General features: G+C 53.6%; 99 protein-coding genes and 3 pseudogenes (1 of these 102 running past the window's edge). 52 read left to right on the top strand and 50 right to left on the bottom strand.

The genetic code is table 11. The features are described 5' to 3' along the window. Positions 1–275, bottom strand: the start of a protein-coding gene (locus tag OC597_RS15505; RefSeq protein WP_262209409.1) for an IS30 family transposase. The gene continues 886 nt to the left of window position 1, outside the view; the window shows 275 of its 1,161 coding nt (coding positions 1–275); it begins with the start codon at positions 273–275; its stop codon lies beyond the left edge, outside the window. A gap of 292 nt (positions 276–567) precedes the next feature. Between OC597_RS15505 and OC597_RS15500 the strand changes: the two genes are divergently transcribed. Together OC597_RS15500 and OC597_RS15495 are read left to right on the top strand one after the other, a co-directional pair. Then, positions 568–1,110: a GNAT family N-acetyltransferase gene (locus OC597_RS15500; protein ID WP_262209407.1), complete on the top strand. Its 543-nt coding sequence runs from the start codon at positions 568–570 to the stop codon at positions 1,108–1,110. Positions 1,111–1,169: 59 nt separating this feature from the next. Next, complete coding sequence (locus tag OC597_RS15495) at positions 1,170–1,766, top strand: GrpB family protein (RefSeq protein WP_262209405.1); 597 nt, start codon at positions 1,170–1,172, stop codon at positions 1,764–1,766. Positions 1,767–1,819: 53 nt separating this feature from the next. Here OC597_RS15495 and OC597_RS15490 read toward each other — a convergent pair whose 3' ends face one another. Further along, on the bottom strand, positions 1,820–2,611 hold the full coding sequence (locus OC597_RS15490) for an aminoglycoside phosphotransferase family protein (protein ID WP_262209404.1): 792 nt from the start codon (positions 2,609–2,611) through the stop codon (positions 1,820–1,822). A gap of 662 nt (positions 2,612–3,273) precedes the next feature. Between OC597_RS15490 and OC597_RS15485 the strand changes: the two genes are divergently transcribed. After that, complete coding sequence (locus tag OC597_RS15485; RefSeq protein ID WP_261462372.1) at positions 3,274–3,972, top strand: GNAT family N-acetyltransferase; 699 nt, start codon at positions 3,274–3,276, stop codon at positions 3,970–3,972. A 160-nt stretch (positions 3,973–4,132) separates the two neighbouring features. Here the strand turns inward: OC597_RS15485 and OC597_RS15480 are convergent, their stop codons facing one another. After that, complete coding sequence (locus OC597_RS15480) at positions 4,133–4,633, bottom strand: DUF4136 domain-containing protein (protein ID WP_262209402.1); 501 nt, start codon at positions 4,631–4,633, stop codon at positions 4,133–4,135. A gap of 478 nt (positions 4,634–5,111) precedes the next feature. Between OC597_RS15480 and OC597_RS15475 the strand changes: the two genes are divergently transcribed. The 4 genes from OC597_RS15475 (at position 5,112) to OC597_RS15460 (ending at position 8,008) form a co-directional block, all read left to right on the top strand. Beyond that, positions 5,112–5,462, top strand: coding sequence for a DUF4377 domain-containing protein (locus OC597_RS15475; RefSeq protein ID WP_099062394.1), 351 nt, complete (start codon positions 5,112–5,114; stop codon positions 5,460–5,462). A 218-nt stretch (positions 5,463–5,680) separates the two neighbouring features. Then, positions 5,681–6,880, top strand: coding sequence for an enoyl-ACP reductase FabV (gene fabV / locus OC597_RS15470; RefSeq protein ID WP_085116277.1), 1,200 nt, complete (start codon positions 5,681–5,683; stop codon positions 6,878–6,880). 427 nt (positions 6,881–7,307) lie between these two features. Beyond that, positions 7,308–7,637: a hypothetical protein gene (locus OC597_RS15465; RefSeq protein ID WP_262209399.1), complete on the top strand. Its 330-nt coding sequence runs from the start codon at positions 7,308–7,310 to the stop codon at positions 7,635–7,637. A gap of 17 nt (positions 7,638–7,654) precedes the next feature. Then, the gene (locus OC597_RS15460; RefSeq protein WP_261284289.1) at positions 7,655–8,008 is read left to right on the top strand and encodes a hypothetical protein; all 354 of its coding nucleotides are present in this window, start codon (positions 7,655–7,657) and stop codon (positions 8,006–8,008) included. A gap of 35 nt (positions 8,009–8,043) precedes the next feature. Here the strand turns inward: OC597_RS15460 and OC597_RS15455 are convergent, their stop codons facing one another. Continuing rightward, positions 8,044–8,976: a LysR family transcriptional regulator gene (locus OC597_RS15455; RefSeq protein WP_099062391.1), complete on the bottom strand. Its 933-nt coding sequence runs from the start codon at positions 8,974–8,976 to the stop codon at positions 8,044–8,046. A 117-nt stretch (positions 8,977–9,093) separates the two neighbouring features. Here OC597_RS15455 and OC597_RS15450 point away from each other — a divergent pair, with 117 nt between their 5' ends. Beyond that, entirely contained in the window at positions 9,094–10,191 is a 1,098-nt protein-coding gene (locus tag OC597_RS15450) for an NAD(P)-dependent alcohol dehydrogenase (protein WP_262209396.1), read from the top strand. Between the two features lie 20 nt (positions 10,192–10,211). Beyond that, positions 10,212–10,760 (top strand): nuclear transport factor 2 family protein, encoded by a 549-nt coding sequence (locus OC597_RS15445; RefSeq protein ID WP_261255740.1) that lies wholly within the window; start codon positions 10,212–10,214, stop codon positions 10,758–10,760. 34 nt (positions 10,761–10,794) lie between these two features. Here OC597_RS15445 and dcuR read toward each other — a convergent pair whose 3' ends face one another. The 3 genes from dcuR to OC597_RS15430 form a co-directional block, all read right to left on the bottom strand. After that, positions 10,795–11,508: a two-component system response regulator DcuR gene (gene dcuR, locus OC597_RS15440; RefSeq protein WP_262209395.1), complete on the bottom strand. Its 714-nt coding sequence runs from the start codon at positions 11,506–11,508 to the stop codon at positions 10,795–10,797. Positions 11,509–11,511: 3 nt separating this feature from the next. Further along, positions 11,512–13,113 (bottom strand): sensor histidine kinase, encoded by a 1,602-nt coding sequence (locus OC597_RS15435; protein ID WP_262209393.1) that lies wholly within the window; start codon positions 13,111–13,113, stop codon positions 11,512–11,514. Positions 13,114–13,236: 123 nt separating this feature from the next. Beyond that, positions 13,237–14,079, bottom strand: a complete 843-nt coding sequence (locus OC597_RS15430) for a class I fructose-bisphosphate aldolase (RefSeq protein WP_261284294.1) — start codon at positions 14,077–14,079, stop codon at positions 13,237–13,239. A gap of 535 nt (positions 14,080–14,614) precedes the next feature. On the opposite strand from OC597_RS15430, the gene OC597_RS15425 reads away from it, so the two are divergent. The 5 genes from OC597_RS15425 to OC597_RS15405 all read left to right on the top strand — a co-directional run bounded on the left by OC597_RS15425 (position 14,615) and on the right by OC597_RS15405 (position 21,371). Next, on the top strand, positions 14,615–15,544 hold the full coding sequence (locus tag OC597_RS15425) for a sugar ABC transporter substrate-binding protein (RefSeq protein ID WP_261255732.1): 930 nt from the start codon (positions 14,615–14,617) through the stop codon (positions 15,542–15,544). A gap of 77 nt (positions 15,545–15,621) precedes the next feature. Beyond that, entirely contained in the window at positions 15,622–17,106 is a 1,485-nt protein-coding gene (locus tag OC597_RS15420; RefSeq protein WP_261255730.1) for a sugar ABC transporter ATP-binding protein, read from the top strand. 17 nt (positions 17,107–17,123) lie between these two features. Continuing rightward, the gene (locus tag OC597_RS15415) at positions 17,124–18,152 is read left to right on the top strand and encodes an ABC transporter permease (RefSeq protein ID WP_261255728.1); all 1,029 of its coding nucleotides are present in this window, start codon (positions 17,124–17,126) and stop codon (positions 18,150–18,152) included. Positions 18,153–18,213: 61 nt separating this feature from the next. Further along, the gene (locus OC597_RS15410) at positions 18,214–19,131 is read left to right on the top strand and encodes a sugar ABC transporter substrate-binding protein (RefSeq protein ID WP_261255725.1); all 918 of its coding nucleotides are present in this window, start codon (positions 18,214–18,216) and stop codon (positions 19,129–19,131) included. Positions 19,132–19,277: 146 nt separating this feature from the next. After that, positions 19,278–21,371: a right-handed parallel beta-helix repeat-containing protein gene (locus OC597_RS15405; RefSeq protein ID WP_262209390.1), complete on the top strand. Its 2,094-nt coding sequence runs from the start codon at positions 19,278–19,280 to the stop codon at positions 21,369–21,371. A gap of 58 nt (positions 21,372–21,429) precedes the next feature. Here the strand turns inward: OC597_RS15405 and lhgD are convergent, their stop codons facing one another. From lhgD to metQ, 5 genes are all read right to left on the bottom strand, one after another. Next, on the bottom strand, positions 21,430–22,620 hold the full coding sequence (lhgD, locus tag OC597_RS15400) for an L-2-hydroxyglutarate dehydrogenase (RefSeq protein WP_262209388.1): 1,191 nt from the start codon (positions 22,618–22,620) through the stop codon (positions 21,430–21,432). A gap of 2 nt (positions 22,621–22,622) precedes the next feature. After that, on the bottom strand, positions 22,623–23,339 hold the full coding sequence (locus OC597_RS15395) for a FadR/GntR family transcriptional regulator (RefSeq protein WP_261426150.1): 717 nt from the start codon (positions 23,337–23,339) through the stop codon (positions 22,623–22,625). Then, on the bottom strand, positions 23,329–25,287 hold the full coding sequence (locus OC597_RS15390; protein WP_261462383.1) for a TRAP transporter permease: 1,959 nt from the start codon (positions 25,285–25,287) through the stop codon (positions 23,329–23,331). The genes OC597_RS15395 and OC597_RS15390 overlap by 11 nt, the downstream gene beginning before the upstream one ends. Before the next feature lie 9 nt (positions 25,288–25,296). Further along, complete coding sequence (locus OC597_RS15385) at positions 25,297–26,331, bottom strand: TAXI family TRAP transporter solute-binding subunit (protein WP_262209387.1); 1,035 nt, start codon at positions 26,329–26,331, stop codon at positions 25,297–25,299. 192 nt (positions 26,332–26,523) lie between these two features. Then, positions 26,524–27,339 carry a methionine ABC transporter substrate-binding lipoprotein MetQ gene (gene metQ, locus OC597_RS15380; protein ID WP_262209385.1) on the bottom strand — a complete coding sequence of 272 codons (816 nt, stop codon included), beginning with the start codon at positions 27,337–27,339 and terminating at the stop codon, positions 26,524–26,526. A 238-nt stretch (positions 27,340–27,577) separates the two neighbouring features. On the opposite strand from metQ, the gene OC597_RS15375 reads away from it, so the two are divergent. Further along, a complete protein-coding gene (locus tag OC597_RS15375; RefSeq protein WP_261255712.1) occupies positions 27,578–28,096 on the top strand; it encodes a hypothetical protein in 519 nt (172 codons plus the stop codon). 30 nt (positions 28,097–28,126) lie between these two features. Here OC597_RS15375 and OC597_RS15370 read toward each other — a convergent pair whose 3' ends face one another. Together OC597_RS15370 and OC597_RS15365 are read right to left on the bottom strand one after the other, a co-directional pair. Then, a complete protein-coding gene (locus OC597_RS15370; RefSeq protein ID WP_261255711.1) occupies positions 28,127–28,381 on the bottom strand; it encodes a Rho-binding antiterminator in 255 nt (84 codons plus the stop codon). Then, positions 28,378–28,644 carry a DUF2024 family protein gene (locus tag OC597_RS15365; protein ID WP_261255709.1) on the bottom strand — a complete coding sequence of 89 codons (267 nt, stop codon included), beginning with the start codon at positions 28,642–28,644 and terminating at the stop codon, positions 28,378–28,380. Before OC597_RS15365 ends, OC597_RS15370 begins: the two co-directional genes overlap by 4 nt. A gap of 284 nt (positions 28,645–28,928) precedes the next feature. Between OC597_RS15365 and OC597_RS15360 the strand changes: the two genes are divergently transcribed. Then, on the top strand, positions 28,929–29,354 hold the full coding sequence (locus OC597_RS15360) for a universal stress protein (RefSeq protein ID WP_261284299.1): 426 nt from the start codon (positions 28,929–28,931) through the stop codon (positions 29,352–29,354). 49 nt (positions 29,355–29,403) lie between these two features. Here OC597_RS15360 and ygjK read toward each other — a convergent pair whose 3' ends face one another. Both ygjK and ygjJ read right to left on the bottom strand, forming a co-directional pair. Beyond that, on the bottom strand, positions 29,404–31,776 hold the full coding sequence (gene ygjK / locus OC597_RS15355; RefSeq protein WP_262209384.1) for an alpha-glucosidase: 2,373 nt from the start codon (positions 31,774–31,776) through the stop codon (positions 29,404–29,406). Positions 31,777–31,793: 17 nt separating this feature from the next. Beyond that, positions 31,794–32,865 (bottom strand): annotated as a pseudogene (gene ygjJ / locus OC597_RS15350) (protein YgjJ). Positions 32,866–33,226: 361 nt separating this feature from the next. On the opposite strand from ygjJ, the gene ebgR reads away from it, so the two are divergent. The 10 genes from ebgR (at position 33,227) to OC597_RS15300 (ending at position 44,790) form a co-directional block, all read left to right on the top strand. After that, a complete protein-coding gene (ebgR, locus tag OC597_RS15345; RefSeq protein WP_261426143.1) occupies positions 33,227–34,207 on the top strand; it encodes a transcriptional regulator EbgR in 981 nt (326 codons plus the stop codon). A 188-nt stretch (positions 34,208–34,395) separates the two neighbouring features. After that, positions 34,396–37,479, top strand: coding sequence for a beta-galactosidase subunit alpha (ebgA, locus tag OC597_RS15340; protein ID WP_262209383.1), 3,084 nt, complete (start codon positions 34,396–34,398; stop codon positions 37,477–37,479). Beyond that, complete coding sequence (locus tag OC597_RS15335; RefSeq protein WP_261462388.1) at positions 37,476–37,928, top strand: beta-galactosidase subunit beta; 453 nt, start codon at positions 37,476–37,478, stop codon at positions 37,926–37,928. The genes ebgA and OC597_RS15335 overlap by 4 nt, the downstream gene beginning before the upstream one ends. A 112-nt stretch (positions 37,929–38,040) precedes the next feature. After that, positions 38,041–39,531: an amino acid permease gene (locus OC597_RS15330; RefSeq protein ID WP_261462389.1), complete on the top strand. Its 1,491-nt coding sequence runs from the start codon at positions 38,041–38,043 to the stop codon at positions 39,529–39,531. Positions 39,532–39,952: 421 nt separating this feature from the next. Beyond that, a complete protein-coding gene (locus OC597_RS15325) occupies positions 39,953–41,071 on the top strand; it encodes a PfkB family carbohydrate kinase (protein ID WP_261462390.1) in 1,119 nt (372 codons plus the stop codon). Further along, positions 41,068–42,006 carry a pseudouridine-5'-phosphate glycosidase gene (locus OC597_RS15320; protein WP_262209382.1) on the top strand — a complete coding sequence of 313 codons (939 nt, stop codon included), beginning with the start codon at positions 41,068–41,070 and terminating at the stop codon, positions 42,004–42,006. The genes OC597_RS15325 and OC597_RS15320 overlap by 4 nt, the downstream gene beginning before the upstream one ends. A 124-nt stretch (positions 42,007–42,130) precedes the next feature. Next, positions 42,131–43,402, top strand: a complete 1,272-nt coding sequence (locus OC597_RS15315) for a NupC/NupG family nucleoside CNT transporter (RefSeq protein ID WP_261462392.1) — start codon at positions 42,131–42,133, stop codon at positions 43,400–43,402. Between the two features lie 82 nt (positions 43,403–43,484). Next, positions 43,485–43,799: an ArsR/SmtB family transcription factor gene (locus OC597_RS15310; protein ID WP_085116301.1), complete on the top strand. Its 315-nt coding sequence runs from the start codon at positions 43,485–43,487 to the stop codon at positions 43,797–43,799. Further along, complete coding sequence (locus OC597_RS15305) at positions 43,796–44,140, top strand: SRPBCC family protein (RefSeq protein WP_262209381.1); 345 nt, start codon at positions 43,796–43,798, stop codon at positions 44,138–44,140. Before OC597_RS15310 ends, OC597_RS15305 begins: the two co-directional genes overlap by 4 nt. Positions 44,141–44,148: 8 nt before the next feature. Next, positions 44,149–44,790: an ATP-dependent Clp protease proteolytic subunit gene (locus OC597_RS15300; RefSeq protein WP_410071720.1), complete on the top strand. Its 642-nt coding sequence runs from the start codon at positions 44,149–44,151 to the stop codon at positions 44,788–44,790. 33 nt (positions 44,791–44,823) lie between these two features. Here OC597_RS15300 and OC597_RS15295 read toward each other — a convergent pair whose 3' ends face one another. The 3 genes from OC597_RS15295 to OC597_RS15280 all read right to left on the bottom strand — a co-directional run bounded on the left by OC597_RS15295 (position 44,824) and on the right by OC597_RS15280 (position 47,086). Next, positions 44,824–45,600, bottom strand: a complete 777-nt coding sequence (locus tag OC597_RS15295; RefSeq protein ID WP_262209379.1) for a hypothetical protein — start codon at positions 45,598–45,600, stop codon at positions 44,824–44,826. Between the two features lie 147 nt (positions 45,601–45,747). Continuing rightward, positions 45,748–46,470, bottom strand: coding sequence for a fimbrial biogenesis chaperone (locus OC597_RS15290; RefSeq protein WP_262209378.1), 723 nt, complete (start codon positions 46,468–46,470; stop codon positions 45,748–45,750). A 157-nt stretch (positions 46,471–46,627) separates the two neighbouring features. Then, on the bottom strand, positions 46,628–47,086 hold the full coding sequence (locus tag OC597_RS15280) for a fimbrial protein (protein WP_261462642.1): 459 nt from the start codon (positions 47,084–47,086) through the stop codon (positions 46,628–46,630). A gap of 112 nt (positions 47,087–47,198) precedes the next feature. Between OC597_RS15280 and OC597_RS15275 the strand changes: the two are divergent. Beyond that, positions 47,199–47,935, top strand: a pseudogene (locus OC597_RS15275) (IS4 family transposase); the annotation flags it as partial. A 356-nt stretch (positions 47,936–48,291) separates the two neighbouring features. Here the strand turns inward: OC597_RS15275 and OC597_RS15265 are convergent. The 7 genes and pseudogenes from OC597_RS15265 to ychF all read right to left on the bottom strand — a co-directional run bounded on the left by OC597_RS15265 (position 48,292) and on the right by ychF (position 61,093). Continuing rightward, positions 48,292–48,825 (bottom strand): hypothetical protein, encoded by a 534-nt coding sequence (locus OC597_RS15265; protein WP_261462396.1) that lies wholly within the window; start codon positions 48,823–48,825, stop codon positions 48,292–48,294. Beyond that, positions 48,810–50,201, bottom strand: a complete 1,392-nt coding sequence (locus OC597_RS15260) for a hypothetical protein (RefSeq protein ID WP_261462397.1) — start codon at positions 50,199–50,201, stop codon at positions 48,810–48,812. The genes OC597_RS15265 and OC597_RS15260 overlap by 16 nt, the downstream gene beginning before the upstream one ends. A 109-nt stretch (positions 50,202–50,310) precedes the next feature. Continuing rightward, positions 50,311–56,640, bottom strand: coding sequence for a LamG-like jellyroll fold domain-containing protein (locus OC597_RS15255; RefSeq protein WP_262209377.1), 6,330 nt, complete (start codon positions 56,638–56,640; stop codon positions 50,311–50,313). Positions 56,641–56,700: 60 nt separating this feature from the next. Continuing rightward, positions 56,701–58,308: an asparagine synthase-related protein gene (locus OC597_RS15250; protein WP_262209376.1), complete on the bottom strand. Its 1,608-nt coding sequence runs from the start codon at positions 58,306–58,308 to the stop codon at positions 56,701–56,703. A gap of 9 nt (positions 58,309–58,317) precedes the next feature. After that, entirely contained in the window at positions 58,318–58,533 is a 216-nt protein-coding gene (locus OC597_RS15245) for a hypothetical protein (RefSeq protein ID WP_261462400.1), read from the bottom strand. 907 nt (positions 58,534–59,440) lie between these two features. After that, positions 59,441–59,797, bottom strand: a pseudogene (locus OC597_RS15240) (tyrosine-type recombinase/integrase); the annotation flags it as partial. A gap of 204 nt (positions 59,798–60,001) precedes the next feature. Beyond that, a complete protein-coding gene (gene ychF, locus OC597_RS15235; RefSeq protein WP_085116305.1) occupies positions 60,002–61,093 on the bottom strand; it encodes a redox-regulated ATPase YchF in 1,092 nt (363 codons plus the stop codon). 332 nt (positions 61,094–61,425) lie between these two features. Here ychF and OC597_RS15230 point away from each other — a divergent pair, with 332 nt between their 5' ends. Beyond that, positions 61,426–62,955 (top strand): SulP family inorganic anion transporter, encoded by a 1,530-nt coding sequence (locus OC597_RS15230; protein WP_262209375.1) that lies wholly within the window; start codon positions 61,426–61,428, stop codon positions 62,953–62,955. Between the two features lie 39 nt (positions 62,956–62,994). Here OC597_RS15230 and pth read toward each other — a convergent pair whose 3' ends face one another. Continuing rightward, positions 62,995–63,585, bottom strand: a complete 591-nt coding sequence (pth, locus tag OC597_RS15225) for an aminoacyl-tRNA hydrolase (protein WP_261255671.1) — start codon at positions 63,583–63,585, stop codon at positions 62,995–62,997. Positions 63,586–63,897: 312 nt separating this feature from the next. On the opposite strand from pth, the gene ychH reads away from it, so the two are divergent. Next, entirely contained in the window at positions 63,898–64,176 is a 279-nt protein-coding gene (gene ychH / locus OC597_RS15220) for a stress-induced protein YchH (RefSeq protein WP_085116308.1), read from the top strand. Positions 64,177–64,361: 185 nt separating this feature from the next. Here ychH and prs read toward each other — a convergent pair whose 3' ends face one another. The 3 genes from prs to lolB form a co-directional block, all read right to left on the bottom strand. Continuing rightward, the gene (prs, locus tag OC597_RS15215) at positions 64,362–65,309 is read right to left on the bottom strand and encodes a ribose-phosphate diphosphokinase (RefSeq protein WP_012006410.1); all 948 of its coding nucleotides are present in this window, start codon (positions 65,307–65,309) and stop codon (positions 64,362–64,364) included. 171 nt (positions 65,310–65,480) lie between these two features. Next, a complete protein-coding gene (ispE, locus tag OC597_RS15210; RefSeq protein ID WP_261426133.1) occupies positions 65,481–66,347 on the bottom strand; it encodes a 4-(cytidine 5'-diphospho)-2-C-methyl-D-erythritol kinase in 867 nt (288 codons plus the stop codon). Then, positions 66,344–66,967: a lipoprotein insertase outer membrane protein LolB gene (lolB, locus tag OC597_RS15205; protein ID WP_262209371.1), complete on the bottom strand. Its 624-nt coding sequence runs from the start codon at positions 66,965–66,967 to the stop codon at positions 66,344–66,346. The genes ispE and lolB overlap by 4 nt, the downstream gene beginning before the upstream one ends. Positions 66,968–67,271: 304 nt before the next feature. Between lolB and OC597_RS15200 the strand changes: the two genes are divergently transcribed. The 7 genes from OC597_RS15200 (at position 67,272) to kdsA (ending at position 73,042) form a co-directional block, all read left to right on the top strand. Further along, positions 67,272–67,415, top strand: coding sequence for a hypothetical protein (locus OC597_RS15200; RefSeq protein WP_262209369.1), 144 nt, complete (start codon positions 67,272–67,274; stop codon positions 67,413–67,415). A 265-nt stretch (positions 67,416–67,680) separates the two neighbouring features. After that, positions 67,681–68,943: a glutamyl-tRNA reductase gene (gene hemA / locus OC597_RS15195; RefSeq protein WP_099062354.1), complete on the top strand. Its 1,263-nt coding sequence runs from the start codon at positions 67,681–67,683 to the stop codon at positions 68,941–68,943. A 33-nt stretch (positions 68,944–68,976) separates the two neighbouring features. Continuing rightward, the gene (gene prfA, locus OC597_RS15190) at positions 68,977–70,062 is read left to right on the top strand and encodes a peptide chain release factor 1 (protein ID WP_012006414.1); all 1,086 of its coding nucleotides are present in this window, start codon (positions 68,977–68,979) and stop codon (positions 70,060–70,062) included. Beyond that, positions 70,062–70,898 (top strand): peptide chain release factor N(5)-glutamine methyltransferase, encoded by an 837-nt coding sequence (prmC, locus tag OC597_RS15185; RefSeq protein ID WP_262209367.1) that lies wholly within the window; start codon positions 70,062–70,064, stop codon positions 70,896–70,898. The genes prfA and prmC overlap by 1 nt, the downstream gene beginning before the upstream one ends. 51 nt (positions 70,899–70,949) lie before the next feature. After that, positions 70,950–71,348 carry a SirB2 family protein gene (locus tag OC597_RS15180; protein WP_207977808.1) on the top strand — a complete coding sequence of 133 codons (399 nt, stop codon included), beginning with the start codon at positions 70,950–70,952 and terminating at the stop codon, positions 71,346–71,348. After that, positions 71,345–72,154: an invasion regulator SirB1 gene (gene sirB1 / locus OC597_RS15175; RefSeq protein WP_085116314.1), complete on the top strand. Its 810-nt coding sequence runs from the start codon at positions 71,345–71,347 to the stop codon at positions 72,152–72,154. The genes OC597_RS15180 and sirB1 overlap by 4 nt, the downstream gene beginning before the upstream one ends. Before the next feature lie 33 nt (positions 72,155–72,187). Continuing rightward, a complete protein-coding gene (gene kdsA / locus OC597_RS15170) occupies positions 72,188–73,042 on the top strand; it encodes a 3-deoxy-8-phosphooctulonate synthase (RefSeq protein ID WP_085116315.1) in 855 nt (284 codons plus the stop codon). Between the two features lie 178 nt (positions 73,043–73,220). On the opposite strand, the gene dauA is transcribed toward kdsA, so the two are convergent. After that, a complete protein-coding gene (gene dauA, locus OC597_RS15165; RefSeq protein ID WP_262209366.1) occupies positions 73,221–74,909 on the bottom strand; it encodes a C4-dicarboxylic acid transporter DauA in 1,689 nt (562 codons plus the stop codon). Between the two features lie 230 nt (positions 74,910–75,139). Then, positions 75,140–75,625, bottom strand: coding sequence for a heme-degrading domain-containing protein (locus OC597_RS15160; RefSeq protein ID WP_261255658.1), 486 nt, complete (start codon positions 75,623–75,625; stop codon positions 75,140–75,142). Positions 75,626–75,824: 199 nt separating this feature from the next. Here OC597_RS15160 and OC597_RS15155 point away from each other — a divergent pair, with 199 nt between their 5' ends. Beyond that, positions 75,825–76,925, top strand: a complete 1,101-nt coding sequence (locus OC597_RS15155; protein WP_262209362.1) for a GGDEF domain-containing protein — start codon at positions 75,825–75,827, stop codon at positions 76,923–76,925. A 32-nt stretch (positions 76,926–76,957) separates the two neighbouring features. Here the strand turns inward: OC597_RS15155 and mfd are convergent, their stop codons facing one another. Both mfd and OC597_RS15145 read right to left on the bottom strand, forming a co-directional pair. Further along, positions 76,958–80,437 (bottom strand): transcription-repair coupling factor, encoded by a 3,480-nt coding sequence (gene mfd, locus OC597_RS15150; RefSeq protein WP_262209360.1) that lies wholly within the window; start codon positions 80,435–80,437, stop codon positions 76,958–76,960. 151 nt (positions 80,438–80,588) lie between these two features. Next, complete coding sequence (locus tag OC597_RS15145) at positions 80,589–81,572, bottom strand: threo-3-hydroxy-L-aspartate ammonia-lyase (RefSeq protein WP_262209359.1); 984 nt, start codon at positions 81,570–81,572, stop codon at positions 80,589–80,591. Positions 81,573–81,658: 86 nt separating this feature from the next. On the opposite strand from OC597_RS15145, the gene OC597_RS15140 reads away from it, so the two are divergent. The 7 genes from OC597_RS15140 to OC597_RS15110 all read left to right on the top strand — a co-directional run bounded on the left by OC597_RS15140 (position 81,659) and on the right by OC597_RS15110 (position 88,215). Then, complete coding sequence (locus OC597_RS15140) at positions 81,659–82,300, top strand: helix-turn-helix transcriptional regulator (protein ID WP_262209357.1); 642 nt, start codon at positions 81,659–81,661, stop codon at positions 82,298–82,300. A 117-nt stretch (positions 82,301–82,417) separates the two neighbouring features. After that, on the top strand, positions 82,418–83,620 hold the full coding sequence (gene lolC, locus OC597_RS15135; protein ID WP_261284317.1) for a lipoprotein-releasing ABC transporter permease subunit LolC: 1,203 nt from the start codon (positions 82,418–82,420) through the stop codon (positions 83,618–83,620). Continuing rightward, positions 83,613–84,317, top strand: coding sequence for a lipoprotein-releasing ABC transporter ATP-binding protein LolD (gene lolD, locus OC597_RS15130; RefSeq protein ID WP_085116323.1), 705 nt, complete (start codon positions 83,613–83,615; stop codon positions 84,315–84,317). Before lolC ends, lolD begins: the two co-directional genes overlap by 8 nt. Then, positions 84,317–85,564 (top strand): lipoprotein-releasing ABC transporter permease subunit LolE, encoded by a 1,248-nt coding sequence (gene lolE / locus OC597_RS15125; RefSeq protein WP_262209355.1) that lies wholly within the window; start codon positions 84,317–84,319, stop codon positions 85,562–85,564. The genes lolD and lolE overlap by 1 nt, the downstream gene beginning before the upstream one ends. A 55-nt stretch (positions 85,565–85,619) precedes the next feature. After that, complete coding sequence (gene nagK, locus OC597_RS15120; protein ID WP_112348074.1) at positions 85,620–86,540, top strand: N-acetylglucosamine kinase; 921 nt, start codon at positions 85,620–85,622, stop codon at positions 86,538–86,540. An 11-nt stretch (positions 86,541–86,551) separates the two neighbouring features. Further along, a complete protein-coding gene (cobB, locus tag OC597_RS15115) occupies positions 86,552–87,388 on the top strand; it encodes a Sir2 family NAD+-dependent deacetylase (RefSeq protein WP_085116325.1) in 837 nt (278 codons plus the stop codon). A 113-nt stretch (positions 87,389–87,501) separates the two neighbouring features. Then, positions 87,502–88,215 carry a MurR/RpiR family transcriptional regulator gene (locus tag OC597_RS15110; RefSeq protein ID WP_262209354.1) on the top strand — a complete coding sequence of 238 codons (714 nt, stop codon included), beginning with the start codon at positions 87,502–87,504 and terminating at the stop codon, positions 88,213–88,215. Positions 88,216–88,232: 17 nt separating this feature from the next. On the opposite strand, the gene OC597_RS15105 is transcribed toward OC597_RS15110, so the two are convergent. Both OC597_RS15105 and OC597_RS15100 read right to left on the bottom strand, forming a co-directional pair. Next, positions 88,233–89,618 (bottom strand): family 4 glycosyl hydrolase, encoded by a 1,386-nt coding sequence (locus tag OC597_RS15105; RefSeq protein WP_262209352.1) that lies wholly within the window; start codon positions 89,616–89,618, stop codon positions 88,233–88,235. A gap of 25 nt (positions 89,619–89,643) precedes the next feature. Beyond that, on the bottom strand, positions 89,644–91,203 hold the full coding sequence (locus tag OC597_RS15100) for a PTS transporter subunit EIIC (RefSeq protein WP_261255646.1): 1,560 nt from the start codon (positions 91,201–91,203) through the stop codon (positions 89,644–89,646). Between the two features lie 368 nt (positions 91,204–91,571). On the opposite strand from OC597_RS15100, the gene pepT reads away from it, so the two are divergent. Beyond that, complete coding sequence (gene pepT, locus OC597_RS15095; RefSeq protein ID WP_261255644.1) at positions 91,572–92,801, top strand: peptidase T; 1,230 nt, start codon at positions 91,572–91,574, stop codon at positions 92,799–92,801. Between the two features lie 85 nt (positions 92,802–92,886). Further along, positions 92,887–93,975 (top strand): malate/lactate/ureidoglycolate dehydrogenase, encoded by a 1,089-nt coding sequence (locus OC597_RS15090; RefSeq protein ID WP_262209349.1) that lies wholly within the window; start codon positions 92,887–92,889, stop codon positions 93,973–93,975. A 50-nt stretch (positions 93,976–94,025) separates the two neighbouring features. Here OC597_RS15090 and OC597_RS15085 read toward each other — a convergent pair whose 3' ends face one another. The 6 genes from OC597_RS15085 to OC597_RS15060 form a co-directional block, all read right to left on the bottom strand. Beyond that, on the bottom strand, positions 94,026–95,147 hold the full coding sequence (locus tag OC597_RS15085; RefSeq protein WP_261255639.1) for a ribosomal protein uL16 3-hydroxylase: 1,122 nt from the start codon (positions 95,145–95,147) through the stop codon (positions 94,026–94,028). 84 nt (positions 95,148–95,231) lie between these two features. Then, positions 95,232–96,689: a two-component system sensor histidine kinase PhoQ gene (gene phoQ / locus OC597_RS15080; RefSeq protein ID WP_085116340.1), complete on the bottom strand. Its 1,458-nt coding sequence runs from the start codon at positions 96,687–96,689 to the stop codon at positions 95,232–95,234. A 5-nt stretch (positions 96,690–96,694) separates the two neighbouring features. Beyond that, positions 96,695–97,366 (bottom strand): two-component system response regulator PhoP, encoded by a 672-nt coding sequence (phoP, locus tag OC597_RS15075; RefSeq protein ID WP_020826469.1) that lies wholly within the window; start codon positions 97,364–97,366, stop codon positions 96,695–96,697. Positions 97,367–97,687: 321 nt separating this feature from the next. After that, positions 97,688–98,968: a c-type cytochrome gene (locus OC597_RS15070; RefSeq protein ID WP_262209347.1), complete on the bottom strand. Its 1,281-nt coding sequence runs from the start codon at positions 98,966–98,968 to the stop codon at positions 97,688–97,690. An 18-nt stretch (positions 98,969–98,986) separates the two neighbouring features. Beyond that, complete coding sequence (locus OC597_RS15065; RefSeq protein WP_262209345.1) at positions 98,987–100,765, bottom strand: GMC family oxidoreductase; 1,779 nt, start codon at positions 100,763–100,765, stop codon at positions 98,987–98,989. Next, positions 100,766–101,482 (bottom strand): gluconate 2-dehydrogenase subunit 3 family protein, encoded by a 717-nt coding sequence (locus OC597_RS15060; RefSeq protein WP_262209344.1) that lies wholly within the window; start codon positions 101,480–101,482, stop codon positions 100,766–100,768. Positions 101,483–101,775: 293 nt separating this feature from the next. Between OC597_RS15060 and pdxR the strand changes: the two genes are divergently transcribed. The 3 genes from pdxR (at position 101,776) to OC597_RS15045 (ending at position 104,588) form a co-directional block, all read left to right on the top strand. Further along, the gene (gene pdxR / locus OC597_RS15055; protein ID WP_262209343.1) at positions 101,776–103,293 is read left to right on the top strand and encodes a MocR-like pyridoxine biosynthesis transcription factor PdxR; all 1,518 of its coding nucleotides are present in this window, start codon (positions 101,776–101,778) and stop codon (positions 103,291–103,293) included. A gap of 135 nt (positions 103,294–103,428) precedes the next feature. Further along, positions 103,429–103,881 (top strand): GNAT family N-acetyltransferase, encoded by a 453-nt coding sequence (locus OC597_RS15050; protein WP_085116335.1) that lies wholly within the window; start codon positions 103,429–103,431, stop codon positions 103,879–103,881. 20 nt (positions 103,882–103,901) lie between these two features. Further along, positions 103,902–104,588 carry a GNAT family N-acetyltransferase gene (locus OC597_RS15045; protein ID WP_262209341.1) on the top strand — a complete coding sequence of 229 codons (687 nt, stop codon included), beginning with the start codon at positions 103,902–103,904 and terminating at the stop codon, positions 104,586–104,588. Positions 104,589–104,654: 66 nt separating this feature from the next. On the opposite strand, the gene purB is transcribed toward OC597_RS15045, so the two are convergent. The 5 genes from purB to rluE form a co-directional block, all read right to left on the bottom strand. Then, positions 104,655–106,025 carry an adenylosuccinate lyase gene (gene purB / locus OC597_RS15040; protein WP_261255631.1) on the bottom strand — a complete coding sequence of 457 codons (1,371 nt, stop codon included), beginning with the start codon at positions 106,023–106,025 and terminating at the stop codon, positions 104,655–104,657. 22 nt (positions 106,026–106,047) lie between these two features. After that, positions 106,048–106,674: a high frequency lysogenization protein HflD gene (gene hflD, locus OC597_RS15035; protein WP_085116342.1), complete on the bottom strand. Its 627-nt coding sequence runs from the start codon at positions 106,672–106,674 to the stop codon at positions 106,048–106,050. Positions 106,675–106,676: 2 nt separating this feature from the next. Continuing rightward, the gene (gene mnmA, locus OC597_RS15030) at positions 106,677–107,780 is read right to left on the bottom strand and encodes a tRNA 2-thiouridine(34) synthase MnmA (protein ID WP_261255629.1); all 1,104 of its coding nucleotides are present in this window, start codon (positions 107,778–107,780) and stop codon (positions 106,677–106,679) included. A gap of 95 nt (positions 107,781–107,875) precedes the next feature. Beyond that, positions 107,876–108,322, bottom strand: a complete 447-nt coding sequence (locus OC597_RS15025) for an NUDIX hydrolase (RefSeq protein ID WP_261255628.1) — start codon at positions 108,320–108,322, stop codon at positions 107,876–107,878. Positions 108,323–108,356: 34 nt separating this feature from the next. Then, the gene (rluE, locus tag OC597_RS15020) at positions 108,357–108,983 is read right to left on the bottom strand and encodes a 23S rRNA pseudouridine(2457) synthase RluE (protein ID WP_261255626.1); all 627 of its coding nucleotides are present in this window, start codon (positions 108,981–108,983) and stop codon (positions 108,357–108,359) included. 132 nt (positions 108,984–109,115) lie between these two features. On the opposite strand from rluE, the gene icd reads away from it, so the two are divergent. The 3 genes from icd (at position 109,116) to OC597_RS15005 (ending at position 111,948) form a co-directional block, all read left to right on the top strand. Further along, the gene (gene icd, locus OC597_RS15015) at positions 109,116–110,369 is read left to right on the top strand and encodes an NADP-dependent isocitrate dehydrogenase (protein ID WP_112348290.1); all 1,254 of its coding nucleotides are present in this window, start codon (positions 109,116–109,118) and stop codon (positions 110,367–110,369) included. A gap of 399 nt (positions 110,370–110,768) precedes the next feature. Continuing rightward, positions 110,769–111,614, top strand: a complete 846-nt coding sequence (locus tag OC597_RS15010; RefSeq protein ID WP_262209337.1) for an HNH endonuclease — start codon at positions 110,769–110,771, stop codon at positions 111,612–111,614. Continuing rightward, on the top strand, positions 111,595–111,948 hold the full coding sequence (locus OC597_RS15005; protein WP_262209335.1) for a nucleotide pyrophosphohydrolase: 354 nt from the start codon (positions 111,595–111,597) through the stop codon (positions 111,946–111,948). The genes OC597_RS15010 and OC597_RS15005 overlap by 20 nt, the downstream gene beginning before the upstream one ends. Positions 111,949–112,303: 355 nt before the next feature. Here the strand turns inward: OC597_RS15005 and OC597_RS15000 are convergent, their stop codons facing one another. The 3 genes from OC597_RS15000 to OC597_RS14990 all read right to left on the bottom strand — a co-directional run bounded on the left by OC597_RS15000 (position 112,304) and on the right by OC597_RS14990 (position 115,286). Beyond that, positions 112,304–112,828: a hypothetical protein gene (locus tag OC597_RS15000; protein WP_262209334.1), complete on the bottom strand. Its 525-nt coding sequence runs from the start codon at positions 112,826–112,828 to the stop codon at positions 112,304–112,306. Positions 112,829–112,842: 14 nt separating this feature from the next. After that, positions 112,843–113,883 carry an AAA family ATPase gene (locus OC597_RS14995; RefSeq protein WP_262209332.1) on the bottom strand — a complete coding sequence of 347 codons (1,041 nt, stop codon included), beginning with the start codon at positions 113,881–113,883 and terminating at the stop codon, positions 112,843–112,845. Positions 113,884–114,224: 341 nt separating this feature from the next. After that, a complete protein-coding gene (locus OC597_RS14990; RefSeq protein ID WP_262209330.1) occupies positions 114,225–115,286 on the bottom strand; it encodes a site-specific integrase in 1,062 nt (353 codons plus the stop codon). Positions 115,287–115,343: the final 57 nt, after the last annotated feature.

Here is a 115,343-nt window from a genome sequence, read left to right as displayed (position 1 = left end):
GGTGCTCTCGATAGCTTGTTTGCGATCGCTCTGATGCTGATTTTTGCTACCAGCGCTCTGGATATTTCCTCTCTTTCATCAAGTGAAAGAGCTAACGGATGCCGCTTTCGGACAGGGGGACGATATCCACCAGTCTGGTGGATAGTGGGCATAATAGAAGAATGATATCTATCGAACATTCTGGCGATATCATGCAGGGAATCACCTTGTTTATATCTGTCCCAGATAATCGCTTTCTGCTCTGGCGTGTAGTAAATGCGCGTTCTTCGTTTCATGGCAACGTCCCCCTTGATTAAGGATAGCGTTGCAGCGACCCGTTGAACTCACAGCCAGAAGCGGACATTTCAAACTTTCCGATGTACCTATCAATCGGGAGCAGGCCACAGCACCTGGAAAAATCAGGCCCACTTCGCGCGAGGTTTTTAGCGTCTTAATATGAAATTCAGGTTTTTCTAATTGGGTGCTATTTGTATATCGAAAATTATTTAGTACATTTTTTTTAACAAAAAATGGTAATCTTAATATGGTAAGATACACGAAGAAGTAGTTGACATTGAGAGAAACAGAATGGACAAGTTAGTTATAATTCGGAGAGCATCTGAGCATGATGCTGAGACGTTAGGCGTGGTTGGTCCAGCGGCTTATGCAGCGACATACCATTACTTGTGGAATGACGGCGTTGCTCTGGCTCATCAACTTAATACGTTTAGTAAATCAGCATTTTTAGCACTGTTACAACGACCTGACTCAAGAGTGTGGGTTGCCGAAATCGCAGGTGAAGTTGTTGGCTTTCTAACAATGTTAATCAATTCGAAGAACCCAATTACGCATGATACTGACGGAGCAGAAATTTCGAGGATTTATCTACTTCCGGGAAGTCAAAAAATGGGGATAGGGTTTCAACTCCTGTATACTGCACAAAAATATGCCAACAAACATGAACTGACGCATATGTGGCTTGATGTGATGGAGTCTGCTGTTGCAGCAAGGAGCGCATATTGTAAATGGGGTTTTTCAGAGGTAGGACGTAAAAAATTTTCTCGCCGAGTAAAAGAAAATTTATCTGAAATGGTTGTCCTGAGTATAAAATTAAATGCTGAAAATTTATGACAGCGTATATTCTTAATTGTATCTTGTGTTTACAACTCTTGTGGCCAAAGGATTAGTTTATGATCTCAAAAAAAGAAATAATGGCACATTATATCGCTGACCCTCAAGACAGTTATTTTGTGCATGGCAGTCCTCCAATAGAAACGGTTGAAGTTGTAGCATATGATATTCTATGGCCTAGAGTATATGCAGACGTGTCTAGTTCTATTAGAAAAAAATTAGGCTCTTGTGTAAAGAAAATAGATCATATTGGTTCTACAGCAATTCCTGGTATTGCAGCTAAGCCTGTGATTGATATAGACCTAACAGTTGCCAATCCTGCGGATGAAGATAATTATTTACCTGCATTGGAAAGCTTGGGCTTTCACCTTATTGTTCGTGAACCCCGTTTCCATGGACATCGCCTGTTTCATCTAGAAAATCCCAGGGTGAATTTACATGTATTTGGGCCAGATTGTCCGGAAACAGTCCGTCATTTACTATTCCGCGACTGGTTACGCCAATCGGAGGATGACTGCCAGCGATATGCCAACGCAAAGCTTGAGGCGGTGGAAGATTGTCGCTTAGATATTGAAAAATATCATGAAAACAAAAAGAAAGTGGTTCATGATATTTATCGGAAAATTTTCCAATCTCTTGGTTATTTAGATAGCTAAGATGCATAGCGTCTCCATGGATAATCCAAGCCTATATTTTATATTTGGGACGATCAACTCGCCATGATTATCCGATGTAGCGCTGCCTGGTGTCTTATGATCCAAGCCGCACTGCGAGCCCTCCATGTTACCCCCCAAAGCGGAGCAATCTCCAAGCTATCCATCGTCACTTGAGCGGTAATGGCTTCATTCGCAGCACTGAGAATAACAAAATCCTTCACTTTCTCAATAAAGCCAATGCGTTGAACGCGTGATACCCCATACCCATCAAGTAACATACACATTTGACGTGCGCGATCTTCAACCGAAGGGAGCCCCTGTTTTTCAGCAATGTCATCATCGACTAGCTGAGCATTTAGCCAGCAGGCTTGAGCCAGTTCAATCATTGGATCAACAGGCCCGGCCTCTTCCCAATCAATAAGCGCAAAGGGTAATTTATTACGGCAGACTATATTCCATGGCCCCGTGTCGCAATGCCCTATCACCGACGCAGTCCCCAAACGTCGGCCGAACCATGGACGCCATTGCGCATTTTCTGGTGGTAAAAAAGAACGGGTTGCCTGGTGCAGCGCTTTCAGCATCTGTCCCAAGAGCGGAAATGCTTCGTCTTTCCAGGGGTGAGGATGGACAAAGCCCCCCTCTAAAAACGAAACCATTTCTCGCCCTTCTGGATCAAACCCGGTACCGACAATCCTTGGTGAGTATTTGAAACCTACTTGTTCCAGGTGTCCAAGAAGTGCAATGGTTGTGACTGACCAGGGCGCCGAGGCGCGGAAAACAACATCTCCTTTCTTCGTGACTAAAGATCGTCCTCCACCCTGAAGAATATTCTCACTGTTGTTCAAAATCGTTATCTCTCATAAAGAATTCCGTGTCAGGATTCTAATAAATAGATTAAGTTTATCATTATCTTTATTGTATTTCATTTAGAAGCCGGACGCCAACCAGATTCAGGTAAGTTTAGCCGTTAGCGACCGCTAAAGTGAAAAGTATAAAAACAGTCTTAACCTACAATAATTTCCATTTTCCAAACGGCCCCCTAAATTAATTGACAGAGCATCACTATGCAATTTCTGACCTAATTTCCTCTTTTCGCTCATTGCTGACAGCTGTCAGGTTTAATCGTGTTCAAGCACAGAGTACTGTCAGGTCAAGTTTGCGCCAATACATCACATATCAGACGCGAATTCCTCCCGAACCGAACCGAGGGAATTGATAACTATATGAAGATAAAGGACAGTAAACGAAGGCGAAACTAGGTATTTTTTAATCTAAAGTCACAGTATAATGTTGATTTTAAATGAAAAAATACCACTTTTGCCATTAAAGGAATCGTATTCGGTCTTTTTTTGTGTGCTTGATTTATAAGTGTTTCCTCGAAGAAGCTCGATATTCGACCTTTCACGCCATCATTTATTCTTTCCTCTCTTCATTCACTCATAGTGTGAGGTTTGCACAGCGTCCTGTATGCTGGCCACAACAGACTTTCGCAGAAGGTGAATGATCGTTGAATACGAATAAATATGGTCAACCGGTAGGTTTTCCCTTGCCTGAATGGCAGTCAGCATCCTTTCCGAAATTGAGTGAGTTAAACGGACAGCACTGCAAACTGTCGCCCCTTAACATCGATCATTGCGAAGCGCTTTTCGATGCATATTCGCTGGCAAGGGATGACAGAGACTGGACCTGGCTTGGTGCAGAGAAGCCTGCATGTCTGCATGAAATGATGCTTTGGGTTGAAAATAAAATTAACGACAGTTACCTGGTTGCCTGGGCCGTGACGGAGATGAAAAGTGGACGCCCGGTTGGTGTCGTCTGCTATAGCTGCATTGATACCGTTAATGGCGCACTAGAAATAGGGCATGTGACTTGGTCACCTATGATGCAACGAACCACCCTGGGTACAGAGGCCATATACCTGCTGCTCAAAAATGCCTTTTCTCTGGGCTACCGTCGGGTTGCATGGCGTTGTGATTCACTGAATGTGGCATCAAGAAAAGCTGCTGAAAGGCTGGGATTTTCGTTTGAAGGACGCTTCCGTCAGGCGATGACTCGTAAACAACGTAATCGCGATACGGACTGGTTATCTGTTATCGATATCGAATGGCCAATTGTTGACAAGGCTCTCTCAGGTTGGCTTTCATCCGAAAACTTCACTGAAGATGGGACTCAAAAGCGCAATCTTGAAACATTTTTCACAAAGTAACAGCACGATTGGAATGACGTTAATCCATGAACCGGCTAGTCGCCAGAGAGCACCGCGCTTTTAAACCTAAGGATTCTAAAGCCATAAAAGGCTCACTGATATTTTACTTCTGTGAACCTTTTCCGTTTTGAGCAGGGCTTCCGGTTAGCTACTCAAAAAATCAGCGGTTTGCCGGGCCGGCCTGGAAGGAGTAGGTGGCAAACAGCGCGGTTACTGCCTGTTGGATCTGGGCCTGGCTGGCCGGTTTACCATCCGAACTCAGCGTGTTGCTGGCGGTTCCACGCCAGACCAGCTGTTTCTTCTTGCTGTCCACCAGGTCTACCGTCAGGGTGCCTTCGGTATAGCTCCAAACGGTTTGATTATACCCCCCCCAGCCGGCATAACCTCTGCGACCGACCGGTACCGGAGCGTCGTTCACCTGCACCTTGTTTTGTTTCATCGCGCTGCTGTAGACCAGCAGATCAGGGGTTGCGCTGGCTTTATACCCGCGTTGTTCCATTTGTTGTTTAATTGCCGATTGAATGTACTTGCCTGTCAGCGTTTGGTACTGCCCGGCAGTTTCTGAGGCAAAACCGTAGGTATGGTATTGGGTGAAGTTGGCGCTGTGGTCATAATCACTGGTCACCTGCGGCTGGCTGGCACAGCCCGACAATAAAGCCATCGAACCCGCTATAAAAAGGCAAGGAAGTAAACGCATAGCAAACCCCTTTAGGATTATTGGTTTCATAAACTTAGACCCAGAAGTGGTGGTTAGCAAATAGTGAATTAACGCCGAATTTGCTTTTTCTGAGAGGGAAAAATAGCAATCTAATTATTGCTTGAGGTTTCAGTTAATATCATGGACTCCCGGCCTTTTGGTGATAATGCTGACGGGTCACTGTGAGCCTAAAACTCCGCTACATGGAGAATTTGCCATGACTCGCCAGCATTAATCGGCGTTGAGTATACGGAAACGCCTGCCGTTATTTTTGTCTTAACGAGCCGCCAGAGCAAAGAAAAACGGGTCTGATTTTGTACTTTACTGTCACGATACTTTCTGCAGACCGGTCCATTTTCCCCAAATTCGGAACACGCCGCTGGCCCCGATAGCCGTAGCTTTGTTACTATCAGCGCACCCAAAGACTCAATGGTGCATTACATTGAAAATCAAAGCGTTGTTATTTGTTGCCTTAGCCGGTTTGGCCGGCTGCAGCCAGGAGGGAGCGATCGTGAGCCAACCCGTGAGTAAAGACGGCGACCATACGGAAGTGTTGCTGGTGAACAGTGCGCTGGTGGATTGTATGGGCGTCGCCCCAATGAAATGCATGCAGGTACGTCACTCCGTGCAGGGGCAGTGGGAATTGTTTTACAGCCAAATTGAAGGCTTTAACTTCGAACCGGGCTACCGTTACCGCCTGAAGGTCAAGGTAACCGAGTTGGAAAATGTGCCGGCCGACGCCTCTTCACTGCGCTATACGCTGGTTGAACAGTTGGAAAAGAAAAAAGTCTGATTGGTTTTTGTCGGGCCGGGCGCGCAGTAGCCTGGCCTTGAAACCCACTCCAGGATCCCCGTGTTTATCCCCATCCCCCTGTCGCGATAGCAAGATTTCACCGGTGTAACTGGTCTGTTCACTGCACTTGTTGCGATTCTGCAATGCACCCAGCTTAAGTATATTGAGAAAATCAGGTATATTGTCCTTCGGTTTTTAGCTACCAAGAAAAAATTACTATGATTATCAAACCTAAAATTCGTGGTTTTATCTGCACTACCGCTCACCCGGCAGGTTGTGAAGCCAATGTCCGTGAGCAAATTGCCTACGTTAAATCACGTGGCGAACTGAAAAACGGCCCGAAAAAAGTGCTGGTGATCGGTGCTTCCACCGGTTATGGCCTGGCATCACGCGTCAATGCTGCATTCGGCAGCGGTGCAGCCACCATCGGCGTATTTTTTGAAAAGCCGGGCAGCGAAGCCAAAACCGGTTCTGCCGGCTGGTACAACTCTGCTGGTTTTGACAAGGCAGCTAAAGAAGAAGGCCTGTACGCGAAAAGCGTTAACGGTGATGCATTCTCTAATGAATGCCGCCAAACGGTTATCGACCTGATCAAACAGGACCTGGGCCAGATCGACATGGTGGTTTACTCACTGGCTTCGCCGGTACGTAAAATGCCGGAAACCGGTGAAGTGGTGCGCTCTGCGCTGAAACCTATCGGCGAACCGTACAAATCCGTGGCACTCGATACCAACAAAGACGTGCTGGTTGAAGCCGTGGTTGAGCCGGCCAACGAGCAAGAAATTGCCGACACTGTCAAAGTGATGGGCGGCCAGGACTGGCAACTGTGGATGGATGCACTGGAAGAAGCCGGCGTGCTGGCTGATAACGTGCAGGCAGTGGCTTACTCCTATATCGGCACTGACCTGACCTGGCCAATCTACTGGCACGGTACGTTGGGCAAAGCAAAAGAAGATCTGGATCGTGCGGCTCTGGCCATCGATCAGAAACTGAAGGCCAAAGGCGGCGCGGCTTACGTTGCCGTGCTGAAGTCGGTGGTGACTCAGGCTTCCTCCGCAATCCCGGTAATGCCGTTGTATATCTCTATCGTCTTCAAAATAATGAAGGCGCAGGGGATCCACGAAGGCTGTATCGAGCAAATCCAGCGTCTGTTCGCCACCAAGCTGTACAGTGGCACCGCACCGGATACCGATGAGAAGCACCGTCTGCGTCTGGACGACTGGGAACTGCGCGACGACGTGCAGAACACCTGCCGTGAAATCTGGGCACAGATCGACGACAGCAACATCAATGAGCTGACCGATTACCAGGGCTATAAGGCCGAGTTCCTGCGCCTGTTCGGTTTTGGTCTGCAAGGTGTTGATTACGAAGCCGACCTCAGCGGTGAAGTTAAGTTTGATGTGGTTGAGTTGGTCTAAACCCGTCAGGCATTGAGAGAAGGTCGGGAGCTATCCCGGCCTTTTTTAGTTCTGCATTCTGTTTATCTTAAGTTAAATTATTTCCCTCCTTATTGAAATATAATGCAGTTTGTCTCGGTGTTATCTGCGGCTGAATACGAGTTAATAAACTAAAAAAAGTATTTTTTTATTTACTGCCACTCATGATTAAGTCTATTTTAAAAAGTAATATACAACGGCGAAACAATAGGCCAATCAAGGGTGTTAGATCGTTAACCAACTAAATATATTATCTCCACCCATTATTAGCCTCAGTGTTTTCTATTTAATTTGTGTTTGGTTTTTATCAATTAATCTGTCTGCTATTTGAGCGCTGTTGATTAAATCATCAGGGAAACTCTCGTTAATATAATGAGAGTGAGCCGCCGTATGGGCTTTAATGGAGTTTATGCTTTTGAAATTGTCTTCTGTAATGACGACAGCGCTCACTTTGCTGGCGTCTTCCTGTTGCTGTGCGTTTGTCGACAAGCATCCAACTCCTGCCCCTGTGGATGAGGAGAGCGTCGCCGTTGATTATCGGCAGCGGTTAAATGGCGTGTTGCAACATCTCTGGTATGTAGAGCAAATACGCTCGGAACAGGCGCAACTTGCCGCTTTACGCGCTCAGCGCAAAGCATTGGAGTCCGCTATTCGCCAGCGGGAATGCGAGGTGGCCGCAGCGTCATCGTCTGCCGATCAACGGGCAGTGGGTGCGTCATTGGATCCACGGGTTAACTGAATTTTGGGAGTCTATCGATGAAAAGGATCTTTCTCGCCTGCGTGGCGCAGTGCTATTGCCTCAGCGCTCTGGCATCGTTTGATTTTCAGTACCACGCTGAACCGCCACTGGATAATAAAATCGCCGACAGCTATCAGCAAAAACGCAGTGGGCTAAAACATAAGATATGGAGCGCAGAAGCTTTGACGCAGGCCAATGATGAGGCAATAGCGCAGGAACAACAGCGCGCTGCCGCCGACCTGGCAAACCGAAAACGCCATAACACCCAGTATGGCGAATATCGCTGCGGGAAAAACAAGCAACAGCATGGCAAGCCTTGTTACCCTTCGGGTGGGGCGATGGATTTCCCCACATTCAAGCGCCATCGCTGAAGCGGGCAGCCAGGATCAGAACTGCCGTCGAAGCGCTATTTAACCGCCCCTTTCTGCAACAGCGGCGGGACGTTCAGCGCCAGAAAATCCACCAGTGCGCGCACCGAAGGCAGCATGCCGCGACGGGTCGGGAAGACCGCGTGCATAATCAGCGGGGCGCAAGCCCATTGTGGCAAGACGCGCACCAACTCACCCTGCATCAGCGCCTGATGACAGGTGATATCCGGCAACAACGCGATACCCAGGTGCTGAGAAAGCGCATTGCGGACGATCCCCCATTCGCTGCACATCAGCCGCGGTCGCACGCGCACCGCCCGTTTTTCCCCCTCGGGGCCTTCCAGATCCCAGGTTTGTTGTTCGCCAACGTCGACCAGGGTCAACAAATCATGGCTGCTCAATTGCTGCGGATCGGTTAATGGGGGACGTTGCGCCAGATACTGCGGCGAAGCGACCAGGATACGCACGCTTTGGCCCAATTCACGGGCTATCATGCCTTCACTCATGTCTTTGCGCTGGCGCAGACGCAGTGCCACATCAATCTTGTCGGTCACCGGATCAAACCGGTTATCGTTCGCCAGCAGTTGCACCTGAATACCGGGATTTGCCGCCATAAAGGCCGGCAGGCAGGGTGAAAGCAGCACATCGGCGGCCACCTTGGGGCAACTGACGCGCACCAGCCCGGAGGGTTCAGCCCGGCTTTGGTCGATCAGTTCCTGGGCGATCTCGGCCTCGTTGATCGCTATCTGTGCATGACGCAGCAGCAGTGAGCCGGTCTCCGTCAGCTTGACTCGCCGGGTGGTGCGCTGGAACAGCAACACGCCAAGACGATTCTCCAGCGCCAGCACGCGCGCGCTCAGCTTGGATTTTGGGATATCCAGCGCACGGCTGGCGGCGGAAAACCCGCCGTATTGGGCGACCTGGGCAAAATAGTAGAGGTCGTTCAGGTCTTTCAGTATGCCTTTCTGCATTCTTATTGTCCTTAATTCGAGAACAGTGAATCAGAGTATGGCATCTTTTTGCGCCCAATAGCGCATCTTATACTGCCCCACATCGAAGCAACGGCAACAGGTTCAGTGGGAGAGTGTATGGAAATTACAGCAGCAGTCAGTGAGGGCGCAGTAGGGGGATTTTCCCTTAAGCAGTTGCAACTGGGCGAACCTCGTGCCGATGAGGTCCTGGTAAAACTGGTGGCTACCGGCCTGTGCCATACCGATATCGCGGCCCACAAAGGCATTATCCCTATGCCCGCCCCGGTGGTGCTCGGCCACGAAGGTGCCGGGGTGGTGGTGCGGGTGGGGGCCGGGGTCAGTAAAGTGGTACCCGGTGATCATGTGGTGTTGTCGCTGGCCTCTTGTGGCACCTGTGACAAATGCAGCATCGGCATGCCGACCTACTGCCGTCAGCATGTGCCACTGAACTGGCTGGCCCAGCGCGCCGACGGTTCGGTCAGCCTGCATGATGCAGGGGGCGACGTGCACAGCCATTTCTTCGGTCAGTCCTCTTTTGCGCAATACGCGGTGGTCAATGCCAGCAGTATCGTGCCGATCGATAAAACCATCCCACTGGAGTACCTGGGGCCACTGGCCTGCGGGCTGATGACCGGTGCGGGTGCCGTGATTAACACTTTGCAAGCACAGGCGGGCTCCACGCTGGTGGTGTTTGGTCTGGGCGCTGTGGGCCTGGCGGCGGTGATGGCGGCCCGGGTGGTGGGTTGCGGTCAGATTGTGGCGGTGGATATCAAGGATAACCGTCTGGCGTTGGCCAAAGAGCTGGGTGCCACCACGGTGATCAACTCGAAAACGACGGACGTTGCCGAAGTGATTAACCAGCTGACCGGTGGGCACGGTGCGGATTATAGCGTCGAAGCCGCCGGGCATGCGGGTGTGATGGCTGATGCGGTACGGGTGCTGGCGGAAAATGGCAAATGTGTGCTGACCGGCGTGGTGCCGCAGGGCGAGTCCTTGCCGCTCGACATCATGCATTTGATCCGCGGGCGGGCAGTGCAGGGTTCCATTATGGGCGATGCGGCGCCGGCGGTGTTTATCCCGATGTTGGCGCAGTTGTTCCAACAGGGGCGCTTCCCGATCGATCGCATGATCCGTTTTTATGCCATGAATGACATTAACCAGGCGATGACGGATTCACAATCCGGTGAAACCATTAAAGCCGTAATACGTATGTAATCCCTCATAAGGTAAATAACATGAAACGACTCTTTTCAGCGGCCCTGCTGGGGCTGATGGGTATGGCTGCGTCCGCGCAGGCCAACGACCATATTATCGAAAAACAGGGGCTGTATTATCTGCAGCCGGGCTACGACGTTAACGACGTCGCCGAGTTTTACTGGCGCAGCCTGAACGGCTGGTCGGAGAAACCGGCCAACGTCGCCAAATATTTTACTCCACAAGGGGTGTTTGAACTGCCTTATGCGCCGGTGGAGGATTTTAGCTTCTTCGCCACGGCTTCCAAGGGGCGTGAAAATATCACCCGTTACTTTACCGGTATGAGCGAGTACCTTGGCGATCTGAAATATGCCGACTGGAAGGGCTGGAGAAAAGTGGTAACGGCGGAGCCTGGGGTGTTTGTGTTTGAATACACCAGCAGCGGTAAAATCAAACAAAGCGGCGGCGATTATAATCAGCAGTTTATTGCCATCGTGACCATCAATGATGGGCAGATTGCCAGCGCCCGCGAATATTGGAACCCGTATGTGGCGCTGCGTGATTTCGGTCTGATCCGTAAAACGCAATAACAGCTGAGCCCCCGGCCTGTACCGGGGGCATCGGTCAGCGGCAATATTCTTTCAGCAGGGCAATGGCATCGGGTTTTAACTGATAAAGATAGACCGGCCTGCCGGTGGTACCGTACAGAATGCGGGTGCCGAGAATGCCGCTCTCCGCCAAATAAATCAGGTATTTGCGGCAGGAAACGCGTGAAATTCCGATGGCATTGGCCAGATTATCGGTCGAAAACTCCCCGTCGTGCTGTTGCTCAATCCATTCACACACCGTATTCAGCGTGATGCTGGTGAGCCCCTTCGGCAGTTTTTTCCCTTCGCTGCTGCTGGGTTGACGACGTAACAGGCTGTCGACATCGCTCTGCGAGAATTCGCGCTGCGCCAGGATCTGCGACTGCTGCTGGTAGTTGCTCAACGCCTCTTTGAAACGCCCAAACTGGAAAGGTTTGATCAGGTAATCCACCACGCCGTAGTGCAAGGCACGCTGCACCGTATCCACGTCGCTGGCGGAAGAAATGATGATGACGTCGGTTTTTTCACCCAGCTCGCGCAGGCCGGGCAGCAAGTCCAACCCGTTCTCCTGCTGCATATAGATATCCAACAACACCAGATCGATACTGACTTCGGCGTCGGCCAGCAGTGCCCGCGCCTGCGCCAGTGTGGCAACCGTCGCCTGACAGTGAAAACCGCTCACCTGACTCAGGTAGTATTTGTTTAACTCCGCCACCATCGGGTCGTCGTCGATAATCAATACGTTAATCATGGTTCAGCCCTTGGCCTGATAGGGAATATGGACAAAGAACTGGGTCAGCTCACCCGGTTCAGATTCAAAATCAATGCTGCCGCCCAGCTTCTCCAGGTTGCTGCGGATCAGCGCCAGGCCGATACCGCGTCCCGGTCCCTTGGTGGAAACGCCCTGTTCAAAAATACGTGCGCCGAGAGCCGGATCGATACCGGGGCCGTCGTCGCTGACTATACAGTGTAAGTGATTCTCATTGTGATGAAAGCTCAGGTTGATCTCGTGCCCCTCAACGCCATCGATAGCGTCAATGGCATTGTCAATCAAATTGCCTAGCACGCTGATCAGCACGTGGGTGGTTTCCGCATCGTCGGTTTCCGGCAGCAGGCTGGCTTCATCAATGGTCAACTCAATACCGGCTTCATGGGCACGGCTGATCTTGCCGATAAAGAAGCCCGCGACCTCTGGTGACTGGATTTTTCGCAGCAGTGCGCCGATCTCTTCCTGATAGGTGCTGGCGGTGTTGATGATGTAGTTTTCCAGTTGCTGATAAGCCTTCATGTGCAGCATGCCGAGGATCACATGCAGCTTGTTCATAAACTCATGTGACTGGACGCGCAACGCATCGGCATAGTGCGCCATGCCGCTCAGGCGCTGCACCAACTGGCTGATTTCGGTTTTATCGCGGAAGGTGGCGATAGCGCCAATCACCTGACCCTTGACGATCACCGGCACGGTATTGGTCAGCAGTTCACTGCCGTTAAAGCTGATCTGTTGGTCACGCAGCGGTTTACCGCTGGCCAGCACCTCCGCCAGATTCAGTTGAGCCGGCCAATATTTGCTGGCAGACTCCAGCAGCAGATTTTCGAACGGCCCGCTCTGGCGCAACAGACGTTTGGCTTCGTCGTTAACAAGGGTAATACGTGACTGGTTATCGACCGCGATGACGCCTTCTTTAATCGATTGCAGCATGGCGTTGCGCTGTTCAAACAGGTTGGAGATTTCATAAGGTTCAAAGCCGAGCATGATGCGCTTCAGCGCCTTCACCAGGAAGAAGATGCCGAGGGAGCCAACCAGTGCGGCGAAGGCAAGGGTCCAATAGATGATCCAGCGGCTTTCACCCACCACCCGGTGGACGGTATCGAGCGCAATACCGAGTGCTACCACGCCAATCTGCCGCCGTTCGCTGTCGTAGACCGGGGCAAATACCCGTAGTGACGGCGCCAGCGCACCGCGATTGATGGCACTGTTGGTTTCACCGCGCAGTGCAGGCTCCAAATCTTCACCGATAAAATGTTGGCCGATCAGCCAGGGTTTGGGATGTGAGTAGCGGATGCCTTTCATGTCCACCACCACCACAAACAGCAATTCGTTCTGGTGCCGCACCTGCTCGGCGAAACGCTGGACCGCACCGCTGTGATCCTCCCGTAGCAGGCCGTCAACCACATTGCTGGAGAGTGCCAGCGTTTCGGCAATCGCCATCGCTTTCTGACGTTGCTGGTCTTGCCCTTCGTGACTCATCTGCACAAAAAACAGCGCATATACCACCAGCAGCACCGAAGCGACGATGGCAGACACCATCAACGTGAGGGTGGTGCTGAGCTTCAGCGGTATCCGTTGTTTTGGCATGGCGGTTCTCCGAATGGGCCTGTCAGGATAATAGCGGGGAATGGAACGCAGGGTAGCGACCGGCAGCAGGTTATAACATGCTGCCGCCGGGGGAGGGATTATTTTAGTTACAAAAGCGAGCGTTTAGGGCTGATGGTAGATTTCCAGCGCCTGCTGACCGCTGGCGCCCTGATGGATGATGGCCATTAACGCGCTGACCACTTTCGATGGGTTGCTGTGTTGATACACATTGCGGCCATACACCATACCGGATGCTCCCTGAGCCATCAGGGCGGCGGATTTTTCCAGCACCGCACCCAGTTCGCCTTTACCGCCGCCGCGTACCAGCGTTGGGCAACGCGCCGCTTCAACGATGCGGTGGAAGTCTTCCACCCGTTCGGTCGGGTCGGCCTTGATGATGTCGGCGCCCAGTTCACGTGCCAGCCGGACTAACGGCACCATTTTTTCTACGTCGCCCAGCGAACCGTAGGCAACGCCCTGGCCGGCCGGCGCCATCACCAGCGGTTCAATCATCAGCGGCATGGCATAGCGATCGCAGGCATGGCGCAGGCGGCCGATATTCTCGACACACTGGCGAAAAATGCCCGGTTCATCGGGGATCAGATACAGGTTAACCACCACTGCGGCTGCATCCATCTGCAGCGCGGCGAGGATCGGTGCCTCCGGGTTATGCAGCACCGCCCACATTTCACGGTGGCGCGCGGCGTTATAGGCATTGCCGACGTCGGTACGCATCACCAGTGCCGGTTTGTCGCGTTGCGTTGCGCGTTGCAGCAAATCCGCCTGGCCGTAGTTGACCTGAATGGCGTCGGGCCGGGCGACGATCAGGTTGTCCATCACCCGTTCGATATCCTCCAGGCCGATTAAAAAATCCGGTTCATTGGCGATGCCATGATCAATCGCCACATCGAGGCATTTGCCGTTATTAAACAGCCGGTTCATCCGTACCTTACTGCTGTGCTGCATGTCAGATCCTCCTGAAAATACATGTTCATTCAGTATTGTCGAGTAACGCGGGGGATGAAACCACGGATCCGCAAACTGCGTGCTCGCTCGCACATTTACTGAGAATTCGCAGTGCCATTTTTCATCACCGCAGGGCGTTTCCGGTAGTTGAATGCACTTAAGTCACGAACGCGCTGGTGACTTTTACGCCATTTGTTAGATCCGTGTCATGTTTTTGTTACTTGGCCATTCCAAAACGCATGTTTCGCTTGTTTGAGTTAAAAAGTTTCAATAATCTAAATTATGAAATAAACATTTGATAATGATGGGGTGGCTTAAATGCCCTGAGAGCGTGTTTATTTTAAAGTGTTGTTTTTAATCTATTTTGAGACATTGATCAAAGTTTTACACACCACCTGAATACGGTAAAAAAGCGATAAATCTGCCGTATCAAAGGGATAACATCGACCGGATTGTTGTTTTAATGTAAAAAATATTTTTCATTAGCTGTCAAATCAACAGGCCTCTTCACTCTAACAATTAAAGGGTACAGAACATGAAGCTGAAGAAACTGATCGTCACCTCGGTATTGATGTGCATGTTGCCGGCCAGCGTGTTGGCAAAAGACATCAAAATCGGCGTTTCAATGGCTGCTTTCGATGACAATTTCCTCACCATCCTGCGCCAGTCAATGCAGAGCAAAATGAAACAGGACGGCAACGTCAGTGGTCAATTTGAAGATGCAAAAGGGGATATCGCCCAGCAGATCCAACAGGTTGAGAACTTTGTCAGCCAGGGCGTAGACGCCATCATCCTCAACCCGGTCGATACCCAGGGCGTGAAGCCGATGATCAAACTGGCGGAAAACGCCAAGATCCCACTGGTGTTCGTCAACCGTCGCCCGGAAATCAAGCTGCCTGCGGGCATGGCCTACGTCGGCTCGGACTCCAAACTGGCCGGCAAGCTGCAGATGGAAGAGTTGGCCAAGCTGATGAACGGCAAGGGCAACGTGATGATCCTGATGGGGGAATTGTCCAATGAAGCGACCCGCGACCGCACACGCGGCGTGGAAGAGGTGGCGGCCAAGTATCCCGGCATCAAAATCCTCGACAAACAAACCGCCAAGTGGGGCCGTAAAGAAGCCGTCGACATTACCACCGACTGGGCGCTGACCGGTCAGCAGATTGATGCCATCGCCTCCAACAACGACGAGATGGCGATTGGTGCAATCCTGGCGCTGAAGCAGGCGAAGAAAAGTGGCGTACTGGTGGCCGGCGTTGATGGTACCCCGGATGCACTGGAATACATCAAGAAGGGCGAACTGGCGCTGAGCGTGTTCCAGGATGCCAAAGGGCAGGGTGAGGGCGCGGTGCAAACCGCCATTCAACTGGTGAAAGGCGAGAAGGTGGAAAGCAACGTCCTGATCCCGTATCAGTTGATCACCAAGGCCAACTATCAAGAATTTGCCGACAAGAACAGAAAATAAGCGTTCAGGCAGCGCAGTTATATCCCTGCCGCCTTGACCCGGCAGGGATGCATTGACGAACGGCGGAGGTTATCAGTATGTATCCCTATGTTCTTGAGGCTGAAGGCATCAGTAAGCAGTTTCCCGGCGTGAAAGCGCTGGATAAAGTCTCAATTAAAATCAAACCAGGCAGCGTACACGCGTTAATGGGAGAAAACGGCGCGGGCAAATCCACGCTGATGAAATGTTTAATCGGCATTTATCACCCCGATGAAGGCACCATTAAAATAAAAGGCCAACCGGTGACCTTCAGTGACACGCTGCAGGCGCTGCATTCGGGTATTTCCATGATTCACCAGGAACTCAACCTGGTGCCTTATATGACGGTGGCGGAAAACATCTGGCTGGGCCGTGAGCCGGCAAAGCTGGGCTTTGTTAATCATGACCAACTGAACAAGCAAACCCGTGAACTGCTGGTGCGGCTGAACATTAAACTCAAACCTGAGACCTTGGTCGGTGAACTGAGCATTGCCAACCAGCAAATGGTGGAGATTGCCAAGGCGGTTTCCTACAACGCGGATGTGCTGATCATGGACGAACCGACCTCGGCGCTGACCGAGGGGGAAGTAGTGCATTTGTTCGCCATCATTCGCGAACTGCGTGACCAGGGCAAAGGCATTATTTATATCAGCCACAAGATGGACGAAATTTTTGCCATCACCGACGAGGTGAGCATCTTCCGCGATGGCACCTTTATCGCCTGCGATAAAACCGAGAACCTGACCAAACAGTCGCTGATCACCATGATGGTGGGGCGCGAACTGACCCAGATGTTCCCCAAATTCAACAACAATATTGGCGAGGAAGTGCTGCGCGTCGAAGGGCTACAGCGTGCCGATTGGTTTCACGATATCTCGTTCAGCGTTAAGCGCGGCGAGATCCTCGGCGTCGCCGGGCTGGTGGGAGCCGGTCGTAGCGAAGTGATGGAAAGCTTGTTCGGCATGCACCCGGCGGACGGCGGCCACATCTTTATCGAGGGCAAGGCAACCAAGGTGGATTCCCCCTCCAGGGCGATTGAACTCGGGCTGGCGTTCCTTACCGAAGACCGCAAAAAATCCGGGCTGTTCCTGGTGTTGTCGGTGGTTGAGAACATGAGCATCGTCAACCTGTCGGAGTACATCGGCAAGAATGGCTTTGTCAGCCACGTGCAAATGGCCAAGGACTGCATGGAGCAGATCAAAAAGCTCAACATCAAAACCCCGACCATGGATCAAATCATCAATAACCTGAGCGGCGGTAATCAGCAAAAGGTCCTTATTGCCCGCTGGCTGCTGGCCCAGCCGAAAATATTGATCCTCGATGAACCAACGCGCGGCATCGACGTGGGTGCGAAGGCGGAAATCTATCGCCTGATCAGCGAGCTGGCGAACCGTGGCGTCGCCATTATTTTGGTGTCATCGGAATTACCGGAAATCCTCGGTATGAGCGACCGGGTGATGGTGATGCACGGCGGCCGTATTACCGGCATTTTGGATAAAGAAGAAGCGGATCAGGAAACCATCCTGGCGCTGGCCTCTGAATAACGCAAAGGTGAATTCCCATGAGTAATGTAAAAGTTGAGAAGCCGCTTGCGGGTAAAGCGCCGCTGTTCGCCGGCCTGAGTGGCAAAATGCCGAAAGACACCGGCATCTTTATCGTGATGCTCGGCATCGCGCTGGTATTTGAAATTCTTGGCTGGTACATCCGTGACCAGTCCTTCCTGATGAACCCTAACCGTCTGCTGCTGATTGTGCTGCAGGTGGCGATTATCGGCATTATTGCGGTGGGGGTTACCCAGGTCATTATCACCACCGGTATCGACCTTTCCTCCGGTTCGCTGATTGCCTTGACCGCGGTGGTGGCAGCCAGTCTGGCGCAAACGTCGGACAGTATTTCACCGATGTACCCAGCGTTGCTCGACTTGCCGGCGGCGATCCCGATCGGCGCGGGGATCGGGGTGGGCATTATCTGCGGCTTTATCAACGGTTTCCTGATTACCCGCACCGGTATCCCACCTTTTATCGCGACTTTGGGCATGATGGTATCGGCACGCGGCCTGGCGCAGTATTACACCCAGGGTAACCCGATCAGCTTCCTGTCCGACGGTTTTACCTCAATCGGCCAGGGTGCGATGCCGGTGATCATCTTCCTGGTGATTGCGGTGATCTTCCACATCGCGCTGAAGCACACCCGTTACGGCAAATACATCTACGCCATCGGCGGCAACATGACGTCGGCCAGGGTGTCCGGCATTAACGTCAATAAATACCTGGTGATGGTCTATACCATTGCCGGCGGCCTGGCAGGCTTGGCGGGGGTGGTATTGGCGGCGCGCGTCAGCAGCGGCCAGTCGAGCATGGGGATGTCCTACGAACTGGACGCCATCGCGGCGGCGGTGATCGGCGGCAGCAGCCTGATGGGCGGTGTCGGGCGCATTACTGGCACCTTGATTGGCGCGGTGATCCTCGGGCTGATTAAAAGCGGTTTCACCTTTATCGGCGTGGACTCCTACATTCAGGACATTATCAAAGGCGTGATTATCGTCGCCGCGGTGTCTATCGATATGCACCGTAACCGTAAAAAACACTGATTGCCGTAAAACTCCGCCGGTGCACCTTGCCCGGCGGTTTTTTTTATCTCAGGGGATCATCATGAAATACTTAAAAAGAATCGTGTTGGTGGCAGCGCTCAGCTGTTCCACCTCAGTGCTGGCGGAAACCATCGGCGTGTCGATGGCCTATTTCGACCAGAATTTCCTGACCATCATTCGTCATTCGATCGACAAAGAGGCCAAGGTGCGCGGCATCAGCGTGCAATTTGAAGATGCACGCGGCGATGTTGGCCGCCAGACCGATCAGGTACAGAACTTTATCAGCGCCGGGGTGGACGCGATTATTGTCGATCCGGTCAACTCGGCGGGTACGCCCGCCATCACCAAAATGGTGACTCAAGCGGGCATTCCGCTGGTGTATGTGAACCGCACACCGGGCGACAGCAAGCTGCCTTCCGGCGTGGTGTTTGTCGGCTCCGACGAGAGGCAGTCCGGCACCTTGCAGATGGAAGAGCTGGCACGGCTGGCCAACTACCAGGGCAACGTGGCGGTGATGATCGGTAACCTGACCGACGCTGGTGCATTGCAACGCACCAAAGATGTAGAGCAGGTGGTGGCCAAGTACCCGAAAATGAAGGTAGTGCAAAAGCAGAGCGCCAACTATTCGCGCAGCGAGGGGATGGATCTGATGCTGAACTGGGTCACCAACGGTGAGTCTATCGATATCGTCGCTGCCAATAATGACGAGATGGCGATTGGCGCGATCATGGCGTTGCAGCAGGCTGGTAAGCAGGACAGCAAGGTGTTGATTGGCGGCATCGACGCCACACCGGACGGCCTGAAGGCTTTAGCTTCCGGCAAGATGCAGGTGACGGTATTTCAGGATGCCGTGGGTCAGGGCAAAGCCTCGGTTGACGTGGCGCAGCGCATGATCAAAGGCGAAAAGCTGGACCCTTACTACTGGATCCCGTTTGAACTGGTGACCCCGGCCAATATGCAAAAGTACGTGGCGAAATAGCCAGAGATTTACAGCTTGGTAATGGCGCTGCTTAGGCAGCGCTTTTTTTTGCTTTTTCGTTGTGCCATCGGCTGGCAGATTTTATGGGTGCCTGGGTTTATGTACAGTTTCATGGCGGCAATCATGCCGTTACGAGGAGATGTACCATGACCGATACTTGCATAGATATTGCTGCTCTGGCTCAGCAAACTGCCCCTACCGGTACCTTGATGACAGTTACAGCCTTTGATGCTTCGCGGCTAAGTAAACAAATTCGCAGTACGTTGGGCGGCGGCACCTTTGTTTCGATTCCGGCCAATGGGGTTACCCTTGATGGATGCATCTATATTACCCAGCCTGCCAGTTCACCCTATTGCTGGATGCGGGTGCTTGATGCGGATTCTGTATTAAACCCGGAGATGTTCGGTGCCGTGGGCGATGGTGTTGCCAATGATTATCCGGCGCTTAAAAGCCTGTTCCGTTACGCGAGTGCTATCGCTACCGTGCAGACGCCGCAAAAAATGGTGCTTGAAGGCCGTTATCGTCTGGCTGATATTGATGCCAACACCCCCTTTGCTCCGCTTGATGCGCCTGGCTTCAGTACCATTAGTGGCGACGGACAACTCTATCTTGACAGTGATAAGACGACGCTGACAATGGTGGCGTTTGTTAATAAAACGGATTTTTCGTTCAGCGGCCTGACGTTGAGCCGCAAAGGCACTGACCCCACTCGCCTGTGGTCTAAGCAGGCTACTGCGTTATTTATTGATGGTGGCCAACGTTTTCGCTTGTACGACCTCGACCTGTTTATGCATACCGATGCCATCAGCATCAAACAGTCGGAAAGTTTCGAGGTTTACCGTAATAAGTGCCATGAACTGGGCGAAGAGGGGATTGCGGTGCGCGGCAGCCGTCGTTGGGTGCTGCGTGACAACGAAATTTATCACCATAACGGCGATGGGATTTTGTTGAAGACCTCTTCAACCCCCAGTTTTGACGGTAAGATCCTCAATAATCGGTTGTACGACGGCATTGGTTCGCCTAATACCGCCCAAGGCCATCGTGGTGGAGGGATTACCCTCAACGATGAAAATGGCGGTTCAACGACTTTTTTCCAGAATTTGTTGGTACAGGGCAACTCGCTCACTAGCCTCTCTTATGGCATTGCATTCACCAACATCGAAGACTGGGAGGTGACAGATAACTTTGTCGATGGTGTCGATCGTTTTGGCATTATTGTCGATAGTGAGCTGAGTAATAACCCGCAAAAGAATCCGATTAGACGCAGCAAATGTGTAGGTAACACCGTGCGTAATACGGTTCAGAATGGCATCAGTTTCACGACCCTGACTGACATTAAGGTTGAGTATGCGCTTATCGCCAATAACCAGGTGGATACCTGTGGCACCAGCCCGGTGGCGGAGTATCCTGGTATTTCTGCGACCGGTGCGACGGTTACCGGCAACCGTGTATTGAACTGCAAGATCGGACTTTCCGCGAGTGGCTGTGTGACCAGCGGTAACGTTTTCGAGGGTTCGACTTTTATTAACGCCGGCTCCGGTAGCAATTACATTAAATTAGCTGCGGGTGGCAGCTTTGCCGGTAACCGGGTAACGGACACCAACCAGGGGCATATCCGCCTGTCAAATCCAGGCAACTTTGTGTTTGCCGATAACATTGTGCAGCTTAACTCTTCCTTCGCCGGATTGTACTTTATTGGTACGGATTACGGCCCAAATACCGTTATTGGAAAGAACGTGTTCGACACTGCCTTTGTGCCGGTAACCAAGTTTGAGATTGGTGCCAGTAGCATTCGTCGGATTCAGATGGATGCTTCCGCCTATGGCCGTCGGGAGTTCCGTTATGACAGCCAAATGCCGACAGACATCGATGCTCGGCCAGGGGACGAGGTCTATAACTTTAGGGCTGTGCCGGGGGTTGCGCGTAAATATAGCTGCGTAACAGGGGGAGCTAACCCCGAATGGGTGGGGGGTGACTTTGTTGATTTGATCGTCACGTCAACGGCCCAGGACATAACGTTGACGGCGGGAGTCAGTCTGGATATTGATGCGCAATTGGCGGCAGTGTTGCCCACATTTGTCGCTAATGGAGTGAAGTTCAACCAGAATCCAAAGCGAGTGAAAAGTACGGTGTGTGTCACTGAGGCAGGCACGGTGACCTTTACTCTAACTAATCCGACGGCAAGTACGATAACCCTGCCAGCGCTACAATTGACCACACGTTGCAATAGCGGAACTTAACCTATCAGGCGCTGCATGCAGCGCCATTTTTCCTCAGCATGGTAAAGGGTTATTGCCCTTACAATGAAGAAAGATGCTGCCGTACGATTTCACGGCCGATCTCCAGCGAGGCGGTTGCCGCCGGGGAGGGCGCATTGCAAACATGCAGCGAGCGGCGGCCCTTCACAAAATGGAAGTCGTCCACCAGTTTGCCGTCGGCGGTCAGGGCCTGAGCACGAACGCCGGCCGGGCCGGGCTGAATATCTTCCGGTTGCAGTTCGGGGATCAACCAACGTGCATTTTCGGTAAATCGCTGCCGTGACAAGGAACGCCGGACTTCTGCAAATCCTTCCCCCAGATAGTTACCGGCAATTTTCCAGAACCCCCGATAGCCGAGCACTTCGCTCAGATCCCGCAGGCTGAAGTCACATTTGCGATAACCTTCGCGTTTGAAGGCCAGCACCGCATTGGGGCCAACGTCACGCTTGCCGTTATACATACGGGTGAAATGCACGCCGAGGAACGGAAAGTCCGGGTTGGGCACCGGGTAGATCAGGTGATTCACCAGATAGTTTTTCTCGTCGTTCAGCACGTAATATTCCCCACGGAACGGCACGATCTTCATGCCCGTCTGGTAACCGGCCAGGGCGGCGATGCGGTCACTGAACAGACCGGCGCAGTTAACCAGCCATTTGGCCTGATACTGCGCGTGCTGCGTGCGAACGCTGACGTCGTCACTGCTTTCGCTGATGCCCTCGACCTGCTGCCCGTAGTGGATTTCGCCACCGCGTTGCTGAATAATTTCCGCCAGCTTTGCCGCTACCTGGCTGTAATTGACGATACCGGCGTCTGGTACCAGCAGCGCCTCAAGCCCGTTGACGTGCGGTTCGCGCTCCCTTAACTGCGCCTGCGACAGCCGGCTGACCGCCAACCCGTTTTGCAACCCGCGCTGATAGATGTTTTCCAGTAAATCCAGCTCCTTCAACTGGGTCGCCACAATCACCTTACCGCACTGGTCGTGATAGAGGTCGTGCTCGCGGCAGAAGGCGAACATGCTTTGGTTACCCAGCTTGGCCAGCCGCGCCTTCAGGCTGCCGGGAGCATAGTAAATGCCGGAATGAACCACGTTGCTGTTATGGCCGCTTTGGTGTGCCGCCGGGCCGCTCTCTTTTTCCAGTATCAGGATGCGCAACGACGGGTTGGCCTCCTGCAGCGCATTGGCGACGCCCAGCCCGACCAGGCCGGCACCGATAATGATCACGTCATGCATGGTTACCCTAACTCCTCATTATCCAGGCGGCGCAATTTGCCGCGTACGTTGCTGAGATGATTCTGCATGGCGGCAGTGGCTGCCGCCGGGTCACGAGCCTTGATCGCCAGAAGCACCTGCTGGTGTTCGTCGATCACCCGCTGGCGTTCGGCTTGCCGCCCCAGATTTTTGCTCAGTGAATACACCAGCACGCCCAGATACAGCTCGTGCATGTTATCCAGGATCTGGACGAAAAAAGGGTTGTGCGAGGCCTGCATGATGGCGCGGTGGAACAGGTAATCCTGTCGGTGACCAATCAAGCCGTCGTTGAGGGTGCAGCGTTTGAAATCATTAAACGTCTGCTCAATCGCCAGTAAATCCGCGGCAGTATGGCGTTCGGCGGCCATGCGGGCCGCCTGTTGCTCAATGACTTCACGCATTTCCAGCAGCGCTTCCACCTCGTTGGGGTCGGCAATTTCCATCACCAACGGCGGATATTTGCTTAGCAACGAGTGTTGCTCAACCCGGTGACCGCCCCCCTGGCGCGAGGAGATAATTCCGCTGATCTCCAGTATGCCGAGCGCTTCGCGCACCGGTACCCGGCTGACGCCAAATGCTTCCGCCAGCGTGTTTTCCGACGGCAGCTTTTCCCCGACAGGGAAGCTGCCGTCGCTGATGCCGGCTTTCAACTGTGCCAGTACCTGATGTGAGGCCTTCTGTCGCGTAACTTTATTGACCATTCAGCGCCCCCTGCGCAGTGCTCCGCCTGAAACGCAGCAGATGTACCGATGCCGCGGTGATAATCAGCGCCGCGCCGCCCAGATCGGTCAGCAGACCCGGTTTAATCAACAGGATAGCCGCGACGGTAAATAGCACCCGCTCCAGCCAGTGGGTTTTCATCATCCAGAAATTGGCGCTGGCGATCGACAGTGCATAAATCCCTACCAGTGCGCTGATCACCATATGGATCACCGACAACGCGTTGAGATCGTCACCCTGCATCAGCAGCATAGGGTTGTAGACCAGAATAAACGGGATGATAAAGCCCGGTAGCGCCAGCCGTACCGCATCCCAGGAGGTTTGCATCGGATCGGCGCGGGCGATGCTGGCGGCGGTGTAACTGGCCAGTGCCACCGGCGGCGTGATGTTGGACAAGGCACCAAACCAGAACACAAAGAAGTGCGCGGCCAGTGGCATCACACCGGCCTTGATCAGGATCGGGGAAACGGTGACGGCCACCACGATGTACAAGGCGGTCGAGGGCAGGCCCATGCTCAGCACGATACACACCAACATCACCACCAGCAGGATCATCCACAGGGTATTGTTGGTCATGGCGACAATGTTGAACGCCAGCGTCGAGCCGATACCGGTCATGGTCACCACGCAGATAATCACCCCGATGGCGGCGCAGGCTACCGTCACCTGAATGGAGCCGCGCGCCGCTTCGTTCAGCGCGGTGGCGATTTTTTTCGGTGTCATGCGCACTGAAGTATCAGGGGTGATCCAACTGGCGACGATGATCGAAATAATGCCGAGGAACCCGGCGTAGATCGGCGTTTTGCCCAGCAGCAGGGTGCCGATAACAATGATCAGCGGCAGTAACAGCAGCCCGCGCGCTTTCAGTACCGCCTTCACTTTAGGAATGTTTTCTTTGCTGATGCCTTTCAGGCCCTGCTTTTTGGCCTCCAGATCGATGGCGATAATCAACGCCGCGTAATACAGCAACGCGGGGATGATGGCGGCCATCACGATGGTGGTGTAAGAAATGCCGAGGAAACCGGCCATGATAAAGGCCGCCGCGCCCATAATCGGCGGCATGATCATCCCGCCAGTGGAGGCGGTGGCTTCGACCGCGCCGGCAAAGCGCGCCGACAGGCCGATACTTTTCATCAGCGGAATGGTGAAGGTGCCGGTGGTGGCAACGTTGGCCACCGCGCTGCCACTCAGGGAGCCGGTCAACGCCGAAGAGATCACCGCAACCTGCGCCGGGCCACCGCGACGGCGACCGGCGATTGCCAGTGCCAAATCGTTAAACAACGCGGTGGCACCGCTGACGCTGAGAAAAGCGCCAAACAGAATAAACACCACGATGGCGGTGGAAGCGGTGGACAGGGTGATGCCGAAGATCCCTTCGCTGGTCATAAACAGCCGGTACAGCAAGCGCTCGAACGAGAAGCCGCCGTGGCCAAAGATGCCCATAAAGTACTGGCCGAACAGCGCGTAAATGATAGCGAAGGTTGCCAGCCCGGGGATGAAATAGCCGGTGGTGCGGCGCGCAGCCTCAAACAATACGCCGATGCCGATCACGGCCATCACGTAGTCGGTGGTATTGGGAATGCTTTTGCGCACCACGTGCAAGTCCAGGTAGCTGGCGTAGAAATAGCCGTAGCTGACCAGCGTCAGGATGATAAACAGGTAGTCCCAACGGTTGAATTTGCTGGTGGCGTAGCGGGGTGAAACCGGGAATAAAATAAAGCCCAGGATCAGGATGCCGCTAAGGAAGGTGGTATTGCGGTAAAACTCCTGGGTATTCGACAGCGCGTTGGCGTAAATGGCATAGACGGAAATCGCGATCGCCAACAGGGTGGCCAACCGCAAATAGATGCCGCTCAGTGGCCGGCTACCAGCTCCGGCTTCTTTATCCAGATCGACGGCATCTTGCGGTGACAGGTTGTTAGTGCTCATACGGCCTCCTTATCGATTGGCGGTCAGCGTCGCCGCTTCCGGTGGGATCAGATAGTCGGGCACGCTGACCCCGGCCTCCAGATAATACTTGTAGGCGCCGAGGTGCAGCGGTACCGAGACCCCTTTCAGCGCGTTCTCCAGCGAAATGTATTTGGCGGCGCTGTGTACCTGATGCACCTCCGGCAGGTTTTCAAACAGGGTTTTGGTCAGGTCATACACCAGCTTTTCATCCAGACTATTCAGGGCCACCAGAATATTGGGCTGCGCAATGGTGGCCACCGCTTTAGTTTGACGCGGATAGGTATCGGCTTTGATATCAAAGCGGAACCAGGAGTTGGCGATGGCGTTGATGCTGGCCAGTTGTTCGTCGGTGACGTTGAGAATGCGCGAAGGCACACCGCTGGCATACATGTCGGTTACCGCCGCCGCCGGGACTCCGGCGGGTAATGCGCCACCGTCGAGCCTGCCGTCGCGCATGGCTGAAACGGTGTCGCCGTAGCCCAGGTACTCTGCCGTCAGCGATTTCTTGCTCAGGTTAACCCCCTGCAAAATGATCAGCGTCGACTGCTCGGTGCCGCTGGCCTGCGGGCCCACCGAGAAACGGGTCCCGGCGATATCGTTCAGCGTGCCATCCTTCACTTTATTTTCCAGCATCACAAAGTGTTCCACGTTCGGCCACAGCATGGAGATTGAACGCAGGTGGCTGTAGGCACGGCCTTCAAAATTACGCACCCCTTCATAAGCCTCGACGGCGATCAGGCTTTGCAGAATTGCCAGTTGTGCCTCGTTCTTTTGCAGCAGGTCGATATTTTCGATTGATCCGGCGGAGGATTGCCCACTGACCTGGATGCCGTTTTGCTTCAGGCGGTTGCTCCAGACATTGGCCAGCCCGACACCCATCGGATAGTAGGTTCCGCCGGTGGACGCGGTGGCAACAGAGAGGAAAGTCTTGTCGGCATTTTCCACCTTGCCGGTTACCGCCAGTGCAGCGGCGCCGATCATTGCACCTGCAATCAGTAACAGTTTGATTTTTCTATTTTTCATTATTTTCACCAAAGGTTTTTGAAACAAATAGAAAACATTTACGCAAACTTGTATACAACATTGCAGCTTTTTTCACCTAGCGGGCAGTGTTCGATTTGTGATCTGGGTGGGTGAAATATGAGCGAAAAGTCGAGAGGTAAAGCCGGGGGAATGGAGGAACCCCGTGACGGTCGCCACGGGGTGAAGTGCAAATTACCAGCCTTTAACTGCGTCGCCCTTGTAGATTTCGGCGGCGCTGGCGGCCACTTCGTCGGTCTGGTAAGCCTTGACCAGATTTTTAACGTTTTCGTTGTTCTGGTTATCTACCCGGCTGGCGAAAATATTGACGTAGGGTGAGTTTTTATCTTCGACAAACAGCCCGTCCCTGGCTGGTGTCAGACCGATCTGGCTGGAGTAATTGGTGTTGATAATCGCCAGCGCGACCTGTTTATCGTCCAGCGCGCGTGGCAACTGTGGTGCTTCGATCTCAACGATGTTCAATTTCTTCGGGTTACTGACGATATCCAGCGCAGTCGGCAGCAGCCCGACGCCGTCCTTCAGCCCGATCAACCCCTGTTTTTGTAACAGCAGCAGTGAACGGCCGAGGTTGGTGGGGTCATTCGGTACTGCGACCTGCGCGCCGTCCGGCAGTTGGCTGAGGGCAGAGATCTTTTTCGAGTAACCGGCAATCGGATAAACGAAGGTGTTGCCTACCGCCACCAGTTTGTAGCCACGCTCCTGGATTTGTTTTTCCAGATAAGGCTTATGCTGGAAGGCGTTGATATCCAAATCGCCGTTATTCAACGCCTCATTGGGCAGTACGTAATCATTGAAGGTCACCACTTCCACATCCAAATCGTACTTTTGCTTGGCAACTTTCTGTACCACGGCCCACAGCGACTGATCGATACCGGAACTGATGCCGACCTTGATATGGTGGCTGTCTTGTGCCGCGGGTCCACAGGCGGTCAGTAGCAGGGTGCCGGTCACTGCCAGCGTGGTGGCGAGTTTTTTTAGCGTCAATGTCATTTCCCAGAGTCCTTGTCAAAATAGCCTGCTGGTTATTACAGGCTGAAGAGTGGCAGTGACTCTAGATAATCGTCTGGCTAAAATAAAATACTGATTCACTATGATTAATAGCGATTTGCTATGAGCCGCATCCGCCCTGTTTGTGCCCTGATACTCAGTTTGTTTTGACGCAGGTTCTACCGGCTCATTATGATGGCGGAAAGCCCGACAGGGGCGCGAATAGCCAAAGGAAAATAAAATGCGATTTAACATGTGGCGCAAGGCGCTGCTGCCATTGGTGGTTTTGACTTGTGTATCAGCGACTCAGGTGCAGGCGGCGGATGCGGTGGTGGAACCTATCCCTAAAACGCTGCTGGGCAACTGGCATGTCAGCAAGATCTTGCCGACGCAAACCGTCGGTTGCTGGGACGAGCAACAGGCGAAAGGCCTGATTGGCGGTAAACTCAGTTACAAGGCCGATGGTTTTAACTGGAACGGGACCGCGCTGAAAAACGAAGGGGCCACCGTCAGTACGGTAGAGGCGCAGGAGTTTGTCGAAGACAATTCCGGCAGCAGTTCCTATATCGATTTCCCGATGCTGGGCATCAGCACGCCGGCGGTAGAGCGGGTGATGATCCAGCATGCCGATACCCAGATCAAAGGCATCACCGATCAGGGCACCGATGGCGTACCGGGAGACAATGTGCTGCTGAAAGATGCCAACACGCTGATCCTGTCGGTGTGCAACGTTTGGTTTGAAGCACAGCGCGTGCGTTGATCCCGCGTTCTGTATTTGTCTGTTTTGCCCTTATTCGGTCAGTGCGATACGGCCGAATAGGGCATCGCGCTCCTTCGGGGTAATGGCCGATAGGTGATCCAAACGGCAAACCTGTTGATTATCGAAATAAATAAACTCCCCCTCATTAGCCAACGTCTGAATAGTCAATGCAGTCGCTTGAAAACGCTGCCCATTAACCAGTTCAACATCCAGCCGGTAGCCGTAAAGACAGGCGATTTCCAAAAAATCATGCAGGTCGCAGTTTATAGGCTGGTAACGGTTCATGACATCCCCTGGCAACCCTGCATTTTAAAAATATAATAGCCTTCAAGGCTGATAGCCTGTGCCATCTCCGGGCTGGAGGATTCGCTGTGGCAGAAAGCGCAGGTGCTTTGGCTGATATTTTCCTCCTTAATATTATTTTGTTTGAGGAACTGCTGTGCATAGCGTTTTGCCTGAAGCAGGTCCTTGCTGTCGGTTATGACGTCGAAATGCAGATAACGACCATCGGTAGTCTGTACATGGGTATCAAAAACATTAATGTACATAGCTATTCATCCTTTTAGTTACTGAGTGATAATATCATATGGTATCGAATCGATACTAACATCGTTTCATCTGATGACAACCCTGTCAACAACTCCGTTATACAACGTTGGTTACCGAGGGCTGGTGTTGTTTATGTTTTTTCATCTGGCCCCGGCAACGGGGCTATTCCAGCGTAATATCCCCGTCCGACCACCCCGTTCTGAACTAAAATTAACCTTAATGATATGACGCTGACGTTATAGCGGAAGCAGGGGTCTCTACTGAATCAATGACAGGAGGCGCTATGTGTTACCAACATATTGTGATCGCCACCGACCTGAGTGATGACGGCAAACGGCTGGTGGAAAAAGGTGCGCGGTTGGCCGCGGCGCTGCAGGCTAAACTTTCGCTGATCTACGTGGATATTTATTACGATACCTACCATGCTGCGATTGGTTTCTCGGAGAAAAGCTATGACGGCGGATCTTTTGAGGACAAGATCAAAAAAGAGCTGGAGCCGTTGACCCAAAACGTGAATTACCCGATTAACGAGGTGATTATTGGGCGTGGTGATTTCACTGAGCAATTGCAGAATGCGGTGGTGGATAAAAGCATCGACCTGGTGATCTTCGGTCATCACCACGATCTGTGGAACAAGCTGTTTTCTTCAACCCGCCATGCGATCAACCAGTTGAATGTCGACGTGCTGGTGATCCCGATTAAATCCTAGTCGGAGTGAAACCCCTGCCAGTTGAAGCGCTGGCAGGGTAACGGTGAGATTACTGGGTGAAGAAGTCGTTATACAACATATACAGATGCGCGGCGCTCCAGGAGAAATTAGGCGCACCCTGTTGCATACCGGTCAGTGGATTGTAATTTTCGCGGATCGGCCCGTCAGTCACCAGTCCGTCGGCATGGTTGAAGAAAGCCTGTGCCATGGCAACGGCGTCGGCACGGTAGCCATAGCTTTCCATTCCTTTCAGCCCGAAATACAACTGATCTACCCATACTCGCCCACGCCAGTAAATATCCGCGCCGAAAGCCGGGTTGGTTAGCGCCGCCGTACCGAGTGGCACGTAGGTGTTGAATTCACGGGGATCCTTCATCACTTTCACCACCGCATCGGCATGTTGCTGACTGGCGGCGCCATTAAACAGCGGTGACCAGCCCTCCGGCCCTTTGCCGCGCTCGACAATAGGTTTACCGGCACAGCCATTGGGCAGCGGTTTATCTTCGATGCGAATGTCGTAGAAGAAGCCACTGGATTGGTCGAACATGCAGGTATTGATGTAATCCGCCAGCTTATCGGCCTTGCTGCGGAAGGTGGCTGCATCGGTACTGTGGCCCAGAATATCGGCCATCTCGGCCAGATACTTGTTGTCGCTGTACATGTAGCTGGCCTGATCCACCGACTCCTGCAGCAATGAATAGCCCAGCAGGGTGCCGTCGGCTGAGCGGTTTTCGGCAAACTTTACCTGCCAGTCCTGCCTTTTCCCCCCTTTTGCCAGATAGTGGGCCAGTTGATCCGGGTCGATAAAGCCGAAGGCGGCAGCGTCGTCGCGGCCCGACTCCCAGGAGGCGGCAACCTGGGCTGGAATTTCGATGCTGTCGTAATGGCCGGAACGCACCACGCGATCGTAGTTGTTCAACCCGGCGAGCGTTTTCTCATGCTGCCCTTGTTTCACGGTGAACAGCATCTGACCATCCGGCGTATTGTGCGCCTTATCCCGCGTTGCGCCATACTCCGGTACGCCGTTGCCGTTATGGTCGCGGTTATGCAGCCACCAGTTGTGGTAGGCGACCAGTTTCGGATACATCTCGGCCAGCCACTGTTTATCGCCGGTGGTGTTATACACCTCCATAACCGCCCAGGCCGCCAGGCTGGGCTTGGTATTACGTTCGTTCCAGTTGCTGCCGTCTCCGCCGCGTTCCTGGCTGGGGTTGTAGGCGATCAGATCGGGGATAAAACCGACATCCCATGGGCGAAGTGGGTCATCCGGCTGAGTCTGAAAGGCAAACACCGCGCGGATATTATCTTTGGCGACATCAGGATTAAAATGCGCCATGGCGTAAGCCTGTTTCCAGGTATCCCAGGGCCAGGTCTGGTTGCCGGAGAACCAGCGCCCGGTCACCGAAGGCGTCACTGAATCAAACTTCATCGCTCCGGCCGCGCCGCGCCAGTTACCATTTAATGTCTCTATCGCTTTCACCGCCACACGTTCCTGTGCCTGAGTGGCGTGTGGGTTGGTGAGCCCTTTGCTGAGATAGCTTTCCCAACGCTGTGCCGAAGCGGTCATATACTGTTGCGGGTTGGCGAGGATGGCGGCAATTTTTCCCTGTTCCTGCTGCACTTCAGCAGCGGTGAGCAGGTGAGAGTAGGTGGTGTAAAGGGTGGTAGAGCCAGAAATCTGGGCGGTGGCGGTGAACTGATGGCCGCTCACCCTAGTCTGTTGCGGCAGGGATTTATGAATTTGGTATTCGGACTGGCCGGAAGTCATCAGTTGCGAGGCCGCTCGCACCTTGCCAAAGGTGACCCGCAGGCCATCCGCGGTCGGCAGGATATGTCGCGTGTAGCCTGGGAATGCCTGCTCGATAGTCTGAGGTGACTGCGGTTTCTGCTGTTTGGCGTAGTATTTTTCCAGCAGTGCGCCATTCCACACCAGCTCCAGCGGCGTATCGGTGATGATTTGGGTTTCCAGCAGCGAGGTGCGTGCGCTAGCGAAACGTAACGTCAGATTGACGGTGATCCCCGGTGCGGTGAGTTGCTGGACCAGCGCCCCGGGAATGCTGTAGGCCGTCATGCTGAGGTTCACTTTCTTACCGTTTTTATACAGGCTCAGCCGATCAAAGTTATTGGCCATAAAGTTGATGTATTCTTCGGTGAGCAACGCCGGGCCGGGGAAGCCACCGGCACCCTCTGGGCCGTCGGGCAGCAAATGGCCATGCCAGGCACCCTGATCGAAGAACGGGTTAAAACGCTGATGTTCATCAAAATCATAATCGAGCATGTAGTGCGGCGAGCCGCTGCGATTAATCACGTTTTTGTAGGCGTCTGCCCGCAGGGCGTTCTCGTTCCCCGGGTGTGAGGAACAGCCCGATATTGCCAGAGTGATAGCCACGGCCAAAGGCGGCAGTTTATTCATCATCTTCATTATGTTTGCCCTGTCGGTTACCAATAAAAATACTGCATCAGAAACACCGAGTTGCTGGCGTCGGTGCTGTCGTTGGTCATATAGAATTTACTGTCCAGCGCGGTGGCGAATTTGCCGCCGCCGTACTCGTACCAGATACCGGCCTGCGCGTAAGAGGTGGCGGTGTCCGGCGCATTGTCCAGCCGGTGGCGGGCGTAGCTGTAGGCGGTTGAGAAATACAGCCCTTGGGTGGCTTCAACCATGGCGCTCAGCATCAGGCCTGATTCCGAGCCCGGGTGGCTGCTGCCGTCCCCCTTACCGGTGTGGTGCCAGACGCGTCCGGCCAGGTTTTTGCCTTTCAGCCCCAGCAGGTACAGTTGCCCCATGCCGTCGGTGATTTCCAGGCCGTTCAATAACGTCAGTTCTTCCTGCAGATCGTATTGGGTGTAGCCGTTGACCATGGTGCGGTAAGTGTACTTGTCCGAGTAGCGGTCATATTTGCCAAAGTGCAGTAACGCCTTGCTCTCATCAATGCGGCTTTCCGGTGCGGCGGAGATGCTGTAGCGGAATTTCCCGGTCAGATTTTGCAGCTTGGCGGCATAGGAGAGGTCACGGGTGTTGGGGATCACATAACCGTATTCCGGGGTAAAGTCGGCCCACCATTGCAAATCATCCAGTGAGGAGTCATTGCGCACGCTGAGCATCATTTCGGTGCCGTCGTCGGTGCGATAGCCGCCGTAAAAACGGTTGATGCCGCCTTCAAAGCCACCCCCAACTGTGGTCCGGTACCCAGGCATTACCCTGGTGGTCCGCCTGTACCGTCCAGCCCTCGCCGTAGATCAGGCCGAACCAGTGGCCGTGTTTGATTTCCAGTCCGCCTTCGATGTAGGTGCCGTCGCTGTATTTATGCTGATGCTCACCGTTGAGATAGACGCTGCCGCCGATGCCCAGCTCACCGTAAAAGCGCAGGGCGGTAGCCTCGGTGGTTGTTAACTCTGGCGGCGGGAGGACGTTATGCTCTGCGGGGACCACGGACTCCTGCGCCGGTAATTCCAGCGGTAAAATCAGCAGTAAAGCGGGTAAAAATTTAGTATTAGCTCTTATTTTCATTTGGACACGCATCAGTTTGGGGGTATTGGACGGTCAACATGGCGAGATACCTGCCAATGTGATCCATTAACACCCTGTGGATCGGCCCCTTTTCCCTGGGAGAAGGTCAAAAACCGTCTTAAGCAAGACGGTAAAACGGCAGTTATATTAGTAAAGTATTTAGTAAAAAATATCGCAAAATCAGTAAATCGTTAACTTGATCACAAAGGATGAAATCGGTATCTTCGCTAGTGGTATTGCGAACAGGCTGAACCGTCGCACAGGCGCGATGGGGAAGTTTCTGGGGGGAGGGATCAGCAGGGCGTATACCTTGCGGAGCTGTCCCGGTAAGCTAGCGTTTTTGTCTATCCATTGAGACTTTATGGCCACACTGAAGGAAATCGCAGAAGCTGCGAACGTGTCTGTTGCTACCGTTTCGCGAGTGCTGAATGACGACCCCACTCTGAGCGTGAAAGCGCAAACCCGGCAAAAAATTCTGGAAGCCGCGGAGCGTCTCGAATACAAGGTCCAGCCTTCAAAACGTCACAGCGGACACCGGCTAACGTTCGCCGCGCTGTTTACCTATAAGCAGGGCATCGAGATTAACGATCCTTACTATCTGGCGATGCGCTATGGCATTGAAACACAATGCGAAAAGCTGGGAGTTTCGCTGGTGGCCTGCTACGACTTCAACGGTGAAAAACCGCTGCCTGCGGCGGACGGTCTGCTGGTTATCGGTCGGCCGCAGCCTGTGCTGCACGAGCAACTGAGCCAACAAAAAGTGCCGGTGGTGTTCCTGGATGGCGTGGTTGAAGATCCGCAGTTCGACTGTGTTAATGTCGATTTGTACCAAATCAGTCAGAAGGTGATCGACTATTTCATCGGGCGCGGCTATTCACGCATTGGATTTATCGGTGGGCGCGACGATCCGGCCTTTGCCGACCAACGCGAGCAGGCGTTTGTCGAGTATGGCCGGCTGAAAAACGTAGTACAGCCCCAGGATATTTACACCAGTGATTTCAGTAGCCAGGCGGGTTACCAGTGCGCGCGGCAAATGCTGGAGCGATCCACCGATTATCCTCCGGCCCTGTTGGTGGCGACCGACTCTATCGCCATCGGCGTATTGCGCGCCCTGCATGAAAATGGGATCCAGGTTCCCGGGCAGATTGCGCTGATCAGTGTGAACGATATTCCCACCGCACGTTTTATTTTCCCTGCCTTATCAACGGTTCGTATTCCTTCAGAAACCATGGGCGCCCAGGCCGTCAACCTGTTGACGGAGCGCATTCGCGATGAGCGAACCGTCCCTTTATCGATCTTCGTCCCCAGCTCACTTCAGTTGCGCGACACCACCGTCGCCTGAAAAACGCCCTGTGTCGTATGCCGATGGCTGCTGCACAGGGACGCCTGCCAGAGTAAAAATTAACGTCATGATTAAAAAAGACATTTAATTATTTATTGTGATCCCGTCGTCATTGGGTAAATATGATCTGTAGTTTTTACTAAATATTTACTATCGTTCTCCCATTGAAAGCTGTCGGGAGACGTGACGTGAATAATTGGGAAAACATAGAAAAGCAGTCGGAGAATCGCTTACCGCCGCGGGCGAGTTTCTTCAGCTATCGGGATGCCAGGCAGGCATTGAGTTTTGATCGCAACGCCAGTTTGGGCTTCCAGCTGCTGAGCGGGCGTTGGCAGTTCCGCTATTTTGATCATCCTGGGCGGGTACCGGAGGCGTTCTATCGCCAGTCCATGGCGGAATGGGGCGAAATCACCGTGCCGGGCATGTGGCAGATGGAAGGGCACGGTCAACTGCAATATACCGATGAAGGCTATCCGTTCCCGATCGACGTTCCTTACGTTCCAACCAACAACCCGACCGGTGCCTATCAACGTCATTTCACCCTCGGTGACGAATGGGCCGATCAGCAGGTCATCATCAAGTTTGACGGCGTAGAAACCTATTTTGAGGTTTACCTCAACGGGCACTACGTCGGCTTCAGCAAGGGCAGCCGACTGACCGCCGAGTTCGATCTCAGCGACTACCTGCAAACGGGGGACAACCTGCTGTCCGTCCGCGTGATGCAATGGGCCGATTCGACCTATATCGAAGATCAGGACATGTGGTGGATGGCAGGCATCTTCCGTGATGTTTATTTGATCGGGCAGCAACGCACGCACATTCATGACCTCACTCTGGTCACCACCTTCGATGAACAGTATTGCGATGCGCTTCTGGCGGCAGAGGTTGAGTTGCGTAACCTGGGCCAGGGCTATCGGCTGCAGGCGCAGTTATTTGACGGTGAGGCCTGCGTCGCGGAACAGTGGGCGAATGAACTCAGTATTGGCCCGGATGCCACCTGCCGGTTTGAGATCCCGGTTAGTCAGCCGCAGCAGTGGAATGCGGAACATCCTTACCTGTATCAGCTGCTGCTCAGCCTGTACGACAATACCGGCAATCTGTTGTCTGTGGTGCCGCAACGGGTCGGGTTCCGTGAGATCAGCGTGCGTGACGGCTTATTCCACATCAATGGGCGCTACCTGAAACTGCATGGCGTTAACCGCCACGACCACGATCACCGTAAAGGTCGGGCCGTTGATATGGCACGGGTTGAGCGTGACATCGTGCTGATGAAGCAGCACAACATTAACTCGGTGCGTACCGCCCATTACCCGAACGATCCGCGTTTTTACGAGCTGTGCGATATCTATGGCCTGTTTGTGATGGCGGAAACCGATCTGGAAAGCCACGGATTTGCCAACGTCGACGATATTAGCCGTATCACCGACGATCCTCGTTGGGAAAAGGCCTACGTCGAGCGCATTGAACGTCATGTGATGGCGCAGAAAAACCATCCCTCCATCATTATTTGGTCATTGGGCAACGAGTCCGGTTATGGCTGTAACATTCGTGCGATGGCCAAACGCTGCAAGGCGCTCGATGCCACCCGGCTGGTGCACTACGAAGAAGACCGGGATGCGGAAGTGGTCGATGTGATCAGCACCATGTATTCCCGTGTGGCCATGATGAATGCGTTTGGTGAATACCCTCACCCGAAGCCACGGATTCTGTGTGAATACGCCCATGCCATGGGCAACGGGCCAGGGGGATTGTTCGAGTACCAGTCGGTGTTTAACCGTCATGCCAGCCTGCAGGGACATTATATCTGGGAATGGTGCGATCACGGTTTGCTGAGTCATGACGAACAGGGGCGTGAGCGTTATCAATACGGCGGTGATTATGGCGATTACCCGAATAACTATAACTTCTGCATGGATGGGCTGATCTATCCGGATCAGCGCCCTGGCCCCGGCCTGCGTGAATACAAGCAGGTACTGTGTCCGGTAGAGGTGACCGGCGTCGGCGAGAAGCAACCGGTGCTGCGGGTCAAAAACCGTTATTGGTTCAGCTCGCTGGCCGACATTACGCTGAAGGTCCGCGTCAAGGCGGGCGGTCGGCAACTGGCCAGCTATGACGTCAAGCTGTCGCACCTGCAGCCGGGTGAATCCGAAGAGGTTCATCTGCCGGAATTGGCGCTGGGCACGCAAGAGACCTTCATTGACATCGAGGTGTATAAAGACAGCGCCACCCGTTACAGCGCCAGCGGAGAGCTATTGGGGCAGTATCAGCATCTGCTGCAATCCGCCACGCCGTTACTCAGCCCGCCACCGATCGGCGAGCAGACTGTTGCACTGCAATGCCACGACGAAAACCATCAAATGATCGTTAGCGGCGATAATTTTAGCCTGACCTTCTCGCGCCTGAGCGGCGAACTGCTGTCGTGGCAGGTATCGGGGGATGAAGTCGTGGGGCGTGCGCCGCATCTTTCCTTCTTCAAGCCGGTGATCGACAACCATAAGCAGGAGTATGAGGGGATCTGGCAGCCGAACCATCTGCAGATCATGCAGCACCATTTCCGCAGCCTGCAGTGGGAGCGACAGAGAGACGATGTGGTGATTGAAGTCCGCACTCTGATTGCGCCACCGGTGTTTGATTTTGGTATGCGTTGCCGTTACCGCTGGCAGATCTCTCCGCAGGGCCACGTCAGTCTGGATCTGTCTGGCGAGCCTTACGGCAATTTCCAGCAGGTGATCCCGAAGATTGGTCTGGATTTTGGCCTCAGCCGCCGTTTTGAACAGGTGGAGTACTACGGCCGTGGGCCGGGGGAAAACTACCAGGACAGCTGTCAGGCCAACCTGATCGGTCATTATCAGCAGCGAGTGGGCGAGTTGTTTGAGCATTATCCGTTCCCGCAGGATAACGGCAATCGGCAAGAGGTGCGCTGGTTGAGTCTGCAGGACGGAAACGGCAAAGGGCTCTTTATCCAGCCGCGGCGGCCGATCAATTTCAGCCTGTGGCCTTACAGCGCCGAGATGCTGCATCAGGCTCAACATATTAATGAACTGCAAGAAAGCGACTATCTGACGCTAAACCTCGACGATCAAATCCTGGGTCTGGGCTCCAACTCCTGGGGCTCGGAAGTGTTGGACTCCTATCGGGTTTATCTGTCGCCGTTCAGCTACGGTTTTACGCTGGTGCCTTTTAACCAGCAGGAAACCGAGGGTGCCACGCTGGCCGGATATCGTTTCGCACCGGCCAATAATAACGCTCAGTCAGAAGAGGCGAACTTATGATTATTATCGAATCATTAGCGGAGTTTCAGCTTATTTACCGCGCCGGGAAAAAATGGCAACGCTGTATGGAGGCCATCAATAATATTAATCACATCGAACCTAATGTCTTTTATTCGGTAGGCGACTCGCTGGTTTACCGGTTGGCTTCCGGCCCTGGCCAGCAGCATGAGTGGCTGGAGGGGAATCGGCGCTATTTTGATGTTCACTATTACCTGGCTGGCCAGGAAACGATTGAGGTGGCCGACAAGTGTCAGCTGACCTCGGTGGTGGCCTATCAGGACGAAACCGATCGCGAGTTTTTCAACGGGCAGGGCGAGTTACATCCTGTGGGCCAGGGCAAGGTGGTTATTTTTGAGAACCACCAGGCTTATCGATTTAAACAGAGTCACCAGGTAAAAAAAGTCATTTTAAAAGTGACGGTAGAAGACAGCTATTTCCTCAATAAATAGCGGGAATCTCTTATTAAAAAAATAAGCCCTTTCGCTTTCAGGTTGCAGTTGGCAAGGCTGCAGCTTGAAAGACGACGGGTATAAGTACCCTACAAAATTTCGGAGAGTGTCTATGGCTGTGTCGAATAGAAATACTATCGGCAAGTTCGGTTTGCTGGCGATGACGTTCGCGGCAGTGTTCAGCTTCAATAATGTGATCAATAATAATATTCAGCTTGGCATTGCCTCCGCCCCGGTTTTCCTGGTGGCGACCATTATCTATTTTATTCCTTTCTGTCTGATCATTGCCGAGTTCGTGTCACTGAACAAGAACTCAGAGGCCGGGGTATACGCCTGGGTAAAAAGCGCCCTGGGCGGGCGCTGGGCCTTTATGACCGCCTATACCTATTGGTTTGTGAATCTGTTCTTCTTTACTGCGCTGTTGCCAAGGGTCATCGCTTACGCTTCTTACGCGTTCTTGGGCTATGACTATGTCTTTACGCCATTGACCACCGCGATCATCAGTATTTTCCTGTTTGCGTTCTCAACCTATATTTCCAACAGCGGCGCCAAGCTGTTGGGCCCGATGACCTCGGTCACCTCCTCATTAATGCTGTTGCTGACGTTTTCCTACATCATCCTGGCCGGTGCAGCGGTGATAGGGGGCATCGAGCCGGCCAATCCGATCACGGTGGAAGCCATTACGCCTAGCTTTAACTGGGCTTTCCTCGGCATCACCGCGTGGATTTTCCAGGCGGCAGGCGGGGCGGAATCGGTGGCGGTGTATGTGAATGACGTGAAGGGCGGCAGTCGTTCGTTTGTGAAAGTGATCATTCTTTCCGGACTGGTGATCGGCGTGCTGTATTCGGTGTCATCCTTACTGCTTAACGTGTTCGTTAGCCGTACCGATCTGCACTTTACCGGCGGTACGGTGCAGGTATTTGAAGGGCTGTCGGCGCACTTTGGCCTGCCGGCGGTGCTGATGAACCGTTTCGTCGGTCTGATTTCCTTTACTGCGATGTTTGGCTCATTGCTGATGTGGACTGCAGCACCAGTAAAAATCTTCTTTACCGAGATCCCGAAAGGTATCTTTGGCGAGAAAACCATTCGCTTGAATAAGCATGGTGTGCCGACCCGCGCCGCCTGGTTGCAATTCTTTATTGTGATCCCGCTGATGCTGATCCCGACGCTGGGCTCTGACAGCGTGCAGGACCTGATGAATACGCTGATCAACATGACCGCCGCTGCATCGATGCTGCCGCCGCTGTTCATTATGCTGGCCTACCTGAATCTGCGTTTGAAGTACGACCGGGTACAGCGCGACTTCAAGATGGGCTCCCGGTTGCAGGGGATCGCGATTGTCAGCACGCTGATCGTCATCTTTGCCGTGGGCTTTGTCGCTTCAACCTTCCCCACCGGGGCCAGCATTATGACCATTGTGTTTTATAACGTCGGTGGCTTGGTGATCTTCCTCGGCTACGCCTGGTGGAAATACAACCGCTACTCCAAGACCCTGGATGCTCAGGCTCGCTATGACGAGGATACGCCGTTGGCGAAAATTGTGCTTGAGTCACAGGATGGCAAAAAGGCTCCGGCGGGCGATCTGAGCTGTACCGCTTTGTGATCCATCATTGATTAAACTGGCCCCTCGGCGTTCGCTGAGGGCATTAAAGGGCGGCCGGGTTCACAGGCCGCCCTTTTGCTTTCAAGACAAATGTGAAAGCCGTCGCTTTAGGCAGCAACTTCGATTCCCCCTTTCGCCGTCTAAATCGATAGAATTCTAACAACCAAACAAAAGTTAGGTTATGCATCAGAGAGTGCTATCCGTTTGTTTTATTAAGATTATTATAAGAATAAAATGCTGCATTAGATCTAATGGCTATTTTTGGCTGAGTGAACGCGTCATAACCACTTTTATAAGTTGATGGCCATCACATAATTATCGCTGAAACTTCGTTCATCCGTCTTACGATCGCCTTCCCAATTCCCCGCTAAAACTATAAATCGCACTTTACTGATTTTCAGGATCGTTATAAAACAAACTCATGTTTAAAAACAAACAAGTGTCCAATATGACCAGCAGAGAAAAACAGATATTGCAGCTTCTGAGACGTGATCCTTTGATCCCACAGCAGGAAATTGCCGATGTTTTAGGTATTAGCCGCTCTGGTGTCGCTGGGCACATAATGAATTTAATGAATAAGGGATATATAAAAGGCAAGGGTTATATATTGTCGGAGCACAGCTATGTGGTGACTGTCGGGTCAACCAATATGGACGTCTGTGGTTATGCCTCATCTAAATTAGTGTATGAAGATTCCAATCCGGGAAAAATAAAATGTACGCCCGGCGGCGTAGGCAGAAATATTGCGCAGAATGTCGCTTTATTAGGGCGGGAATGCCACCTTATTTCCGTTGTCGGCGACGACTTCTACGGTGAAACACTGTTGGAGCAGGCGAAGCTGGCGGGAGTGCATATCGGCAACTTCCATAAACTGCACGGCGAAAATACCTCAACTTATGTCTCTTTGCTTGATAACAGCGGTGAAATGCTGGTGGCCATTAACGACATGCGGATCCTCGAGAAACTCACGCCAGCCTTATTAGCCACCTCCAAAGATCTGATCCAGCATGCCGGCGTGTTGGTGGTTGATTGCAATCTCACCGAGGACGCGCTGGCCTGGCTATTTGGCCATTCCGGCAACGTACCGGTGTTTGTTGACACCGTATCGGCATTTAAAGCGCCCAAAATCCGCCGCTGGCTCTCACACATTCATACGCTTAAGCCGAATCGGCTGGAGGCCGAAGTCCTCAGCGGCATGGCGATCCACGGGCCGCAGGATGCACAGCCCGTTGCCCAATGGTTTCATCAGCAGGGAGTGCAACGACTAGCCCTCAGCATGGGCCCCGCCGGGGTTTATTACAGCGAGATTGACGGGCAAAACGGCTGGTCGCGACCACTGAGCGTCGACATCGTTAATGTCACCGGTGCCGGTGACGCCATGATGGCAGGCCTGGCCCACTGCTGGCTGGAGGACATGACGCTGGCAGACAGCATCCGTTTCGCTCAGGGCTGCTCGGCATTAACCCTCTCATCCGAATTTACTAATAACCCTAACCTGTCGAACGGCAGCGTTCAAAAACTGTTGGAGCTACAATCATGAAAAACATCGTTATTTCCCATGACTACCTGGATATTTCACCGGAAGTTGCCGAAGCCTTGGCCAACAAACGCCCGGTTGTGGCTCTGGAATCCACCATTATTTCCCACGGCATGCCTTACCCGCAAAATGCGCAGACCGCGCTGGAGGTAGAACAAAAAATCCGTGATAACGGCGCGGTACCGGCCACTATCGCCATTATCAATGGCCGCATGAAGGCGGGGCTGAGCCGTGAGGAAATCGAACTGTTGGGCAAAGAAGGCCACAAAGTGGCGAAAGTGAGTCGCCGGGATTTACCCTTTATCGTCGCCGCCGGTCAACACGGTGCCACCACCGTAGCCTCTACCATGATTATTGCCGAGATGGCGGGTATCCACGTGTTTGCCACCGGTGGCATTGGCGGAGTGCATCGCGGTGCCGAGCACACCTTTGATATCTCTGCAGACCTGCAGGAACTGGCGAGAACCAACGTAGCGGTGATCTGCGCCGGGGCCAAGTCTATTTTAGATTTGGGGCTGACCACCGAATATCTTGAAACCCACGGGGTGCCGGTGATTGGCTACCAGACTCCAACGCTGCCAGCGTTCTTTTGCCGCACCAGCCCATTCACCGTCAGCATTCAGTTGGATGCCCCGGCGGAAATCGCCCGGGCAATGGCTACCAAATGGCAGGCGGGGCTGGAGGGCGGCATGGTGATTGCTAACCCGATCCCGGCGCAGTATGCGGTGCCGGAGAACAAAATTAATGCGGCCATTGAACGGGCGGTGCGCGAGTCGGTAGAACAGGGGGTTCAGGGTAAAGACAGCACGCCGTTCTTACTGGCCCGGGTGGCTGAACTGACCGGTGGCGATAGCCTGACGGCCAATATTCAGTTGGTGTTCAACAATGCCAAACTGGCGGCGCAGATAGCCTGTTGCTATCAGGAAGAGGCCGCCTGAGACGACAGTAGTTTCCTTAATTTTACCCTGATAACCAACATTAAATAAAAATTCCAGCCTGGAAGGTGGAGGGGGCAGCCTTGTCTCTTTCTCCTTTCAACGCTGGGTATAAAGGGATGGATTTATGGACTTACTCCGCAGCTTATTAGGTATCTGTATTCTTCTCCTTATTGCTTTTATTTTTTCAAATAATAGAAAGCGCATTAGTCTGAGAACTGTGGGTTGCGCGTTAATTCTGCAGGTTTTTCTCGGCGCGATTATGCTTTATGTTCCGGCGGGGAAGTGGGTGATTAATGCCATTGCCGGCGGGGTAAATAAAGTAATTTCTTACAGCGATGCCGGTAGTTCATTTATTTTCGGTGGGCTGGTGGGGCCGAAAATGAATGTGCTGTTTGACGGTGCCGGGTTTGTTTTCGCTTTCCATGTTCTTCCTGCAATTATTTTTATTACCGCATTGATCTCAATTCTCTATTACCTGGGCGTGATGGGATGGGCAATTAATATACTGGGTTATGTTTTCCAAAAGATGTTGCGGATCAGCAAGGTCGAGGCTTTTGCCGCAGTAACCACTATCTTCCTGGGGCAAAACGAACTGCCTGCGGTGCTTAAGCCTTTTATTAACAAGATGAGCCGTAATGAGCTGTTTACCGTGATTTGCAGCGGAATGGCATCAATCGCCGGATCGATGCTGGTCGGCTATGCCGGGCTGGGCGTGCCGATTGAGTATTTACTGGCGGCTTCGTTAATGGCGATCCCCGGCGGGATTTTGTTCGCACGCATGCTCAGCCCGGCCACCGAGGTTTCGCAGGTTGAATTCAGCCAGATGTCGTTTAGTGACAAACGTCCGGCAAGCATTATCGAAGCGGCGGCCAGCGGTGCCATGCTGGGCCTGAAAATTGCGGTGGGTGTCGCCACCGTGGTGATGGCATTTGTGGCGTTGATTGCGCTGATCAATGGTCTGATCGGCGGAGTAGGTAGCCTGTTGGGGTGGGAACAGCTGAGCCTGGAAAGACTGTTCGGCTATGTGTTCGCGCCGTTGGCTTACATCATGGGGGTTAACTGGGACAATGCGGGCCTGGTGGGCGGGCTGATAGGCCAGAAGTTGGCGATCAACGAATTTGTCGCTTACGTGAATTTTTCAACTTACCTCAAAGATACCGTCGCAGTGCTGGATACAAAAACCATCGCGGTTATCTCCTTTGCGCTGTGTGGGTTTGCCAATTTTGGATCGATCGCCGTAGTAGTGGGGGCATTCAGCGCAGTTGCGCCAGAGCGCGCTTCGGATATCGCCAGCCTGGGTCTGCGTGCCTTGTTGGCGGCGACGTTATCCAATCTGATGAGCGCCACTATCGCCGGGTTGTTTATTGGTCTTGGGGCGTTGACCGCATCATTATGATAATGGCTTGTTTGTTGGCTACTGGGGGATTATATCACGCTATAAACTTGCGCATTAGATAAGTGGATACTAATGTGTATTTATGAATGAAAATGACATCTTTAAGGCGTTGGCGGATCCTACCCGCCGCACCATCTTCGAAAAATTGGCCGCGGGCAGCATGAATGCCAGTGCCCTGCGTGAAGGCATGCCCATCAGCCAATCGGCGATGTCCCAGCACCTGACAGTGTTGCGTCAGGCTGGTCTGGTAAGCGAGGCGCGGCAGGGCCGTTTCGTCAATTATCAGGTGGATCCGCAGGGGCTGGCATTGATTGCCCGATGGCTGGATAAGTACCGTGCCTTCTGGCCGGAGCGTATCGAGAAGCTAAATATTTTGCTAAAGGACATGGATCAATGAACCAGACCGATGCTAATCCGCCGTCGCTGGTGCTGGAATATTCACTCGATGCCCCGCCCGAGAAAGTCTGGCGGGCGGTGGGTATCCCGGCATTGCGCGAACAATGGTTACCGGATGCCGTGCTGGCCGATGCTGAACCGGTTGTGGTGACGCCGGGCACGGAAATCAGCTACCGGATGCGTGATGACCAACCGCCGTTCCTCGAAAGCACCGTGACCTTGCAAATACTGCCCAGCGCCGCTGGCGGCAGCCTGTTACGCATAATCCACCGGCTGGACGATGAGCGGCTGACGGCGGCGAACGATAGTGACAGTAGACGGCACCTGATGCACGCCGCCTGACGCCTAATATTTCCCATTCCACACCTGAAAACAGGAGTTCACCCATGCGTGAATCGATGCTGCTCGTCCCTATGGTGGTTGAACAGACCAGCCAGGGGGAACGTTCTTTCGATATCTATTCGAGATTGCTGCGTGACCGTATCGTTTTCCTGAATGGTGAGGTCAACGATCAGGTGGCCGAAATACTCTGTGCGCAGTTGCTGTTTCTGGAGGCCGAAAACCCGGAGAAACCGATCCATCTGTATATCAACTCGCCGGGTGGGGTGATCACCAGCGGCTTTGCCATTTATGACACCATGAATTACATCAATGCGCCGGTGCACACCCTGTGTATGGGGACCGCGCGTTCGATGGGCTCCTTTCTGCTGATGGCCGGAGAAGCCGGCCACCGCATGGCGCTGCCCAATGCCAGCCTGCATGTGCATCAGCCGTTGGGCGGTTTTCAGGGCCAGGCATCGGATATCCTGATCCACGCCGAAGAAATGAAACGCACCAAGCACAGCGTAATCACGCTATACGCCAAACATTGTGGCCGCAACTATGAAGAGGTCGAACGTGCGCTCGACCGTGACCGCTTTATGAGTGCCGACGAAGCGGTGGAATGGGGGTTGGTTGATAAGGTGCTGCGGGCTCGCAATGCGAATATCTAAAGCTGTTTTATCACCGTGAATTATAAATCTAAGCTACAAGGGCGTGCGATTGTCTTCTTCAGAAGTGCGATGGTTTTTCCATACGCAATCGAGGCCAAAATCGACCATTGCGAAGTATAAGCTGAAATAACGTTCTGCCATGATAAAGAAAGAACTGTTTAGCTCAATGACTACGTTATTGGTCGTCATTAATAATCCAGACTTCTTTGCAGAAAGCAGGATACGGTTGATGTGTGCACGTGATACTGAACAAAACTTGGCAATTTTTGCTGAGGAAATAAGTAATAATGGCGAGCCTTGCGTAATGCTTTCAATAAATAGCATCATCAAAACCATATGTCCTGCATCTTTATTGATGAATAAACTGGCCTGTGGCACCAAATCAACCAGATAAATCTCTTTGAGCATCAACTGACCGTAGGCTTCAAAAAAAGTGGGTAGGAAGTGAGGTAAGTCAAGTAATGCCGTGATGGGCATGGATGGAGCGATCACCTGATAGGGTAAGGCCATGGAGGCGATTAATGCATGTGTTTCACGCAGTGCACTTGGCGTAGGCTTGTAGAGTAATTGCCGTTTATCTTGCTCTGGATGTCTGACCTCCAATCTGCGGCCGACCCGCAGAAAAAATAGGAAAGAATCCAGTGAATTTTCACTGATGATATTTTTTTCTTTAAAGAATGACTTAATATCTTTTAGTCCGGAGTTTTGTTTGTTGTAATAAATTGAAAGTATCGTTGAGAAAATAATGAATCGACTATTTATAAATATTACCTTGTAAAATAATGGATGTTTTACGTACGTATCTTTCAATATCTTTCCATGTTTTACGATGGCAGCGTGAAATAAATCAGAGCTTCTTATTTTCTTTACCTTTTTTTTAGATGAAATTGGATCTGAAATTTGTTTAGACTCATTTTCCCTATATTCTGTACTGAATGTCTGTGATGCTTCTTATAATTATCTGGTTGCCGAGTACTGTTTGGTTATCTGTTGCCCCTGATCGTTTATCACTGACACGTTAACCATAACGTTCTGGGGTGGGTAAATTTTACCAATATAATCAATATGATAATCTTTGGTGCTAAATGGGGCCGTCATCATGTCATTTTCTAGTTGCGCCGGGTAACTTCTCTTTCCTAACTGGACAGAAAGATAAGCGAAGGAAAGATAAAACGCTGAGTCATTCTTACAGACCAAGCTATAGCCTTTGGTTGATTTCGCCAATGTAAAAGAGGCGCCATCTGACGCGTGTTTTGCTTCGCCTACTAAATTTTTTGGACGATAGAAGATTTTAATTTGCGTATTCATCGCAAGCGTTACGCGTGACTGCAGAGGCAATACCAGAGGTTGGCTGGGAGGAACTTCATACAGGTTGAGCCAAAAAACGGACTCTCTGTCAGCGGGGGAACTCACGTCAGCCAAGATGATTTTTAAGTCTTTCAATACGCCTGGCTGCATGCCAAATACGCTGGGCAGTGAAATAAAAGGCGCACGGGATAATTCAGGTGCCGCGTTTACGTCACCATTATCAACCCAGGTTTGCGCTACGACAGGGTAGCTGTTTGTATTGACCAGCATCAGCGTTTTTTCGGTATCCCCTTCGTGAAAAATGACACGAGTGGCGGAGGCGATAATTCCTGCCTGTGCGATGGGTCCCCACGGGCTTAAAACGAGCAGCAATATAAAAATATTCCGTATGGTTCGATTTTTTCATTATTGCACCTTAACCCAAACATAGGCTTTGGCATCCACTTTTCCGGCGGTGACGGTTTGTCCTGGCAGGCGTGCAAGCGTGGCTGAAAGCTGTGTGGTGTAGTGGGTAAATCCTGCCGCAGTGCTACCGCCTCTGCTGGCACCATTGAGTACCGGATACCAACCCGCATCGTTTGCTTTGTGGGCACTGACCGGAACTGCACCGAGCCCAGCCGACGAAGTTTATAGGTGTTCCGTTACTGGCATTGGAAAGTGCAATACCTACACCGGTGGCCACGCTGCTGTCACTACCATAACCACTAGAAAGCAGGTAGCTAACCCCGCCGTTGGCGTTAACCAACCCAAGTTGTTGTGCCGCCGCGTAACTGTCATAAGGAACTTGCAGACCGAGAGCTGTATTGTTGGTGCTAACGCCGGAAACGGCTGCGTTATCACATTCAATATTAATGGTGAACTGCGCCTGAGACGTTTGTCCTGCGGTGAGCTGGCTGACGGAGATGGTGGGCAGAATAACCAAAGGCGTGACATTACGCGCCACGCAGGTCGCAGTGTAAGAAAGGGATGATATCGGCGTGGTACCCATACCCATAGTATTCCAGCGCCCGGTGCCCAGGTGGACTCGCGGTGAGGCGATAGTGCTTTGTGAAACCAGGCTCAGGTTAAAAACAAAATTAAACGTGTTGACCGTCTGCTTCTCTGAAGCGGTAAACCCGAAAGCTAGAGTCATCATTGTCACTGACGCAGGCATTCCAGAATGCCTGGTTTCGGCATGTTAAATCACTTGGTTGGGATTTTATTGGTCGTATCAGGGGCAATATTCAGTTATGCCTCGACAGTCAAGGTGAATACTGGTTCAGGCGGCAGGTATTAGTAGCCAAAAACAAACCGGAATACCTGGGGGTCGGAACCCTTGCCCGGGCTGATTACGCCAGATGTGACGGATACTTTTACCTTCATAAAAACGCGCCGAAAGGCAGAAAATATAAGCATTCCCGCTGTGGTATCGACAGACCATCACAAATTAAAGTCGCCCGCTCAGCAGCCAAAGAGCCGTGGCTTATCTTCAGCAGTTCGAATGTTTTTAAGCCTCGTGAAGTCATGACGTTATACAGTCGCCGGATGCGGATAGAACAGAACTTCCGTGATGAGAAGAGTGAGCGTTTCGGGTTTGGCCTGCAAGCCAGCTATGGCCGTTCATGTGGAAGGATGCAGGTACTGAGCCTGCTGGCGACACTGAACACAATAGTCCTGTGGCTTGTGGGCTATCATGCAGAAAATAAGGGATTACATCTGAGATATCAGGCTAACAGCATCAAATCGCGACGGGTTATCTCTTATCTGACATTCTCCGCTAATTTTACGTCGAACGGTGCTGAGCATCATTCTTAACCACCTTACCAAAACCTACCGAAATATGGTGTTGGTTTATTAGCGCTGATTTACTGGGGATCCCTCAGCGCCGGAGCGTGGATTTTAAGCTGAGACTCAACGGTGAAAGTGTATCGAGAGAGACGCTTTGTGGCAATTTAGACGTTGAATGGTGATTGGTTATTTAACCACTCCAGCATTTTGACTGAACGAGCTTCTTTGAAGGCGAAGCCCTTTATCATGTCAGCCTGGCGCCGGCAGAATACCACAGCTTTTGCAAGAGTAAGGGTTCAGTGTAGTGAAAATGGCGGCCGAAAATCCCGATTGTCAGGGGCATACCGTCTGGTTGGCTCAACGCAGCGACTCGCCGACAGATGGCCGGAACGAGCCGGCCATCTGAGACGTGACAGCGATTTCCCGTTAGTCTATTCGCTGGTAGATATCTCCCCATCGGTTTAACGCTGGGTTGGTATCTGACTGAGCGGGGCAGCGTTCATGCGGCAGCTTGGTCTTACGTTCGACAAAACAGCCGCACAGCGTGCATACGCTCTGATCTTCAACGCCGATCCTGGCGATACGATAATCCAGCCGATCAGGTGGGGCGCCCAGATGTGGGCATGCCTGGCACGCCGTAAGGCGAGACAACCGCTGCGTTTCATCCAATGTTTTGAAACCCTGCTTCGACCAGGCCAGTATCGATGACGCGAGATGCTGTGCCAGCTGCGCCGTCGAATGCGCCTCTGGCTCATCTGTGTCATTGCCGTAGCGGGCGTCAATAGGCGGCGCATGTTCGATCAGATCGCGCAACAGATTAGGCGCATTCTGGGCGCGATACAAAAACCGCCGGAAACGAGGGTCATACAGTGCGGCCCGTGCTGCTCGGTGTGGCAAGGGGTGCGCCAGACCGAGTTCATCGGCCAGCTGACGCGCATATTCGGCTACGGTTGGCAACATTTGGAGCACTCCGGTTGATCCACCCCATGCATGGCGGTTTCAAAGGTGCTGATCCGGCAATCATGGCTGGGGTATTGCCGTCCCATTGAATCCAACGGCGCATCTTTGGGTAAGGTGTTTGCATTGAGGGGAAAGTAGGCATAAGTCGCTTTGATCTGGGCAATCGCCATTTTTAACTGCGCAAAGTAATCTTCGCCAAACCACATGCGGCGCAATACGATAGAGGCTCCCCACCAGTCTGCTTCACCTTCGCAAGTCACGCTGGAAGGGGCGACATCCGGCCGGCCTTCCAAGTGGCCGATTTCATGCGCCAGGGCCAGGGCCACCGCTTGAATATCGAAAGCCTCGATACGGGCCAGACCGCCTTGCAACAAGACATGCTTTGACTTATCCAACGAATCGACCCATGAGTAGCTGTTGGCCTCTCGGCTGAACCAGTCGAAGTGAAAAGTGATCTCTGGATAAGCCGGTTTGAACAGGATATTCAGCAGGTAGACGCACATTTCCCTGGCCAGGGCGTCGTTGTAGGGCTTCTTGGGCGCTAATTTTTCCAGTAACAAAGCTTCCACTTTCGGGTAAAAACTGCTGGCATGAGGAGGCACTTCGACCTTCGAATGTGACGCTGGCGTGAAATAACCGTTGCCCACTTTTCGTATCGACTCCTGATGGGCCTCCAGCAATGGAAATTGATTGGCATCGATCCACTCTTGCGAACCGATGATCGCCGGCATGGCGCCCTTATAAGCCGGGTCGCGGTAATATACAAACTGCTCGACGGCGAAATCGCCGGTGACCACGCCGTTGGTCACTACCAGGTGGTTTTTCAAATCGGGATCGGGAATGCCGTCGACCGTGGAGAACTCCCAGAACTCACCTTCGTAAGTTCCCCATTTCAACTCATCTACGGGCACCGCATTGCCATGGCGATCGACCAGTTCTGCCCCCAGCACCAAAGATTCGGCGGCTACCAGAGTCCCATTTTTTAGCATAAAGGGATGGCTCATGGTGACGCAGGCCTCACGCTCTTTACCCGCCAGGGTATAGCGCAGATAGACGGCATGGTCGACCCGGCCTTCCTTGGAGTGCGACACGACCTGAACCGTTTGGGGGACGAATTTCAGATCGCGTCCGGCGGCCAGTACCTGAGTCTGTTTTTCGACGATATCCTCGACCTTGATGGTCGAATCCCGATCGTCTAGGGTGACCAGCGTCCCGCGGCCCAGACAGCTGCAGATGCAATAGCAGGTAATATCGTTGACCTCGAACAGGATCTTATCGCCGGTATCTTTCTTGAGATCGTGGCAGTTGATGTCGATCTTAGGTTTCTTGGTGCTGCAGTAGCCTGGGACAATGTTGCCGCATTCGTTAATGGTCATGGCGTACTCCTGATTGTTAGCTAAATTGAGCCGGTCTGGCTCACCAACCGACCAGTCCCATCAGGGCTGACCGGCGATAGGGTGATGCGCCGTTCGGCGCGTTCAACGTTTAATTGGGAATTTCGTAGCAGGCCCGCATATAGGTCATGAAGTTCTGCTTCAGTTCGGATCGCTTGGCTGCCACCTTGGCGCCCCAAATCGGATTGGCCGCCAGAGTATCGAGCAAGACATCGGCTTTACGGCTGACGCCAGGCATCGGATTGGCCGTGGAAGACGTCTGTAATTGGTTAATCAGCCAGCTATTGGCTTCCAGGCTGGCGGCGTCGGGGCGGCGGGCATTCTGCGGCTGCGACAGCGCGCTTTGCTGATTCAACGGGACGCGAGCCACATAGGTGACGCGATGCAATACCCGCCAGACCTCGTTAGGGCGGAACATGGCCTGTTGCAGCGCGGCGGCGTCCGGGTCAACCGTGTGGGCATACGCCCCGGTACGGTGCAGCCACTCCTGGTCGACAATCGCTTTGAAATCCTCAAAGTTACGCTTGGTCGGTGCAAGATAAAAACTCATGAAACGATATTGCTTGACCTTGCCCGGAGAAGGGATGTCGGTATATTCAAGGTCGTCATCACTGCCGTTTATCGTACCGATGTAACTTTCCCCATTGGCGGTCAGATTCATCTGGAATCCGGCGTGTTCGGTGACCGATTTGCTGGCATGCGTCACGATGTGCCCACCGAACATGGCGTCCAGTTCGAAATAGCCTCCTTTACGGAAGGTGGTTGAAAACGTCGGGCCGGCCATACCGCTGAATGAATAACTGCCGCCGGAAACCATCTGGCGCGAAACGGTGAACTGTTCTTCCTCGGTATACAGCCCGCCTTGCGCCGTCCAAACGTAAGAGTTGACCATGTTGCGCCGGCCACGGCGGCGCAACCACTCTTGCGACGAAATGGCTTTGCGTTCGGAAATTCCCATCAGGATATTGGCGATATCGTTGTTGGCGTCACCAATGTCGCCAGGCTGGAAGTTGATGGCATTGGTTCTGCGCCCGATGGAACCGGCATCGAAATTGTCGAACTCGCGAGTGCTTTGCGCATGCTCCCGATCGATCTGTTGCTTGAGGGCGTAAGCTTCGAGTGGTTTAAAATAGCTGCCGTGCTCGCCAGGGGTGAGATTGGCATAGTTTTTATCAGGCTCGAAACCAATCCAGCCATCCAAAGTGCCATTTTTTACATAACTAGGAGCCAACTTGAACATGATGATGTTGATATCTTGCGGAATATCCGGGCTTGGCCGCAGCGAGTACGTCACCAAGGCGCCGGTACCACGCAGGCGCAGGGCATACATGTCTGCCGTGCCGGAAAGCACTAACGCGTAGCCCATATTGTCGGGATAGAATAGCTGCCCGACGCCATTATCGATTTTGTAGTCGTTTTTCTGCCAGGCGCCACGAGCCTCAACTTGTTTGACGCGAAACTGTAGTGCGTCTGAATTCAAGGCGCCCTCGTTGAGCCAGCCCAGTGAGTTGGTGAAGGTGCTTGATATACCAATGTTACTGATAAAGCCGAACAATAACGTTGAAACGACCAATCCGCCTGCGTCAATCTCTTCCTCCCAACGGAAGCCGAGCGAATTATTGACGTTCATATCGAATCCGGTGTCGCGCGAAGCGGTGTAGTTATAATTGATACCTGCGCTTTCATTCAGGGTCAGGGTACTGGCGTTGTTATAGGCGTTAGGCGTGCCTGGATAAAGCTTGAGATTTTCCGCAGGCAACGGGGGCGGCCCTTCGATATATCCGATCAGATTGGGGTCTGTCTGAACCTGGCCAACAAACTGCAAATCAAGGTCGCCGATGGCCAGATTGGCTGCCAATTCCAACGACTGGCTCTGTGGCAGCACGGCGTAGGCACGCTGGTAGACCGCCAGCAGGTTGCCATAAGCATCGGTTTGCATATCGCCATAGGCGCAGGCGCCGCAGGCAAAGTTCGACTTCAGTGGCTTAAGCGGGGCGCGGCCTCCATTGCTGATGCCAATACCGGCCAGAACAATGCTGAGGGGGGCGTCTGACAGCATCCAGGGCACTGTACCGACCGGGCCGATCCAACGTCCGTTACTGCCCATTCCGGTTGCATCGCCCACGGTGTGGCCGGAACCATCTGAAATCGGCCAGTAACCGGCCAGCCCCGCCGCGTTGGGCGCGATGGGCACATTCATGTAATTGCGGATCTGGCCTGGCGTACGTTGGCTGTTCCAGACCCGTACCTCATTCAAACGCCCGGTGAGGTTGTTGAACAATGCGCCGTCTTTGCGTGTGGCGCCAATGGTCGCTTGCGTATCGCCATAGATCACCGGATCGAAGGCCGCGATGTCGAGCGCAACGGTTACGCCGTTGATCAACAGCGTCCAACCAGCCTTGAAAGTGGTTTTTATCCACATCAAGTCGGCAGCCACGTCGCTCAATTGCAGCGACGCATCCCGTATTGAAGCGTTGTTCTGGCTTTTCGAATCAAAGGCGACCCGACCTTTTCCAGTGAGAAAATCCCATTCGCTGACTAATCCTTGCGCATTGTCTTCCAGCCGGCGCGCACGGAAATATTCGATTTGCCAATTCATCCGGCCCTGATTCCACAGCCTGAGATCGTCGAACGCGCCTTGCAGGTAGTATTCATGGTCGCCGGAGCCTAGCGTGAGCACGGCATCTGAGACCACGATAGGGTCAGTGACTCGCTCAAAGGCTTCCAGTTGACCATCAAGCAGAATTTTTTGCGCAAAGGCGCCTTTTTCGATACGCACAAAACTGCCGTCGAACAACGTGCCACTGGCGGCGCCGACTAAATCCATCACCGAAGTGCCATACATGTCCTGGCATGGCCAATAGCCTGACAGGCCTTTCTCGCTGGCGGCCAGCGGTTGCTGAATTTTTTGTCGAACCTCGTCTAGCGACAGGCGGCGGTTCCACAAGCTGATTTCATTGATGGTGCCGACAAAACCCTGATCGGAAGCGGCATTGTTACCGATCAGGAACGCGCCAGGTTTGTCCGGGGTAACCGCTTGCTGCATAAGCTCTGACGAGGTGAACGCCTGCGTTCCTGCTCCGTCGGCAACCGATTGGCCGTCAATGAAAATGTCGATGCCGGCGGCACTGTAGACGCCCGCGACATGGATCCAGTTATTGGGGCGCAACGTGCGCTTGGATTTAACGCTGAAAACCTGGCTATTAATAATGCATTTGAACGTTGGGCAGCCATTATTTAACGTCAGGATCACTACCAACTGTTGCGCGGGGTCAATGCTCTGAAACAGCATCTGGGTCGAGGTACGGAAATTGCCGTCGCTACGGATCCACATCATGACCGAAACTTCTGTCATCGGTGGGTTTTCCACCATCGGCAAGCTGATATAAGTTTTATTTCCGTTGAACTTGGCCGCCGTCTGGGGTTTGGATGACACATCGTAAATTGCCGCGACGTGGTGCCAGATACCTTCCATCAATGCCGATGTCGACTGAATGGTCTTTTGCACCTGTACCGTTGCGGTGCTCTGGTTGACGCGAAAATTCAGTTTGCCATCTGGCGAGACATAGAATGACCAACTGTTATCTTCGGTACGACTGGATTTGGACAGGATACATTGTTGCGTGCCTAAGTGATCCAAACGAACCCAGGCCTCCAGCGTCAAGGCATCTGAACTGTTCAGGCTGCGGTCATTGCCCGCATTCAGGTAGCGGGTGCCTGCCAGTTGCAATCCGTAATCGGTGGCGTAGGAAGCCGCGATATGACTCCATTGCCCGTCCATGGGCAACGACGATTTGCTGATGCGTACCACATCATCCTTGGCTGCGATCACCTGACCTTGCTGATTGAACAACAAGGCGTAGCGAATGTCCGCATTTTGGCCGATGTGTTTATTGAAGATCCAAACGGTAGACGGTTCCGGCTGCTGGCTGTCTGTCGGCGCCACCCATGCTTCGATCGTGACATCGCCGGAAGCCGCCAGGGCTCCCTGGTACAGATCCACCTTCGCGCTATCGTAAACCCGGATGTAGGAGCCCAGCTCACGATTATCTACCGTGAGCAGAGGCGGATATGCCAGCCAGCGTTGGTCGCTGCCGCTCATGACTCTTAACGCCTGGTCCGTGCCGCTTCCGGCCGCTTGCACCACGGCGGTATAACCGTTGCCGGGATTGTCCAGCGGCGAAACGCTGAAAATCGAAGAACCAATGCCAGAAGCGGGTTGCGGCCCGCGCATAATGCCGTTTTCCGTGACCTTAACCGACAGATAGTCATAGATGATGCTTGCGTCGGTGTCGGCGCTGCCTTTTTGTACCGCATCGCCATTGAGGATGGCGACAAAGATATTGGCCGAACGCGGCACATCCGGCCAGATTTCGCTCCGGCCAGCCGGGCAGGTCAGCGTCACGGTTGCCAGCTCGCTATCTTTGGCGTTCGGCTCGATCAGAATGCATTGCATTGTGGCCGGCGCATTCATCCAACTGCCGGGATGGCGGGCAACAAAGGTGATCACGCCGGATTCGATATCGTCCGGCTTGGCAGGATCGCCCGCCAGCCAGGATACCGAGTATTCGCTGCAGGCGCCGACCGTACTGAGCAGGGCGGCTTGCATGGCGTCGCTGGCGGTATCGGTATAGTAAAGATGCAGCATGCCATCACCGCCGTCGACGATGTCTGGCGCCGCATGGGTTTGGGCACTCGCCAACAGGCCGCAGCATGTGCTCAGCCCATTATTGTCCCAGGCTACCGGTTGTAGAGAGGGTTGACGCGGGGCATCCGAGATAACCCAGGACGCGCCGGATAGAATTCCATCGCCGGCACTGCCGTTTGACGCCTGATTGAGCAATGTACTGAAGCGTTTGTCATCTTCAGGCTCGTTGCAAGGCCAGTATCCTGCCAGCGTGGGCCAGGCGGGGTTATCGCTGGCGATCGGCCGGTTCATGGTGTCGATGATTTCTGCGGTGGTACGCACCACTCGCCACATCCGGATTTCGTTCAGAATGCCGTCGAAGCCGTTTGGGCCTCCTATCATCCAGCCGGTATCCGGCGGATCGGGCTGCGATAAGGGATCGCATGTGCTGGCGCCTGGTTGGCCATTGATATGAATTGCTCCGCCGGACGTCCCGTCAAAACTGAGAGCCAGGTGATACCAATATCCCGGCAGCAGCGCCGTATCAGCGGCTAACGCCAACTTTTGTTCGACCATGAACACCGGCACGCCATCTTGTAAGGCAACGCAACCTGGTTGCGACGATCCTCTGCTTTGCAGAACAAACAGCGTACCGTCGGTGCTGGTAACCTGTAGCCAAAACTCCAGCGTAAACGCATCCGTGTCGGCAATCAGGTCCGGCATCAAGACCGAATAACCGCATGACGGAGAAAAGCCGAGCCCGGTAATCGACGGCGGCAAAGCAGGCACCGTGAGTTGTTCAGGTACTTGCGCACATCGGCCGTCCTGACCGATGCCGTTGTCAATTAGGGCAATCTGTCCGTTTGCGCCGACCGGGATCGCCTGCAAACAGCGTAATGCGCGTTTTTGTAATGTATAGCGGCCATATTCATCCATCAGCCGTTCTTGTCGGTTGTACAGCACCAGCGACGGACCTGCGCTGGGTGGGAGCGTAGCGCCCGTTGTATCGACCAGTTGAAATACCTGGCTGGGCGCCACCGTGCCGGTTTGAGCATCGATTGAATCGCTCAGATCGAACAATCCGTCATCGGAACGAGCGATCGAGTAGACCGTCAAGTCGCCGGAAGCATTGCACTGCAAGATATGCCATCGGGTCACGCTGGGGAGATCGGTTGGTAAAATCGCTATCTGAAACCAGCCGTTGTTCACTTCCGCCAGAAAACACAGGTCAAGCGTCGGCTCGACGAATGTTTGCTGGTTCATGTCTTGCGTACCAAAAGTATCCTTGCGATCCAGTGGGATATCCGGATCGCGGCTGCGGCGGAACCTTACTTCGGAAATTTTGCATAACCGAATGGCGGTATCATCGAAATAGAACCGGTCCATGTAAATTGAGCCATTGCTCGACTGTCTGAATACATACACATAGGTATCATCGGCGCAGACCTGAAATGCCACGTCCGGCACCGCCGGGCCGCCGATCCCCATCTCAAGCGAAACCAGCCTAAATCCCACAGGCCGCAGTTCTGTCGCGAAATCAAGTGTTTCGAAGTCTTTCCAGATAACGTCGGATGCTCCCTGCGTTTGCTGCATTAATACCGAATATCCAATCTGCGGTTGGCTCCCGTTCAGAGTCCGGGATGCAAAGGCGATCACGTAGCCATTGCAGGTGACAATTTGGGGGTATTTAAATTGCGATGCGTCTTGCAGCGCCATTGAAAGACGGTTCTGGCTGCTCGTATAGCGTAGAAAGCTGCCCGACAGCGAGTCTTGCCGTTGGTTAGGTGTTTGCATGAGAACTTGAACTCCTGAAGTTGAGCAACGAAAAGCAGAACCGTTGAAAAATAGCCGGCGTTAACCGAAGGATCCTGATGGCCTTTCTTCAATCGTACGTAAGGTCAATTCCAGTACCACGGCTTCCAGCAAGGCATCCGATTCCGCCCAGTAATCGGTGGTGCAGTAGCGTTCATAAGCCCGCAGCAGCGCTGCACGATCGACCAGCCCTCGTTCAGCCAACCTAGATTGCGCAAACAGCGATGTAATAAAACCGCGGGCATCCTCGCGTAAGGTCTGATCAATCAATGGCGTGAAGCTTTCCGGAATTTCCGGGCGATAAACACTGGCCGGTAAACCTGCTGCTTGCAGATAATGGCGCTGCAAGCGGCGATCGCGTCGCCACTCGGTCGGCAGACTACGGCAGAACTCGACGATTTCGGGGGTGGCGTAGGGATACAGCGGCCAGATACCCGCCCGCAGATAGACGGCCGTTCCCGCCTGTGCGGCTTCAAAATAGCTGGCTTCAGCTGCGCCAGGCGGAGCCGGGTCCAGCTTGTCATGAGTATCCAGAAGCGCCTGAATCGCGGTAGGCGTTAAAAAACTGGGTAATACTTCGCTGGCGGACATTGAGGGTTGCTGCGGCGCTATCTCGCTCCAAAGCAAAGTGGATATTTCATCCCCGCCAATGCCGGTTAATATCGAGTGAGCGCCGTTTTGGCGCGCTTGCCGCAACAGTGCGCCAAAGGCTTCATGATAGTATTCCCCCCACGGCACCATCAGATCTTCCGGCTGGCGTCTGGCTTGGCTGAAGGGAGCGAACTCGGCTGCCACCAGTGCCGTGTCCTGCGCCGAAATCAGGTCTGTGATTGCCCGTCTCCGGGTAGCCTGTATCTGCCCGGTTTCGCCGGGAACAATCAGCCCATAAGTGCGAATCGGCGCCGAAGTTCTCTTGCCGGCAATGATTGACACGACGGCGCTGTCCAATCCTCCGCTCAATTCCGCCGCGACGGAATCGTCATGGGGACTGAACCAGCGTCCGATGCTGGCGCTCATCAATTGTTCGAACATGCCAGGGACATCCGCCGTGTCCAGTGTCTGTCTGGGGTAGGAAAAGGGCAACGCTGGGGGGTACTCGATACTCACATCGCTGCCGGGAGACCAGGCGGCGCTGGCGCGTTCGGTCAACATGTGAATTTCAGGGAACAGCGTTGTGCGCGAGTACGGCGTACCCAGTCGCGCCAGTAAATAAGCCAGACGACCGAAATCCGCAGATGAGCGCATCAACGGGTATAGCTGGGCGACATCCCAGTGACCGTGCAGGGTTTGCCCTTGCGTTATCAGACACAGTGGCGCGGTCGCCCAACCACCGCTATACAGTTTGATTGGCGTAGCTGCGTGTGAGCGGCAGACCAGCACCACGATGTTGAGCGGCCATTGCAGTAAATCAGCGAGTTGGCCATCAAGATCCTGATCGGGCAACGCTATCTCGGCGACGGTGTTGGCAGCCAACCGACCGCCCATTTTTTCCCGTACTACAAATACGCTGCTACGGGGTGTGCGTAGGGAAAAAGCTTCCAGCGCGGCATGCGGGTAAGGGGTGATATGGCTGTTTCCTGCGACCCAACCCCTGCCGCTGGAGGTCCAGGGCAGGGGCAGGCTGCTGGCATCAAGGCTAAATGTCAGCATGGCGGGTCCTTAACCTCCATCCTTCTGTTTGCGGCTGTCTTTTCCTCCTGGCGCCTTAACGCTGCTACGTTTACCGCCGCTATCGCCAGTACCGGCTTTTTTAGTAATTCCATTACTTTCGTCGCTGGTTGCCAGCAAAATACCGTTTAAGCCGATGGGGTGAAACATATGTTCAAAACGTGGCAATTGAAAACCATCGGGCACCATTGAAATAGTGGTCTGCATACGTTTACTCCTAATGTATTTACAGGGTTATTATGAGCCAGCGCGCAAATATAGACCAAAGGCCATGGCTTGCAGCGCAAGACTCTTAATTTGTTGTTTTTGATGAATAACTATTTTGGTATTATTTAAAAGGAATGCATTTTTATTTTTTAACATGGCTGAGAAAAATAAAATTTACATTTATTTTTTTTGATATTGCTGCATTAGATAAAATGAAACACACAGAGAGTGCTAGCATTGCGCAGGCACGAGGTATCTCATAAAATGACGAGCTCTGTTCTAATGTGGTTTTTAAGCGACATGGTTAAGCTTATTATCCTGCTTAATCCAGCGCATTCTTCAGAGTTTTCTAAATATGGTATGTGAGACCACTTTCCGCAAGCTTAAGTATTAATAAAGTGTTTTGGTTTATGATTTGTGGTTTCTTTAGTTTCATATTCTGTTGGGTTTTAAATGGCGATATAAAAATCTAAATGTTAAATTTAATACCTATAAAATAGGCTGCTAATCATTATGTTTGTGACTGAAAGCAGGTGAGGCACTATTGACAGATGCTGTTTGGATGGTCTGGATGATGAACTCCGGCTTGTGAACTCTGACTCTATGACGCGGTCAATGCCATAGATATTAAGCAAACGTGAGGGCAAGGCGAGAATTATAGGCGTTATTGGCTATACAATTATAGATAAGGCAAATCTGAATACAGATAATTTATTCTGGTGGTGAATTTAATCATAGCAAAATCGATGAAACATTTGAGCAAGAGTTTAATTTCGCTAAATTTAATGAATTAAGATGTCTGCTGCTTTCATCTGAACATGCCCCTAGTGGTAAATATAAATTCCCCCAAAGCATTGAACCGGATATCTCGGTAATATGGCGTAAATGGATGCTAGATAGTGAATAATAGTAGCTGGCGCAGCGAGTGAGATGTCATCGGGCTACGTGGGTTATCTCGGCCCGGAAAAAGGTGCTGTCGATGCCCGGTTAATCCCTGTAGCGTTTTGAGCATGCTGACGGCTTGTGAGGGAAGGGGAATAACGTGTTCTCTGCGGGCTTTCATCCGCGTTGCCGGAATTGTCCACAGTGCATTATCGAGATCGAACTCTGCCCATTCCGCTTCGGTAACTTCGGCTGGTCGCGCCAATGCCCACCACATTAGCCACATGCAATAGTTAACCTGGTATGAGCCACTGCTGTTGTCAAAACAGCTTAATAGCTTCCCGATTTGCTGTGGGGTCAAGGCCTGTTTGTGCTGAGTCCTTGTTTATTTATTATACTGTTATTGTACTTACTTAAAATAAAGAAGGAAGAATGTTGTACTCATCTATGTACCCATTTTTGACCGCGTTGTTGCGAAATGAGATGAGACACTATGAAATGAAAAATCCACGCAAGAGCGTGGATTTTATAGGTTTTTGCGATTCTCATGAGATATGTTGAGATCTCATGAGACAACAAATTTTATTTAGACGTTAAACAAGAAGTTCATCACGTCGCCGTCTTTGACGATGTAGTCTTTGCCTTCTGAACGCATTTTACCGGCTTCTTTAGCGCCTTGCTCACCCTTGTAGGTGATGAAGTCGTCAAAAGCGATGGTTTGTGCGCGGATAAAGCCTTTCTCGAAGTCGGTGTGGATCTTGCCGGCCGCCTGTGGGGCGGTCGCGCCAACCGGGATGGTCCAGGCGCGCACTTCTTTAACGCCAGCAGTGAAGTAGGTCTGCAGGTTCAGCAACTCGTAACCGGCGCGGATCACGCGGTTCAGACCCGGCTCTTCCAGACCCAGTTCAGCCATAAACTCGGCGCGGTCTTCGTCTTCCAGTTCGGCGATGTCGGATTCAACCGCAGCACACACGGCAACCACTACCGAGCCTTCGGTCGCAGCGATTTCACGCACTTTGTCCAGGTACGGGTTGTTTTCATAGCCGTCTTCGTTGACGTTGGCGATGTACATGGTTGGTTTCAGCGTCAGGAAGCTCAGGTAGCGGATCGCTGCACGGTCTTCATCAGTCAGATCCAGCGCACGCAGCATGCCGGCGTTTTCCAACTGTGGCAGGCATTTTTCCAGTGCAGCCAGTTCGGCTTTTGCGTCTTTGTCGCCGCCTTTGGCTTTCTTCTGTACGCGGTGGATAGCGCGTTCGCAGGTGTCCAGATCCGACAGGGCCAGCTCGGTATTGATGACGTCGATGTCGTCAGCCGGATCAACCTTGTTGTTCACGTGGATGATGTTGTCGTTCTCGAAGCAGCGCACCACGTGGCCGATAGCTTCGGTTTCACGGATGTTTGTCAGGAACTGGTTGCCCAGGCCTTCGCCTTTGGACGCGCCTTTCACCAGACCGGCGATGTCGACGAATTCCATGGTGGTTGGCAGGATGCGCTGAGGTTTAACGATCTCGGCCAACTGGTCCAGACGCGAATCGGGCATCGGCACCACACCGGTATTAGGTTCAATGGTGCAGAACGGGAAGTTGGCTGCTTCGATACCCGCTTTGGTCAACGCGTTGAACAGGGTGGATTTACCTACGTTAGGCAAGCCGACGATACCGCATTTGAATCCCATGTTGTTATCACCTTAAATATCTTAACTATCAGCCGGTTAGGTTTAACCCACTGCATAAAGGACGAAATAATGGCGCCATTATACACGTAATGGCCGTTTTTCTCGATCAGGCTGTGTGCTGGGGGGCAAATGCGCTGGAAATGCCGGTTTTTGATTGAGATTTGGATCACATTTACACATACTGACACTTCTGATTAACCTACAGGAAACGCGCCGGATGCACTTCTTGCCCAGTCCACCCTGAGTTGCCCCCCTCCTGAGGTTTGCCGCACCATGCGGTTCTGGTTCCCGTGCTGCGGGAATGTGTTTTATCTGTCAGAAGTGAATAATCCATGTTTAACCTGAACAATTTCAGGCTGTCGGCCGTCAAGAACGAGGTGCTGGCGGGTTTTGTGGTGGCCGTTTCCATGATCCCCGAAGCGGTCGGCTTTTCGCTGGTCGCCGGACTTTCCCCCATCGTTGGGCTGCATACCGCCTTTATTATTGGCCTGGTAACCGCACTGTTTGGCGGCAAGCCGGGCATGGTGTCAGGCGCGGCCGGTTCTATCGTGGTGGTGCTGATGAGCCTGGCGGCGCAGCACGGTATGGGATACGTACTGTGGGCAACGATTTTCGCCGGGGTGATCCAAATCCTGATTGGCGTTTTCCGCTTGGGCAAGTTTATTCGTCTGGTCCCGCTGCCAGCTATTCACGGCTTCGTCAACGGCCTGGCGATTGTCATTATGCTGGCGCAACTGCATATGATTGCCGGGCAGGGACTGCTGATGTACGCACTGGTGGCGTTGGCGATCCTGGTGGTAGTGCTGTTCCCACGGCTGACCCGGGTGATCCCAGCTTCGTTAGCGGCATTGATTGTGGTTTCCACCCTGGCGATTGGTTTTAACCTGCATACCTTGCGGGTTGGCGATTTGGCGGATATCTCCGGCGCCTTACCGCATTTCAGCCTGCCGATGGCCCCGTTCAACCTGGAAATGCTGAAAGTGGTGCTGCCGTATGCCCTGGTGATTGCTCTGGTGGGGCTGATTGAATCGCTGCTGACCATGACGGTGCTCGACGAAATGGGCGGCAAGAAGGGTAACGGCAACCGCGAGAGCATCGCTCAGGGCGCGGGCAACACTATTTGCGGTCTGTTTGGCTGCTTTGCCGGTTGCGCGATGATTGGTCAGTCGATCATCAACTTCACCTCGGGCGGGCGCGGGCGCATTTCTGGCGTTGTCGGTGCGATATTGCTGATCCTGTTTGTGGTCAGCCTGTCGGGCTATATCGGCCTGCTGCCGGTAGCGGCACTGGCTGGGGTGATGCTGGTGGTGTGTTACAACACCTTTGAATGGAGTTCGCTGCGCCGGTTACGTCGGATGCCAAAGGCGGATGCGCTGGTGATGCTGCTGGTCACCCTGATCACTATCTTTACCGATCTGGCGATGGCGGTGATCAGCGGGGTGATTATCTCGGCGTTGGTATTTGCCTGGCAGCAGGCGCGTATTCGTGTGCGTCAGCATCGGGTAGAGCGCGAAGTTGCGGTGTACCAACTGGATGGCCCGCTGTTCTTTGGTTCTACCGCGGCCTTTGCCGAACTGTTCGAGCCGAAAAACGATCCGCAAAACGTGGTGCTGGATTTTGCCGGTACCCGGGTGATGGACTCCAGTGGAGTAGAAGCGATTGATAAGCTGACGGCGCGCTATCTGGCGGCAGGGAAAACCATTCGCTTGCGTCATCTGAGCGGCGATTGCGTGCGTTTGTTAAAGCAGGCCGGCCCGTTTTGCAGTCATGAACTGGACGATCCGCAATATTACGTGGCGGAAGAAGGCTATCAGACTGATGACACCAACGTCGGTGAAGAAACCTTCAAATTGCGAACCTAAATCCGTCAGCAGCGGGCGTAATGCCCGCTGCCATCACTGTCAGGCCTGCGCCTTAAAGCTGTGCAGGCGGCGAACGGTTTTTTCCAAACCGTCGGTCAGCAAGACTTCGGTGCAACGCGCAGCTTCATCGATCGCTTCATCAATCATTTTTTGCTCGCTGGCCGGTGGTTTGCCGAGCACGAAACCTACCACCTTGTTTTTATCGCCTGGATGGCCAATGCCAATGCGCAAGCGATAGAAGTTCGGGTTATTACCGAACTTGTTCTGAATATCTTTCAGCCCGTTGTGTCCACCATTGCCGCCACCCAGCTTGATTTTTGCAACACCGGGCGGGATATCCAGTTCGTCATGCGCCACCAGGATTTCGTCCGGCTCAATGCGGTAGAAGTTGGCCATGGCCAGCACGGCTTTGCCACTGAGGTTCATAAAGGTGGTGGGCACCAGCAGTCGCACGTCATTACCGGCCAGATTCAGTCGGGCGGTGTAGCCGTAGAATTTGCTCTCTTCCTTCAACTGCTGGTTATGGCGCTGGGCCAGTAAATCGACGTACCAGGCGCCGGCATTGTGTCGCGTCTGGGCATATTCAGCACCCGGGTTCGCCAGGCCAACTATCAATTTAATACTGCTCACGGGGAGATTCGCTATGATCGAGATAATGGAAAGGGCATTAGTCTACCTGCCTGCGTCGCGAATGACAAAATCCTGTGTCGTGCCAGGTGTTAGTGAGTGGATATCTTCAGGGCGGTGAGTAATTCATTAGCGGAATCATTCAATTTGTTAACTAATCACTTGCCAAAAGTAAAGATTTGTCATGCTTTCTTTACCATTTGTGATCGCCTACGCAATCACCTTGTCGAGCCACGGGCTATACTTAACTTATCAAAGTGGGTTAACCATTTACTGAGTTATCCCGGTTGGCCAATGGCACTATGGAGGTGGCATATGAAACGCAGAAACGTGAACAAAATGGGCAACTTTTTTATGGGGCTGGGGCTGGTGGTGATGATCGTCGGCGTGGGATACAACATTCTTGCTGAAGTATCGCAGTTTAATTTGCCGCAGTTTTTCGCCCATGGCGCAATCATGAGTATCTTCGTGGGCGCGTTATTATGGCTGGTCGGTGCACGTATCGGCGGGCGTGAGCAGGTGGCGGATCGTTACTGGTGGATAAAACATTTTGATAAACGGTGCCGTAACGATAACCATCGTTCGTCACATTGATTAAAAAAATAAAAGGGAACCGGCGTTACGGCAAGGGAGAACTGCCGCGTATTTAGGTCTAAGGTCATGTTCGACTACCCGTAGAAAACCCGTTGCTGCTGATGCACCAACGGGTTTTTCTTTTTCTGCTGGCGGGCAATCAATCGATCCGGTACGGCAGGGCGCCGCACCGAAAAGAAGGCTGATTAATGCTCGAACATCGCAGAAATTGACTCTTCATTGCTGATACGACGGATGGCTTCAGCCAGCATGCCGGACAGCGTCAGAGTACGTACGTTTTTCAGTGCCTTGATTTCTGCAGACAACGGAATGGTGTCGCAGACGATCACTTCATCAATCACCGAGTTCCTGATGTTTTCCACAGCGTTACCGGAGAAGATCGGGTGTGTCGCGTAGGCAAATACGCGCTTGGCACCACGTTCTTTCAACGCTTCAGCGGCTTTACACAAGGTACCACCGGTGTCGATCATATCGTCAACCAGTACACAGTCACGGCCTGCCACGTCACCAATGATGTGCATCACCTGAGAAACGTTCGCACGTGGGCGGCGTTTGTCGATGATAGCCATATCGGTATCGTTGAGCAGTTTGGCGATAGCGCGGGCGCGCACTACGCCGCCAATGTCCGGGGAAACCACGATTGGGTTCTCCAGATTCTGTTGCAGCATATCTTCCAGCAGGATCGGGCTACCGAACACGTTATCGACCGGAACATCGAAGAAGCCTTGGATCTGTTCAGCGTGCAGATCTACCGTTAAAACGCGGTCAACCCCTACACTGGAGAGGAAGTCGGCGACAACTTTGGCGGTGATAGGCACACGAGCAGAACGCACGCGGCGATCCTGGCGGGCATAGCCGAAGTAAGGAATAACAGCAGTAATACGGCCTGCGGAGGCGCGACGCAGGGCATCTACCATAACAACCAGTTCCATCAGGTTGTCGTTGGTAGGGGCACAGGTGGACTGGATGATGAAAATATCACCGCCGCGTACATTTTCGTTGATTTGCACGCTCACTTCGCCGTCGCTAAAACGACCTACTGCGGCGTCACCAAGGCTGGTGTACAAACGGTTGGCAATACGTTGTGCTAGTTCCGGGGTGGCGTTACCAGCAAAAAGCTTCATATCAGGCACGAGAAGAACCTCAGGCATGCGTCCAGAGAAGATATTGTCATTCGGCCTTCGCCAAGGGGCAGTTAGCGATGCCGACGCAATATCATACGGGTGTGTAAAAAAAATTTGAAACCGCAGCGGCGCAGGAATTACAGGGCCAGGTGTGAACGACTCTGCGCAGCGAAACGAGAACTACGGTTCAATCTGCCCGGAACGAATGCGATGTAGTGGAGAGACGTTAACGCCACGCGCTACAAAACCACGTATCCACTCCGGGGCTTGATTTAACACCTGACGGGCGGCGGTTTCTGTGTCGAATTCAGCAAACACACAAGCACCTGTGCCAGTCAGGCGTGACGGCGCGTATTCTAACAGCCAAGAAACAAGCTGTTCAACCTCGCGAAAACGTTTTCTTGCTATTGGTTCGCAATCATTTGCGTAAGTTGCCTGTAACAGCACATTTAACGGGCGAACCGGGGTGTCTCTTTTTAATTCTGCATCGCTAAAAATAACCGGGGTAGGGATGCTGACTCCCGGATGGGCCACCAAATACCACTTTTCTTGTGGATTGGCCGGTTGCAAACGTTCCCCTATACCCTCAGCAAAGGCGGCATGGCCAAGGACGAACACCGGTACATCGGCACCGAGGACCAGCCCCAGTTCCGCCAGCTGTTGGTCGCTCAAGCCACAGCGCCACAGTTCATTCAGCGCCACTAACACCGTGGCGGCGTTGGAAGACCCGCCACCCAGTCCGCCCCCCATCGGCAGACGTTTATCGATGCTGATGTCGGCGCCGCGTGGGGCGGTGTTTAGCCCGTGACGTTCGCAATGCTGTTGCAGCAGGCGGGCGGCACGGACGATCAGGTTTTGCTCATCCGGCACGCCGGCCACCGGGGTCAGCAGATGGATACTGTCATCCTGCCGCGCGTCGATGGTCAGGGTGTCGCCGTAATCCAGAAACTGGAACAGCGTCTGCAGCAGGTGGTAGCCATCTTCGCGTTGGCCGGTAATGTACAAAAACAGATTGAGTTTAGCTGGTGATGGCCACTGACGGATCATTTAAGCGTCCAATTATCCATTTTCAGTTTGATGCGCTGGTCACCCTGTTTCAGCTCCAGGCGGCTTGGTAGCTGTGGCTTGAGGCTGTTGTTGTAGTCCTGGTAGTCCACGGTCCAGGTCTGGCTACCTTGTTGGTAGGTCAGTGCGTTAAGGCGATATTGGTCATCGAGCTTGAAGTCGTTGGCCTCACCTGGCAGGCCGAGCATCCACTGGCGCAGGTTATCCAGCGGGATCGCCATGCCGGTCAGCTTGCGGATCATTTCTTCGGCGTTGTCGCTGACATAGCGCTTGCCCTGATTGTCCGTCAACTGCACCACGTTTTTCTGTACGTTGAGGTCAAGTTCGGTGCTGCCAAGCGGGTTGGTCAGCAGCAGGCGGTAACGATCCGGCGAATATTGTTGCCAGAAGAAGCGCGCGTAGACTTTTTTCTGGTCTGACAGGTAGGCGAAAGAGCCCCGGGTTTGATATTGGTCAAGCTGTTGCACCGCTTGCTCGTGGGCACGCCACTGTGGCGACGTCGGGCTGGTGGCCGGGCCGCTGGGTTTGGTGGTGGTACAGGCGGCCAGTACCAGACTGGCCAGCGGGATCAGGCGTAGCAAACTAACTTTGCGGATTGGCATAACTTTCTCTTGTCCTTTTGTCCTTACGGGCACGCACAGCGAGACCTGGGTATCTGCATTTACGCTAGCGGGGCAGCGCCGGTACGTCAATTTTTTGCTGCATCGCGTTGAATATTCCCGGCTTTGTTACCGTTATTGGGTTCGGGATTATGCGTTGTCTTTGCTGATAAGATTAACACAATCGCTCCGCCGTGCTGCTCTGGACGCAAGAATATCTCTGGGGCGGGGTGTTGCTGCCGTTAGTGTTTGGTTGATGTAGGGGTCGGTATACTGCAAGGGTCTATCCCGGGGAGAACAGAAGGTTATGAAACTTGCAGCTCGAATCATTATGTCGCTGTTATGCTTTGCGGGCTCGGCATTTTTCTACCTGCAGGCCAAGCATGTTTTTTGCCAGCAGGTCTCTTTCCTGCTGGATCCTACCTATCGCTGCGGCACTTTGGGTTGGTAAGCGCCGAATATTTGATCGCTACCGCTCTGCTCAGGTCACCCCGTTTTACTGAATACTGTGCGGAATATCGCATACTGCACTAAAATTCAGTATGTTATGTCGTCGAATTATTACTTATCTTGCTGTATTTATTACTCATCACCCATTGATGCTGTCTATTTCAGCGATTGGACGGAAGATGCGGTTGTGCCTTTTATTGATCCCGCGCATCAAGTAGAATGCCGTTCAACGAGAACCCGTACCAAAAGAAGTATTACTCGAAGCAATGACCCTGCTGGCGTTAGGTATTAATCACAAAACCGCTCCGGTTTCTCTGCGTGAAAGGGTGACCTTCTCCCCAGAGTCTATCGAACAGGCGCTTACCAGCTTGCTCCAACAGCCGTTGGTGCAGGGCGGTGTCGTGTTGTCTACCTGCAACCGCACCGAACTGTATCTTAGCGTGGAGCAACAGGAACATATTCACGAGCAGCTGGTCACCTGGCTGTGTGAGTACCACCGCCTGCGCCCGGAAGAAGTGAGTAAAAGCCTGTACTGGCACCACGGTGATGAAGCCGTCAGCCACCTGATGCGCGTGGCCAGCGGGTTGGATTCACTGGTGTTGGGCGAACCGCAAATCCTCGGGCAGGTGAAGAAAGCCTTTGCCGAATCCCAACGCGGGCAGTCGCTGTCGGGTGAGCTCGAACGTCTGTTCCAAAAATCCTTCTCCGTCGCCAAACGCGTACGTACCGAAACCGAAATCGGTGCCAGTGCGGTATCCGTGGCCTTTGCCGCCTGTACCCTGGCACGCCAAATCTTCGAATCCCTTGCCGAACTGAACGTATTGTTGGTGGGCGCCGGTGAAACCATTGAGCTGGTGGCACGCCATCTGCGCGAACACAAAGTGCGGCATATGATTATTGCCAACCGCACCCGCGAACGCGCTCAACTGCTGGCGGACGAAGTCGGCGCAGAAGTGATTACCTTGCCGGAAATCGACGAACGCCTGGCGGACGCCGACATTATTATCAGTTCTACAGCCAGCCCGCTGCCGATCATCGGTAAAGGGATGGTGGAGCGAGCGCTGAAAGCGCGCCGCAACCAGCCAATGCTGTTGGTGGATATTGCCGTACCGCGCGATATCGAACCGGAAGTGGGCAAGCTGGCCAACGCCTATTTGTACAGCGTGGACGATCTGCACGCCATCATTCAAAGCAACCTGGCGCAGCGCAAGGCAGCGGCGGTGCAGGCTGAGTCGATTGTTCAGCAGGAAAGCATCAACTTTATGGCCTGGCTGCGCTCACAGGGTGCAGTAGAAACCATCCGCGACTACCGCTCGCAGGCCGATCAGATCCGTGCGGAAATGGAAGCCAAAGCCTTGGCCGCCATTGCGCAGGGCGCGGACGTGGAGCAAGTTATCCACGAACTGGCCCACCGGCTGACCAACCGTCTAATTCATGCCCCTACCAAATCCCTCCAACAGGCCGCCGGCGATGGCGACGTGGAGCGGTTGCAAATATTACGCGACAGCCTCGGGCTGGATCAGCATTAGTTTTCTCTTTATTAACAGGGTTTAATACCACGCATGAAGCCTTCTATTGTTGCCAAACTGGAAGCGTTACAAGAGCGCCATGAAGAAGTGCAGGCGCTGCTCGGCGATGCCGGCGTTATTGCCGAGCAGGATCGGTTCCGCGCGCTGTCGCGCGAATATGCACAGTTGACCGATGTCAGCCGCTGTTTCCTTGAATGGCGTAAGGTGCAAGACGATCTGGCCACGGCAGAAATGATGCTGGATGACCCGGAAATGCGCGAAATGGCGCAGGAAGAGCTGAAAGACGCCAAGGCGGCAACGGAAGAACTGGAGCAGCAATTACAAGTGCTGCTGTTGCCGAAAGATCCGGATGATGAGCGCGATTGCTTCCTGGAAGTGCGTGCCGGTACCGGCGGCGACGAAGCGGCGATCTTCGCCGGCGATCTGTTCCGTATGTACAGTCGTTATGCTGAAACGCGTCGCTGGCGCGTCGAGATCATGAGTGCCAACGAAGGCGAACACGGCGGCTATAAAGAAGTGATTGCCAAGGTTTCTGGCGATGGCGTTTTCGGCCAATTGAAATTTGAATCTGGTGGTCACCGCGTACAACGCGTGCCGGAAACCGAGTCGCAGGGGCGTATTCATACCTCCGCCTGTACCGTGGCAGTGATGCCGGCGGTGCCGGAAGCCGAACTGCCGGAGATCAATGCTGGCGATCTGAAAATCGACACCTTCCGTTCCTCCGGTGCCGGTGGCCAGCACGTTAACACCACCGACTCGGCAATCCGTATTACCCACTTGCCGACCGGCATCGTGGTGGAGTGTCAGGACGAACGTTCACAGCACAAAAACAAAGCCAAGGCGATGTCGGTGTTGGGCGCGCGTATCCGTGCCGCCGAAATGGCCAAGCGCCAGCAGGCAGAGGCCTCAACCCGTCGCAACCTGTTGGGCACTGGCGACCGTTCCGATCGCAACCGTACCTATAACTTCCCGCAGGGGCGAGTGACCGACCACCGCATCAACCTGACGCTGTACCGTCTGGACGAGGTGATGGAAGGCAAGCTGGACATGCTGATCCAACCGATTGTGCAGGAATACCAGGCCGACCAGCTCGCCGCGCTGTCCGCTGAGCCCGAGTAATGGACTATCAATGCTGGCTGAAGGCGGCGGTTGCCCGGTTGACGCAGAGCGAAAGCGCCCGGCGTGATGCAGAAATCCTGCTGGGTTTTGTTACCGGCCGGGCCAGAACCTTCCTGATGGCGTTCGGTGAAACGTTGCTGACGCCGCAACAACAGGAACAGTTGGAAAGATTGCTGGCTCGCCGCGAACGTGGCGAACCGGTGGCTTACCTGATCGGCGAACGTGAGTTTTGGTCGCTGCCGCTGTCGGTATCACCGGCGACCCTGATCCCGCGTCCGGACACCGAATGCCTGGTGGAACTGGCGCTGGAACGCTTGCCGTCATCCTCTTGCCACATCCTCGATCTCGGCACCGGCACCGGTGCCATTGCGCTGGCACTGGCCAGCGAACGCCCGGACTGCAAGGTCATCGGTGTTGATTTACAGCCCGAAGCGGTGGCACTGGCGCAGCATAATGCGCAGAAGCTGAAGATCGGCAACGCACAATTCCTTCAGGGCAGTTGGTTTGCGCCGTTGGCCGGCCAGACTTTCGCCCTGATCGCCAGTAATCCTCCCTACATTGACGCCGCCGATCCACATCTGGCGCAGGGCGACGTACGTTTTGAGCCCAGCAGCGCACTGGTCGCGCAGCAGCATGGGTTGGCGGATTTGTCCGCTATTGTGCAGCAAGCACCACACTATCTGGAGTCTCAGGGCTGGCTGCTACTGGAACATGGCTGGCAGCAGGGTGAGAGCGTGCGCGCATTGCTGCAGGCCGCCGGTTTTATTTCGATCGCTACCCGCCGTGATTACGGAGATAACGATCGCGTGACGTTTGGCCAATGGCCGCAGCAGTAACTGAAAACCAACAATAACAAAGCACACAGCGAATAAATAAAAGGAAGCAATATGGCAGTCTACTCGGCGTTAAAACATCTGCATTTATTGACGGTCGCCATCAGTATTATCTTGTTTGTGCTGCGCTTTTTCTGGAAATGGCGTGATTCAGCCATGATGAACAAGCGCTGGGTGAAGATAACGCCGCACATAAATGATACGGTGTTGTTCGCCAGTGGTATTGCGTTGGTGGTGATGTTCAAGTTTTATCCGCTGCTGGGTATGGACTCGTGGCTGACCGAGAAGCTGTTTGGCGTTATTATCTATATCCTGCTTGGCTACGTCGCATTGGGCAAGAAGACCAAAAACCAGAACCTGCGCACCCTGGCGTTTGTGCTGGCGTTGGGCTGTCTGTACCTGATAATTAAACTTGCCACGACGAAAATACCGTTTCTGATGGGATACTTATGAGTAGCATTGCTGATTTTGAATTTAACACCGCGCTGCTGAGCGCGGGCGTGATCCTGGTTTCGCAGTCCGTGCGGCGTGATTTCCCCACGGCCGAGGTCGAACGTAAGCTGCAACAGCTGGTCGACGACGCGCGTGCGGCGATGCCGAAGGATCTCAGCCAGGAACAGCAACTGGACGCACTCATTGAATTGTTCTTCAAAACCTGGGGTTTTGGCGGCGCCGGTGGCGTGTATCGCCTGTCCGACGCGATTTGGCTCGACAAGGTGCTAGAAGGGCGCCAGGGCACGCCGGTTTCATTAGGCACCATTTTCCTGCACATCGCCGCGCATCTGGATTTACCGCTGCTGCCGGTGATTTTCCCCACCCAGTTGATCCTGCGGGCAGACTGGCTGGATGAAGAGATGTGGCTGATCAACCCGTTGAACGGTGAAACGCTGAACGAGCATCAACTGGAAGTGTGGATCAAGGGCAACCTGGGTCTGGGCGCCGAGTTGGAAGACGACGATCTCGATGAGTCAGAAAACGTCATGGTGGTGCGAAAGATGCTGGATACGCTGAAAGCCGCCCTGATGGAAGAAAAACAGATGGAAATGGCGTTGCGGGCCAGCGAAACGGTGCTGTGTTTCGATCCGGATGACCCGTACGAAATCCGCGACCGTGGGCTGATTTACGCCCAGTTGGAATGCAACCATATCGCCATTTCCGATCTCAATTATTTTGTCGAACAGTGTCCTGAAGATCCGGTCAGCGAAGTGATCAAAGTACAGATCCACTCGATTGAACCGAAACAGGTCACGCTGCATTAATTTATTTGATTTAACATCAACAAAGGCGAAAGCATGAAACAGAAAGTGGTTAGCATTGGTGACATCAACGTAGCGAACGATCTGCCGTTTGTGCTGTTTGGCGGTATGAACGTGCTGGAATCGCGCGATCTGGCGATGCGCATTTGCGAACACTACGTCACCGTGACGCAAAAACTGGGCATCCCTTACGTTTTCAAAGCCTCTTTTGATAAAGCCAACCGTTCTTCTATCCACTCGTACCGTGGGCCGGGCCTGGAAGAGGGGATGAGGATCTTCGAAGAAATCAAAAAAACCTTCGGCGTGAAAACCATCACCGACGTGCATGAAGCCTCACAAGCGCAGCCGGTGTCCGAAGTGGTTGACGTGATCCAGCTGCCAGCGTTCCTGGCACGCCAGACCGATCTGGTGGAAGCAATGGCGAAAACCGGTGCGGTAATCAACGTCAAGAAACCTCAGTTCGTTAGCCCGGGCCAAATGGGCAATATCGTCGACAAGTTCAAGGAAGGCGGCAACGACCAGGTGATCCTGTGCGATCGCGGCAGCAACTTTGGTTACGATAACCTGGTAGTCGACATGCTCGGTATCAACGTGATGAAGAATGCCACTGGCGGTCATCCGGTGATCTTCGACGTGACCCATGCCCTGCAAACCCGTGACCCATTTGGTGCTGCATCTGGCGGTCGTCGTGCGCAGGTTGCCGAACTGGCGCGTGCCGGTATGGCGGTAGGTTTGGCGGGGCTGTTTATCGAAGCGCACCCAGAGCCGAACAGCGCCAAGTGTGATGGCCCGTCCGCATTGCCGCTGGACAAGCTGGAGCCGTTCCTGGTGCAGATGAAAGCCATCGACGATCTGGTGAAGAGTTTCCCAGAGCTGGATACCAGCAACTAAGTGCGATAAGTAAACTCTCAGACGGTTGATAAGGCCTGTTATTAGGGAGAGCGTGCCGATGGGGTCGTAGCAACTTTAGTTGCCGGAGCGCCCCACGGTGCGCTAGGCCCGAGTATCTCGGACTTAACAGACGATTTGATGAATATATTAAAGCCCGACTTGTCGGGCTTTTGGTTTTTCAGGTGTTTAACGCTGTCAGTGCCTCGGGGAGCGTTGCGTAGAAATGCAGTTTCCCCTCAATCGGTTGTACCCGTGCCCGCGCCAGCGTTTTCAACGGCTGGAACGGCATATCGGTGATCACCAGTTGCTTGCCTGGGGGCAGGGCTTCGATAAAGCGCTGTAGGGCATCCAGCCCCCCGGCGTCCAGCACCGGCACCGCATCCCACTGCAAGACAATCACGTCATAATTTTCACTGCGCACCAGTAGCTCATTAAAAATGCGCTCGGCGGCGGCGAAGAATAACGGACCATTCACCCGCAGTACCAGACGGCCGTTTTCGGCGCTCAGCTCGCTCAGGCGCGTCATGCGTGCAATGCGGCGCATAAACAGCAGCGAAGCCAGCACGATGCCCACGGTAATGGCGATCACCATGTCGAACAACACCGTCAGCGACAGGCACAGCAGCATCACCAGAATGTCGTCTTTCGGTGCCCGTCGCAGCAGGTAAACCACCTTGTGGGCTTCACTCATGTTCCAGGCGACCATCAGCAGCAGCGACGCCATTGCCGCCAGCGGCAGCCAGGACAGCCACGGCGCCAGCACCAGCAGCGCCAACAGCACCAGCAACGCATGGATAATGGCGGACACCGGCGAAGTAGCCCCGGCGCGCACGTTAGCCGCAGAACGGGCAATGGCGGCGGTGGCGGTAATGCCGCCAAAGAATGGAGCGATGATATTACCCGCGCCCTGGCCGATAAGCTCGGTATTGGAGTTGTGCTTTTTGCCGGTCATGCCATCCAGTACCACGGCACACAGCAGGGATTCAATCGCACCCAGCATGGCCATGGAGAACGCCGCCGGCAGCAGGGTGGAAATCGTCTGCCAGCTCAGGTCCATCGGCTTGCCGTCACCGGCTGGCAGATCCCACGGCAGCATCAGCTGCGGCAGAATAGGCGGAATGCCATGGCCCTGAGTACCGTCGGCCAGCAGGTAACTGAAGCGAGAGCCGATGGTGGCCACCGGGTGGTCAAACAGCGCCATAATACCCATTACCGCGGTGCCTGCCAGCAGTGCAGGTAAATGGCCCGGCACCCGCAGGCCGAGCTTCGGCCAGAATATCAGGATCAACAGGGTCACCGCGCCGATCAGCGTATCGCCGATGTCCAGCGTCGGCAGCGTTTGCAGCAGGGCATAGACCTTACCTACATAGTGTTCCGGCACTTCCGCCATTTGCAGACCGAAGAAATCCTTCACCTGCATGGTGGCGATGGTAATGGCAATACCGGAGGTGAAGCCCAGCGTCACCGACAGGGGAATATATTCAATCAACCGGCCGAAGCGAGCCAACCCCATGAGCACCAAAAACAGCCCGGAAAGCAGGGTGGCAATCAGCAGGCCAGACAGGCCAAACTGCTGCGAAACCGGATAGAGGATCACCACAAAGGCGGCGGTGGGGCCGGAAACGCTGTAGCGCGAGCCGCCGCTAATGGCGATGACAATCCCGGCGACCGCCGACGTGTACAAGCCATATTGAGGGGGGACGCCGCTGGCAATTGCCAGTGCCATCGCTAATGGGATAGCGATAATACCGACGGTGACGCCGGCGATGGCGTCTTTTAGCAGGCGTTGCAGGGAATAAGGATCTCGCCAACAGGCGTCAATCAGTGCGCTGAACGGCCGAATGCCGTTAATTTCATGCGTTTTCATCTAAGGTGTAAGCCAAGTCTATAAAAGAGAACGGAATGGCGGGCCGGATGCGGTCCGTCTCGAATAGCTGATAGACACCATACGCCTGTTGTGATGGTGATTCCTAGATATACATCAATGCGCTGCGGAAAATCAGAATCAGGCTCTTTCAAAAAGGCAGTAAATACCAGGGGGTAGGCTGGCCGCGGCTCTGGCGGCCAGTCCGGATAGAATAGGGGGGCTTTTGCTGCTTAATGTACCGCTGGCAGGGATAACCCGAGAAAACGAGCCAGGGTGCCAACCAGCAGATTATGGTCTTCCAACTGTGGCGAGCCGGAAATACTGATGGTGCCGATGCAGCCAAGCCCGGCCAAATTAACCGGGAAGGCACCACCGTGCGCCGAGTAGTCGCGTATGCTCAGGCCATAGCGTTCTTCCAGCGTCGATTGCCGCTGTTGCAGGCGCAGGCCGATAGCGTAAGAACTCTTGTGGAAATGATTCACCACGTTGCGTTTACGTCGCACCCAGTCGGCAATATCGGGCGTGGTACCGGGCATGGCGTAATAAAACAGCGTTTGCCCCGCAAGCTGGATCTCAATGGCGATTGACAGATGGCGCTGCTCTGCGGCGGATTTCAAGGCCACGCCCAGCTCCCAGGCGGTGTTATGGTCAAAATGACTGAAGGTCAACGCCGTTTCCTGTTTGGACAGCGCGTGCAAATCATCATCGATATTCATGCTTGTTCCTCCTCTCTTGGTGGCTAACAGACTATCCTGAACCGCTGAAGTGGGATAGATACCTTGGAAATAACATAGAACTGCTAATCTATTATTAAACTGGGTAATATGTGCCATGCCGAAATGGATGAGACAGGGAGCCGTTCTCAAAATTCGTGACTAACTAACCCGTCGACTCCCTGGAGCCTGCCAAACATTTATGACTTACGTTGCTTCCATTCCTGCCCTGTATAGCGACGCGTGTATTACCTACGCCACCCTGTCGGTCAGTTATTTTGCCCTTAGCAAAAAGGCTCCCTTTTCCTATCATTCTGAGCGCTGGAAACGCCTGCTTTTTGGCCTGATAGCCGGGCTGGCGATACTGTTTCTGAACCAGAATCAGCTGGAGTTGATCGACAACGTGCATTACAGCTTCGCCATGATCCCGATGATATTGGTCACTTTCTATGGTGGCGCGATCAGCGGAGTGGCGTGTTATCTGATGTTGTTGGCGTTGAGCGGTGGTTTCACCGTCGATAATTTATTTATCGGCTCGATCATCATTCCCCTGCTGCTGTCGCGGGTCTGGCTGAGAAAGTCGAATCGGGTGTTCTATCTGACCATTGGCGTGATTGCGTTATACCGTATCGCGGTGGTCTGGTTTCTGGTCGATATGCGTACGCTGTGGCTGGATGTGTTGCTGTATCAGGCTATCTCGGCGCTGTGTCTGGCCATTTGCTACCATGCGCTGAATTTCAAAGAGCGGCATATTCACGCCTATTTTTCGATGCGTGATAAGGCTACCACCGACAGCCTGACCCATATCAGTAACCGCGCCAGCGTCGACTATCGGCTGATGTTACAACATGCAGAACGGCGCCCTTGTGGGCTGATGATCCTCGATCTGGATAATTTTAAGCGCATCAACGATACCTATGGCCATTTGGCCGGGGATCTGCTGTTGACCCAGGTAGGGCAATTATTGCAAAACAGCGTGCGCAGCGAGGATTTTGTCGGTCGCTATGGCGGGGAGGAATTTATGGTGATCACCGCCAGCTACGATCCGGCGGTGATCGGCGAGGTGGCGGAACGTATCCGTCGTAGCGTGGAGAGCAGGGTATTTTTGTTGGATGAAGATCGGGAGACGCAGATCACTGTTTCTGTCGGAGCGTCACTGTACTTGCCCGGCATGGCGGTTGATAAAGCGATAGAGGTGACGGACGAAGCGTTATACACCGCCAAGCGGAACGGCAAAAATCAGGTGGTATGCAGCCGACTGATGCCGCTTTCACCGTTGGGCGCCGGCTTTCGACACCCGTAACCCCTCCCGATGAACTCAGGAGGGGTTATTGATCAGGCCGCCAGCGTATGCTCGCGGAATGCGGTCAACAGCTCCTCGGTAAATTTCAGGCGTTTCTGGCGATCGGTCAGGTCCAGCGTAAATTTCAGCTTGCTCGGCCCATCCAGGCGATAGACCTGCGGATTGCTTTGCAATAGCCCAATCAAATAGCCTGGGTCGACCTTATTTTTCTCGCCAAACTCGATAAACCCGCCGCGTTCATTGCCCTCGATGCGCTTGATCCCAAGCAGCTGCGCATGCTGACGCAGTGCCGCGCTTTGCAACAGGTTACGCGCCGGATCCGGCAGCAGACCGAAGCGGTCAATCAGTTCCACCTTCAGTTCTTCCAACTCACCGTCATTTTTGGCGCTGGCGATGCGCTTATAGAACGACAGCCGGGTGTTAACGTCCGGAATATAATCATCCGGCAGCAGGGCCGGCATACGCAGCTCTACTTCGGTCTGGTTACTGGTGAGATCTTCCAGCGACGGCTCGCGCCCGTGTTTCAGCGCATCCACCGCGCTTTCCAGCAGTTCCATATACAGTGAGAAGCCGACGGTCGTCATCTGGCCGCTCTGATCTTCACCTAGCAGTTCACCCGCGCCGCGGATCTCCAGATCGTGGGTGGCCAGGGCAAAGCCAGCCCCCAGGTCTTCCAGTGATGCGATGGCCTCCAGCCGTTTATGGGCGTCGGTGCTCATGGCTTTCGGGTTCGGCGTCAGCAGATAGGCGTAAGCCTGATGGTGAGAACGTCCGACGCGGCCACGTAGCTGGTGAAGCTGCGCCAGCCCGAAGCGATCGGCGCGTTCAATGATAATGGTATTGGCGCTGGGAATGTCGATGCCGGTTTCGATAATGGTGGTGCAGACCAGCACGTTAAAGCGCTGGTGGTGGAAATCGTTCATCACCCGTTCCAGATCGCGCTCACGCATCTGGCCGTGGCCAATGGCAATGCGTGCTTCCGGCACCAGCTCTGCCAGTTTTGCTGCGGCTTTTTCGATATTTTCCACGTCGTTGTACAGGTAGTAAACCTGGCCGCCGCGTAGCACTTCACGCAGGATTGCCTCACGCACCACCAGACTGTCGTACTCGCGCACGAAGGTTTTTACCGCCAGACGGCGGGCTGGCGGCGTGGCGATAATCGACAGGTCACGCATGCCGCTCATGGCCATATTCAACGTACGTGGGATCGGCGTTGCGGTCAGCGTCAGGATATCCACATCGGCGCGCATCGCCTTGATGCGTTCCTTGTGGCGTACGCCGAATCGGTGTTCTTCATCGACGATCAGCAGCCCCAGATCTTTCCAGCGCAGATCGCTTTGCAGCAGTTTGTGGGTACCGATGATGATGTCTACTTTGCCTTCAATGGCATCGTCCATCACCTGCTGCTGCTCCTTGGCACTGCGGAAGCGCGACATCATCTCAATGCGGATAGGCCAGGTGGCGAAGCGATCGCGGAAGTTGTCGAAATGCTGCTGTGCCAGCAGGGTGGTGGGCACCAGCACCGCAACCTGTTTGCCGTTTTCCACCGCCAGGAAGGCGGCGCGCATCGCCACTTCGGTTTTGCCGAAGCCGACGTCACCACATACCAGACGGTCCATGGCCAGTGGCTGGCACATGTCGCTTAGCACGGCATTGATCGCCTGCTCCTGGTCCGGGGTGGTTTCAAACGGGAAGGCCTGGCAGAACAGTTGATACTGTTCGCGGTCATGTTTAAAGGCGAAGCCGGTTTTGGCGGCGCGCTGGGCGTAGATATCCAGCAGTTCGGCCGCCACGTCACGCACTCGCTCGGCGGCTTTTTGCCGTGCGCGCGACCAGGCATCACCGCCCAGTTTGTGTAACGGGGCGTTATCGTCAGCGCCCCCGGCATAGTGGCTGATCAGATGCAGTGAAGAGACCGGGACGTAAAGTTTGTCTTCACCGGCGTAGGACAGGATCAGATATTCGGCCTTGATACCACCGGCTTCCAGCGTGGTCAGGCCGACGTAACGCCCAACGCCGTGTTCCAGATGCACCACCGGCTGGCCTGGGTGCAGCTCAGCCAGGTTGCGGATCAGAACATCGGTATTAATGGTGCGGCGGTTGTCCTGCCGACGGCGGCTGACGCGTTCACCGAGCAGATCGCTTTCGCAGATCAAGGCCCGGTTGCGCATGCCGTCGAGGAAACCACGTTCGGAGGCACCGACCATCATGTAGCGGCCCGCTGCCTCGGCCTGATCGAGATGCTGGATCAGCGAAGGGCGGAGCTTGATACGGCCGAGCAGGTCCTGCAGCGTTTCGCGGCGACCTTCACTTTCGACCGAGAAAATAACGCTGCCGTCAAAACTTTCAATAAAGTGGCGCAGGTTGTCCAGCGGCGCTTTCTGCTGGGCTTGCACCGCCAGATCCGGCAGTACGCGATAATCCAGATTGGTGTTACCGGCCTTGGCCGGCAGCTCTTCGGTTTTCAGCGCCATGCGCGGCCAGGCTTTCAGTTCGCCAAACAGCGCATCAACCCGTAGCCACAGGCTGTCCGGTGCCAGCAGTGGACGCATGGGATCAACTCGGCGGCTCTCGTAACGCTGATTAACGTCCTGCCAGAAGCGTTCGGCGGCGCTTTCCAGATTACCGGTATTGACGATCAGCGTGTTGTCTGGCAGGTAGCTGAACAGCGACGGCAGCGGTTGGCTGAAGAACAGCGGTTGCCAGTATTCGATACCGGCTGGCCAGGTGCTTTTGCTGACCTGCTGATAAATATGCTCGGCGTCGCGGCGCACCTCAAACTGCTCGCGCCATTGGCTACGAAACAGCTCGATGGCATTTTTATCCGTCGGGAATTCATGAGCCGGCAACAGGTTGATGGCGTCGACTTCGCTCAGCGTGCGCTGATTGTCGACATCAAAGGTGCGCAGGCTGTCGATCTCGTCGTCGAAGAAATCGATGCGGTAGGGTTCTTCGCTGCCCATCGGGAACAGATCGAGCAGTGCGCCACGGGTAGCGAATTCACCGTGCTCCATTACCTGATCGACGCTGCGGTAGCCGGCCTGCTCCAGTTGGGCGCGCAGTTTGTCACGCGACAGGCGCTGGCCTTTTTTCATCACCAGCGCGTGGCCGTGCAGGAACTCGTGCGGGCAAACGCGCTGCATCAGGGTATTGACCGGCAGAATAATGACGCCGCGCACCATGGTCGGCAGGTGGTACAGGCTCGACAGGCGGGCGGAGATGATTTCCTGATGCGGCGAGAAGCTGTCGTAGGGCAAAGTTTCCCAGTCGGACAGCGTGGTCACCATTTGATCGGTAAACTGCTGAATTTCGTCGCGCAGCCGCAGGGCATTTTGCATGTCCGGGGCGATCAGCATCACCGGCCCGTTATGCCGTTCGACGATCTCGGCGCACTCCACGGCACAGGCCGAACCGGTCAGTTGCCCCAGTTGGCGCAAATCGCCCGCGCGCTCAGGCAGGGAATAACGGGAGGGTGACGATGCGGAACGGTTACGGTTATCAGAGATGCTCATTAAGGTATCTTTAATCAATGTGTTAAATTTCGCCCCGGCACAAATAACACCGCGCCTTTACCCGGTAATTCTAGCCCACTGGGCAGTAAACTGACACAGGTAAAAACGCGAAGCTATAGTCTGTCGGTGGATATTTAACCGTCTGGCGGCACTATTCTTGTGCCGCCATGGCGAGATAGTCGGTGATTTTATCGGCGTCGAGGTTACCGCCGCTGACGATCACCCCGACCTTTTTGCCACGCAGATCGAGCAGCGAATTCATCGCCGCCGCCGCGGCCAGACAGCCGGTCGGTTCGACCACCATTTTCATTCTTTCCATAAAGAAGCGCATCTGCCGACACAGCTGCGGGTCGCTGACCGTCAGAATATCCTCGACGTACTGTTGAATGATCGGGAAGGTCAACGCACCCACCTGTTGAGTTTGTGCGCCATCGGCGATGGTTTTGGGGACCGGGATCTGTACCGGCTGGCCGCTGCGGAATGCCTGCTGCACATCATTACCCGCCTGTGGCTCCACGCCAAACACCCGGCAGCCCGGTGACCAGTGGTGTGCTGCCACCGCACTGCCGGCCAGCAAGCCGCCACCGCCGGTGCAGACCAGCAACACATCCAACGGTCCAACTTCCTCAATCAACTCTTTAGTGGCGGTCCCCTGGCCGGCAATCACCTGCGGATAATCATAGGGGGGCACCATGGTCAGGCCATGCTCGGCTGCCAGTCGCTGGGTAATGGCCTCCCGGTCTTCGCTGTGACGTTGATAAATCACCACGTTGGCACCGTAACCTCGCGTTGCCGCCAATTTGGTGGCCGGCGCGTCGTGCGGCATCACTATGGTTACGCTGACCCCTAACTCCCGCGCCGCCAGCGCCATGGCCTGTGCGTGGTTGCCGGAGGAGAAGGCAATCACCCCAGCCTTGCGTTGCGCCTCACTTAATTGAGCAATTGAATTGTACGCGCCGCGAAACTTGAAGGCGCCAACGCGCTGGAAATTCTCGCATTTAAAGAACAACTGCGCGCCGGTATGGTGATCGGCCTGCTGCGAGGTCATGACTGGCGTGCGGATAGCGTGCCCGTTCAGGATTTCTGCGGCGGTAGAGATATCGGCGGCGGTAATACAGTGGGGCGTTGAACTCATGGCGACCTCGCGTAGATGAAAGGTTGATTGATAACACGAAGATTTTAATTTACTCTTTGTAAAGTTATTGTCAAATGGTTAACTCGATGAGCGATCTCAGGCAGGAAAATGCGTTGTTGCTGCGCGAAGCAGAAAAAATTGTACAGGCGCTGGGCACCATGTTTGCCCCCAGTTGCGAAGTGGTGCTGCACGATCTGACGCAGCCAGACCATGCTATCGTTGCCATCGCCAATAATTTGTCTAACCGCAGTATCGGCGACGCCGCCAGCGAAATGGGGCTGGAGCGTATTGCTTCGCCAGACTTCCCGGATGTGGTGCAAAACTATGCCAATGCCTTCCCGGACGGTCGCCCGGCCAAGAGCACGTCAATTGGCCTGCGCAACAGCCAAGGAGTCTATGTCGCCGCGATCTGCCTGAATCTGGACGTTTCGATCTTCAACAGCGCCACGGCCATCCTGCAACAATTGACTGCCGTAGTGCAGAGCACGCCACAGCCGGTCGCCGAAGGCGCACGCTCGCTGTCGGATATTGCCTCGGTGATCAATAACTTTGCCGCCTCGTATGCCAGCGCGCCACGCGCACTCTCTTCCGACCAGCGTTTTCAGGTGATCCAACTGTTAAAGCAACAGGGGTACCTGCAACTGCGCGGAGCAGCCACCATGGTGGCGGAAGCATTGGGTATTTCGCGGGTGTCGGTTTACAACCTGTTAAAGCGAGACGCCGGGTGACGTGCTGCCGTTCGGGTGATCGGCGGAATAAAAGGCGTCAGGGTGGTTCCCTAAACGGGGTATAGCCTTTATTATCCTTGATCACTTTGCTTAAGCTACGGCAACAAAACGGATTTCATGTATCAACCTGTCGCGTTATTCATTGGCCTGCGCTACATGCGCGGGCGGGCCTCAGACCGCTTCGGGCGGTTTGTTTCCTGGCTTTCCACCATCGGCATTACGCTGGGGGTGATGGCGTTGGTCACCGTATTGTCGGTGATGAACGGTTTCGAAAAGGATCTGGAAAACAACATTCTCGGCCTGATGCCGCAGGCGTTGATCACCAGTCCGCAAGGGTCGATCAACCCTCAGCAGGTTCCGGCATCGGTGGTGCAGAGCTTGCAGGGCGTCAGCCGCGTTGCGCCTTTGACCACCGGTGATGTAGTGCTGCAAAGCGCCCGCAGCGTGGCGGTGGGTGTGATGTTGGGGGTGAACCCCGACGAAGCCGATCCGCTGACGCCGTTCCTGGTGAACGTCAAGCAGCAACAGCTGCAGCCGGGCCAGTACAACATTATCATCGGCGAGCAGTTGGCCGGACAGCTTGGCGTCAAGCGTGGCGATCCGCTGCGGGTGATGGTGCCGAGCGCCAGCCAGTTTACGCCGATGGGCCGCATTCCCATTCAACGTCTGTTTACCGTGGTTGGCACTTTCCACGCGAACAGTGAAGTCGACGGTACCCAGATGCTGGTCAATCAGCAGGATGCCTCGCGGCTGCTGCGTTACCCGGCCGGCAATATCACCGGGTGGCGTCTGTTCCTGCAGCAGCCGCTGACGGTCGATACCCTCAGCCAACAGAAATTGCCGCAGGGCACCGAATGGAAAGACTGGCGCGAACGTAAGGGTGAACTGTTCCAGGCGGTGCGCATGGAGAAGAACATGATGGGGCTGCTGCTCAGCCTGATCGTGGCGGTGGCGGCATTTAACATTATTACCTCGCTCGGCCTGCTGGTGATGGAGAAGCAGGGCGAAGTGGCCATTCTGCAGACCCAGGGCCTGACGCGTCGGCAAATTATGTCGGTGTTTATGGTGCAGGGTGCCAGCGCCGGCATTATAGGTTCGTTGCTTGGCACGCTGCTTGGCGTGCTGCTGGCCACCAACCTGAATAACCTGATGCCTATCCTTGGCGCATTGATTGACGGCGCCTCGCTGCCGGTGGCGGTTGATCCGCTGCAGGTGACGATCATCGCCGTGGCGGCGATGGCGGTTTCCCTGTTGTCCACGCTTTACCCTTCATGGCGCGCTGCCGCCGTACAACCCGCTGAGGCTTTACGTTATGAGTAATCATCTTTTGTTGCAGTGTGAAAACCTGTGCAAGACCTATCAGGAAGGCAACCTGCATACCGACGTACTGCGCAATGTCAGCTTTGCCATGCAGCCGGGCGAGATGATGGCGATCCTCGGCAGTTCGGGTTCAGGGAAAAGTACGCTGTTGCACCTGTTGGGCGGGCTGGATTCACCGACGTCTGGCGAAGTGATTTACAAGGGCCAGTCGTTGAACACCCTGTCTTCGGCCGCCAAGGCCGAGCTGCGCAACCGTCAGTTGGGCTTTATCTACCAGTTCCACCACCTGTTACCGGACTTTACCGCGTTGGAAAACGCCGCCATGCCGTTGTTGATCGGCGGGATGAAACCGGCGCAGGCGCAGGAAAAAGCGATGGAAATGTTGACCGCGGTCGGCCTGGCCAAACGCAGCAAGCACCGGCCTTCAGAACTGTCCGGCGGTGAACGTCAGCGCGTGGCGATTGCCCGTGCGCTGGTGAATAATCCGTCGCTGGTCCTGGCGGATGAGCCAACCGGCAACCTGGATAAACGCACCGCCGACAGTATCTTTGATCTGCTCGGTGAACTGAATGTGCGTCAGGGTACCGCGTTCCTGGTGGTGACCCATGACCTGCAACTGGCCAAGCGACTCAGCCGCCAGTTGGAAATGGCCGACGGCCATCTGCAGGCCCAGTTGACCCTGTTGGGGGCTGAGTAATGGCGGGTGCGTCACTTTCCTTTCTGACGGCCCTGCGTTTCAGCCGCGGGCGTAAACGTGGCGGCATGGTGTCGTTAATCTCGGTGATTTCCACCATCGGTATTGCGCTGGGCGTGGCGGTGCTGATTGTCGGCCTGAGCGCCATGAACGGTTTTGAGCGCGAACTGAAGAACCGTATTTTGGCGGTGGTACCGCACGGTGAAATCGAGCCGGTGAAACAGCCGTTCAAAGACTGGTCGTCAATCTTGCAACGGGTGGAGAAGGTACCGGGTATCCTGGCCGCCGCCCCTTATATCAACTTTACCGGCCTGATGGAAAACGGCGCGCAGTTGCGTGCGGTAGGCGTCAAAGGGGTTGACCCACAGCAGGAAAACCAGCTCAGTGCGCTGCCAAAATACGTGCAGGGCGATGCCTGGGCCAATTTCAAAAGCGGTGAACAGCAGGTGATCCTCGGCAAGGGCGTTGCGGATGCACTGGGCGTCAAGCAGGGCAGCTATGTGACGGTGATGATCCCCAACAGCGATCCGCAAATGAAGCTGTTGCAGCCGAAGCGCATTCGTCTGCACGTGACCGGTATTCTGCAGCTTAGCGGCCAGCTCGATCACAGCCTGGCGATGGTGCCTTTGGCCGATGCTCAGCAGTATCTGGATATGGGCGACAGCGTGACCGGCATCGCTATCAAGGTTAGCGACGTGTTTGCCGCCAATAAACTGGTGCGAGATGCCGGTGAAGTCACCAACTCCTACGTTTATATCAAGAGCTGGATTGGCACCTACGGTTATATGTACCGCGATATCCAGATGATCCGCGCCATCATGTATCTGGCAATGGTGCTGGTGATTGGCGTTGCCTGTTTTAACATCGTCTCCACGCTGGTGATGGCGGTGAAGGACAAGAGCGGCGATATCGCCGTGCTGCGGACTTTGGGCGCCAAAGACGGGTTTATCCGTGCCATATTTATCTGGTATGGCCTGCTGGCCGGGCTGGTGGGCAGCGTCAGCGGTGTGGTGGTTGGGGTGATCGCTTCGCTGCAGCTGACCAACATCATCAAAGGATTGGAAAAACTGATGGGGCACTCATTCCTGTCGGGAGATATCTACTTCATCGACTTCCTGCCTTCCGAGCTGCACTGGCTGGACGTGGTGATAGTATTGGTGACCGCGCTGGTGCTTAGCCTGTTGGCTAGCTGGTATCCGGCCAGGCGTGCCAGCCGTATCGATCCGGCGCGAGTGTTGAGCGGACAATAATCAAAATCAGGGGGGGCAGAGATGCCGCCCCATTTTTTTAGCCTGAGGGTGGGTTATGTACTACGGTTTCGATATGGGCGGCACCAAGATTGAGCTGGGCGTATTCGACGCAGACCTGCAGCGCATTTGGCAAAAAAGAGTGCCGACGCCGCGTGATGACTACCAGCAACTGCTGACGACGCTGCGCGACCTGACCTTTGAAGCGGATGCGTTCTGCGGTCAGCAGGGCATGGTGGGCATCGGCATTCCGGGGCTGCCTAACGATGATGACGGCACGGTGTTTACCGCCAACGTGCCGGCGGCCATGGGGCAGCGGTTACCGCATGACCTGGCTGAACTGATTGGCCGCGAAGTGCGCATTGATAATGACGCCAACTGCTTTGCGCTGTCGGAAGCCTGGGACGAGGAGTTCCGCCACTATCCGACGGTGTTGGGCATCATTCTCGGCACCGGGGTTGGCGGTGGGTTAATCGTCGATGGCAAGGTGGTCTCCGGGCGTAACTATATCGCCGGTGAATTTGGCCATTTTCGCCTGCCGGTGGATGCGCTTGAGGTGCTGGGGCGTGATATACCTCGCGTTCCCTGTGGCTGCGGTCATCAGGGTTGCATCGAAAATTACATTTCCGGCCGCGGTTTTGAGTGGATGTACGCCCACTTTTACCAGCAGCACTTGCCTGCGCAGCAGATTATTGCGCATTATCAGTCGGGTGAGCCGCAGGCCGTGGCTCACGTCGAACGTTTTATGGACGTGCTGGCGATTTGCCTGGGTAACCTGCTGACCATCATCGATCCTCATCTGGTGGTGATTGGCGGTGGGTTGTCGAACTTTGAGGCGATCTACCAGGCATTGCCACAGCGTTTACCGGCACATCTGTTGCGCGTGGCCAAGTTGCCGCGGATTGAAAAAGCGCGCTATGGAGACGCTGGCGGGGTACGCGGGGCCGCGTTCCTCAATTTGGTCAACAGGGAAAAGTAAGGAGAGAGTTAATGCACACTCGTCATCGGCTGTGTCAGTTTCGCAAGAGTAAGCATGTGCTGCATCAGCGCTTTCGTTCGCGGATTTTTCATCGCGACACCATGGCGGCCGCCGAGCTGAAAAAGCCGTTTGTCGTGGTGTTGACCGGGGCCGGGATCTCGGCTGAGTCGGGCATCCGCACTTTCCGCGCCGCAGACGGGTTGTGGGAAGAGCACCGGGTGGAAGATGTCGCTACGCCGGAAGGCTACCAGCGTGACCCGCAACTGGTGCAGGCGTTTTACAATGAGCGTCGTCGCCAGTTGCAGTCGCCGGACATCGCGCCTAACGCCGCACACCGTGCTTTGGCAGATTTGGAAGCCTGGCTGGGCGATAATTTCCTGCTGGTGACGCAGAATATCGATAACCTGCACGAACGTGCCGGGAGTTCGCGGGTGCTGCATATGCATGGCGAACTGCTGAAAGTGCGTTGCACCAGCTCCGGGCAAGTGTTTGACTGGCCGGAAGATCTCAGCGTCGACGATCGCTGTCATTGCTGCCAGTTCCCGGCACCGCTACGGCCGCATATCGTGTGGTTCGGCGAAATGCCGCTGGGCATGGACGAAATTTATCAGGCGCTGGCCAAGGCTGATTTTTTTGTCGCCATTGGTACCTCGGGCCATGTTTATCCGGCCGCCGGTTTCGTCCATGAAGCGCGGCTGGGCGGGGCGCATACCATGGAGCTGAATCTGGAGCCCAGCCAGGTTGAGAGCCAGTTCGATGAAAAACACTATGGCCAGGCCAGTGCCGTGGTACCACGATTCGTGCACAAATTCCTGGTAGGGAAAGTCGCAAGAGCCGATCAGCCATGAGTGCGGCCCCAGGGCGCGAGCTTCTGCACCCTGGGGTTATGCCTGGCGCTCTGCGGGCTACCCATCCAGACACTACCCGCCTTCTTTCGTCGTAATAGCGCCACGGGGTGACGGTGAATTTCAAACAGGTATTCAGCCAGGCGGATCTGAGCAAAACGGATCTGGCTATTCTCAACTGCATTTTGGATAACCCTGACGCCTGCATCGACGAAGGCATCCGGGCAGTGTCTGCCCGTTGCTACAGCTCGCCGTCAACGCTGGTGCGGCTGGCCAAGAAGCTGGGCTTTCGTGGCTATCTGGAGCTGGTGTATTTTATCAAATTCAACCTGGCAATGGCGCCAGCCTATCTGGCTGAAAAGCCGTCACCTGCAGCGTTCAGCCTGCAGCAACAGGCGCAATTTCTCGATCTGCTCGACGGCGGTAAAATTCTGATCCACGGCAGCGGTTTCTCACAGCTGGTGGCGCAGTACATGTACAACAAGTTTATGACCCTGGGCATCGACAGCTATCTGTCGCTGTGGCCAGACTTCGATATTCTCGATCGGGAGACGCGTTTTCGTTTCAATATGGTGATCGTGATTTCAAAGTCGGGGAACAGCAGCTCGGCACTGAGTTGGGGTGAGGCGGTGAAACGCAACAATATCCAGTTGGCGGCGTTTTGCGGCGATGGTGACAGCCCGTTGGCCCAGCAGGCCGATATGAGCTTTATTTATGAAGATCGGCAGAAGTATGACCATGATATCTATTATCCCAATCCGTTCTTCGGCCATTGCTTGCTGGGCTTTGAAAATCTGATCAAGGCCTGGTTTGAACGGCGCAACCGCTAAAGGCCGCGCCGCTGGGATTAACGCCAATGTTCAGCGTATTGCTGATGGGCCTGTAGATACTCCTCCACCAGCGTTTTTGCCAGTGAGTAAGAGTTCACCAGTGGATGCACCATCAATGCCTTGATGGCCTTTTTGCGGTTACCTTCCAGAATAGCTTCTACGGCCAGCCTTTCGTATTCTTTCACCCGGGCGATCAGGTTTTTTTGCGTGTCGGGAATATCGCGCATTTTCACTGGGTGTATACCCGCGCTGCTCAGCTCGCAGCTGATTTCAATCACGTCTTCAGGATGCAGGAAGTCCAGCGTATCGTTGTTCTGCATCGATACCACCACGCGCTTTTGTTGGCCACTGTTCACCGCCTCCAGAATGTCGATTGCCACGCCGGCGTAGCCACCGCTGTCCGGCTGTTCGATAAACTGCTGTAGCGTCAGCATTTCTCGCTCTTTCACCTTGCCCTGGCTGGACTCGCGCTGCATATACGAGTTTTCGCGCGTCAGGTAATGGCTGAAGTAGAGGCTAAAGGCCTGATCCAGCTGGTTCGGGATGTCCAGCTCGGCCAGATCCGCCAGCATCTGCCGGTTGATCTGTGCAATTTGTTCGCCGCGGGTTTCGCCGGCGCTGACGATAGCGGCGATCGCTTGTTCACGGTAGTAGTAGTAATACAGATACTCGTTGAGCATCAGGTTATCGGAGAGTTCGATCAGCTCTGGTGAGAAGTACTTCATGCAGGTGTCGCGATACAGGCGTGGATCCGCCAGCAGCCGTTCAGTTACAGGTTCGCCGTTGACCCGGGCATTGCGGAACCAGGACAGGTGATTCAGCCCGAAACAGTCGATGCTCAATTCGCTCTCGCGGCAGCCCAGCAGCTCGGCCAGTTCGCGGATAAACTCGCTGGGTGCATCACAGATGCCGTACACCTGGCGTTTAAAACCGGATTTGATGATCGCTTCGGTGACCATGCCGGAAGGATTGGTGAAGTTGAATAACACCGCGTTGGGGGACGACAGCTGTTCGATCAGTCGGCAGTAGTCGATAATCGCCGGGATTGAACGCATTGCCATGGCGAAGCCGCCCGCGCCGGTGGTTTCCTGCCCCAGAACCTGATGGTTGAGCGCGATGCGTTCATCATAAATGCGACCCTCCTCACCGCCGATGCGCAGAGTGGTGATGATATAGTCCGCATCGCTCAGTGCCTGCTGCGGATCGCTGGTCAGGCTAAAGGTGATATCACCGCGGATACGCTGGAATACTCCTTGAGCGATAGCGCCGTAAATGGCCAGTTTATGTTGATCGGTGTCCATAAATACCACTTCGGTGACACCAATACGGTGGGCGTTATAGGCGATGGATTTTGCCAGGAACGGCGAACGCACACCGCCGCCACCCAGAACGGTTAATTTCATTTAATATCTCCCAAATTAATAAGTGTCAGAGTGCTGCTAAATATTTTTCGACCTGATTTTTCACCTTACCAACGGTGACGCCATAAATAACCTGCACCTCGTTTCTGTTTTTCACCACGCCTTTGGCTCCGGTGCTTTTTAATGCCGGCTCATCCACCAGTTGCATATCTTTTAATTCGACCCTGAGTCGGGTGAAGCAATTATCGACGGAAACAATATTGTCTTTGCCACCCAGTGCGCGAATAATAATCCCGCTCAATTCATTCGGTTGATTCTTGCTGTTCTGATACTCCTGCTTGGAATAAAGTTTGACCTCATCGTCATCCTCGCGGCCTGGCGTTTTTAAATTGAGTTTCAATACCAGTGTTTTGAAAACCAGGTAATAGACCGCAAACTGGACCAGGCCAATCACCACGTACAGCGGCCAGCGGGTGAGGGACACCGGCAACGGCAGGTTATATACCAGGAACTCAATCAGGCCGCTGGCACCCCAGGGCCGTACCTCAAACAGATTGCAGGCGACCTGCGATAGTGCGGTCAGTACCGCATGGATAACCCACAACAGTGGCGAGATGAACAGGAAGGTAAACTCGATGGGTTCGGTGATGCCAACCAGGATAGAGGTGGTGATGGCCGGGATCAGGATTGCCTTGGCCAGCATTTTCTTTTCCGGTTTGGCCGTGTGATAAAAAGCCAGCGCCGCCCCTGACAGGCCGAAGATGGTCACCATACCCTGCTGCGAGAAGCGCAGTGCTTCATTCATCAGCGGCGAGATAGTGGGGTCACGCATATAAGCCAGGAAAATAGCCTGCGAGCCGGAAACGGTGTGGCCATCCTGCACGATCGAACCGCCAATGCTGGTGAGCTGGAACGGGGACCAGATAAAGTGATGTAGCCCGGTAGGGATGAGGAATTTCTCGAAGAAGCCGTAGACGAACACCCCGAGCGAACCGGAGCTTTTCATAAAACCGGTCAGCGAGATCAGGCCGTGCGAGATGGCCGGCCACAGGTAGCTGAAGGCGATGGCGTACAACACAATCACCGGTGTCATGGCAATCAGCACCAGTTTGGAGCCGCCATAAACCGATAACACGCCATTCAGTTCGACGTTGCACAGGCGGTTATGCACCCAGGCAATGGTAATGCCGAGGATCAGGCCGAGAAATATGCCCATATCCACCACGGTGAAGCCTAGCAGTTCGGTCTGTCCGGTGCCGTAGAATTCACCGTTAATTTTTTGCGCCACGTGGCCGCTCAACTGCAAATAAGAAGAGTTGGCACCGAGAAACATAATAAAACACATCACCGCTACCAATGCGGCTTCGCTCTTTTTATCCTTTGCCAGTCCATAGGTAATCCCGATGCAGAATATAAGCCCTAGATTGCCAAATAGCGGCCAGAAGGTGTCGCCGATCATTTTCCCAACATGAAAAACATTGGAGTTTTCATTAACCAACGTGGCGTTAGTGAGAATAGAACTTAATGCCAGGATCAGGCCAATCACCGGCAGGAAAAATATCGGCCCCATCATGGCTTTGGAAAATAGCTGCAGCTTGCTTAAGATATTATCAATAATACCTTTCATGGCAGTTCCTTTTTTATATTTTAATGGATAACGACGTTCTTGATAAAGCTCCCTGGATAACAAAAGAGAAAAGGCAAACTTTGCCTTGGTTCAGTTATAGGAGGAAAGATCCGGCGATGCAATTAACCGACGGAATTAGGTACCGGTGGTCAGCGGCTGACAACCGGTGCCAGTCGTGAAGCAGGTCACACAAAAGAGCAGCCTGCTGCAGTTTGTGGGGCTGACTTCGGGGATGACGGCTTAATCAACCTGAGCAATCATCACGGGGTTTAATGATTTTCGTTAAATCTGGGTAAAAATGACCTGTCGCAATATTTGATCCGGATCGGTTCCGCATAATGAAACGCGATATTCTGAGGGCGGATACCATGGATAAACTACTAGATCGTTTTTTTAACTACGTCTCATTCGACACGCAATCCAAAGCGAACGTCAAACATGTGCCGAGCACCGACGGGCAAATGAAGCTGGCGCGAGCGTTGCAGCAAGAAATGATTGAATTGGGGTTTGATCGGGTGTCGCTCAGCGAGCATGGCTGCGTGATGGGAACTTTACCGGGGAACGTTGCCTGGTCTGTCCCGGCCATTGGGTTTATTGCCCACCTGGACACTTCACCGGATTTTACCGGTAAACATGTTAACCCGCAGATCGTCGAAAACTACCGCGGCGGCGATATTGCTCTGGGTATTGGTGATGAAGTGTTGTCACCTGTGATGTTCCCGATCCTGCACCAGATGCTGGGGCAGACGCTGATCACCACCGACGGCAAAACGTTGCTCGGTGCCGATGACAAAGCGGGCATTGCCGAAATTCTGACCGCGATGGTACGGCTGCAGCAGAGCAAGATCCCTCACGGTGATATCCGCGTGGCCTTTACGCCGGATGAGGAGGTGGGCAAGGGCGCACGATTTTTTGATGTTGCAGAGTTCAACGCCGAGTGGGCCTATACCGTAGATGGTGGCGGTGTCGGCGAACTGGAATGTGAAAACTTCAATGCGGCATCGGTAACGGTGAAAATTGTCGGCAATAACGTGCACCCCGGCAGCGCCAAAGGCGTGATGGTGAACGCTCTGTCACTGGCGACACGCATTCAACAGGCGTTACCTGCGGATGAAACCCCGGAAACCACGACCGGTTATCAGGGTTTCTATCATCTAAGCAGCCTCAAGGGCAGCGTTGAGCGGGCCGAAATGCACTATATTCTGCGTGATTTCGAACGTGAGGGCTTTGAAGCGCGTAAACGTCGGATGATCGAAGTTGCTCAACAGGTAGGCAAAGGTCTGCCGCGGGATTGCTATATAGAAGTGACGATCGAGGACAGTTATTACAACATGCGCGAACAGGTGGCGGAGCATCCGCATGTGATTGCGCTGGCGCAGCAGGCGATGCGTGAATGTGATATTGAACCGATCATGAAGCCGATTCGCGGCGGTACCGACGGGGCTCAGTTGTCGTTCCGTGGCCTGCCGTGCCCGAATCTGTTTACCGGCGGTTATAACTATCATTGCAAGCATGAGTTTGTGTCACTGGAAGGGATGGAGCAGGCGGTGGCCGTGATTATGCGTATCGCCGCGCTAACGGCAGAACGTACCCAATAGCCTCGATGGCGATGATCATAATGGCTTGCCGTAACAATGATTTGCTCCTAGTGTGGAAGCTATTTTCAGCACAAGGAGCCGTATCATGAGCACTGAACACCGTATCGATCGCCAATGCCTTGAGCAGTTTGTGCAGGCCATTTGGCGCCATGCCGGCAGTACGGATCGGGAGGCCGAATTAGTGGCCGAACATTTGGTTCAGGCCAATTTGGCCGGACACGATTCGCACGGTGTCGGTATGATACCCAGCTATATGGCGTCGCTGGCGCAGGGACATTTGCAACTGAATGTTCATGCCGAGGTGGTGCGCGACGCCGGTGCGGTCCTGACGATTGACGGTGGTCAGGGTTTTGGCCAGGTGGTCGCCAGCGAGGCGATGGACAAAGGTATCGAGCGCGCCCGCCAACTGGGTCTGGCGGCGGTGGCGTTGAATAACTCGCACCATATTGGCCGCATTGGTCACTGGGCTGAACAGTGCGCGCGTGCCGGTTTTATCTCCATCCATTTCGTCAACGTGGTGGGGGATCCGATGGTGGCACCTTTCGGTGGCAGCGATCGTCGTTTTGGCACTAACCCCTTCTGCGTCATTTTCCCCCGAGCCGATAAAAAACCGCTGCTGCTGGATTTCGCCACCAGCGGTATCGCTTTTGGCAAAACGCGCGTGGCCTACAACAAAGGCTTGGAAGTCGCGCCGGGCTATCTGATTGACGAACATGGGCAACCGACCAATGAACCCAAAGTGATGCACCAGTCGCCGTTTGGTTCGCTGCTGCCGTTTGGTGCGCACAAAGGCTACGCGCTGGCCACCCTGTGTGAAATTCTCGGCGGTGCGTTGTCCGGTGGTCGTACTACCCATAGCGCTACACTGAAATCCGACAGCGACGCCATCTTCAACTGCATGACCACCATTATCCTCAATCCAGAGGCCTTCGCCGCGCCTGAGATGCAAAACGAGGCAGAGGCGTTTATCGACTGGGTGAAGGCTTCCCCTTCAAGCGATGGCCGGCCGATTGAGGTGCCGGGGGAGTGGGAGGAGGCGAACCGCGAGGTGCGGTTACAGCAGGGGATCCCGATAGATGCCAATACCTGGCAGCAGATTTGCGCGGCGGCGAAACAGGCGGGCATGCCGGACGATGAGCTGGACGATTACCAGACCAGGGCACAGCGGGCATAAAAAAAGCCACTCGCCTGGGGGCGGGTGGCCTGATTCAAATCCTGTCAGCTTCAGTCTTTAAAATACCAGTAGCCGTTGTTGATCAGCGCGGTCAACAACGCCAGGAACGAAGGATCGTCCACCGCATCACCCAATTGGGCGGCATTAACGCTGAAGTTCTGGCACATCGCATCGGCAGCCTGCAGATGCTCGGTATCCATCAGTTCGCCGTTCACAAAGCACTGGTCACCGACGCGCAATACGCGCAGGCCGCCCAGACGTTGTAAGGGTTCACCCTGTTGCAGCAGTTCGTAGATTTCTCCGGCCTGATAAGGTGGCTCTGGCGGTGCAGCGTCCAGCTCGTGACGGGTCTGAGAAATAAACTCGCCGAACCACTGTTGGAAGTGTTCCGGTTGCTGAACCAGATCCAACATCATTTGGCGCAACGCGTCGACTTCCTGCGGCAGCACTTGCGCCGGATGTTCGCGTAGCTGAATGTCCGGATCGCTATAGCGTTGGCTGCCCAGCTCGCGTGCCAGCACGTGGTCGGCAAAACCACTGATCAGTTCACGGCCGTTGGGTGCGCGGAAGCCTACGGAGTAATTCAGTGCGTTTTCCAGCGCGTAGCCTTCATGTGGGAAGCCCGGCGGAATATACAGAATATCGCCCGGTTCCATTTCTTCATCGATAATGGCGTCGAAAGGTTCAACCTGCAGCAGGTCAGGATGTGGGCAGTGCTGCTTCATCGGCACTTTTTCGCCCACGCGCCAGCGACGGCGGCCGGTACCCTGAATGATAAAGACGTCGTACTGATCGAAGTGCGGGCCAACGCCGCCGCCCGGGACCGAGAACGAAATCATCAGATCGTCCATCCGCCAGTCCGGCAGTTGACGGAACGGGCGCATCAGCGCGCTGGAAGGCTCATGCCAGTGATCCACCGCTTGCACCAGCAGCGACCAGTTGTTCTCGCTCAGGTGGTCAAAGCTCTCGAAGGGGCCGTGCGCAACCTGCCAGCGGCCGTCCTGGTGGCTGACCAAACGGCTGTCCACTTCGTTTTCCATCGCCAGCCCAGCCAGCTCATCCGGGGAGATCGGATCGATAAAGTTTTTGAAGCCGCGCTTCAGAATCACCGGACGCTTTTGCCAATAACGTTGCAAAAAATCGTTCCAGTCCAGATCTAATTGATAATCCATGTTCTATTCCAGGATAGTGGAGTGAGCCTGAGAGCGATTATAACGGAAGTTTGGCCCCGTGGATCGGGGCCTTAACAACAGAATTTACTCGTTATGGTGGGAATCGTGCTGACGAGCGAAAGTGACCTGCATGCGGGCACCGCCCAGTGGGCTGTCGCTGATGGTAATGGAGCCGTCGTACTGCTCAATAATCTCCGCCGCTACCGACAATCCCAGGCCCTGACCCGGGCGCAATGTGTCTACCCGTTGACCGCGCTGGAAGATCAGCTCGCGTTTGCTTTCCGGAATGCCCGGCCCATCGTCATCGATGACGATAGTGAGGTATTTATCGGAGTGCAGAGAGGTGATTTCAACGAACTCCAGACAGTATTTGCAGGCGTTTTCCAGCACGTTGCCCATCACTTCCATAAAATCGTTCTTTTCCCCCATAAAGGTCACTTCCGGCGAGATATCCAGGGTGATCACCACGCCCTTACGCTGATAGACCTTGTTCAACGCCACATTCAGGCTGTCCAGCAGGGCCGGTACCGAATGGATCTCGCGTGTCAGCACCGTTTGTCCCGAATTGATGCTGGCGCGGTGCAGGTAGTAGCCGATTTGCTGGGAGATACGGCTGATCTGATCCAGCATGATCGGCTCGACTTCCTCGATGGTGGTTTGCTTGCCGGTACGCAGTGAGCGCAGGGTGGTTTGCAGCACTGCCAATGGCGTCTTCAGGCTGTGGGTCAAATCGGAAAGCGTGGTGCGATATTTGGTGTAGCGCTGACGCTCGTTGCGCACCAGAATATTCAGATTGCGCACCAGTCCGCGTAGCTCGCTGGGGGGATTCTCGTCGAGCTGTTCTCGTTCACCGTTCTCCAGTTCGCCGACCTGACTCACCAGTGCCTTGATTGGCCGCAAACTCCAGTAGGCCGCCAGCCACAGCAAGGGAACCACCAACAGCAGGTTAGCCAGCAACACATAGCTGAACCATTCCCACACCACATCGGAACGCTGCAGTTCCTGTGGAATGGTATCGACCACCACAATACTCAATGCGGGTAACCGTGGCGTCGCCGCGTAGGTGTTGACCGCCACCGAGTGAGTCAGCGCATTCTGGTCGTTGTCGTCATAGTCTTTGAGCTGATCCTGCGCCTTGGGGTTGTTACCCAGGACTTCGCTACTGATGCGGGTATCGGTATCAATTTCGTAGAAACCGGACTCTTCCAGCCACTCTTTATTGATGCGTTTTTCCAGCTCCGGCACCTGGCGCTGGCTCCACAGCAGCTTGCCCTTATCGTCGTAAATAAACACCAGAGTGGGGAAGTTAAGATCGATGTCGGGCGGAATGGCAATGGTGAGTTTGTTGTCGTTCCATTGCGCCAGGCTGAAGAACAGGTTGCTTTCGCCACGCAGCAGACGGAAGGCGGTTTTGTCGAAACTGACGATATAGCCCACTACCGCGACCAGACCATAGGACAGTGACAGCGCCAGGATCACGCCAGCGGTGGCCATCAAAAAGCGGGCGCGTAGTGAAAACGGCTTTTTATCTTTGTTGAACATCATGTTCACTTCGCATCAAAACGATAGCCCTGGCCACGAACCGTGGTGATCACTTCCTGTGGGTATTCGGCCTGCAGCTTTTTACGCAAACGGCCCATCAGTACGTCGATAGTGTGGCTTTCGCGCAGTTCGGCATCCGGATAAAGTTGCAGCATCAGCGAGTCTTTACTGACCACTTTGCCGGCGTTGCGGATTAAGGTTTCGATAATGGTGTATTCAAACGCCGTCAGTTTGATTTGCTGTTCGTTGACGCTCAGTTCGCGACGTGAAAGGTCGATCTGGAACGGCGGCAAGACGATCACCTGGGAAGCCAGGCCGCTGTTACGGCGCATCAGCGCCTGCATGCGGGCAATCACTTCTTCCAAATGGAACGGCTTGGTGACGTAGTCGTCGGCACCGGCTTCCAGCACCGCGACCTTGTCCTGCCAGCTTTCGCGTGCGGTCAGCACCAGAATAGGCAATTTCATTTGGTGGGCACGCCAGCGGCGGATCAGGCTCAGGCCGTCTTCACCCGGCAGGCCGAGATCGACAATCGCGATGTCCGGCGCATGTTCCTGCAGGAAATAGTCGGCTTCCTTGGCATCTTCTGCTGCATCAACCTGGTGGCCCATTTCACGCATCTGTACGGAGAGGTGGTGGCGCAATAAACCGTTATCTTCAACAACCAGTACTCGCATGGCAGACTCCTGTAAATCGGCGGGTGAACATCCTGTCACCCACGCTGTAAAGGTAACACGCTCTTGGCGTGTGAGGGATAGCGTGCGACAACCTAAGCCATCTGATCGTTATATTGACGTTATGGTAGGTATAACCGGCTGTTACCGCAAGGGACGCAGAGCCTTGGCAGGAAATAGCGCTATCGATTTTTGGTGCGTGGTCATTATCGGCAACATCAAATAAACGCCGGATAAACAATGCGGAGGCAAAGTTAAACCAAACTTAAACGGGAGAGGCTGCGAGGTGAGGAGAGGGGCCCCGATTCCGGGCCCCTGAGGTATTTAAGGCTGAGGTGGTTTACTGACGCTGTTTTTGCGGATTTCCTGTACCTGAGCGGCGGTTACCGCCGGTGCATCATTGCCCCAACTGCTGCGCACAAAGGTGGCGAGTTGGGCAATTTGCTCGTCGTTGAGGCGCCAGCCAAAGTCCGGCATGGTCAGCCCGGTGGGCGCACCGACGGTGATTGGCGTGCGGGAGCCGTTGAGGATAATACTGATCAGCGAAGACGGGTCATCGCTCAACAGCGCCGGGTTGTGCGCCAACTGTGGGAAGGTATCGCGATAGCCCTGGCCGTCGCTGCGGTGACAGGCGGCGCAGTTATCCAGATAGGTTTGGGCGCCGGGGCGACTGACATCACCGTTTAACAGCATGTTGGCCTGGCCACCGTCCTGTGTCGGCGGTTTTTCCTTATTGGCGGCCGACAAGGATTGCAGATAAACCGCGATGGCACGCAAATCGGCATCGCTCAGGGACTGGGTACTGTCCTGCACCACGTCAACCATTGCACCGAAAGCGGCAAAACGGGGGTTATGGCCGTTTTTCAGGAAGCGGGTGATATCTTCCGTGCTCCATTTGCCCAGACCAGTTACCGCATCCGCACGCAGATTGGTAGCATGCCAACCTTCCAGTGTGCCACCACTCAGATAGGCATCATCGCTCTGGTTGAGCGCTTTTTCCTGGAAGCCAATACCGCGCGGCGTATGGCAGGAGCCGCAGTGGCCCAGCCCCTGGACCAAATAGGCACCGCGGTTCCAATCGAGGCTCTGTGTGGTATCCGGCCGATAGGCACCATCTTCCCGAAACGCCAGGTTCCACAGGGCCAGCGGCCAGCGCATATTCAGCGGCCAGGGGATATCGCTGGCCTTGTTGGGTTGAACCACAGGCTTAACTTGTCGGGTGAAATACAGGTACAGATCGCGCACGTCTCCATCACTGATTTTGGCGAACGAGGGATAGGGCATCGCCGGGTAGAGTCGGGTTCCGTCGCGAGCAATACCTTTGCGCAAGGCGTCACTGAATTCCTGCAGACTGTATTCGCCGATGCCGGTTTGCTTGTCCGGCGTGATGTTGGTGGAGTAGATAGCCCCGACCGGGGTGGTCATTTTCAGACCGCCGGCAAAGGGGATGCCGCTGGGGCCGGTATGACAGGCGGCACAGTCACCGGCGTGCGCCAGGTATTCCCCGTGTTGCAGCCGGGCCGCCAATTGCGGGTCGTCGGCTGCCTGCACCGCGGTGGCAGCCAGCATCAACAGCGCCAGCAGCGAGGGGGTAAGTCCTTTCATGTGAAGCTCCTTATGCTATCAGGCCTGAACCAGGGGACCGGGGTTTTTCAGATACTGAGTGCGGATCGCCTCGGCCGAGTAGTAGGCCAGCGCGCCAACAATGCCTGTGGGGTTATAGGCCAGGTTCTGCGGAAAGGCGCAGGCACCGGTAACAAACACGTTTGGCACGTCCCAGCATTGCAGGTATTTATTCACCACGCTGGTGGCTGGGTTATCGCCGGTAATGGCACCGCCGGTGGTGTGGGTTGACTGGTAAGGCCGTACGTCGTAATGATCGCCGGCTTTCATCACCGATACCGACATCTGTTTGGGCTTCATGACGTTGGCGATATCCACCATTTTGCTGGTGATGTGCTGGGTCATTTTGATCTCATTGTCTTTCCAGTCAAACGTCATGCGCAGCAGCGGCAGGCCGTAGCCGTCCTTGTAGGTAGGATCCAAATCCAGATAGCAATCACGGTAAGGCATCACCGAGCCTTCGGAGCCGAGGCTCATGCTGTGCAGATAGTTATCCTTGATGCCCTGTTTCCAGCCGCTGCCCCAACCGGGTGTGCCCGGCGGCAGCGTCATTTGCTGCAACGGCCGGCCCCCGGAGCGGGTAGCGGAGATGTAAGCCCCACCGATGAATCCCAAGCCGGTATGATCGAAGTTCTCCCCGTTCATATCGTCGATCACCATACCGGCCGCGCCAGCGCCGATAAACGGGTTGAAGTAGGTATCCTTATCGTAAAACAGCGAAATACCGCTGTTCATCTGGTAGGCGTAATTCTTGCCGACCACGCCTTCCCCGGTTACCGGGTTATAAGGTTTGCCGATGCCGGACAGCAGTAACAAGCGGACGTTATGCAACTGGAAGGCACTGAGGATCACCAGATCGGCCGGTTGCTCCACCTCTTGCCCCTGGGCGTTGATGTAAGTCACACCGGTGGCTTTTTTACCGCTGCTGTCCAGATTCACTTTGATCACCTGCGACTGGGTGCGTAGCTCAAAGTTTTTACGTTGGGTCAGCACCGGCAGGATGGTGCTCTGTGGTGATGCTTTGGAATACATAAAGCAGCCGAAGCGTTCGCAGTAGCCGCAGTAGTTGCAGGGACCGAGCTGGACACCGTAGGGATTGGTATAAGGTTCGGAGCAGTTGGCGGCGGGCACGTTGAAGGGATGATAACCCAGCGACTCGGCCGCGGTGCCAAACAGCGAACCGGAGTAAAGCGGTTTCAGCGACGGCGTGGGGTATTCGCTGTTGCGTGGCCCCTCGAACGGATTGCCGCCCTTGATGATTTGCCCGCGCAGATTACCGGCTTTACCTGCCGTGCCGCAGACCTTTTCGAACTTGTCGAAGTAGGGTTCCAGCTCCTGATAGCTCAACGGGTAGTCCTGCAGCGTCATGCCTTCCGGGATCCACTTGGCACCGTATTTTTCGTTGAGGGTGGTGTGCAGCTTTAAGTCGGATGGCAAAGCACGCCAATGCATCCCGTTCCAGTGTACACCGGCACCGCCGACGCCGTTGCCCGGCAGAAATGAGCCCAGTTGACGGTAGGGCACGGCAAATTCTGCCGGGGTGTGACGTACCGTGACCGTCTCGTTGGCCATCGGCTGCATCAGTTTCATGCGAATGCCATAGGTCAGTTCATCGGCAATGCGCGGATAGGCGAAGTCCGGATAAGTATCACGTTGCTCACCACGTTCCAGTGCCAACACGCTAAGCCCACTTTCGGTTAACTCCATCCCCATGATGGCGCCGGTCCAGCCAAATCCGACGATGACCACGTCTACCGGTGGTTTCTTGATTGCGCTCATTTATGCATTCCTTTTGCTTGAGATACTGACCGGCCCGAGGGGATAAGGCTGATTGGGGCGATTGACCCAGTCGGTGTAATCCGCACGCGCACCGGGGAAGCCGATCATTTTCCATGACGCCAGCGTCTGGTTACCGCCGTGCACCGGATCGGCCAGGTAGCCCTCTTTGGTGTTGGTGAGCAACTGGTCGAAAAACGCCTTGCCGGGCAGGTCTTCGGAGTCCAGTTGGCCGTGCTCCAGCGCTGCCAGCAGTTGTTCCTGTTCTGCGTGATCGAGATCGGCAAACCCCTTTTGGAACTGTTGCTGGCAGTGCGCATTGACTTCGCGAATGCCGATTCGGTAAGTTTCGCGCGGCGTCAGCTTGGACTGATAGCCCAGTTGCGGCGGGGAAGGAACGAACGGTGGGTGCATATACCACAAGCCGCCGTGGCCGTAGGGGGCTTCCATTTGTCGATCGATAAACACCGGCACGCCCTGATCGACCGCGCCTGGGCCGTTATCGTCAGTGGGGATCAGCCGATCGCAGGCCGCCAGCAGAAAACGCCATTCATCTGCGTTGAAATAGACCGGGACGTAGTGCTCCGATACGCCGGCCGCGGGGGCTGCCTTGGCGTCCAGTGCCAGAATGCTGCTGCCAGCGACGGCCAGCGGGATTAACGCCAGGGTCTTTTTGAGAAAGTTACGCCGGGGCGGCGAAGAGTTGTGCTGTTGTGACATAATTCCACCTTGAACATGCTTCACAATAAATGCCTGCGCTGGCAATACAGGCCAACGCCGCTACGCTCCAGCAGCGGTAAACAGGCAGGGATGGGTCATAAAAGTAAACAACCATATAAGTAGCAAGCTACTGGTATGGTTGTATTAGTGTAGAGCCAGCACTTTAAATGAAACAATGGATGATCTGTTTCAAAACATTTTGTTCACAACTAGATTGATTTAGATCAATTAACCAACATCTCCGTCACCGGTTTATTCTCCGGAGACACGGCGGACCTCTGATCCGGAGCAGCATGAAACACAGCAGTGACAGCCAACAGGGCGTTTCGACAGAGGCGATACAGGCAAGCTTTAATCAGCATTTACGACAGGGGATGACGCGCAAGGCTGCGCTACACCTGACGATTAAACAGCAGGTGACGGCGGGCGATCTGCGTTACCTGACAAAACTGCCGCCCAGCCGGGTGCTGGCTGCTCAATTGGCGATTTCCCGCGATACCGTCGAACAGACCTATGGCCAACTGGAAGCGGAGGGTTATATTGCCCGTGCCGTTGGGCGCGGCAGCTTCGTCAGTTACCAGCAAGATACCCTGATCGGCCGTGAACTGCTGGCGGTCGACCATACGGGTCATGCCCTGTTGGTGGAGCGGGAGCTGAGTGCACACGGCCGCTCCCTGCTGATTGCTGCCCATGCTCCACATACCCGCCGCAGCGGCTCATTGACCCCCTCAATGCCCGACTTGCGCTTGTTCCCTATCGATAGCTGGCTGCAATTGGAAAGGCAGGCGGTACGGCAGGGGGCCGAACGCCTGCTGGGCTATGCCGATCCTCAGGGGTTAGTGGAGTTGAGAGAGGAAATTATCGATTATCTGTGCCGGGAAAGGGGCGTTAAGGCCAGCGCGGAGCAGGTGATCGTGGTGACCAGTTCCCAGCAGGCACTCTCGCTGTGTACCCAGGTGCTGTTTAATCCCGGTGACCGGGTATTTGTTGAAGAGCCCGGTTATCAGGGGGCTAAAAAGCTGGTTCAGTCGGCGGGCTTAATCGCTCAGCCGATTGGGGTGGATCAATCGGGTATGGATATCGATGCGTTGGTTCAGACCAAAGAGGGCGGGCGGGGCGTTTATATCACCCCTTCTCATCATTACCCTCTGGGACATTCGCTCAGCATTGAAAGAAGACTGAAACTATTGGCGTGGGCGTATTGTGAAAAGGCCTGGGTTATTGAAGATGATTACGATGCTGAGTTCAATTATAACGGGCTGACTACCGCATCATTACAGGGGCTGGACCAATACCAACGTACCTTATATATCGGTACTTTTAGTAAAAGTCTGTTCCCGGGATTACGTATTGGCTTTCTTATTGTTCCGCCGCAATTAATTCCCCCTATGGTGGCGGCCAAGCAATTCCAGGATGGTTATACTTCGGCACTGCCGCAAATGACGTTATTCAAATTTATTAATGACGATTTTTATGCCGAACATTTAAGAAATATGCGCAAGATATATCAGGCCCGACTGGAGATTTTGCATGCAGCGGTGCATCAGTATCTTGCCGCCTGGACTCAACCGCGGTTACCACAGGGAGGGCTGCAACTGGTTTGCCCGCTGGCGGACGCGGCAACAGAACGGCAGTTGATCCAGGCTGCTGCTGCACAGGGGATGAAGGTCTATGGGTTGATTGATTTTTATACCAACCCGCCGGGCGAAGGCGCGTTAGTATTCGGCTTTGCGGCCTATACTCCCGACGAAATTATAAAATTTATCAAAAAGTTATCATCGATTTTCAGTACGCTTCCAGAATCGAACTGAACAGGGTGACTTCGTTGAAATTGGTCTGCCTGCTGTTGTTGATTGGTCTGTATTCAGTGGGCATGGGCCGGTGTATCCTGCTGGTATTCCGTTATTTCTCCTCTGGAAATAACAGCTTAAAACCAGAGAGGCATTATGCTCCCAGTACACAATGAAGTCACAATTCGTAAATTACAAAACGCTGATAAACCCCAGTGGTTAGATCTTTGGCAAGGGTATCTTCATTTTTATCGAGCGGATATTAAGCCGCAGGTCACCGATCACACCTTTGGACGTTTATGTGAGGATCCGCAGGTTTATGGCCTGGTGGCAGAAGATAAAGACGGCAATTTATTGGGATTAATGAACCTGATATTCCATCCTTCCACCTGGAGCTCGGTGGGTTATTGCTATATTGAAGATCTTTATGTTTCACCCGCGGCACGCGGCAAGAAAGTGTCTGAAAAATTATTTGAGCAGGCCTATCAGTTGGCGGACGAAAAAGGCAGCGATCGGGTTTACTGGACGACACAGGAATATAATGCCCCGGCCCGTTCGTTGTATGACAAAATAGGCCGAAGAACTTCGTTTGTTGTTTATGAACGTTAACGACAGGTAGTGGAGGCTGTATGGTGATCAATCAATTCGGCCAGCCGGTTGGCAAGCCATTAGCCGATTGGCGGGTAGTGAAGCGCCCAACCGGCGAGACGCTTGACGGGCGATTTTGCTGCCTGAAACAGCTTGATGCGCAGCGGGATCATGGCGCTTTGTTCAGCGCTTTCCAGCAGGCGCCGGATGGCCGGGACTGGACCTATTTATCGATAGAGCGACCGGACAGCCCGGCGGCGATGTTGCAGCACCTGACCACCCTGCAGGCGAATGCCACGCTGGTGAACCTGACGGTGTTTGACCGTGCAAGCCAGGCTCCGGTCGGGACGGTGGCCTACATGCGCATCGATGAAGCTAACGGCGTGGCGGAGGTGGGTCATGTCAGTTGGTCACCGGCGATGAAGCAGCGCTCCAGCGCCACCGAAGCGATTTATCTGATGCTGCGACACCTGTTTGAGGATTTGGGTTATCGCCGCTGTGAATGGAAGTGCGACAGCCATAACGCCCCCTCCAAACAGGCAGCGGCGAGATTCGGTTTCAAGTATGAAGGCACTTTCAGATATGCGTTGGTCACCAAGGGCCGCAGCCGGGACACCGACTGGTTTGCTATAACTGCCGACCGTTGGCCGACCATCAGGGCTGGGTTTGAGCAGTGGCTGGATCCCGATAACTTCGACGCACAAGGGCAGCAGAAAAAACGGCTGTAGGCGTTGATGGGATAGATGTCAAAGAGGCGGCCAAATGGCCGCCTCTTTGTTTTAGCAGTATAGCGATTACTTCAGTTCATCGACCATGGTCGCGGCGCGGCCAATGTAATTAGCCGGGGTCATGGCTTTCAGCCGAGTTTTCTCTTCTTCCGGCAATGCCAGTCCATCGATAAACGCCTGCATACCGGCAGCATCTACGCGCTTGCCGCGGGTCAGCTCTTTCAGCTTCTCGTAGGGTTTTTCAATGCCGTAACGGCGCATCACGGTCTGGATCGGCTCGGCCAACACTTCCCAGTTGTGATCCAGTTCGTCCAGCAGGTGTGCCTGGTTCACTTCCAGCTTGCTGATGCCTTTCATGGTCGCCTGGTAGGCGATCAACGCATAGCCCAGGCCGACGCCCAGGTTACGCAGCACGGTGGAGTCGGTCAGGTCACGCTGCCAGCGGGAAACCGGCAGTTTGCTGGCCAGGTGGCCCAGTACCGCGTTAGACAGGCCCAGATTGCCTTCGGAGTTTTCGAAGTCGATCGGGTTAACCTTGTGCGGCATGGTGGAAGAACCGATTTCACCGGCGATGGTCTTCTGCTTGAAGTGATTCAGCGCGATGTAACCCCAAACGTCACGGTCGAAGTCGATCAGGATGGTGTTGAAACGCGCTACGCAGTCAAACAGCTCGGCGATATAGTCGTGCGGCTCGATCTGAGTGGTGTACGGGTTCCAGATGATGCCCAGAGAGGTGACGAACTCCTCGCTGAACACATGCCAGTCCACTTCCGGGTAAGCGACGATGTGGGCGTTATAGTTGCCGACCGCACCGTTGATTTTACCCATGATTTCCACGCGCTCAAACTGGCGGAACTGACGTTCCATCCGGTAGGCCACGTTGGCGAATTCTTTACCGACGGTGGACGGAGTAGCCGGCTGGCCGTGGGTACGGGACAGCAGCGGAATATCGCGGTATTCCAGCGCCAGGCCCTTGATCGAATCGATGATTTTACGCCAGTACGGCAGCACCACGTCCTGACGTGCGGTTTGCAGCATCAGCGCGTGCGACAGGTTGTTGATGTCTTCGGAGGTACAGGCAAAGTGGATAAACTCGGACACCGCCTGCAGGGCAGGGACCGCTTCCACTTTTTCCTTCAGGAAATACTCAACCGCTTTCACGTCGTGGTTGGTGGTGCGTTCGATAGTCTTGATACGCTGCGCGTCTTCTTCGCTGAACTCTGCGACGATCTTGTCGAGGAAAGCGTTTGCGTCGGCGTCAAAAGCCGGAACTTCCTTGATTTCTGCGCAGGCGGCCAGTTTTTGCAGCCAACGTACTTCAACCTGCACACGGAATTTCAGCAGACCGTACTCGCTGAAAATGGTGCGCAGTGCGCTGACTTTATCACCGTAGCGTCCATCAACGGGTGAAACGGCGGTCAGTGAGGATAATTCCATCGGTAGCAACTCCTGGGATCTATTAACAATGAGCAACGATATTTTGCGCCTGTTTAAACAGACGATTACGGGAAAACATTAACTGCAGGCGGCTGCCGCCAACCTGTTGCCACAGCACGGCGGCACGGATGCCGGCCAGCAATGTGGCGCGAACTTTGGCCTGCACCTGCGGGTTTTGCAGGATTGCCGGTGAACCGGTCACCTGGATGCGCGGCCCTAGCGGGCTGACCACGTCGACATAAATGCCGGCCAGCGCGCTGATAATAGTGTCTGATTCCAGATCAAAATGCGCCAGTTGACGCTCAAGCTGGCCGAGACGTTCGCCAAGCTGGTTCATCGCCTGCTTATTGGCATTGAGCTTACGCTCCAGCACCATCAGGCTGATGGTGTAGCGGGTCAGCTCTGCGGCCAGGCCCTTATTGTTGGCATTGAGGACGCCCATCAGCGTCTCAAGACCCATTTTCAGATTGCGTTCTTCACCGCCGAACACCGCCAGCGTGGAAGGGGGATCCATCTGCAGCAGGCTGCTCAGCGAGATATTCATGGCCTCGCGATCGCATTGGCCTTCGTGTGCCAACTGCTGAACCAGACGTGCGGTCTGGCTGATCCCGGCCATCGCCAGCGTAATGTCATAATAATTCTTCGCCACGATTACTCCTGTAAACGCTGTTCAATAATGCCGCCGCCGAGGCAGATGTCATCCTGATAGAACACGGCTGACTGGCCTGGGGTGACGGCGGCAACCGGCTCGTCGAAACGCACTTCGATGCGTTGGTCGTCAAGCGGGGTGACGGTGCAAGGAATATCTTGCTGGCGATAACGGGTTTTCACCGTACAGCGGAACGGCCCGCTCAGCGGCAGACGATCGACCCAATGCAATTGCTGCGCGATCAGCCCGACGGACATCAGACGCGGGTGCTCATGCCCCTGCGCAACCACCAGTACGTTGTTGGCGACGTCTTTGTCCACCACGTACCACGGATCTTCGCTGCTGTCTTTCATGCCGCCGATGCCCAGCCCTTTACGTTGCCCCAGGGTGTGGTACATCAGACCCTGGTGTTCACCGACGGTCTGACCGTCGACGCTAACAATCGGGCCCGGCTGTGCAGGCAGGTAACGGCCGAGGAAGTCGCGGAATTTGCGCTCGCCGATAAAGCAGATGCCGGTGGAGTCTTTTTTCTTGGCGGTAACCAGCTCCAGCTGTTCGGCGATGCGGCGCACCTCCGGTTTTTCCAACTCACCGACCGGGAACAGGCTTTGTGCGACCTGCTCGTGGCCAAGGGTGTAGAGGAAGTAGCTCTGGTCTTTGTTGCCGTCGACACCGCGCAGCAGACGGCTTTTGCCGTCCACGTCCTGGCGGCGCACGTAGTGGCCGGTGGCGATAAAGTCGGCCCCCAGATCTTCTGCGGCGAATTCCAGGAAGGCTTTGAATTTGATTTCTTTATTACACAGGATGTCCGGGTTCGGCGTGCGGCCGGCCTTGTATTCTTCAAGGAACAGCTCAAACACGTTGTCCCAGTACTCTGCCGCGAAATTTACCGTATGCAGTTCGATACCGAGCTTGTCGCACACCGCCTGCGCATCGGCCAGATCGGTCGCTGCGGAGCAGTATTCTTCGTCATCGTCTTCTTCCCAGTTCTTCATAAACAGCCCAGCGACCTGATAGCCCTGTTGCTGTAACAGATAGGCAGTAACGGAAGAGTCGACGCCGCCGGACATACCGACGATTACTTTTTTCTGGCTGTTGTCTGACATGGGGATCTCGCGAACTTGAACACTAACCGTGCTGATAAAAAACAAGCGCAGGATTTTACCACGTTGGCCTCGTCGGCGCACGGCACTTATTCATCTCAGAACGGCCAGTTATAGCTGCTGACCAGTGATAGCGGGTAGCGCTCCGGCTGTTGGTAACAACGAAGGCTTTCCGCCACCAGTGCGGAACGCAGGTTGGGTGCCTGCAAAATCTCGTCGGCGCTCAACCACAGGCAGCGGTCGATATCGCTGTCGTGCGGCTCGGTCGGCAGTTGCTGCTCCAGCTCAATCACAAAGCAAAAGCGCAGGAACGGGGTACTGTCCGGCGCGATCCATTGGTGCAGCTTGAGGAACGACTGCGGCGTGGCGCGGATGCCGGTTTCTTCCCACAGTTCGCGTTCGGCGGCCTGCACCAGGGTTTCGTCAGCCTCGAGGTGGCCGGCCGGCTGGTTCCAGAGTGCCTTATGGTTGATGGTCTCTTCGACAATCAAGAACTTGCCGGCGGCGTGAACCACGCAGGCAACGGTAACGTGTGGTTTGAACATGGCGACCCCTTACAACGGCGGCTTGGCGGACTGATTACAGCGAATCAAGGGTTTTCCATTCACCGGGCTGAAGTTCCCCCAATGAAAGATTACCCATACTGTAGCGAATCAGCCGCAGGGTAGGAAAGCCGATATGTGCAGTCATGCGACGCACCTGACGGTTTCGCCCTTCGTACAGGGTGATTTTCAGCCAGGCCGTCGGGATCGACTTGCGCTCGCGGATCGGTGGATTGCGTGGCCACAGCCATTGTGGTTCGGCGACCAACTCCACGCCGGCCGGCAGGGTCGGGCCGTCTTTGAGCGTGATGCTGCTGCGCAAGGGGGCCAAATCGCTGTCCTCCGGCGCTCCCTCGACCTGCACGTAATACACCTTACCGGTGCGCTTGCCCGGTTGGGTGAGCTGCGCCTGCAGTTTGCCGTCATTGGTTAGCACCAATAACCCTTCGCTATCGCGATCCAGGCGCCCGGCGGCATAGACATCGGGAAAAGGAATGAATTCTTTCAGCGTAGTGCGGCCGGCTTCATCGGTAAATTGGGGTAACACATCGAAGGGCTTATTGAATAACACCACGCGACGCGGCCCCTGTGCGACAGCGGGTTTGGCGGCGACAGGCGGGCTGAATCGTTTAACTTTGTGATTTCTAACAGGGAATTTTTTCATAACAGTTGAGATTACGGATGATAGGCGCATTATAACCGAATCCGTTTCGGATTGGCGCGGACAGAAAATTCCAGTAGTATCTACACGCATCTTACAAAGCATTAACAAAAATTGCGCTTGAAGGAGAGGTTGATGGAAAGCAAAGTAGTTGTTCCGGCAGAAGGTAAAAAGATTACGGTCGATGCCCAGGGTAAACTGGTTGTTCCGAATAACCCGATCATTCCGTTTATCGAAGGCGACGGCATTGGCGTTGACGTTACCCCTGCTATGATTCACGTGGTTGATGCAGCAGTGAAAAAGGCCTACCACGGCGAACGTAAAATCTCCTGGATGGAAATCTACACCGGCGAAAAATCCACTCACGTTTACGGGAAAGACGTGTGGCTGCCGGAAGAAACCCTGGATCTGATCCGTGACTACCGCGTTGCCATCAAAGGCCCGCTGACTACCCCAGTCGGTGGCGGTATTCGCTCCCTGAACGTGGCCCTGCGCCAGCAACTGGACCTGTACGTGTGTCTGCGTCCGGTGCGTTACTACCAGGGCACCCCAAGCCCGGTTAAACACCCAGAGCTGACCGACATGGTGATCTTCCGCGAAAACGCCGAAGACATCTATGCAGGTATCGAATGGAAAGCCGGTTCTGCTGAAGCAGACAAAGTGATCAAGTTCCTGCGCGACGAAATGGGCGTGAAGAAAATCCGCTTCCCAGAGCAATGCGGTATCGGCGTGAAGCCATGCTCTGAAGAAGGGACCAAACGTCTGGTGCGTGCAGCGATCGAATACGCTATCACCAACGACCGCGACTCTGTGACCCTGGTTCACAAAGGCAACATCATGAAGTTCACCGAAGGTGCCTTCAAGGATTGGGGCTACGAACTGGCGCGTGAAGAGTTCGGCGGTGAACTGATCGACGGCGGCCCATGGCTGAAAATCAAGAACCCGAACACCGGTAAAGAGATCGTGGTTAAAGACGTGATCGCCGATGCCTTCCTGCAGCAAATCCTGCTGCGTCCGGCTGAATACGACGTGATCGCCTGTATGAACCTGAACGGTGACTACATCTCCGACGCCCTGGCCGCACAGGTAGGCGGTATCGGTATCGCGCCTGGTGCCAACATCGGTTCCGATTGCGCTCTGTTCGAAGCTACCCACGGCACTGCACCTAAGTACGCCGGTCAGGATAAAGTGAACCCAGGTTCCATCATCCTGTCTGCAGAAATGATGCTGCGTCACATGGGCTGGTTCGAAGCGGCTGACCTGATTGTTAAGGGCATGGAAGGCGCCATCGCCGCCAAGACCGTGACCTATGACTTCGAACGCCTGATGGAAGGCGCTAAGCTGCTGAAATGTTCAGAGTTTGGCGACGCTATCGTTAAACACATGTAATGGTGTTTAAGCGTTAAATGATAACGGGAACCTGATGGTTCCCGTTTTTATTATTCAAATCGCAACGGTTATCAAAACATTATCAAAATAAGTTATCAAAACTCGGCCATTTTGGCATTTTCGAGTGTATCAAGCTAAAGGGGGAGTTCAGTCTGAACCATAGGAATGCGTTAGTCCTGTTCGAAAATTATCTGGTTGCTTAAAAAAAAACAATAACTGCACAAGTCAAATCTGACGAGCTTTTTAGCAAGTAACGGGCGCTAACCGGCCGACCATATAAAGTCTACCAGTCACAATTAGGTTCTTCACAACAGCAGCGTATTAGTGTTTATTCTTGTCGCACATGACGTTAAGATTAGAAACATCATTATATTATAGGGCTACAACGTGATTTGGGCTGTGTACATATCTGATAAACCGCACTCAAGAATTAACTTCCCCATTGGTATGAGTCAAGGAATTTGGGGGGTTAAGGAGACGAAGAAAGCAACTGTTCAAGAGATAAGGAAAGATGATCTGATTGCCTTTGTTTACTCTATTTCTTGGCTAAAGGCTGAGGGAGCAGCTCCTCCTGGATTCTCGCGTGTGGGGAAAGAGCAGCTACAAAATTTCCGAGGGCTGGTACAAAAAATCATAATTGGCCAAGTAACCGAGGGATTTTATACATCTCCCACTAAAGTTTGGCCTGATGATGAGATTTATCCGCATCGTTTTAACTTCAAAATTGTTCAGGATTTCGGTGAAAATATTTATTTTGGTACAGAGTTTTTCAATGAAGCATTCGTTGAAGCGGTGCGCTATTCGGCTTGTACCCAAGGTTCTATTACCCTAGCCAGTTCGATAGATTTACTGGAAGACATTACATATAACGCCAATGATCAGGCTGACGAAGAGTCATCTGTTGTCGAACTTGGTTATGAAGGTAAACCTATTATGAGGTTGCACCAGTCCCGGGAAAGAGATCCTAAAATTGTTAAACAGAAGAAGGATCTGATATTTAACGAGGTAGGTAGACTTGAGTGTGAAATCTGTTCAATGAATTTTGAGGAAATATACGGTGAGTTGGGCCGAGGTTTTGCTGAGTGTCACCACAAAGAGCCCTTAAGTCTGCGGGATAAAAACGAAGAAACGTCTCTTAACGATCTTGCTATTGTCTGTGCAAATTGTCATCGGATGCTTCATAGAAAACGTCCATGGTTATCACTTGATGAATTGAAGAAAATTTATGAAAAACAAAAGTCTTGAAGACCTACAGAAGACACTTGCTGACTTTGCTAAATCCAGAGGCTGGGATAAATTCCATTCGCCAAAGAATCTATCGATGGCACTATCTGTCGAGGCTAGCGAGTTAATAGAAATATTCCAATGGTTAACGGAGGAAGAGAGTAAGAACCTCAGTTCGGAACAATTAACTCAGGTTGAAGAAGAGATGTCTGACGTTTTATTGTACCTTCTTCAGCTTTCGAGAAAATTGAACATCAATATCTTGGAGGCTGCTTATAGAAAGCTTGAAGTGAACAATAAAAAATATCCTATTGAAGCCTGCTTTGGCTCTGCAAAAAAGTACACAGAACTTTAATAAAAGGTAGCCCGAAAAGAAGCTATGTATGACAGTAGCTTCCTTGTATGTTCTGGCCTGTTTTTCAACTCAGTTACCAACGCATATTCCCAGCCGGAGTTAAGATAAATATCAAAATGGCTTACTTATACGCATTCCATTAATTGACATACGGTGAGGTTAGAAAAGTACTCGTCATCAGCATGAGGTAATGTCGATGACGAGGCGTAATTCCTGAACCTTATAACTATCAGGATACTTTATGCAGAGGATTTGGGCTGAAAAAATAATAACTATAGATTAAGTTGTTGTATTTATAGAAAAAACCATATGCATGTTTAGACCATGCTTCTCATTGTTAGAAAAAATCCATTAACTAAATTACGAGGCCTGCAGTTCTTGCTTTATTTTTGTTTATCACAGCTATATGTAATTCATTCAGTACCCACTTTCGCTTAAGTTTCGCAGCACGCTGCCTAAATGTTTGAGTTATCTCTGGTAGATACTTATCTGGGACATCAGGAATTACTAGGCGTAGAAGAAAGTTAACCGTACTCAAATTAATTCCCTGGATTTCTTCTGGCAATTCACTGTGTGCCACATCATTACGCCTGATGTGAGCCATTACATGAAGCTGCAAAGCATTATCCATTTTCTCCAGAATATCCTGCCAGAAATTATCATACTCAGGGGCAGAGTTGGGTCTGGGTATGCTTTTTTTAGCTTCAATCACATACAAGCCTTCAGGTCTTAGTAACGTGAACTCAACCATCTTAAAACCTTCCCCAAGAGAGACATGTCCCTTAGAATTCTCGATCAAATAACAATGTTCAACATCATAAATACCAAATGTCATTTCCGACTCTAATATGGTGATATTATTCCCTTCAATGGTTACCATGTATTGAGTCCTTTTTAATTGTTTTTGTCATCGATTGGAAAAGTCACATTAAGTTCTGCCTCAAATAATCTTACTGACTCGTTAATGATCTCTGTGTCCGGCAGACCATCCTTGAGCAAACAGGTTTGTGTCCATGTATTGTCTTTATTTGGTGTAAAGACCGGTAAAGCCATTTTTTCTTCATTGGCGATGAGAAGCAGTTTTTTTATTACATAGTAAGAGTGCGTAGCGAGAAAAAATTGTATTCCTGCTCCGGCAAGAACCTTAATAATATTGAGAAACTCCACTATTGCAGTCGGATGAAGTGCTGATTCGGGTTCATCAATAAATACAATAGAATCTTTGCTAAGGAATCGGTTACCCAACAGCGTGTCTAAGATTGCAACTTTCTTTACGCCTTCGGCAGTGGCCATCATTGTGAACCGACTATTCCCTTTACGATAGACCCAAGTTTTGGATGAAGTATCATATTCAACTTTACCCGAGAACATTTTCTCTAAGCTTTGACGAGAGATTGCAAAAGCCTCATGATTTCGACCTTTTTGAGTGGGTATATTCAGTGCAGTGACAAGGTCAACGTAAGTTGCGTCAAAACCAAATAACTTATCAATAATCGAGGTTTTATAAATAACATCGGTTAAAGAAAGTACTTCTTTAGGTGGTAGGAAAACTGAATTAGAATTTCTCGGAGTAAGGTTATTATGTGCTAGGGGGATTTTTTTAGTTGTATCGCGGCCAAAACTATAAACGATAGAACTATTGTCAAGTAGTGTTAGTGATGCTTTAAGCTTCTTTCTCTCTCCCCGAGTTACTATATCGCCCAACTTTTCCGTCTGAAAAGTCCAATAAAGTTTATCGCTTAAAACTTCAGACGTATCTTGGTTATTATGGCCTTTATTAGCTTCTTCATGACTTTTGATAGTGCTGTAAAGCGCCTTGAGGAGGAACGTCTTGCCTGTGCTATTTTCGCCTAAAATAAGATTGATTTTTCCTAGGTTTTTTCCTTCTGCCTGAATAATAGGACCAAAGTTTTCAAGTGAGAAGTTTTTAATCATTTTTTGTCCTTTTACATTTCATATGATACCTCATCAATGATGACCTAAACCATACAGTATATGCATTCTTGAATGGGATCATAGCTGATTAGTATCATCATGACTATCCTGTGCTGATAAAATTGCTAATGAAAGCTGTGCATTGAATACTTAAGAAGAAAACGTTACGTTGCTCATCATTATGGATAAACATGTTTCCACCAATGGCGGGCAGGATAAAACCCCCAGATTTCAATATCTGGTTAGAGACAGTTCGGATTGAACTTGGAGCATAAAGCATATCAACTTAAATAAGTTTAAAATAATTAATAAAAACATATGGTTAATGATGTTCTTTACGGCTAACACCTCACTTTTATCCACTCCTTGCCTCGGTCATCGTGATATCGATCAGTCTGAGACTGCGTTTTGTGTCCCAGAAGTATCTGTGTGTTTACTCCTTGGGACTTATACAGCCTCTCAGCGAGCGATCGTTGTTCATGAAACGTTGCTGGTGTGCCGTCTCCCCAATCAATATCAGTTTTGTCCCTGGCTTTGCTAAAGTTGGTTGTCAGTGTATTGCCAGGCACTTTGGCACCACGTTGGGCCATTGATGTCGCACGGAAGTAATGTACAAGATGCTGGCTCACAGCATAATCTCGGCAGCGTGAGACCACCTCACGTAAGCTCGTGTTCAAAGCATCGCAACGAAGGGAAAGAGGTAATGCCAATTTTGCACCAGTTTTCTCCTGCACAACATGTAAGTGGTCATCCCAGATATCGCTGAATTTCATTTCTGAAATATCACCTAAGCGCTGTCCTGTAACTACGGCCAATAGCATCGCATTGCCCATGTATCGATGCTGTTTATCAGCAATGTCGAAAATTTTCTGCCATTCCTCTAAACTCAAGCGTTGCCTGGTAATCTTCCTGCGTGGTTGCTTCGTTGCGAGTGCGGGATTGTAGCCAGGAGGAACTTCACCGACATGTTGAGCCTCTTTAAACACATCGATCAGCACTGAGCGAACAACCTGGCCCATACGTGGCTGTCCGGCGCCTGTGTAATCGTCTAACAACGAAGCGATATCTCTGGCATCAACCTCGGGCAAGGATTTCATTGCAAATCTTTGGCGTAGAAGATTCACAGGCTTACGTTTTTGTTTAAACGTGTTTGGCTTGATATCACCGGTGCTCAGTCGTTCTTCCTGTATTTTCCAATACCGGTCGAGCCAAGTACTGACAGCTATATCTTTACCCTTAATTTGTGCCACTCGATCGCTAAGTGCCAAGATCTGCCGGCTACGTTGCTCCGCTAGTCGGCTATTGGCTTCGATCGCAATCTCACGAGCTTCTTGCTCATTGTCACCAAGAGCATGGTACTTCCCTGAATAGACCCGGGTTTCGTAGACACTTTTTTGCCTCATAATGGAGGCCTAATGAAGGAGTGTTTATGTCAGTCAAAACGTTCACTGAAGAATTCA

It is taken from the genome of Serratia proteamaculans (genome assembly GCF_946227095.1).
GTDB lineage: Bacteria > Pseudomonadota > Gammaproteobacteria > Enterobacterales > Enterobacteriaceae > Serratia > Serratia proteamaculans_E.
Note: the sequence above shows the minus strand (reverse complement) of the source record. Positions and strands in the feature narration are given on the sequence as shown.

Bases quoted from the DNA above. Each gene is read 5' to 3' on its own strand.
- OC597_RS15250 (WP_262209376.1), bottom strand. From the start codon at position 58,308: ATGCTGACATTTAGCCTTGATGCCAGCAGCCTGCCCCTGCCCTGGACC.
- OC597_RS15155 (WP_262209362.1), top strand. From the start codon at position 75,825: ATGACTTACGTTGCTTCCATTCCTGCCCTGTATAGCGACGCGTGTATT.
- OC597_RS15000 (WP_262209334.1), bottom strand. From the start codon at position 112,828: ATGGTAACCATTGAAGGGAATAATATCACCATATTAGAGTCGGAAATG.
- sirB1 (WP_085116314.1), top strand. From the start codon at position 71,345: ATGAGTAGCATTGCTGATTTTGAATTTAACACCGCGCTGCTGAGCGCG.
- OC597_RS15310 (WP_085116301.1), top strand. From the start codon at position 43,485: ATGAATGAAAATGACATCTTTAAGGCGTTGGCGGATCCTACCCGCCGC.
- pdxR (WP_262209343.1), top strand. From the start codon at position 101,776: ATGAAACACAGCAGTGACAGCCAACAGGGCGTTTCGACAGAGGCGATA.
- OC597_RS15415 (WP_261255728.1), top strand. From the start codon at position 17,124: ATGAGTAATGTAAAAGTTGAGAAGCCGCTTGCGGGTAAAGCGCCGCTG.
- kdsA (WP_085116315.1), top strand. From the start codon at position 72,188: ATGAAACAGAAAGTGGTTAGCATTGGTGACATCAACGTAGCGAACGAT.
- OC597_RS15450 (WP_262209396.1), top strand. From the start codon at position 9,094: ATGGAAATTACAGCAGCAGTCAGTGAGGGCGCAGTAGGGGGATTTTCC.
- icd (WP_112348290.1), top strand. From the start codon at position 109,116: ATGGAAAGCAAAGTAGTTGTTCCGGCAGAAGGTAAAAAGATTACGGTC.
- phoQ (WP_085116340.1), bottom strand. From the start codon at position 96,689: ATGTTCAACAAAGATAAAAAGCCGTTTTCACTACGCGCCCGCTTTTTG.
- mnmA (WP_261255629.1), bottom strand. From the start codon at position 107,780: ATGTCAGACAACAGCCAGAAAAAAGTAATCGTCGGTATGTCCGGCGGC.
- OC597_RS15425 (WP_261255732.1), top strand. From the start codon at position 14,615: ATGAAGCTGAAGAAACTGATCGTCACCTCGGTATTGATGTGCATGTTG.
- nagK (WP_112348074.1), top strand. From the start codon at position 85,620: ATGTACTACGGTTTCGATATGGGCGGCACCAAGATTGAGCTGGGCGTA.
- OC597_RS15090 (WP_262209349.1), top strand. From the start codon at position 92,887: ATGAGCACTGAACACCGTATCGATCGCCAATGCCTTGAGCAGTTTGTG.
- OC597_RS15025 (WP_261255628.1), bottom strand. From the start codon at position 108,322: ATGTTCAAACCACACGTTACCGTTGCCTGCGTGGTTCACGCCGCCGGC.
- OC597_RS15045 (WP_262209341.1), top strand. From the start codon at position 103,902: ATGGTGATCAATCAATTCGGCCAGCCGGTTGGCAAGCCATTAGCCGAT.
- OC597_RS15460 (WP_261284289.1), top strand. From the start codon at position 7,655: ATGAAAAGGATCTTTCTCGCCTGCGTGGCGCAGTGCTATTGCCTCAGC.
- OC597_RS14995 (WP_262209332.1), bottom strand. From the start codon at position 113,883: ATGATTAAAAACTTCTCACTTGAAAACTTTGGTCCTATTATTCAGGCA.
- purB (WP_261255631.1), bottom strand. From the start codon at position 106,025: ATGGAATTATCCTCACTGACCGCCGTTTCACCCGTTGATGGACGCTAC.
- prfA (WP_012006414.1), top strand. From the start codon at position 68,977: ATGAAGCCTTCTATTGTTGCCAAACTGGAAGCGTTACAAGAGCGCCAT.
- lolE (WP_262209355.1), top strand. From the start codon at position 84,317: ATGGCGGGTGCGTCACTTTCCTTTCTGACGGCCCTGCGTTTCAGCCGC.
- OC597_RS15445 (WP_261255740.1), top strand. From the start codon at position 10,212: ATGAAACGACTCTTTTCAGCGGCCCTGCTGGGGCTGATGGGTATGGCT.
- OC597_RS15065 (WP_262209345.1), bottom strand. From the start codon at position 100,765: ATGAGCGCAATCAAGAAACCACCGGTAGACGTGGTCATCGTCGGATTT.
- fabV (WP_085116277.1), top strand. From the start codon at position 5,681: ATGATTATCAAACCTAAAATTCGTGGTTTTATCTGCACTACCGCTCAC.
- mfd (WP_262209360.1), bottom strand. From the start codon at position 80,437: ATGAGCATCTCTGATAACCGTAACCGTTCCGCATCGTCACCCTCCCGT.
- OC597_RS15320 (WP_262209382.1), top strand. From the start codon at position 41,068: ATGAAAAACATCGTTATTTCCCATGACTACCTGGATATTTCACCGGAA.
- OC597_RS15325 (WP_261462390.1), top strand. From the start codon at position 39,953: ATGTTTAAAAACAAACAAGTGTCCAATATGACCAGCAGAGAAAAACAG.
- OC597_RS15430 (WP_261284294.1), bottom strand. From the start codon at position 14,079: ATGCAGCACAGCAGTAAGGTACGGATGAACCGGCTGTTTAATAACGGC.
- lhgD (WP_262209388.1), bottom strand. From the start codon at position 22,620: ATGCATGACGTGATCATTATCGGTGCCGGCCTGGTCGGGCTGGGCGTC.
- OC597_RS15050 (WP_085116335.1), top strand. From the start codon at position 103,429: ATGCTCCCAGTACACAATGAAGTCACAATTCGTAAATTACAAAACGCT.
- OC597_RS15480 (WP_262209402.1), bottom strand. From the start codon at position 4,633: ATGGCTTTATTGTCGGGCTGTGCCAGCCAGCCGCAGGTGACCAGTGAT.
- OC597_RS15305 (WP_262209381.1), top strand. From the start codon at position 43,796: ATGAACCAGACCGATGCTAATCCGCCGTCGCTGGTGCTGGAATATTCA.
- OC597_RS15455 (WP_099062391.1), bottom strand. From the start codon at position 8,976: ATGCAGAAAGGCATACTGAAAGACCTGAACGACCTCTACTATTTTGCC.
- pepT (WP_261255644.1), top strand. From the start codon at position 91,572: ATGGATAAACTACTAGATCGTTTTTTTAACTACGTCTCATTCGACACG.
- ychH (WP_085116308.1), top strand. From the start codon at position 63,898: ATGAAACGCAGAAACGTGAACAAAATGGGCAACTTTTTTATGGGGCTG.
- ispE (WP_261426133.1), bottom strand. From the start codon at position 66,347: ATGATCCGTCAGTGGCCATCACCAGCTAAACTCAATCTGTTTTTGTAC.
- OC597_RS15330 (WP_261462389.1), top strand. From the start codon at position 38,041: ATGGCTGTGTCGAATAGAAATACTATCGGCAAGTTCGGTTTGCTGGCG.
- OC597_RS15335 (WP_261462388.1), top strand. From the start codon at position 37,476: ATGATTATTATCGAATCATTAGCGGAGTTTCAGCTTATTTACCGCGCC.
- OC597_RS15465 (WP_262209399.1), top strand. From the start codon at position 7,308: ATGCTTTTGAAATTGTCTTCTGTAATGACGACAGCGCTCACTTTGCTG.
- OC597_RS15160 (WP_261255658.1), bottom strand. From the start codon at position 75,625: ATGAATATCGATGATGATTTGCACGCGCTGTCCAAACAGGAAACGGCG.
- OC597_RS15435 (WP_262209393.1), bottom strand. From the start codon at position 13,113: ATGCCAAAACAACGGATACCGCTGAAGCTCAGCACCACCCTCACGTTG.
- rluE (WP_261255626.1), bottom strand. From the start codon at position 108,983: ATGAAAAAATTCCCTGTTAGAAATCACAAAGTTAAACGATTCAGCCCG.
- ygjK (WP_262209384.1), bottom strand. From the start codon at position 31,776: ATGAAGATGATGAATAAACTGCCGCCTTTGGCCGTGGCTATCACTCTG.
- OC597_RS15420 (WP_261255730.1), top strand. From the start codon at position 15,622: ATGTATCCCTATGTTCTTGAGGCTGAAGGCATCAGTAAGCAGTTTCCC.
- OC597_RS14990 (WP_262209330.1), bottom strand. From the start codon at position 115,286: ATGAGGCAAAAAAGTGTCTACGAAACCCGGGTCTATTCAGGGAAGTAC.
- OC597_RS15200 (WP_262209369.1), top strand. From the start codon at position 67,272: ATGAAACTTGCAGCTCGAATCATTATGTCGCTGTTATGCTTTGCGGGC.
- phoP (WP_020826469.1), bottom strand. From the start codon at position 97,366: ATGCGAGTACTGGTTGTTGAAGATAACGGTTTATTGCGCCACCACCTC.
- OC597_RS15145 (WP_262209359.1), bottom strand. From the start codon at position 81,572: ATGAGTTCAACGCCCCACTGTATTACCGCCGCCGATATCTCTACCGCC.
- OC597_RS15280 (WP_261462642.1), bottom strand. From the start codon at position 47,086: ATGGGTACCACGCCGATATCATCCCTTTCTTACACTGCGACCTGCGTG.
- OC597_RS15180 (WP_207977808.1), top strand. From the start codon at position 70,950: ATGGCAGTCTACTCGGCGTTAAAACATCTGCATTTATTGACGGTCGCC.
- OC597_RS15230 (WP_262209375.1), top strand. From the start codon at position 61,426: ATGTTTAACCTGAACAATTTCAGGCTGTCGGCCGTCAAGAACGAGGTG.
- OC597_RS15410 (WP_261255725.1), top strand. From the start codon at position 18,214: ATGAAATACTTAAAAAGAATCGTGTTGGTGGCAGCGCTCAGCTGTTCC.
- cobB (WP_085116325.1), top strand. From the start codon at position 86,552: ATGCACACTCGTCATCGGCTGTGTCAGTTTCGCAAGAGTAAGCATGTG.
- OC597_RS15060 (WP_262209344.1), bottom strand. From the start codon at position 101,482: ATGTCACAACAGCACAACTCTTCGCCGCCCCGGCGTAACTTTCTCAAA.
- OC597_RS15370 (WP_261255711.1), bottom strand. From the start codon at position 28,381: ATGAACCGTTACCAGCCTATAAACTGCGACCTGCATGATTTTTTGGAA.
- OC597_RS15085 (WP_261255639.1), bottom strand. From the start codon at position 95,147: ATGGATTATCAATTAGATCTGGACTGGAACGATTTTTTGCAACGTTAT.
- lolB (WP_262209371.1), bottom strand. From the start codon at position 66,967: ATGCCAATCCGCAAAGTTAGTTTGCTACGCCTGATCCCGCTGGCCAGT.
- OC597_RS15140 (WP_262209357.1), top strand. From the start codon at position 81,659: ATGAGCGATCTCAGGCAGGAAAATGCGTTGTTGCTGCGCGAAGCAGAA.
- OC597_RS15500 (WP_262209407.1), top strand. From the start codon at position 568: ATGGACAAGTTAGTTATAATTCGGAGAGCATCTGAGCATGATGCTGAG.
- hemA (WP_099062354.1), top strand. From the start codon at position 67,681: ATGACCCTGCTGGCGTTAGGTATTAATCACAAAACCGCTCCGGTTTCT.
- OC597_RS15265 (WP_261462396.1), bottom strand. From the start codon at position 48,825: ATGTTGCCAACCGTAGCCGAATATGCGCGTCAGCTGGCCGATGAACTC.
- OC597_RS15405 (WP_262209390.1), top strand. From the start codon at position 19,278: ATGACCGATACTTGCATAGATATTGCTGCTCTGGCTCAGCAAACTGCC.
- OC597_RS15245 (WP_261462400.1), bottom strand. From the start codon at position 58,533: ATGCAGACCACTATTTCAATGGTGCCCGATGGTTTTCAATTGCCACGT.
- OC597_RS15070 (WP_262209347.1), bottom strand. From the start codon at position 98,968: ATGAAAGGACTTACCCCCTCGCTGCTGGCGCTGTTGATGCTGGCTGCC.
- metQ (WP_262209385.1), bottom strand. From the start codon at position 27,339: ATGACATTGACGCTAAAAAAACTCGCCACCACGCTGGCAGTGACCGGC.
- OC597_RS15395 (WP_261426150.1), bottom strand. From the start codon at position 23,339: ATGGTCAATAAAGTTACGCGACAGAAGGCCTCACATCAGGTACTGGCA.
- OC597_RS15005 (WP_262209335.1), top strand. From the start codon at position 111,595: ATGAAAAACAAAAGTCTTGAAGACCTACAGAAGACACTTGCTGACTTT.
- lolC (WP_261284317.1), top strand. From the start codon at position 82,418: ATGTATCAACCTGTCGCGTTATTCATTGGCCTGCGCTACATGCGCGGG.
- OC597_RS15385 (WP_262209387.1), bottom strand. From the start codon at position 26,331: ATGAAAAATAGAAAAATCAAACTGTTACTGATTGCAGGTGCAATGATC.
- OC597_RS15105 (WP_262209352.1), bottom strand. From the start codon at position 89,618: ATGAAATTAACCGTTCTGGGTGGCGGCGGTGTGCGTTCGCCGTTCCTG.
- dcuR (WP_262209395.1), bottom strand. From the start codon at position 11,508: ATGATTAACGTATTGATTATCGACGACGACCCGATGGTGGCGGAGTTA.
- OC597_RS15100 (WP_261255646.1), bottom strand. From the start codon at position 91,203: ATGAAAGGTATTATTGATAATATCTTAAGCAAGCTGCAGCTATTTTCC.
- lolD (WP_085116323.1), top strand. From the start codon at position 83,613: ATGAGTAATCATCTTTTGTTGCAGTGTGAAAACCTGTGCAAGACCTAT.
- OC597_RS15390 (WP_261462383.1), bottom strand. From the start codon at position 25,287: ATGAGCACTAACAACCTGTCACCGCAAGATGCCGTCGATCTGGATAAA.
- OC597_RS15365 (WP_261255709.1), bottom strand. From the start codon at position 28,644: ATGTACATTAATGTTTTTGATACCCATGTACAGACTACCGATGGTCGT.
- OC597_RS15375 (WP_261255712.1), top strand. From the start codon at position 27,578: ATGCGATTTAACATGTGGCGCAAGGCGCTGCTGCCATTGGTGGTTTTG.
- ebgR (WP_261426143.1), top strand. From the start codon at position 33,227: ATGGCCACACTGAAGGAAATCGCAGAAGCTGCGAACGTGTCTGTTGCT.
- ychF (WP_085116305.1), bottom strand. From the start codon at position 61,093: ATGGGATTCAAATGCGGTATCGTCGGCTTGCCTAACGTAGGTAAATCC.
- prmC (WP_262209367.1), top strand. From the start codon at position 70,062: ATGGACTATCAATGCTGGCTGAAGGCGGCGGTTGCCCGGTTGACGCAG.
- dauA (WP_262209366.1), bottom strand. From the start codon at position 74,909: ATGAAAACGCATGAAATTAACGGCATTCGGCCGTTCAGCGCACTGATT.
- OC597_RS15360 (WP_261284299.1), top strand. From the start codon at position 28,929: ATGTGTTACCAACATATTGTGATCGCCACCGACCTGAGTGATGACGGC.
- OC597_RS15495 (WP_262209405.1), top strand. From the start codon at position 1,170: ATGATCTCAAAAAAAGAAATAATGGCACATTATATCGCTGACCCTCAA.
- OC597_RS15255 (WP_262209377.1), bottom strand. From the start codon at position 56,640: ATGCAAACACCTAACCAACGGCAAGACTCGCTGTCGGGCAGCTTTCTA.
- OC597_RS15315 (WP_261462392.1), top strand. From the start codon at position 42,131: ATGGACTTACTCCGCAGCTTATTAGGTATCTGTATTCTTCTCCTTATT.
- OC597_RS15260 (WP_261462397.1), bottom strand. From the start codon at position 50,201: ATGACCATTAACGAATGCGGCAACATTGTCCCAGGCTACTGCAGCACC.